Source organism: Streptomyces sp. HUAS MG56, from assembly GCF_058673395.1.
Genome location: NZ_CM178722.1, coordinates 8,375,731 through 8,489,935, shown reverse-complemented (window position 1 = coordinate 8,489,935; position 114,205 = coordinate 8,375,731). Strand labels below are relative to the sequence as shown.

General features: G+C 70.4%; 98 protein-coding genes, 1 tRNA gene and 7 pseudogenes (1 of these 106 cut by a window edge). 63 read left to right on the top strand and 43 right to left on the bottom strand.

Annotated elements, in window-relative coordinates; translation table 11 throughout:
- Window positions 1-100 precede the first annotated feature (100 nt).
- Window positions 101-1,759, top strand: coding sequence for an MFS transporter (locus AC4OXY_RS39340; protein WP_491992101.1), 1,659 nt, complete (start codon window positions 101-103; stop codon window positions 1,757-1,759).
- 401 nt (window positions 1,760-2,160) lie between these two features.
- Here the strand turns inward: AC4OXY_RS39340 and AC4OXY_RS39335 are convergent, their stop codons facing one another.
- The 8 genes from AC4OXY_RS39335 to AC4OXY_RS39300 form a co-directional block, all read right to left on the bottom strand.
- Complete coding sequence (locus AC4OXY_RS39335) at window positions 2,161-3,903, bottom strand: pyruvate dehydrogenase (RefSeq protein WP_491992100.1); 1,743 nt, start codon at window positions 3,901-3,903, stop codon at window positions 2,161-2,163.
- 116 nt (window positions 3,904-4,019) lie between these two features.
- The gene (locus tag AC4OXY_RS39330) at window positions 4,020-5,207 is read right to left on the bottom strand and encodes an XdhC family protein (protein WP_491992099.1); all 1,188 of its coding nucleotides are present in this window, start codon (window positions 5,205-5,207) and stop codon (window positions 4,020-4,022) included.
- Window positions 5,204-6,196 (bottom strand): amidohydrolase family protein, encoded by a 993-nt coding sequence (locus AC4OXY_RS39325; RefSeq protein ID WP_491992098.1) that lies wholly within the window; start codon window positions 6,194-6,196, stop codon window positions 5,204-5,206. Before AC4OXY_RS39325 ends, AC4OXY_RS39330 begins: the two co-directional genes overlap by 4 nt.
- 54 nt (window positions 6,197-6,250) lie before the next feature.
- Window positions 6,251-6,742: a (2Fe-2S)-binding protein gene (locus tag AC4OXY_RS39320; RefSeq protein WP_491992097.1), complete on the bottom strand. Its 492-nt coding sequence runs from the start codon at window positions 6,740-6,742 to the stop codon at window positions 6,251-6,253.
- Window positions 6,739-7,671, bottom strand: a complete 933-nt coding sequence (locus AC4OXY_RS39315) for an FAD binding domain-containing protein (RefSeq protein ID WP_491992096.1) — start codon at window positions 7,669-7,671, stop codon at window positions 6,739-6,741. Before AC4OXY_RS39315 ends, AC4OXY_RS39320 begins: the two co-directional genes overlap by 4 nt.
- Window positions 7,668-9,845 (bottom strand): xanthine dehydrogenase family protein molybdopterin-binding subunit, encoded by a 2,178-nt coding sequence (locus tag AC4OXY_RS39310; protein WP_491992095.1) that lies wholly within the window; start codon window positions 9,843-9,845, stop codon window positions 7,668-7,670. The genes AC4OXY_RS39315 and AC4OXY_RS39310 overlap by 4 nt, the downstream gene beginning before the upstream one ends.
- A gap of 301 nt (window positions 9,846-10,146) precedes the next feature.
- Window positions 10,147-10,485 (bottom strand): GNAT family N-acetyltransferase, encoded by a 339-nt coding sequence (locus AC4OXY_RS39305; protein ID WP_491992094.1) that lies wholly within the window; start codon window positions 10,483-10,485, stop codon window positions 10,147-10,149.
- A gap of 19 nt (window positions 10,486-10,504) precedes the next feature.
- The gene (locus tag AC4OXY_RS39300) at window positions 10,505-11,494 is read right to left on the bottom strand and encodes a pirin family protein (protein WP_491992093.1); all 990 of its coding nucleotides are present in this window, start codon (window positions 11,492-11,494) and stop codon (window positions 10,505-10,507) included.
- A gap of 204 nt (window positions 11,495-11,698) precedes the next feature.
- Here AC4OXY_RS39300 and AC4OXY_RS39295 point away from each other — a divergent pair, with 204 nt between their 5' ends.
- From AC4OXY_RS39295 to AC4OXY_RS39270, 6 genes are all read left to right on the top strand, one after another.
- Entirely contained in the window at window positions 11,699-12,142 is a 444-nt protein-coding gene (locus AC4OXY_RS39295; RefSeq protein ID WP_491992092.1) for an SsgA family sporulation/cell division regulator, read from the top strand.
- Between the two features lie 154 nt (window positions 12,143-12,296).
- A complete protein-coding gene (locus tag AC4OXY_RS39290; protein ID WP_491992091.1) occupies window positions 12,297-12,872 on the top strand; it encodes a Dps family protein in 576 nt (191 codons plus the stop codon).
- Window positions 12,873-12,932: 60 nt separating this feature from the next.
- On the top strand, window positions 12,933-14,300 hold the full coding sequence (locus tag AC4OXY_RS39285; protein ID WP_491992090.1) for a cytochrome ubiquinol oxidase subunit I: 1,368 nt from the start codon (window positions 12,933-12,935) through the stop codon (window positions 14,298-14,300).
- The gene (locus AC4OXY_RS39280; RefSeq protein WP_491992089.1) at window positions 14,275-15,555 is read left to right on the top strand and encodes a cytochrome d ubiquinol oxidase subunit II; all 1,281 of its coding nucleotides are present in this window, start codon (window positions 14,275-14,277) and stop codon (window positions 15,553-15,555) included. The genes AC4OXY_RS39285 and AC4OXY_RS39280 overlap by 26 nt, the downstream gene beginning before the upstream one ends.
- Window positions 15,552-17,288 (top strand): ABC transporter ATP-binding protein/permease, encoded by a 1,737-nt coding sequence (locus tag AC4OXY_RS39275; RefSeq protein WP_491992088.1) that lies wholly within the window; start codon window positions 15,552-15,554, stop codon window positions 17,286-17,288. Before AC4OXY_RS39280 ends, AC4OXY_RS39275 begins: the two co-directional genes overlap by 4 nt.
- Window positions 17,285-19,018 carry an ATP-binding cassette domain-containing protein gene (locus AC4OXY_RS39270; RefSeq protein WP_491992087.1) on the top strand — a complete coding sequence of 578 codons (1,734 nt, stop codon included), beginning with the start codon at window positions 17,285-17,287 and terminating at the stop codon, window positions 19,016-19,018. Before AC4OXY_RS39275 ends, AC4OXY_RS39270 begins: the two co-directional genes overlap by 4 nt.
- Here the strand turns inward: AC4OXY_RS39270 and AC4OXY_RS39265 are convergent.
- Both AC4OXY_RS39265 and AC4OXY_RS39260 read right to left on the bottom strand, forming a co-directional pair.
- On the bottom strand, window positions 18,975-19,589 hold the full coding sequence (locus AC4OXY_RS39265; protein WP_491992086.1) for an FMN reductase: 615 nt from the start codon (window positions 19,587-19,589) through the stop codon (window positions 18,975-18,977). The two genes, AC4OXY_RS39270 and AC4OXY_RS39265, sit on opposite strands and share 44 nt — an antisense overlap.
- Entirely contained in the window at window positions 19,586-20,683 is a 1,098-nt protein-coding gene (locus tag AC4OXY_RS39260) for an LLM class flavin-dependent oxidoreductase (protein ID WP_491992085.1), read from the bottom strand. The genes AC4OXY_RS39265 and AC4OXY_RS39260 overlap by 4 nt, the downstream gene beginning before the upstream one ends.
- Window positions 20,684-20,887: 204 nt before the next feature.
- Here AC4OXY_RS39260 and AC4OXY_RS39255 point away from each other — a divergent pair, with 204 nt between their 5' ends.
- The 4 genes from AC4OXY_RS39255 to AC4OXY_RS39240 all read left to right on the top strand — a co-directional run bounded on the left by AC4OXY_RS39255 (window position 20,888) and on the right by AC4OXY_RS39240 (window position 26,002).
- A complete protein-coding gene (locus tag AC4OXY_RS39255) occupies window positions 20,888-21,739 on the top strand; it encodes an NmrA/HSCARG family protein (RefSeq protein WP_491992084.1) in 852 nt (283 codons plus the stop codon).
- A gap of 159 nt (window positions 21,740-21,898) precedes the next feature.
- Window positions 21,899-22,939, top strand: coding sequence for a helix-turn-helix domain-containing protein (locus AC4OXY_RS39250; RefSeq protein WP_491992083.1), 1,041 nt, complete (start codon window positions 21,899-21,901; stop codon window positions 22,937-22,939).
- A 37-nt stretch (window positions 22,940-22,976) separates the two neighbouring features.
- Window positions 22,977-25,757 carry an ATP-binding protein gene (locus AC4OXY_RS39245; protein WP_491992082.1) on the top strand — a complete coding sequence of 927 codons (2,781 nt, stop codon included), beginning with the start codon at window positions 22,977-22,979 and terminating at the stop codon, window positions 25,755-25,757.
- A gap of 83 nt (window positions 25,758-25,840) precedes the next feature.
- Window positions 25,841-26,002 carry a lipase family protein gene (locus tag AC4OXY_RS39240; protein WP_491992081.1) on the top strand — a complete coding sequence of 54 codons (162 nt, stop codon included), beginning with the start codon at window positions 25,841-25,843 and terminating at the stop codon, window positions 26,000-26,002.
- Between the two features lie 8 nt (window positions 26,003-26,010).
- On the opposite strand, the gene AC4OXY_RS39235 is transcribed toward AC4OXY_RS39240, so the two are convergent.
- Window positions 26,011-27,207: an IS110 family RNA-guided transposase gene (locus AC4OXY_RS39235; RefSeq protein WP_491994612.1), complete on the bottom strand. Its 1,197-nt coding sequence runs from the start codon at window positions 27,205-27,207 to the stop codon at window positions 26,011-26,013.
- On the opposite strand from AC4OXY_RS39235, the gene AC4OXY_RS39230 reads away from it, so the two are divergent.
- Genes AC4OXY_RS39230 through AC4OXY_RS39215 form a run of 4 tightly spaced genes read left to right on the top strand, consistent with a single transcriptional unit; the run spans window position 27,163 to window position 31,069 of the window.
- A complete protein-coding gene (locus AC4OXY_RS39230) occupies window positions 27,163-28,068 on the top strand; it encodes an alpha/beta hydrolase (protein WP_491992080.1) in 906 nt (301 codons plus the stop codon). The two genes, AC4OXY_RS39235 and AC4OXY_RS39230, sit on opposite strands and share 45 nt — an antisense overlap.
- Before the next feature lie 48 nt (window positions 28,069-28,116).
- On the top strand, window positions 28,117-29,367 hold the full coding sequence (locus AC4OXY_RS39225; RefSeq protein WP_491992079.1) for a sugar ABC transporter substrate-binding protein: 1,251 nt from the start codon (window positions 28,117-28,119) through the stop codon (window positions 29,365-29,367).
- Window positions 29,339-30,238 (top strand): carbohydrate ABC transporter permease, encoded by a 900-nt coding sequence (locus AC4OXY_RS39220; protein WP_491992078.1) that lies wholly within the window; start codon window positions 29,339-29,341, stop codon window positions 30,236-30,238. Before AC4OXY_RS39225 ends, AC4OXY_RS39220 begins: the two co-directional genes overlap by 29 nt.
- Before the next feature lie 15 nt (window positions 30,239-30,253).
- Window positions 30,254-31,069, top strand: a complete 816-nt coding sequence (locus AC4OXY_RS39215; protein WP_491992077.1) for a carbohydrate ABC transporter permease — start codon at window positions 30,254-30,256, stop codon at window positions 31,067-31,069.
- Window positions 31,070-31,090: 21 nt separating this feature from the next.
- On the opposite strand, the gene AC4OXY_RS39210 is transcribed toward AC4OXY_RS39215, so the two are convergent.
- From AC4OXY_RS39210 to AC4OXY_RS39185, 6 genes and pseudogenes are all read right to left on the bottom strand, one after another.
- Window positions 31,091-31,972 (bottom strand): alpha/beta fold hydrolase, encoded by an 882-nt coding sequence (locus AC4OXY_RS39210; RefSeq protein WP_491992076.1) that lies wholly within the window; start codon window positions 31,970-31,972, stop codon window positions 31,091-31,093.
- A 44-nt stretch (window positions 31,973-32,016) separates the two neighbouring features.
- Window positions 32,017-32,739, bottom strand: a complete 723-nt coding sequence (locus AC4OXY_RS39205) for an alpha/beta fold hydrolase (protein WP_491992075.1) — start codon at window positions 32,737-32,739, stop codon at window positions 32,017-32,019.
- A 34-nt stretch (window positions 32,740-32,773) separates the two neighbouring features.
- Window positions 32,774-33,271: a MaoC family dehydratase gene (locus AC4OXY_RS39200; RefSeq protein ID WP_491992074.1), complete on the bottom strand. Its 498-nt coding sequence runs from the start codon at window positions 33,269-33,271 to the stop codon at window positions 32,774-32,776.
- 17 nt (window positions 33,272-33,288) lie between these two features.
- Window positions 33,289-34,260, bottom strand: coding sequence for a hypothetical protein (locus AC4OXY_RS39195; protein ID WP_491992073.1), 972 nt, complete (start codon window positions 34,258-34,260; stop codon window positions 33,289-33,291).
- A 129-nt stretch (window positions 34,261-34,389) separates the two neighbouring features.
- Window positions 34,390-35,234 (bottom strand): annotated as a pseudogene (locus AC4OXY_RS39190) (fumarylacetoacetate hydrolase family protein).
- A 41-nt stretch (window positions 35,235-35,275) separates the two neighbouring features.
- A pseudogene (locus tag AC4OXY_RS39185) lies at window positions 35,276-36,475 on the bottom strand ((Fe-S)-binding protein); the annotation flags it as partial.
- A gap of 272 nt (window positions 36,476-36,747) precedes the next feature.
- On the opposite strand from AC4OXY_RS39185, the gene AC4OXY_RS39180 reads away from it, so the two are divergent.
- The gene (locus AC4OXY_RS39180) at window positions 36,748-37,230 is read left to right on the top strand and encodes an alpha/beta fold hydrolase (RefSeq protein ID WP_491992072.1); all 483 of its coding nucleotides are present in this window, start codon (window positions 36,748-36,750) and stop codon (window positions 37,228-37,230) included.
- Window positions 37,231-37,363: 133 nt separating this feature from the next.
- Window positions 37,364-37,624: an alpha/beta fold hydrolase gene (locus AC4OXY_RS39175; RefSeq protein WP_491992071.1), complete on the top strand. Its 261-nt coding sequence runs from the start codon at window positions 37,364-37,366 to the stop codon at window positions 37,622-37,624.
- A 17-nt stretch (window positions 37,625-37,641) separates the two neighbouring features.
- Here the strand turns inward: AC4OXY_RS39175 and AC4OXY_RS39170 are convergent, their stop codons facing one another.
- From AC4OXY_RS39170 to AC4OXY_RS39140, 7 genes are all read right to left on the bottom strand, one after another.
- Entirely contained in the window at window positions 37,642-37,902 is a 261-nt protein-coding gene (locus AC4OXY_RS39170; protein WP_491992070.1) for a hypothetical protein, read from the bottom strand.
- A gap of 23 nt (window positions 37,903-37,925) precedes the next feature.
- Window positions 37,926-38,390: a DUF5709 domain-containing protein gene (locus tag AC4OXY_RS39165; protein WP_491992069.1), complete on the bottom strand. Its 465-nt coding sequence runs from the start codon at window positions 38,388-38,390 to the stop codon at window positions 37,926-37,928.
- Entirely contained in the window at window positions 38,387-39,313 is a 927-nt protein-coding gene (locus tag AC4OXY_RS39160; protein WP_491992068.1) for a glyoxalase, read from the bottom strand. Before AC4OXY_RS39160 ends, AC4OXY_RS39165 begins: the two co-directional genes overlap by 4 nt.
- 117 nt (window positions 39,314-39,430) lie before the next feature.
- Entirely contained in the window at window positions 39,431-40,402 is a 972-nt protein-coding gene (locus tag AC4OXY_RS39155) for a helix-turn-helix domain-containing protein (RefSeq protein ID WP_491992067.1), read from the bottom strand.
- Window positions 40,396-41,364: an AraC-like ligand-binding domain-containing protein gene (locus tag AC4OXY_RS39150; protein ID WP_491992066.1), complete on the bottom strand. Its 969-nt coding sequence runs from the start codon at window positions 41,362-41,364 to the stop codon at window positions 40,396-40,398. The genes AC4OXY_RS39155 and AC4OXY_RS39150 overlap by 7 nt, the downstream gene beginning before the upstream one ends.
- 145 nt (window positions 41,365-41,509) lie before the next feature.
- Entirely contained in the window at window positions 41,510-42,496 is a 987-nt protein-coding gene (locus tag AC4OXY_RS39145) for an alpha/beta hydrolase (RefSeq protein ID WP_491992065.1), read from the bottom strand.
- Window positions 42,497-42,565: 69 nt separating this feature from the next.
- Window positions 42,566-45,646, bottom strand: a complete 3,081-nt coding sequence (locus tag AC4OXY_RS39140; protein ID WP_491992064.1) for a helix-turn-helix transcriptional regulator — start codon at window positions 45,644-45,646, stop codon at window positions 42,566-42,568.
- A 199-nt stretch (window positions 45,647-45,845) separates the two neighbouring features.
- Between AC4OXY_RS39140 and AC4OXY_RS39135 the strand changes: the two genes are divergently transcribed.
- The gene (locus AC4OXY_RS39135; RefSeq protein ID WP_491992063.1) at window positions 45,846-48,599 is read left to right on the top strand and encodes an ATP-binding protein; all 2,754 of its coding nucleotides are present in this window, start codon (window positions 45,846-45,848) and stop codon (window positions 48,597-48,599) included.
- Window positions 48,600-48,710: 111 nt separating this feature from the next.
- Here AC4OXY_RS39135 and AC4OXY_RS39130 read toward each other — a convergent pair.
- The 6 genes and pseudogenes from AC4OXY_RS39130 to AC4OXY_RS39105 form a co-directional block, all read right to left on the bottom strand.
- Window positions 48,711-49,545, bottom strand: a pseudogene (locus AC4OXY_RS39130) (carbohydrate-binding protein); the annotation flags it as partial.
- 110 nt (window positions 49,546-49,655) lie between these two features.
- Window positions 49,656-51,257, bottom strand: coding sequence for a glycoside hydrolase family 13 protein (locus AC4OXY_RS39125; protein WP_491992062.1), 1,602 nt, complete (start codon window positions 51,255-51,257; stop codon window positions 49,656-49,658).
- A gap of 26 nt (window positions 51,258-51,283) precedes the next feature.
- Window positions 51,284-52,150, bottom strand: coding sequence for a carbohydrate ABC transporter permease (locus AC4OXY_RS39120; RefSeq protein ID WP_228620846.1), 867 nt, complete (start codon window positions 52,148-52,150; stop codon window positions 51,284-51,286).
- A complete protein-coding gene (locus AC4OXY_RS39115; protein WP_491992061.1) occupies window positions 52,147-53,088 on the bottom strand; it encodes a carbohydrate ABC transporter permease in 942 nt (313 codons plus the stop codon). The genes AC4OXY_RS39120 and AC4OXY_RS39115 overlap by 4 nt, the downstream gene beginning before the upstream one ends.
- Before the next feature lie 51 nt (window positions 53,089-53,139).
- Window positions 53,140-54,498, bottom strand: coding sequence for an extracellular solute-binding protein (locus AC4OXY_RS39110; protein ID WP_491992060.1), 1,359 nt, complete (start codon window positions 54,496-54,498; stop codon window positions 53,140-53,142).
- A gap of 198 nt (window positions 54,499-54,696) precedes the next feature.
- A complete protein-coding gene (locus tag AC4OXY_RS39105; protein WP_356030758.1) occupies window positions 54,697-55,716 on the bottom strand; it encodes a LacI family DNA-binding transcriptional regulator in 1,020 nt (339 codons plus the stop codon).
- A gap of 446 nt (window positions 55,717-56,162) precedes the next feature.
- Here AC4OXY_RS39105 and AC4OXY_RS39100 point away from each other — a divergent pair, with 446 nt between their 5' ends.
- Window positions 56,163-59,414 (top strand): discoidin domain-containing protein, encoded by a 3,252-nt coding sequence (locus tag AC4OXY_RS39100; protein ID WP_491992059.1) that lies wholly within the window; start codon window positions 56,163-56,165, stop codon window positions 59,412-59,414.
- Window positions 59,415-59,464: 50 nt separating this feature from the next.
- On the opposite strand, the gene AC4OXY_RS39095 is transcribed toward AC4OXY_RS39100, so the two are convergent.
- Complete coding sequence (locus AC4OXY_RS39095; protein WP_491992058.1) at window positions 59,465-60,193, bottom strand: terminase large subunit domain-containing protein; 729 nt, start codon at window positions 60,191-60,193, stop codon at window positions 59,465-59,467.
- 410 nt (window positions 60,194-60,603) lie between these two features.
- Between AC4OXY_RS39095 and AC4OXY_RS39090 the strand changes: the two genes are divergently transcribed.
- From AC4OXY_RS39090 to AC4OXY_RS39080, 3 genes are all read left to right on the top strand, one after another.
- Window positions 60,604-61,278 carry a hypothetical protein gene (locus AC4OXY_RS39090; RefSeq protein ID WP_491992057.1) on the top strand — a complete coding sequence of 225 codons (675 nt, stop codon included), beginning with the start codon at window positions 60,604-60,606 and terminating at the stop codon, window positions 61,276-61,278.
- 22 nt (window positions 61,279-61,300) lie between these two features.
- The gene (locus AC4OXY_RS39085; RefSeq protein WP_402064582.1) at window positions 61,301-62,017 is read left to right on the top strand and encodes a hypothetical protein; all 717 of its coding nucleotides are present in this window, start codon (window positions 61,301-61,303) and stop codon (window positions 62,015-62,017) included.
- A gap of 285 nt (window positions 62,018-62,302) precedes the next feature.
- Window positions 62,303-62,389: transfer RNA gene (locus AC4OXY_RS39080), tRNA-Ser, on the top strand.
- Between the two features lie 254 nt (window positions 62,390-62,643).
- Here AC4OXY_RS39080 and AC4OXY_RS39075 read toward each other — a convergent pair.
- Entirely contained in the window at window positions 62,644-62,979 is a 336-nt protein-coding gene (locus AC4OXY_RS39075) for a hypothetical protein (RefSeq protein ID WP_491992056.1), read from the bottom strand.
- A gap of 286 nt (window positions 62,980-63,265) precedes the next feature.
- Here AC4OXY_RS39075 and AC4OXY_RS39070 point away from each other — a divergent pair, with 286 nt between their 5' ends.
- From AC4OXY_RS39070 to AC4OXY_RS38980, 19 genes and pseudogenes are all read left to right on the top strand, one after another.
- Window positions 63,266-63,463, top strand: coding sequence for a KOW motif-containing protein (locus AC4OXY_RS39070; protein WP_491992055.1), 198 nt, complete (start codon window positions 63,266-63,268; stop codon window positions 63,461-63,463).
- A 159-nt stretch (window positions 63,464-63,622) separates the two neighbouring features.
- Entirely contained in the window at window positions 63,623-64,039 is a 417-nt protein-coding gene (locus AC4OXY_RS39065; RefSeq protein WP_356030747.1) for a hypothetical protein, read from the top strand.
- Between the two features lie 75 nt (window positions 64,040-64,114).
- A pseudogene (locus AC4OXY_RS39060) lies at window positions 64,115-64,378 on the top strand (helix-turn-helix domain-containing protein); the annotation flags it as partial.
- Window positions 64,347-65,105 (top strand): annotated as a pseudogene (locus tag AC4OXY_RS39055) (NAD(P)-dependent oxidoreductase); the annotation flags it as partial. The pseudogenes AC4OXY_RS39060 and AC4OXY_RS39055, both read left to right, overlap by 32 nt.
- 436 nt (window positions 65,106-65,541) lie before the next feature.
- A complete protein-coding gene (locus AC4OXY_RS39050) occupies window positions 65,542-66,567 on the top strand; it encodes a lytic transglycosylase domain-containing protein (protein WP_491992054.1) in 1,026 nt (341 codons plus the stop codon).
- 118 nt (window positions 66,568-66,685) lie between these two features.
- Entirely contained in the window at window positions 66,686-67,738 is a 1,053-nt protein-coding gene (locus AC4OXY_RS39045) for an RNA polymerase sigma factor (protein ID WP_491992053.1), read from the top strand.
- Window positions 67,739-67,846: 108 nt separating this feature from the next.
- Window positions 67,847-68,776: an ABC transporter ATP-binding protein gene (locus AC4OXY_RS39040; RefSeq protein WP_491992052.1), complete on the top strand. Its 930-nt coding sequence runs from the start codon at window positions 67,847-67,849 to the stop codon at window positions 68,774-68,776.
- A complete protein-coding gene (locus AC4OXY_RS39035) occupies window positions 68,773-69,543 on the top strand; it encodes an MlaE family ABC transporter permease (RefSeq protein WP_356030739.1) in 771 nt (256 codons plus the stop codon). The genes AC4OXY_RS39040 and AC4OXY_RS39035 overlap by 4 nt, the downstream gene beginning before the upstream one ends.
- A 3-nt stretch (window positions 69,544-69,546) precedes the next feature.
- Window positions 69,547-70,371, top strand: a complete 825-nt coding sequence (locus AC4OXY_RS39030; protein ID WP_356030737.1) for an MlaE family ABC transporter permease — start codon at window positions 69,547-69,549, stop codon at window positions 70,369-70,371.
- Window positions 70,372-70,382: 11 nt separating this feature from the next.
- A complete protein-coding gene (locus AC4OXY_RS39025; RefSeq protein ID WP_362819887.1) occupies window positions 70,383-71,639 on the top strand; it encodes an MCE family protein in 1,257 nt (418 codons plus the stop codon).
- Window positions 71,636-72,676, top strand: a complete 1,041-nt coding sequence (locus tag AC4OXY_RS39020; RefSeq protein WP_362819888.1) for an MCE family protein — start codon at window positions 71,636-71,638, stop codon at window positions 72,674-72,676. The genes AC4OXY_RS39025 and AC4OXY_RS39020 overlap by 4 nt, the downstream gene beginning before the upstream one ends.
- A gap of 149 nt (window positions 72,677-72,825) precedes the next feature.
- On the top strand, window positions 72,826-73,836 hold the full coding sequence (locus AC4OXY_RS39015; RefSeq protein WP_491992051.1) for an MCE family protein: 1,011 nt from the start codon (window positions 72,826-72,828) through the stop codon (window positions 73,834-73,836).
- Window positions 73,833-74,942 (top strand): MCE family protein, encoded by a 1,110-nt coding sequence (locus tag AC4OXY_RS39010; RefSeq protein WP_491992050.1) that lies wholly within the window; start codon window positions 73,833-73,835, stop codon window positions 74,940-74,942. The genes AC4OXY_RS39015 and AC4OXY_RS39010 overlap by 4 nt, the downstream gene beginning before the upstream one ends.
- Complete coding sequence (locus AC4OXY_RS39005) at window positions 74,939-76,231, top strand: MCE family protein (RefSeq protein WP_491992049.1); 1,293 nt, start codon at window positions 74,939-74,941, stop codon at window positions 76,229-76,231. The genes AC4OXY_RS39010 and AC4OXY_RS39005 overlap by 4 nt, the downstream gene beginning before the upstream one ends.
- Entirely contained in the window at window positions 76,228-77,502 is a 1,275-nt protein-coding gene (locus tag AC4OXY_RS39000) for an MCE family protein (RefSeq protein ID WP_491992048.1), read from the top strand. The genes AC4OXY_RS39005 and AC4OXY_RS39000 overlap by 4 nt, the downstream gene beginning before the upstream one ends.
- Window positions 77,475-77,987: an Rv1363c family protein gene (locus AC4OXY_RS38995; protein WP_491992047.1), complete on the top strand. Its 513-nt coding sequence runs from the start codon at window positions 77,475-77,477 to the stop codon at window positions 77,985-77,987. Before AC4OXY_RS39000 ends, AC4OXY_RS38995 begins: the two co-directional genes overlap by 28 nt.
- 43 nt (window positions 77,988-78,030) lie before the next feature.
- Complete coding sequence (locus AC4OXY_RS38990; protein WP_491992046.1) at window positions 78,031-78,813, top strand: Rv1363c family protein; 783 nt, start codon at window positions 78,031-78,033, stop codon at window positions 78,811-78,813.
- A 124-nt stretch (window positions 78,814-78,937) separates the two neighbouring features.
- Entirely contained in the window at window positions 78,938-79,465 is a 528-nt protein-coding gene (locus AC4OXY_RS38985) for a GNAT family N-acetyltransferase (RefSeq protein ID WP_491992045.1), read from the top strand.
- A gap of 75 nt (window positions 79,466-79,540) precedes the next feature.
- Window positions 79,541-79,999 (top strand): PPOX class F420-dependent oxidoreductase, encoded by a 459-nt coding sequence (locus tag AC4OXY_RS38980; protein ID WP_356030725.1) that lies wholly within the window; start codon window positions 79,541-79,543, stop codon window positions 79,997-79,999.
- A 441-nt stretch (window positions 80,000-80,440) separates the two neighbouring features.
- Here AC4OXY_RS38980 and AC4OXY_RS38975 read toward each other — a convergent pair whose 3' ends face one another.
- On the bottom strand, window positions 80,441-81,310 hold the full coding sequence (locus tag AC4OXY_RS38975; protein ID WP_356030723.1) for a class I SAM-dependent methyltransferase: 870 nt from the start codon (window positions 81,308-81,310) through the stop codon (window positions 80,441-80,443).
- 411 nt (window positions 81,311-81,721) lie between these two features.
- On the opposite strand from AC4OXY_RS38975, the gene AC4OXY_RS38970 reads away from it, so the two are divergent.
- The 10 genes from AC4OXY_RS38970 (at window position 81,722) to AC4OXY_RS38925 (ending at window position 91,892) form a co-directional block, all read left to right on the top strand.
- Complete coding sequence (locus AC4OXY_RS38970; RefSeq protein WP_491992044.1) at window positions 81,722-82,285, top strand: winged helix-turn-helix domain-containing protein; 564 nt, start codon at window positions 81,722-81,724, stop codon at window positions 82,283-82,285.
- Window positions 82,286-82,304: 19 nt separating this feature from the next.
- Complete coding sequence (locus tag AC4OXY_RS38965) at window positions 82,305-83,534, top strand: acyl-CoA dehydrogenase family protein (protein WP_491992043.1); 1,230 nt, start codon at window positions 82,305-82,307, stop codon at window positions 83,532-83,534.
- Window positions 83,535-84,031: 497 nt separating this feature from the next.
- Window positions 84,032-85,075, top strand: coding sequence for an ABC transporter substrate-binding protein (locus tag AC4OXY_RS38960; RefSeq protein WP_491992042.1), 1,044 nt, complete (start codon window positions 84,032-84,034; stop codon window positions 85,073-85,075).
- Between the two features lie 4 nt (window positions 85,076-85,079).
- Window positions 85,080-85,928, top strand: coding sequence for an ABC transporter ATP-binding protein (locus AC4OXY_RS38955; protein ID WP_491992041.1), 849 nt, complete (start codon window positions 85,080-85,082; stop codon window positions 85,926-85,928).
- Window positions 85,925-86,911, top strand: coding sequence for an ABC transporter permease (locus AC4OXY_RS38950; RefSeq protein WP_491992040.1), 987 nt, complete (start codon window positions 85,925-85,927; stop codon window positions 86,909-86,911). Before AC4OXY_RS38955 ends, AC4OXY_RS38950 begins: the two co-directional genes overlap by 4 nt.
- 127 nt (window positions 86,912-87,038) lie before the next feature.
- The gene (locus tag AC4OXY_RS38945; RefSeq protein ID WP_491992039.1) at window positions 87,039-88,403 is read left to right on the top strand and encodes an LLM class flavin-dependent oxidoreductase; all 1,365 of its coding nucleotides are present in this window, start codon (window positions 87,039-87,041) and stop codon (window positions 88,401-88,403) included.
- Window positions 88,400-90,022: an FAD-dependent oxidoreductase gene (locus AC4OXY_RS38940; RefSeq protein ID WP_491992038.1), complete on the top strand. Its 1,623-nt coding sequence runs from the start codon at window positions 88,400-88,402 to the stop codon at window positions 90,020-90,022. The genes AC4OXY_RS38945 and AC4OXY_RS38940 overlap by 4 nt, the downstream gene beginning before the upstream one ends.
- Window positions 90,019-90,387, top strand: a complete 369-nt coding sequence (locus AC4OXY_RS38935; RefSeq protein ID WP_362819905.1) for a 4Fe-4S dicluster domain-containing protein — start codon at window positions 90,019-90,021, stop codon at window positions 90,385-90,387. The genes AC4OXY_RS38940 and AC4OXY_RS38935 overlap by 4 nt, the downstream gene beginning before the upstream one ends.
- Window positions 90,388-90,442: 55 nt before the next feature.
- Entirely contained in the window at window positions 90,443-91,342 is a 900-nt protein-coding gene (locus AC4OXY_RS38930) for a TauD/TfdA dioxygenase family protein (RefSeq protein ID WP_376290284.1), read from the top strand.
- Window positions 91,343-91,433: 91 nt separating this feature from the next.
- Complete coding sequence (locus tag AC4OXY_RS38925; RefSeq protein ID WP_491992037.1) at window positions 91,434-91,892, top strand: RrF2 family transcriptional regulator; 459 nt, start codon at window positions 91,434-91,436, stop codon at window positions 91,890-91,892.
- Between the two features lie 70 nt (window positions 91,893-91,962).
- On the opposite strand, the gene AC4OXY_RS38920 is transcribed toward AC4OXY_RS38925, so the two are convergent.
- A complete protein-coding gene (locus tag AC4OXY_RS38920; RefSeq protein ID WP_491992036.1) occupies window positions 91,963-92,391 on the bottom strand; it encodes a nuclear transport factor 2 family protein in 429 nt (142 codons plus the stop codon).
- A 252-nt stretch (window positions 92,392-92,643) separates the two neighbouring features.
- Between AC4OXY_RS38920 and AC4OXY_RS38915 the strand changes: the two genes are divergently transcribed.
- From AC4OXY_RS38915 to AC4OXY_RS38900, 4 genes are all read left to right on the top strand, one after another.
- Window positions 92,644-92,835: a hypothetical protein gene (locus AC4OXY_RS38915; RefSeq protein ID WP_376290281.1), complete on the top strand. Its 192-nt coding sequence runs from the start codon at window positions 92,644-92,646 to the stop codon at window positions 92,833-92,835.
- Between the two features lie 368 nt (window positions 92,836-93,203).
- Window positions 93,204-93,632, top strand: coding sequence for an SRPBCC family protein (locus AC4OXY_RS38910; protein ID WP_491992035.1), 429 nt, complete (start codon window positions 93,204-93,206; stop codon window positions 93,630-93,632).
- 1 nt (window position 93,633) lies between these two features.
- The gene (locus tag AC4OXY_RS38905) at window positions 93,634-94,089 is read left to right on the top strand and encodes an ATP-binding cassette domain-containing protein (RefSeq protein ID WP_491994709.1); all 456 of its coding nucleotides are present in this window, start codon (window positions 93,634-93,636) and stop codon (window positions 94,087-94,089) included.
- A 151-nt stretch (window positions 94,090-94,240) separates the two neighbouring features.
- On the top strand, window positions 94,241-94,804 hold the full coding sequence (locus tag AC4OXY_RS38900; RefSeq protein WP_402069279.1) for a CGNR zinc finger domain-containing protein: 564 nt from the start codon (window positions 94,241-94,243) through the stop codon (window positions 94,802-94,804).
- 549 nt (window positions 94,805-95,353) lie between these two features.
- On the opposite strand, the gene AC4OXY_RS38895 is transcribed toward AC4OXY_RS38900, so the two are convergent.
- Entirely contained in the window at window positions 95,354-96,796 is a 1,443-nt protein-coding gene (locus tag AC4OXY_RS38895; protein WP_491992034.1) for an aldehyde dehydrogenase, read from the bottom strand.
- 499 nt (window positions 96,797-97,295) lie between these two features.
- On the opposite strand from AC4OXY_RS38895, the gene AC4OXY_RS38890 reads away from it, so the two are divergent.
- The 4 genes from AC4OXY_RS38890 (at window position 97,296) to AC4OXY_RS38875 (ending at window position 101,501) form a co-directional block, all read left to right on the top strand.
- Entirely contained in the window at window positions 97,296-97,784 is a 489-nt protein-coding gene (locus tag AC4OXY_RS38890) for a TetR/AcrR family transcriptional regulator (RefSeq protein ID WP_356030830.1), read from the top strand.
- Window positions 97,785-98,676: 892 nt separating this feature from the next.
- Window positions 98,677-99,753 (top strand): alpha/beta fold hydrolase, encoded by a 1,077-nt coding sequence (locus tag AC4OXY_RS38885; RefSeq protein WP_376290271.1) that lies wholly within the window; start codon window positions 98,677-98,679, stop codon window positions 99,751-99,753.
- Window positions 99,754-99,932: 179 nt separating this feature from the next.
- Entirely contained in the window at window positions 99,933-100,346 is a 414-nt protein-coding gene (locus AC4OXY_RS38880; protein ID WP_491992033.1) for a creatininase family protein, read from the top strand.
- Window positions 100,347-100,640: 294 nt separating this feature from the next.
- Complete coding sequence (locus AC4OXY_RS38875) at window positions 100,641-101,501, top strand: alpha/beta fold hydrolase (RefSeq protein ID WP_491992032.1); 861 nt, start codon at window positions 100,641-100,643, stop codon at window positions 101,499-101,501.
- 114 nt (window positions 101,502-101,615) lie between these two features.
- On the opposite strand, the gene AC4OXY_RS38870 is transcribed toward AC4OXY_RS38875, so the two are convergent.
- The 5 genes from AC4OXY_RS38870 to AC4OXY_RS38850 form a co-directional block, all read right to left on the bottom strand.
- Complete coding sequence (locus tag AC4OXY_RS38870; RefSeq protein WP_491991204.1) at window positions 101,616-102,887, bottom strand: IS256 family transposase; 1,272 nt, start codon at window positions 102,885-102,887, stop codon at window positions 101,616-101,618.
- Between the two features lie 412 nt (window positions 102,888-103,299).
- Window positions 103,300-104,310 carry an aldose 1-epimerase gene (locus AC4OXY_RS38865; RefSeq protein ID WP_491992031.1) on the bottom strand — a complete coding sequence of 337 codons (1,011 nt, stop codon included), beginning with the start codon at window positions 104,308-104,310 and terminating at the stop codon, window positions 103,300-103,302.
- 16 nt (window positions 104,311-104,326) lie between these two features.
- Window positions 104,327-105,109 carry an ATP-binding cassette domain-containing protein gene (locus tag AC4OXY_RS38860; protein WP_356030694.1) on the bottom strand — a complete coding sequence of 261 codons (783 nt, stop codon included), beginning with the start codon at window positions 105,107-105,109 and terminating at the stop codon, window positions 104,327-104,329.
- Entirely contained in the window at window positions 105,106-106,140 is a 1,035-nt protein-coding gene (locus AC4OXY_RS38855) for an ABC transporter permease (protein WP_356030693.1), read from the bottom strand. Before AC4OXY_RS38855 ends, AC4OXY_RS38860 begins: the two co-directional genes overlap by 4 nt.
- Before the next feature lie 129 nt (window positions 106,141-106,269).
- Window positions 106,270-107,397, bottom strand: a complete 1,128-nt coding sequence (locus tag AC4OXY_RS38850; RefSeq protein ID WP_362823949.1) for a substrate-binding domain-containing protein — start codon at window positions 107,395-107,397, stop codon at window positions 106,270-106,272.
- A 149-nt stretch (window positions 107,398-107,546) separates the two neighbouring features.
- Between AC4OXY_RS38850 and AC4OXY_RS38845 the strand changes: the two genes are divergently transcribed.
- The 4 genes and pseudogenes from AC4OXY_RS38845 to AC4OXY_RS38830 all read left to right on the top strand — a co-directional run bounded on the left by AC4OXY_RS38845 (window position 107,547) and on the right by AC4OXY_RS38830 (window position 112,152).
- Window positions 107,547-108,605 carry a LacI family DNA-binding transcriptional regulator gene (locus tag AC4OXY_RS38845; RefSeq protein ID WP_356030690.1) on the top strand — a complete coding sequence of 353 codons (1,059 nt, stop codon included), beginning with the start codon at window positions 107,547-107,549 and terminating at the stop codon, window positions 108,603-108,605.
- The gene (locus AC4OXY_RS38840; protein ID WP_491992030.1) at window positions 108,598-109,671 is read left to right on the top strand and encodes a carbohydrate kinase family protein; all 1,074 of its coding nucleotides are present in this window, start codon (window positions 108,598-108,600) and stop codon (window positions 109,669-109,671) included. Before AC4OXY_RS38845 ends, AC4OXY_RS38840 begins: the two co-directional genes overlap by 8 nt.
- 232 nt (window positions 109,672-109,903) lie before the next feature.
- A pseudogene (locus AC4OXY_RS38835) lies at window positions 109,904-110,277 on the top strand (allantoin permease); the annotation flags it as partial.
- 582 nt (window positions 110,278-110,859) lie between these two features.
- On the top strand, window positions 110,860-112,152 hold the full coding sequence (locus AC4OXY_RS38830) for a serine/threonine-protein kinase (protein ID WP_491992029.1): 1,293 nt from the start codon (window positions 110,860-110,862) through the stop codon (window positions 112,150-112,152).
- A gap of 377 nt (window positions 112,153-112,529) precedes the next feature.
- Here the strand turns inward: AC4OXY_RS38830 and AC4OXY_RS38825 are convergent, their stop codons facing one another.
- The 3 genes and pseudogenes from AC4OXY_RS38825 to AC4OXY_RS38815 form a co-directional block, all read right to left on the bottom strand.
- The gene (locus AC4OXY_RS38825) at window positions 112,530-112,979 is read right to left on the bottom strand and encodes a trypsin-like serine peptidase (RefSeq protein ID WP_491992028.1); all 450 of its coding nucleotides are present in this window, start codon (window positions 112,977-112,979) and stop codon (window positions 112,530-112,532) included.
- Complete coding sequence (locus tag AC4OXY_RS38820; protein WP_491992027.1) at window positions 112,976-113,704, bottom strand: hypothetical protein; 729 nt, start codon at window positions 113,702-113,704, stop codon at window positions 112,976-112,978. Before AC4OXY_RS38820 ends, AC4OXY_RS38825 begins: the two co-directional genes overlap by 4 nt.
- Before the next feature lie 391 nt (window positions 113,705-114,095).
- Window positions 114,096-114,205 (bottom strand): annotated as a pseudogene (locus AC4OXY_RS38815) (transposase) (its annotated part continues 376 nt past the right edge of the window); the annotation flags it as partial.

The following is a 114,205-nucleotide window of genomic DNA, read 5'->3' as shown; positions in this document are numbered from 1 at the left end:
TCCGGGGCCGCATCCCATGCGCTCCCGGCAAAGAACCTGCCGCCGACGGGCGCTACGGTCACCACCTTCCATGCCCGCCCCGCACCCGGTCTGGACAACCATGAGCAACGCACCGTCGTCATCAGCACCCGTAGAGACCGACTCCCCGTGGGCGCAGCTCGCGGCGCGTCTCTTCCGGGCGCTGTGGATCGCCCAGTTGGTCTCCAACATCGGCAGCTGGATGCAGACGGTGGGGGCCCAATGGCTCCTGGTCGGGCACGGCGCCGCACTGGTGACGCTCGTGCAGACCGCCTCCAGCCTTCCCGTCGTACTGCTGGCCCTGCCCTCCGGGGTGGTCGCCGACCGCTTCGACCGCCGTTCGGTGCTGCTGACCGCGCAGTTCGCGATGCTCGCGGTGTCCGGTGCGCTGGCCGTGCTGGCGTTCACGGACGCCCTGTCGGCGACGGTGCTGCTCGTCCTCACCTTCCTGCTGGGGTGCGGTACGGCGCTGATGGGCCCGGCCTGGCAGGCGATCCAGCCGGAGCTGGTGGAGCGCCGGCGGCTCGGTCAGGCGGCGGCCCTGGGCGCGGTGAACATGAATCTGGCCCGCGCCGTGGGTCCGGCGCTGGGCGGGGTATTGGTAGCGGCGGCCGGCGCGGGTTGGGTCTTCGCCTTCAACGCGGCCTCGTACCTGGGCATCGCGGCCGTCCTCCTGGTGTGGCGGCGCCCGCCGACGGCCGCCCCCGCCGCGGGGGGCGAAGGGCTGCTGGCCGCCCTGTACGCCGGGCGCCGCTACGTGTGGAACGCGCCCGGCGTGCGCCGGGTCCTGCTGCGTACGCTCCTGTTCATCCCCGGCGGCTCGGCGCTGTGGGCACTGCTGCCCCTGACCGCGAGCCGCTCCCTGAGCCTCGGCTCGGGCGGATACGGGCTGCTGCTGGGGGCAGTGGGCGTGGGAGCGGTGGCGGGGGCCTTTGCGCTGCCCCGCGCGCGCCGCGCGCTGGGGGCCAACGGCACGCTCGCGGCGGGCGCCGTGGTGTTCGCCGGGGTGCTCGCGGTCTTGGCGACGGTCCGTACGCCGTGGCTGGTCGCGGTCGCTCTGCTGCCCGGGGGTCTCGCCTGGATCGCCGTGCTGTCCACGCTGAACGCGGCCGTGCAGACCCGGCTGCCGGGCTGGGTCAGGGCCCGGGGCCTCGCTGTCTACCTCCTGGTCTTCCAGGGCGGCCAGGCGCTGGCGGCGCCCCTGTGGGGGGCGCTGTCCGACTGGCTGGGGCTCAGCGGATGTCTGCTGATCGCCGGCGCCGTGATGCTGCTCAGCGCCGCCAGCGTGCGCCGGTGGCCGCTGCACGACTCCGAGGGGATCAACCCCTCGCTGTCCGACCACTGGCCCGCCCCGCCTCTGGTGTTCGAGCCGGGAGAGGCCGACGGCCCGGTCCTGGTCTCCGTCGTCTACCGGATCCCCGCGGACAACCGCGCCGAGTTCACGGACCGCATGCACCACGTGGCCCGGTCCAGGCGCCGTACCGGGGCCCTCACCTGGGGCCTCTACCAGGACGGCAGCGACCCGGAACGCTTCGTCGAAACCTATCTGATCTCCTCCTGGGCCGAGCACCTCGCCCAGCACCATGTCCGGCTGACGGCCACCGACCGCCGCCACGAGGAGCGGGCTCGTGAGCTGCTCACGCCCGGAACCCTCCCCGAGGTGACCCACGCCTTCGACACCACCTCCGGACCCGCGGTACCGCAACGGCCCGACGCCGCGGCGCCGCGCCCCGGCGCCTGAGGCCACCGCTTGGCGGGCGCTGCCCGGGCACGGGGAAGTCCGGCGAACGTCGGCGGATCATGGGGCAGTTGAGCCCGGCCCGAGCTGACGGAGGCGCTCGGGACGGCAGCACGGGTGCCCCGTGCGATCCGTACGACGGCTCCGTCGTGCACGGCCGCGGGTTACCCGGGGGCCGGCGCGTCGATCCCCAGGTGGGCACGTACGTCCGGGGCGACGCCGGCCACGACCGGCCCCGGCCGCAGGGACAAGGTCCGCGTGTGCGGTCCAGGGCACGGGCCGACGACGAGCCGGGGTCACGGGAAACGGTCTTCCCGGCCGCGACCGCAGCACGACCGGGAGGCCCTGCCCTGAGGACCTCCGAGATCCGGTCCGGTTCTCGGTCCCCGCGCCCCCACGCGCACTCAGGGCCGGGGAATGTTGCGCAGGTTGGCCCGGGCGAGGTGGACCATGCGGCCGACACCTCCGCTCAGGACCGTACGGCTCGCGGACAGCGCGAAGCCGCTGAGCTGCTCGGTGGTGATCTTCGGGGGGACGGCCAGCGCGGTGGGGTCGGTGACGACGTCGACCAGCGCGGGCCCGTCATGGGCGAACGCCTCGCGCAGCGCGCCCCTTACGTCGGCGGGCTTCTCCACCCGGATGCCGAGCGCCCCGGCAGCCGTGGCGATGGCGGCATAGTCCGTGTGCGGGTAGGCCGTACCGTACGGGGGCAGGCCGTCGACCATCATCTCCAGGTCGACCATGCCGAGGGAGGAGTTGTCGAAGACGACCACCTTCACCGGCAGTCCGTACTGGACGAGGGTGAGGAAGTCGCCCATCAGCATGGAGAAGCCGCCGTCGCCGGAGAGGGAGACGACCTGTCGGCCGCGGTCCAAGAACTGCGCGCCGATGGCCTGGGGCAGCGCGTTGGCCATCGAGCCGTGCACGAAGGACCCGAGGATGCGGCGGCGGCCGTTGGGCGTGAGGTAGCGCGCCGCCCACACACAGCACATGCCGGTGTCCACGGTGAACACCGCGTCGTCGGAGGCCTCTTCGTCGAGCACCGAGGCCACGTACTCGGGGTGGATCGGGGTGTGCCGCTCGACGTTGCGGGTGTAGGCGTTCACGGCGCCTTCGAGGGCGTGCGTGTGCCGCTCCAGCATGCGGTCGAGGAAGCGGCGGGAGGCCTTCTCCCGCACCGCGGGCGTCAGGCACCGCAGCGTCTCGTGTACGTCGCCCCAGACGGCCAGGTCGAGTCCGGTGCGCCGCCCGAGCCGCTCGGGCTGCACGTCCACCTGCACGGTCCGCACATGGCGGGGCAGGAACTCGGTGTACGGGAAGTCGGTGCCGAGCAGGATCAGCAGGTCGCACTCATGCATGGCCTCGTACGCGGATCCGTAGCCGAGCAGTCCGGACATGCCGACGTCGTACGGGTTGTCGTACTGGATGTGCTCCTTGCCGCGCAGGGCGTGGCCGACCGGTGCCTTGACCTTCTCGGCGAAGGCCATGACCTCCGCATGGGCGCCCTCGACGCCCCGGCCGCAGAACACCATGACCCGCTCGGCGGCGTCCACGAGTTCGGTGAGCCGGTCGAGTTCCTGGACACCGGGGCGGATGGCGGGCAGGTCGAGGGGCGTGGCGAGTTCGGGTGCCGCGTCCGGGGAGTCCTCGGCGGCGGTGTCACCGGACAGGGCCACCACGGAGACACCGCGCCGTCCGATGGCGTGCTGGATCGCCGTCTGCACCACGCGCGGCATCTGGCGGGGCGAGGAGATCAGCTCGGAGTAGTGGCTGCACTCGGCGAACAGCCGGTCGGGGTGGGTCTCCTGGAAGTAGCCGGTGCCGATCTCACCGCTGGGTATGTGTGCGGCCAGCGCGAGGACCGGCGCCATCGAACGGTGGGCGTCGTACAGGCCGTTGATCAGGTGCAGGTTGCCGGGGCCGCAGGAGCCCGCGCAGGCGGCCAGCCGACCGGTGAGCTGGGCTTCCGCGCCGGCGGCGAACGCCGCGACCTCCTCGTGGCGGACCTGGATCCACTCGACGTCGTGGTGGCGTCGTACCGCGTCGACGACGGGGTTGAGGCTGTCCCCGACCACTCCGTACATACGGCGCACGCCCGCGCGCGCCATGAGGTCGACGTACTGTTCGGCGATGGTCTGCTTGGCCATGGCTCTCCTGGGATTCCGGCACGGCGGCGGACGCCGCCGTGTGAGGGCACTGCGGTTCCCGCGTCCCGCCACACGCCCCGGTCACGCTAGTGGGCCGGGGGAAGCGGACTTGACCGTCAGTGCACGAGATCCGTCCCGACAGCGCACCGGTCCCCGGGCGCGGTCACAAGACCCACGCCCTGTGCCGCGTGAACGGGTCCGTCCAGCACGGAGAGCGAACGGCCGCTGCGGCCGCTGCGCACCGCCATGAGTTCCGCCGCGAAGGACACGGCGGTCTCCTGCGGTGTCGTCGCACCGAGATCCAGTCCCAGCGGTGTGTGCAGCCCGGCCAGGGCGTCGGGGGACACGCCTGCCTCGGCGAGGTCGCGGATCCTGCGCGCCTGGGTGCGCCGGGAGCCGAGGGCGCCCACGTAGGCGAGCGGCCGGCCGAGCGCCTCGGCGAGCACGGGGACGTCGAACTTCGGGTCGTGCGTCATCACGCACACCACGGTGGTGCGATCGGTGTGCGCGGCTGCCAGATACCTGTGGGGCCAGTCGACCACCACCTCGTCGGCGTGCGGGAAGCGCTCGGGTGTGGTGAAGGTCGACCGGGCGTCGCACACCGTGACGTGGTAGCCGAGGAAGGCGCCGATCCCGCTCACGGCGGCGGCGTGGGCGTTCGCCCCGAAGACCAGCAGCCGGGGCGCCGGGGACCAGGGTTCGAACAGCACCCTTGTCGCGCCGTGTGCGCCGGAGTCATAGGTCCGTACGACGGTGTCCTCGCGCCCGAGCAGCAGGCGGGCGTCGCGCAGGACGGCCAGGTCCAGCAAGACGCCGCGGGTGGTGCCCAGGTGACCGTCCTTCCACACGGCGACGGCCGCGCCGGGCGGTCCGCCGGGGCCGGACAGCACGCGGGCCAGGACGACCGGACGCCGGGCCGCCGCGGCCAGGTGGGCGGCGGCGAGAGCCCGTGTCGTGTCCTCGTCCACGGCCTGGACGAAGACGTCGATCTCCCCTCCGCACGTCAGCCCGACCGCGAACGCGTCGTCGAAGTCGCCGAAGGAGACGAGCCGCGGCTCCCCCGAGTCCAGCACCTCACGGGCCACGTCGTAGACGGCGCCTTCGACGCAGCCGCCCGACACACTGCCGAGGGCCGTGCCGTCGCCGCGGACGCACAGTGCGGCTCCGGGGCGCAGCGGCGCGCTGCCCCGGACGGCGACGACGCTGGCGATGGCACAAGGAGCTCCCTCGGCCTGCCACTCCAGCAGGCGGGGCACCAGTTCGCGCACGAGGGTCTCCGATCCACCCCCGGTTGCGGGCGTCATCGCGAGGTGTCCACGGGCGTCAGCCCGAGGAACCTGCGGCCGTTGGCTTCGAGTGTCGTGCCGTCGATCCCGTGGCCGACCGGGAAGCCGGCCGGGTCGGGCTGCGCCATGTCGAAGGGGTAGTCGCTGCCGCAGACGATCCGCTCCGGCGACGCGTGGGCGCGCAGCAGCGTCAGGACGTCCGGGTCGTGGGTGATCGTGTCGAAGTAGAGCTGGGTGAAGGACTCCGCGGGCGGGCGCGTGCTGCCCCGGCGCACGTCGTCGCGGGAGCGCCAGCCGTGTCCCCACCGGCCCAGCAGCGAGGGTGCGCAGCCGCCGCCGTGCACGAAGCAGATCCTGAGGCCGGGGAGTTCTTCCAGGACGCCGCCGAGGAGGACCGCGGCGACGGCGGTCGTGCTCTCCACCGGGTTGCCGACGAGGTTGACGAGGTAGTGGTGGTCCCATTCGGCGCGCGGCAGCTGCATCGGGTGGACCAGGACGGACAGGCCCAGTTCGGCGGCGATGCCCAGGACCTCCCGTGGGGCGCCCCGGTCGAAGGACCGGCCGTCGACCACCGGGGGGACAGCGACGCCCGCGACCCCCTCCGCGGCTGCCAGCCGGGTCAACTCCCGTCGGGCGGCGTGCACATCGTCCAGCCGGACGAGTCCGAGTCCCACAAGCGCTCCGTCCGTGCCGGTCACGGCGGCGGCGAGTTGTTCGTTGTAGGAGGCGACGTACTCGTCCGCCTCGGCGGGAGCGTGGACGGGGAAGGCGAAGGGCGGCGCGGAGACGACGCGCGCGCCGAGTCCGGCCTCGAGCGTGTCGGCGACGACGGTGCCGATGTCGGTCATCGCCGCGGTCGCGAACCCCAACGGGGCCTGACCCAGGAAGAGTTGGCCGTCGCGGTCGTGCATGCCGCCGAACGGGTTTCGGGGCGGGAGGGCGAGCAGGTCGCGCGGCAGCCAGTGGGCGTGGACATCGATGATTCCGGCGCGCAGGGCACCGTTCATGGTGTTCTCCTCGATCGGCCCCGGCAAGCGGCGCTCAGCCGGGGCTCGCGTGTGTCAGGCCGTGGCTCGCCGCTGCTCGCGCTGTTCCCGGGCCGCGCGCTCGATGGCACGCCGGATGGGCCCGTAGCCGGTGCAGCGGCAGATGTTGGACCCGACGACGTGGTCCATGGCCTCCGGGTGGTCGGCGAGGTCGGGGTCGGCGTCCATCGCGCCGGCGGCCACCATGAGGAAGCCTGGCGTGCAGAAACCGCACTGGAGCGCGTGTTCGACCGAGAAGGCCCGCTGCAGCGGATGGGGTTCGCCCTCGGGGCCGGCGAGGCCCTCCACCGTGCGCAGGGAGCGGCCGTCGGCCTGGACGGCCAGCACCAGGCAGGAGCGGACCGGCTCACCGTCCATGAGGATCGAGCAGGCTCCGCAGATGCCGTGCTCGCAGCCCAGGTGCGTACCCGTGAGTCCGAGGTCGTCGCGCAGGATGTCGGCGAGTACACGGCGGGGTTCGACGTCGAGGGGGTGGTCGGTGCCGTTCACGTTGAGGGTGATCTTCATCGGTGGTCTTCCTGTCGGGCGGCGAGGCGGGCGCGCTGGTCCTTCGCCGCCTCATTGAGCGTTCTGGCCACCAGGACGGCGATGATCCGCCGCTTGTGGTCGACGTCGGCGAACGGTTCGGGCAGGGGAGCCGCGTCCTGCTCGGCGGCGATGCGGCCGGCGCGGGCGAAGGGATGGTCGTCGTGGACCCGCGGCCCCGCCGGCAGCGCGTCGAGTTCGCTGCCTCGCAGCGCGTCCTCCGCGGCGCGGGCCCGGACCGGGCGGTCGGCGGAGTTGACCAGCCCGATCCGTACGTCGCTGATCACGCCGTCGTCGACCGTGAGGGCCGTCCCGACGGCGGCCTGGGCGAAGCAGAAGTGCGTACGGCGGTGCTCGATGAAGCTCACGCCGGTGTTCTCGCCGAGCAGCGGCAGGCGTACGGCGGTGATCAGCTCCTGCGGCCGGCGGGCGGTGCGGAACGGCCCGAGGAAGTAGTCGCCGGCCGCGACGGACCGGGCACCGTCGGGCCCGGCCAGCTCCACGGTGGCGTCCAGGGCGCTGCCGATGGCGCACCATTCCGAGGCGGGATGAGCCCAGCCGTAGCTGCCGACCATGGTTCCGCGGGAACGGATGGGCGGGTGGGCGATGTTGACCACGGCCTGGGCGAGCAGGGTACCCAGCGGGCCGGGCACCGCGTCGGGCGACTCGAAGGCCGCGTGCCGGACCAGGGCGCCGACGCGCAGCTCGTCGCCCTCGACACGCATGCCGTCGAGCTCCGGGATCCGGTTGATGTCGACGACGAGTTGCGGCCTGATGCGTTCCAGGTGCATCTCCAGGATCAGGCTCTGTCCGCCGGCGATGACCTGGGCCCTGCGTGCGGTGTCGCCGAGTGCCTCGACGGCCTCGGCGAGCGTGCGGGGTACCGCGTAGTCGAAGGGTGCGGGTTTCACCGGACGCCTTTCTCCTGCGTCGAGGCGCGCAGCGCGCGCAGGATGCTGTCAGGGGTGAGCGGCATCTGCAGCAGGCCGGGATCGACGCCCGGCAGGGCGTCGGCCACGGCGTTGGCGATGGCGCCCGGGGTGCCGATGCAGCCCGACTCGCCCGCGCCCTTGGCGCCCAGCGGGGAGTTGGGGCTGGGGGTGTGGGTGTCCTTGACCTCGATGGGCGGGACTTCCGTGAACGTCGGGAGCAGATAGTCCAGGAACCCGCTCGCCACGTGCGGTACGCCGTCGTCGTCGAACTGCATGCCTTCGTAGAGGGCCTGGCCAATGCCCTGGAGGGCCGAACCGTACGCCTGCCCGTGCACCACCGTGGGGTTGAGGATCACTCCGCAGTCGTCGACGGTGACCAGTTGCAGGATGTTCACGAGGCCCAGGTCCGGATCCACCTCGGTCACCGCCACGTGCGCGCCGAAGGGGAACGCCTGCCCGGTCTCGAACCGGTCCTCGATGCGCAGCGGGCCGGTGTGCTTGACCAGTTCGCCCAGGCCCATGAGGGCCGAGCCGTTGTGGGCGGTGTGCACGGAGCCGTCCGTCCACTCGATCTGCTCAAGCGGCAGATCCCACAGCTCCGCCGCCCGGGTGCGGGCCTCCTGGATCAGGAGGTTCGCCAGGTGCTGGAACAGGGCTCCGTCGACCTGTGCCGAGCGGCTGGCGAACGAGCCCAGTCCTTCGGGCTGTTCGTCCGTGTCGCCCTCGATCAGGCGCACCTGTGTCTCCGGGACCCCGAGGAACCCGGCGACCAGCGCGGGGAAGACGGTCTCGTGCCCCTGGCCGCTGGGGGCCGCGCCGCAGCGGGCGGTGACCTGGCCGTCCTCGGTGACCTCGAGGCTGCCGAACTCGTGGAGACCCCCGGCTTCGCCGCCGGAGCGCTCCACATAGCAGGCGACTCCGATGCCCAGCGGAAACGCGTCGGGGTCCGTGCGGCGGCGGGCCTGCTCGGCACGCCACCCGTCGTAGCCGATCGTCTCGAGGGCCAGGTCCAGGGCGGCGGCGTAGTTCCCGCTGTCGTAGACGCGGCCGACCGGCGTCTCGTAGGGGAAGGCGTCCGGCGGGATGAAGTTGCGCCGCCGCAGCTCGATCGGGTCCATCCCGAGCCGTCGGGCGAGCAGGTCCATGCTCCGCTCGATCGCGATCGCCGCCTCGGGGCGTCCGGCCCCCCGGTACGGGTAGGTCACCATGGTGTTGGTGAGCACCGAGCGCAGGGTCGCGTGGACGCGCGGGGTGGTGTAGGCGCCGGCCGCCATCCACGCGGTCTGCATGGGCAGTCCGGCGCCGAGGTGCGGGTACGCGCCGATGTCGGCCTCGATCGACAGCTCGTAGGCGAGGAGCCGTCCGTCGGCGTCGGCGGCGAGCCGGACCCTCTGGTCCTGGCCGCGGCCCCGGGTGGCGACGAGCATCGACTCCACGCGGTCCTCGATCCAGCGGACCGGCCGCCCGAGCTTCACGGCCAGGTGGGCGACGACCACGAACTCCGGGAACGCGGCGCTCTTCGACCCGAAGGCGCCGCCCGTGTCCGGTACGACGACCCGGATCCGGTCGACCGACCAGCCGAGGAGCGCGGCGAGTTCACGGCGCAGCCGGTGCGGCATCTGGTGCCCCGACCACACCGTCAGCCGGCCCCCCTGCGGTACGGCGAGGATGGTGCGGCATTCCATGGGGCTGGGCATCAGCAGCTGCTGCCGGTACGTGGCCTCGACGACGGCCGCGGCGTCCTGCCAGAGCGCGGGGTCGACGGGCTTGCCCGCCTCGTCCCGCAGGACGACGTTGCTCATGCCGTCGAACAGCCGGACCGAGTCCTCCAGCGCCGCGGACGGTGTCACCACGGCGGGCAGCGGATCGATCGTGGCGATGACCTCGGCCACGCCGTCCTCGGCCCGGTACCGGTCCTCCCCGAGGACGACCGCCAGCGCCTCGCCCGGATAGCGCACCCGGTCCTTCACGAGGGCCGGCCACTCCCGGCCCGCGACGGCTTCCTCGGTGGAGAGCCTCGCCAGCAGGGTGTGGGGGACCGGAGGGAGGTCCGGCAGATCCGCGGCCGACCAGGCGCCCACGACACCCGGCACGTCACGGGCCGCCGTACAGTCCACTGTGCGCAGTACGCCGTGGGCCACCTTGCTTCTCACAAATGCCGCGTCCAGACATCCGGGAACGTGAATGTCGGCAACGTACCGGCCTTTCCCGGAAAGCAGCCGCTCATCCTCGCGCCTCGTCCATTGCGCCACAACAACACTCCGTTCGTGCCTTTGCGGGAACTGACGTCACTCCCCCGGAATGCCACACATGGGGAATTCAGCTGCTGGGACACTAACCGCGCCGGAAGCGGCGGAGCGAGCGGCGGGCGGGGCCTGTGCGCTGTGAGGCCGGAAGTGGTGCGCTGCGCGTACAGCCGGCCGCCGGACCCGGCGGCCGGCCGGAGGGGAACGGTCAGCCGAGTTCGGCCTCCAGCCAGCGCAGGACGTCGGGCGTCACCGGGTCGGTGATGTCGGCGAACTCTTCATGCCGTTTGAGGAACTTGGCCACGTACGGGCAGACGGGAACGATCCTCTTCCCGGACTTCCGCACGTCGGTGAGCGCCTCCCGGACCAGCTGGGAAGCGAGGCCCTGACCGGCGAAGGCGTCATCGATCTCGGTGTGGTAGAAGACGCGCTGCTCCTCGCGGTCACGGTAGGCGGTCAGTCCGGCGCGCTTGCCCTCGACCAGGATTTCGTAGCGGTTCCTGGCGTCTGCATGCTCGACGACCGGTGCGGTGGATGGCTGGCTCATGGGGTGCCTTTCGATCGGATCAGTGAACCGGCGGATTCCTGCGCGGCTTGATACTCGCATGGGGCAGGGCAGGCGCGGGAAGACGGTCTCCGGGATATCCTTCGACGACGCCGAAGCGATCGGAGGATTCTTGCCATTCCTCGCGGGCTTTGACAATGTCCTCGTGGTTGCGGCCGATGAAATTCCACCACATCACGATCTCCTCCCCAAACGGCGTCCCGCCGAGCAGAACCGTCCGTGCGGGGCCGTCCGAGTCGTTCGTCAGCGTCAGCGTGCCGGGGCCCGGGTGGACGTAGCCCAGTTCGGCGGGACGCAGCAGGACGTCGGCCAGGCGGACGTCGCCCCGGTCGACCAGGAGACCGTGCTCGAAGCCGGGGTCCACGTCGAGCGTGACGCTCGCGTGGGGCTGGAGCACGATCTCGGCGCCGAGCAGGGGCGTGAAGGCGGGTACCGGTGAGGTGACGCCGGCGAGAGAGCCGAGGAAAACCCTGATCTCCGCCCCGTCGACCCGCACCGGTTCGGGGACGTGGTGCTGGAAGTCCCGTGCGGTGTGCCGGTGCTCCGCGGGCAGCGCCACCCACAGCTGGACGCCGTGCAGGACGGTGGTCCGCGGGGTGGAGACCTCGGTGTGGGCGATGCCGTGCCCGCCGGTCATGAGGTTCAGCTCGCCGGGACGTACGAAGGCGTGGCTGCCCAGGCTGTCGCGGTGCTCGATCTCCCCGGTGAAGAGCCAGCTGGCCGTCTGGAGTCCGGTGTGGGGATGCGGGGCGACATCCATGCCGCCGGTCTCGGAGACGTCGTCGGGGCCGTAGTGGTCGGCGAAGCACCAGGCCCCGATCAGGGTCCGGGCACGCTGGGGCAGGGTGCGCCGCACGGTCATGGACCGGGGGCCGCCGAGGGGCACGTCGCGCGGGGTCAGTACGTCGACTCGGGGCACCCCGTCCGGACGCTCGTCGTCCCCCGCCACGCCGCAGCGCACCTCGACGGGCGTCGTCTCGACATTGCTCATGGTGGGCCGCCTCTCAACCGAATAATTGTTTTACATTCAACCATCACGGGCGCGCTCGGACCAGGAACACGGTTCTTCGACCGGCAACACCCCGTGCGCTCGTCGGCAATCCTCCCCGGCGGCCCCGTCGTACGGTCACCAGCACCGTGGACCGCCGGAACCCGACGGACGAGCGGATCGGAACAGACGCAGAAAGGGGGCGGCATGACACAGCGTCACGCCGGCGCCACGGACGAAGGCTCGATCGTATGCACGACGACGGCCCTTGTCACCGTGGCCGACGATCCGCCGGTACCGCTGCCGGCCGAACTCAGGTACGCCGCATCGGACCCTTACGCGGTGCGCCTGTCCCTGGGTGCCCCCTCCGCTGCCTCCGTCGACTGGGTCTTCGCCCGGTCGCTCCTCACCCGGGGGCTGCGCCGGCCCACCGGGGCCGGGGACGTGGCGGTGATCCCACGGCACCGCTGCCATCCGGACACGGTCCGAATCCTGCTCAGCACCCGGCACGGGTCGGCGGCACTCGAGCTCTCGTACTCCGCCGTCACAGCCTTTCTCCACCTCGCCGACGCGTTGGTGTCGCCCGGCAACGAGCACCACCACATCGATCTGGACCGCGTCGTCGAGCAGCTCGCGGCGGGCAGCGAGTGACCCGCCGGCCCGCCCCGGACCGGGCTCCGACCGCGCCCGCCGGGCCCGGTGCGCTAACGGGCACCTACGCGTGCGCTCCCGGGCAACGCGGCCACCAGTTCGGCACCTAGCGTCGACCGTACTCATCCGTCACCGACATCACAGGAGACACACCATGACCACCAGCACCAAGCCCACCGGGAGCCAGCCATGGCTGCACCAGAAGGGCGCGGTCATCCAGGAGTTCGGGACTGTCAAGCAGTTCCCCCTCGCCCTGTCCTACGAGGCGCGCATGTACTCCTGCCAGCGCCTGAACAAGGTGCTGGCGGACACCCAGATCCTCCACGGCCTCTACAAGAAGCACCACTGGATCATGCGGGGCGCGACGTTCTACCAGCTGCACCTGCTGCTGGACAAGCACGCCGGTGAGCAGCTGGAACTCGTCGACACCCTCGCCGAGCGCGTCCAGACCCTGGGCGGCGTCTCCGTGGGCGACTCCCGGCACGTCGCCGAGATCACGTCGGTCCCGCGCCCGCCGGACGGTGTGGAGGAGGTCCCGGCCATGCTCTCCCGGCTGCTGGAGGCCCACGAGATCATCCTGACCGAGGCCCATGACGCGGCCGCCCGCACCGCCGAGCTGGGCGACGACGGCACCAACGACCTGCTGGTCTCACAGATCATCCGCACCGGAGAACTCCAGGCCTGGTTCCTGGCCGAGCACCTGGTCGACACCCCGCTGGTGCGTTCCTGACCCAGGCGGGCCCACCGACGGACAGGACCCCGTCGCGACCGCCTCTCCCCCGGAGTACCCATGGCTTCGCCCACCGTCGTCGAACTGTCCCGATGGCAGTTCGCGATCACCGCGATCTTCCACATGACCTTCCCCGCGCTCACCGTGGGGCTCTCCGTGCTGCTCGCCGTCGTCTACACGGTCTACGTCCGCACGGGAAATCCTCTGTACCTGCAGATCTTCCGGTTCTGGAAGAAGATCTTCGCCGTCGGCTTCGGCCTGGGCGTGGTCGCGGGCACGGTGATGACCTTCGAGTTCGGCCTGAACTGGGGCACGTACGCCCACGCGGTCGGACCGGTCATCGGCGTCACCATCGGCATGGAGGTGATCACGGCCTTCTTCCTGGAGGCGGGCTTCATCGGCCTGATGCTCTACGGGGACGGGCGGATCCGCCCGCGCACCATGGCCCTGGCCAGCTGGATGGTCGCCTTCGGCACCCTGCTGTCCACCACCTGGATCCTGTCGGCCAACAGCTGGATGCAGGACCCGGTCGGCTACGAGAAGGTCGCCGGCCAGTTCCACGCGAAGGACTGGATCAGCATCCTGTTCAACCCCGCCTTCGCCCACCGCTTCCCGCACATGCTGCTGGCCGTGCTGATCAGCTCCGCCTGGTTCGTCGGCGGGATCTCCGCCTGGTACCTGGTGAAGAAACGGTCGTCCGCCCAGCCCATGGCCCGCCGCTGTCTGTCCATCGCCCTCGGCGTCCTCGGTGTGCTGATGCCGGTGCAGCTGTACGTCGGAGACGGCACCGCCGTCTTCATGGGACAGCACCAACTCCCCAAGCTGGAGGCGTTCGAGGGCAACTGGAAGAGCGACAACAACGGCTACAACCTGCTCGTCGTGCCCGACACGGGCAAGGGCGAGAACCGGGTGCACGTCGAGATACCCCACCTCGGCTCGGTCATCGCCCAGGACCTCAGCGGCCGGACGACGACGCCCGGACTGCTGCAGACCCCGCCCGACGAACGCCCCAACATGTGGACCACCTTCTACGGCTTCCGCGCGATGTACTTCACCGCGCTGCTCATGTTCGGCACCGCCTTCGCGGGGGTGGTCCTGCGCATGCGCCGGCGCCTGTTCGACTCACCCCGCTTCCTGCGCTGGATGGTGTGGATGACCCCGGCCGGGATCATCGCCATCACCGGCGGCTGGATCGTCGCCGAGACGGGCCGCCAACCGTGGGTCGTCTACGGCCAGTTGCGCACCGCGGACGCGGTCTCCCACCTGTCCACCGCCGAAGTGGCCGCGAGCCTCGCCGGCTTCGTCCTGCTCTACGTCACCCTGCTGGCCGTCTGGGCCCGCTACATCGTCCGTACGGTCAAGGCCGGCCCCGAGGCGCTGCCCTCCGACCCCGCCTCGCCCGATGTCCCGGAGGCCCTCGTTGCTTGAGTACTGCGCTTACGCCCTGGTCCTCTTCTCCCTCGGCATGTACATCGTCCTCGACGGCTACGACCTCGGCGTGGGCATGCTCAGCCTGGTGGCCAGGCCCGAGCGCCGCCGGGAGTACGGCGAGATCGTCGCGACCGCCTGGGACGCCAACGAGAGCTGGCTGATCCTGGTCGGTGTGGTCCTGTGGGCCGGTCTGCCCGGCGCCTACGCCGTGGTGCTGCCCGGCGTCTATCTGCCGCTGATCGTCATGCTGGTCTCGATCATCCTGCGCGGACTGGGCCTGGAGATGCACAGCGCCGCCGGCCGCTACCGGCGGGGCTGGGCACTGCTGTTCGGCGGGGCCTCGCTCGCCGCCACCGTGTGCCAGGGACTCGTCCTCGGGGCTGTGCTCACCGGCCCGCACCAGCGGAACGGCGCTTTCCACGGCGGGGCCTTCGACTGGTTCAGCCTCTACGGGGTGCTGTGCGCCGTCGGTCTGGTAGTGGTCTACCTGCTGGCCGGGGCCGCCTGGCTACAGGACAAGACCGAGGGGTGGTCGCGGCCGGAGGTACGGCGCTCCGGACGGTCCCTGCTGCTGGCCACCGTGGTCATGGCAGTCGTGCTCGGCCTGCTGCTTCCGGGCGCCGACCCGCAGCAGCTCCATCTCGGCCAGCCGGTACGAGCCGTGCTGTTCTGGCTCGCCGTGGCTGTCGCCACCGCGGCCGGCGCCGTGGCCTGGCACGGCTTCGGCCGCCGTCCCGACTGGCGGCCGTTCGCGGCCGTGGCCGCCATGACCGCCAGTGGTCTGCTGGGGCTCGCCGCGGTCTCCCTGCCGGTCGTCGTACCACCCGGCCTGACGGTTCATCAGGCGGCGAGCCCCCACTCCTCCCAGGTCTTCCTGGTCCTCGGCGTCGGCCTGTGCATGCCCTTCGTCCTCGCCTACAACATCTATGCGTGGCGGAGTTTCCGCGGCAAGTACAGCGACCCGGTGGAAAGCCCGGTACCGCCGCTGCCCGCCCGCGACCGGGCGCTTCCGGCCGCACCTGCGTCCACCGGAGCGCCACGGACGATCGTGCGACGCGTCCTGCTGACCGTGCTCGGCATCCTCGCCACCGGCCTCTCCCAGGACGTGTTCGGCGGCGTCTCCGACCTGATCGGGCCGATCGGCGTCACGGTGCTGGGCTGCACGGCGCTGGCCGCCTGGGTCGTCGGCGACCGCCGTGACGGCCGCGCGGGATACTTCGACGCGGACAGCGGGGCGGAGACGACCTCGTGAGCGGCACCGCCGTACTGCTGGACGAACTGGCCGCGGAGCGGACCGGCGACCCGGTGCCCGCCAGGCTGCGGGACTGGGCGGCGGTCGGCCGGCCCGAGCTGCGCCGCGCGGGGATCCTGCGCGGCGCGGCCCAGTCGGGCACGGTCCTGTGGGCGGGCGGCCTCTCCTGGGCCGCGCAGCGCGGCCTGTCGGCACTGCACGGCGTACTGCCCGCGACGGCCCTGCTGCTGCCCGCCCTGCTGACCGCGGCCGGAGTCGCCCTGCGCGCCGGACTGCTGGCCGCGGGCGACGCGGCAGCCGCCCGTGGCGCCCGCGTCGTACGCGAGGCGTTGCGCCGCAGGATCATCGAGACGGTGCTGCCCGCCCGCGGACCGGCCCGTACCGACCTGGACGAGGCGGCGCCCGGCCGGGCCGTCGACGGCGAGGTCGACCAGCTGACCGACTGGCTCACCGGTTACCTGCCCGCACGGACCACCATGCTGCTCGGCAGTGGTCTCGTGCTGGCCGCGATCGCGTGGCGCAGCTGGTTCGTCGCACTGCTCGTCCTGGCCGCCACCCCACTGCTGCCGGCCAACCTGAAGGTGGTCGGCCTCGGCACACGAGGCGCCGTCCGCGCCCAGCTGACCGGGATCCGCACCCATCAGGCCCGGCTGCTGGACCATCTGCGCGGGCTGCCCACCCTCGTCGGGCTCGGCGCGCACGACGAAGCGGCCCGTGTCCTGGAGCGGGACGACCGTGAGGTCGCCCGGCGGACCGAGAAAGTGCTGCGGATCGCCTTTCTGTCGACCGCGTGGGTCGAACTGCTCATCACCGGCACCCTCGCCGTGGTGGCAACCTACTGCGGCCTGGTCCTGCTCGACTACCTGCACCTGCCCCTCGTCCCGGACCGCATGGGCCTGTCCGCCGCGCTGTTCGTTCTCGTCCTGGTGCCCGCCTACTTCGCCCCGGCCCGGGACCTGGCAAACGGCTACCACGCCCGCGCCCAGGCCGCTGCCGCCGCCGAGCTGCTGGGCCCGGTCCTGGACACGCCCGGGGAGACGGACCTGCCGTCGGACGCGCCGCTTCGGCCCGCCCGTGGCACGTCGCCTCCCGGAGTGCGCCTGACAGCCGTGACGGTCCGTCACCCGGGCCGTGCGGCGCCCGCCCTCGACCGGGTCGATGTGCGGATCGCACCGGGCCGGTGCCTCGCCGTCACCGGGCCGAGCGGGGCGGGCAAGTCCACCCTGCTGGCCGTGGCGGCGGGGCTCATCGCGCCGCACGAGGGTCGCGCGCTCCATCTCCTGGACGGACGGGCCGTGCCCGCCGATCCCGGCCGGGTCGCCTGGGTGGGCCAGCCGGCGCATCTGCTGCCCGGCACGCTGCGCGAGAACCTCCTCCTGGCCCGGCCCACCGCGAGCGACGACGACCTGCTGGACGCCTCCGCCTCCCTCGGCTTCGAAGACCTCCTGACCGCGCTGCCGCAAGGGCTGGACACCCCGCTGGGCGAGCGCGGCACCGGCCTGTCCTCCGGCCAGTCCCAGCAACTGGCCCTTGTCCGGGCGCTGTTGCGGGACGCACCCCTGCTGTGTCTGGACGAACCCACCGCACATCTCGACCCGGAGGCGGAGCAGCGGGTCCTGTCGGCGCTGCGGACACTGGCCCGCGACCGTACGGTCCTGCTCGCCACCCACAGTCCCGCGCTGCTGCCGCTGGCGGACCAGGTCATCGCTCTGGACCACGGGAGAGCCCGATGAACCCGACCGGCGCCTGGCGCCTGCTGCGCACGGCGGCTCCGCGCCGCGCCCTGCTGACCGGCATGCTGCTGGCCACCGCCGCCGAACTCGGCGGAGCCGCGCTCCTCGGCGTATCCGGCTGGTTCCTGACGACCTGCGCCGTGGTCACCCTCCAGGCCAACACCACCTGGTCCTGGATGTATCCCTCGGGCGCCGTACGGACGCTGGCCCTCGCCCGCACCGGACTGCGCTACCTCGAGCGCCTGGACAGCCACCGCACGTTGCTGACGGCCACCGTGGCACTGCGCGCCCGACTGGCCCGTGGCGCCGCCCGCCTCACCCCCCGGGAGCTGCGCGGACAACGCGACGGCGCACTGCTCGCGCGGCTCACCACGGACGTGGAGACCGTCGCGGGTCTGCCCGCGAACGTCTGCGCACCCCTGGTGGCGGCGCTCGCCACCGCCTGCCTGATCGAGGTCCTGCTGCTGCGGGCGATGCCGGTCCTGGGGGCCGCCGAGCTGGTCGTGTGGGCGGCCGGGCTGGTCTGCGCCCGGCGAGCCCACCACCGGGCGCGGGCTCGTCTGGCCGCCGCCACCGAGGCCAGAGCCGCACTGCGTACGGTGCTGCTCGGCAGCCGGGCCGCCTTCGACGAACTGCGCTGCCTGGACGCCGTACCGCAGGCGCGGCGGGCGGCCACGACGGCGATGACGTCCGTCGAGTCCGCCGAGTGGGCCGCGGACCGGGCCGAACGACTGGGCCGTCTGACGCTGCGCCTGCTGGCCGCCGTGGGCCAGGCATCGGTGCTGCTGATCGCGCTGTGCGCAGCTCCGGCGCAGCCGGTCGCGGTCGTCGAGGGCGAGGTGCTGCTGACGGCCGCGGGGTGGGAGCTGCTGGAGCGGCTACCCCGGCTGCTGCACCTGCTGACCCAGGCCGGCGATGCGGCCGGTCGCCTCGCACCGCTGTCCGCCGGGGAGCCGTCGGCGGAGCGGCAGCGGCGGGCCGCGCGCGATGTGCGGACGGCCCCGCACGGTTCGGAGACGGCCACGCACGGCCTGGAAACGGCCGGACTGCCGGTTCCCGGCCGGCCAGTGTCCCTCACCATGCCCCTGTCCGGCCCCGGCCTGGTGCTGGTCACCGGCCCCAACGGCAGCGGGAAGTCGACGCTGCTCGGGCAACTCGCCGGACGGATACCGGCCCCTGCCGACACGGTCCTCCTCGGCGGCACACCCGTCGATGAACTGCCAGCCCAGGTCGTCGCTGAGACGATCACCCTGGTCGAGGCCGACGACTGGCTGGCCGACGACACGGTGGTGGCCAATCTCCGTCAGGCCGCTCCCTCGGCGGACACCGCCGCCCTGCGGGCCGTACAGGAAGTGGTCGGTCTCTGCGCGCTGCCGCTGGACGCCCGGGTGGGCCCCGGTGGGCGTCTGCTGTCCCAGGGGCAGCGGCGGCGCCTCGCCATCGCGCGTGCCGTGCTGCGGCGCCCGCCGGTGCTCCTGCTGGACGAACCCACCGCCGGTCTGGACCGGCCCACCGCCGAGGCGCTGCTGGCCGCTCTGTTCCGGACGCTGCCCGGGACCACGGTGGTGATCGCGATGCACGAGCAGGACCTCGGCCTGCTGGACCGGGCGCCGACCACGGTCGTCCGTCTCGGGCGGGCCACGGACCGGGCCGCCACGGACCCGGTCGGGTCCGTGGCGGCCAGCCTCAGTCGAAGCGCAGGTCGGACAGCTGCCGTTCGAGCGCGGTGACGTCGTCCTCGGGGGCCGCCTCGGACGGACGGGCGGCCATGACGGCGGCCAGCTCGGCGCCCGCCCGCCGGATGCGCGCGGGCAGCCCCTCCGTGAAAGCGTCACCGCCCGATCCCCAGTCCTCGGACGCCGCGTACACCGCGGTGGGAACGACGGAGGCCCGCAGATAGGAGAACAGCGGGCGCAGCGCGTGCTCCAGGACCAGCGAGTGACGGGCCGTGCCTCCGGTCGCAGCGATCAGGACCGGCTTGCCGGCGAGGGCGTCCGGATCGATCAGGTCGAAGAAGGACTTGAACAGCCCGCTGTAGGAGGCGGTGAAGACGGGAGTGACCGCGATCAGGCCGGCGGCTCCCGTCACTGCGTCGATCGCGGCGGCCAGCGGGGGCGGCGGGAAGCCCGTCACGAGGTGGTTGGCGACGGCGACGGCCAGCTCGCGCAGCTCGACGACCTCGGTCTCCACCTCACCGTCCCGGGCGGCGAGTTCGCCGTGGACGGCCTCGGCGAGACGGTCCGCGAGCAGACGGGTGGAGGACGGGGTGCTCAGCCCCGCGGACACGGCGACGAGCTTCATACGGCGCTCACCTCCTCCTGGACTTCCCGAGCCTTGAGCAGCGACGCGTGCGTCGGCGCGTCCGGAACCTCGGCCGGGCGCCCCTTCGCGAACTCTTCGCGCAGGACGGGCACCACCTCCTCGCCGAGGATGTCGAGCTGTTCCAGCACGGTCTTCAGGGGCAGCCCCGCGTGATCCATCAGAAACAGCTGCCGCTGGTAGTCGCCGACGGTCTCGCGGAAGGCGAGGGTCCGCTCGATGACCTGCTGCGGGGAGCCCACCGTCAGCGGGGTCTGCTCGGTGAAGTCCTCCAGGGACGGTCCGTGGCCGTAGACCGGGGCGTTGTCGAAGTAGGGGCGGAACTCCCGAACGGCGTCCTGCGAGTTCTTCCGCATGAAGACCTGCCCGCCGAGACCGACGATCGCCTCCTCGGGGCGGCCGTGTCCGTGGTAGGCGTAACGCCGCCGGTACAGCTGGACCATCCGCCGCGTGTGCTCGGCCGGCCAGAAGATGTTGTTGTGGAAGAAGCCGTCGCCGTAGTAGGCCGCCTGGTCGGCGATCTCAGGGGAGCGGATGGAGCCGTGCCAGACGAAGGGCGCTACGCCGTCCAGTGGGCGCGGGGTCGAGGTGAAGCCCTGAAGAGGTGTGCGGAACTTGCCCTCCCAGTCGACGACGTCCTCGTGCCACAGCCGGTGCAGCAGCCCGTAGTTCTCCCGGGCGAGCGGAATGCCCTGCCGGATGTCCTGCCCGAACCAGGGGTAGACGGGCCCGGTGTTGCCGCGCCCCAGCATCAGGTCCACCCGGCCGTCCGCGAGGTGCTGGAGCATCGCGAAGTCCTCGGCGATCTTCACCGGGTCGCTGGTGGTGATCAGTGTTGTGGCGGTGGAGAGGATCAGCTTCTCGGTGCGGGCGGCGATGTACCCGAGCATCGTGGTCGGTGACGACGGCACGAACGGCGGGTTGTGGTGTTCACCGGTGGCGAAGACGTCCAGGCCCACCTCCTCCGCCTTGAGCGCGATGGCGACCATCGCCTTGATGCGCTCGTGCTCCGACGGGGCGCGCCCTGTGGTCGGATCGGGTGTCACGTCCCCGACCGTGAAGATGCCGAACTGCATGGGTCTCTCTTCTTTCCGGCAGTCGTGTGAGGTGGCGAACGCTAGGCGGGGGGCGCATGGGCGTCATGACTGTGCGTGCACGGGATCGAGTCCTCGAGCGCCCTTCTCGGGCGAGTCTGCGTCAGGCGCTGTCGTTCGTGACGGATGGTTGCCCCGGGGCCGACTCCAGATCCGATGCCCCGCTGCAGGGAAGGGAGTTCATCCATGGCGCATGAGCCGATCCTGGTGCTCGCCGCGACGGGCGGGCAGGGCGGTGCCGTGACCGAGGCACTGCTCACCCGCGGGGCCCGGATCAGGGCGCTGGTCCGCGACCCCGGTCGCAGTGCCGCGCGGCAACTGGCCGACCGGGGTGTCGAGGTGGTGGCGGGTTCCCTGAGCGATCCCGGGTCGCTCGCCGCGGCCATGAAGGGGGTCGCCGGTGTCTTCGCCTTCACCACGCCCTTCGAGGCCGGTATCGAGGCGGAGGTGGAACAGGGGCGGGCGATCCTCACCGCCGCGGCGCGGGAGAGCGTCCCGCACCTCGTGTTCAGCTCGGTCGCCGGGGCCGACCAGAACAGCGGGGTACCGCATTTCGAGAGCAAGGCGCGCATCGAGGCGGAGCTGACCGCGGGTGATGTGCCGTACACGATCCTCGGGCCGACGTACTTCTTCGACAACGCGCTCGGCGGGGCGGAGCGCATCCTCGAGGGCGTGCTCGATCTGCCGCTGCCGCCCGACCGGCCGTTGCAGCAGCTCGCCCGGCCCGACCTCGGCGCGTTCGCGGCGGAAGTGCTGCTCGACCCTGCTCCGTATTCCGGGCGGCGTATCGAGCTGGCCTCCGACGCCCCCACTCCGGCTCTGATGGCGGCTGCGCTCGGTGCCGCGCTGGGACGGGACGTACGCCACGAGCGCGTACCGCTGACGGCGATCAGCAATCCGGACATGCACGCGATGTGGACGTTCCTGAACGGTCCCGGCTACCGCGTCGACATCCCCGCCCTCCATGCCGCCCACCCGGAGATCCGCTGGACCGGCTTCGCCGACTGGGCGAAGCACATCGGGGTCACCGGAGGCTGAACCGGGCGTCCATCGGCCGACCGGCTCGCCGGGCCGCGCGCACGAGCGCGCCCGGCGAGTCCCGCCGCCCCCCGGATCTCACGCGTTCACGCGATGCGGCGAACCCTCCCCCACTGGCACGGTGTGTCCGGAAAACGCACGTGCCGAAGGGCGGAGAACATGTCGCCGGATTCATCGCTACGGGAACCCGGTCCCCCGGGCACCCTCTACACCACGGACGCGGTGCCCGACCAGCGAAGAAGGACGTACTGGCGCGAGTCCCTGTCCCGGACGTTCGGCGCGGTGGACATGGGCGTTCCCGAGGAGATCGACCGCGGCACGATCCGTACGTCACTCCTGGGCCCGATGCAGGCCGTGACGGTGGACGGCGACCCGCTACGGGCGCTGCGCACACGACGGCTCATCGCGGGGAGCGACAACGACGACTACGTGGTCGTGAAGCTGCTGACCAGAGGTGTGGCCCGAGTCGAGCAGGACACGCGTGACGCCTTGGTACGCCCGGGGCAGCTCTTCCTCTACGACATGGCGCGACCGGTCCGGATGACGATCCCCGAGCGTTTTCAGACGAAGTCCCTCGTGCTGCCGCGCGAGGTGCTGGGTCTGAGCGAGTCGGAGCTGCGGCACATCACAGCGGCTCCCCTCGACTCCGAGACACCGCTCGGCGCGTTGCTGTCGCCGTTCCTGTCCCGGCTCGTGGACACGGCGCAAACGTATCCGCAGCGCACGGCCGAGTCGATCGCCCGCAACGTCGTGGATCTACTTCAGACCCTGGCCGGCGAACGGCTGGGCAGGGCGACCGGGGACACGCAGGACGCCGCGCGGCAGTCGCTGCTCCGGATCCGGGCGTACATCGACTGGCACCTCGCCGATCCCGACCTGACCCCGGACGCCATCGCCCGCGCCCACCACATCTCCGTGCGCTACCTGCACAAGCTCTTCCAGCTGGAGGACATCACGGTCAGCCGGTGGATCCAGCAGCGCCGGCTGGAGCAGTGCCGGCGTGAGCTGGCCCGCCGGGGAGCGGCGGGGCTGACCATCGCCGCGGTGGCGCGCCGCTGGGGTTTCACGAGCGCCTCCCACTTCAGCCGGGTCTTCCGGGCCGCGTACGGGGTCTCCCCCGCCGAGTGGCGCAGCGGCGCCGTACAAGGGCCTCGGATACTCGCCTCGCGCAACGCGCCCCAGCTGCCACATGTGCGCTGAGCTGCCACTTTTGCCATAGTGGGCCTCTGGAGCGCCGGTGTCGCCGGTGCGTGCGGAGGGGAAGGTCACGGTGGCGGGGTCGTGCGGATCGCTGTCCAGAAGCGGTCTGCGTGGCCGGGAGGCCGAGTGGGAGGAGTTGCGGGCGCTGATCGACTCGGTGGCCCGCACCGGGAGCGGCGCCCTGGCCCTCGTCCGGGGCGAGCCGGGAATCGGCAAGACCACGCTGCTCGCCGAAGCCGTCGCCGAAGCCAAGGCGGCGCGGTTCTCCGTCGGGGTCGGCAAGGCCGACGAACTGCATCACATCGTGCCGCTGTCGTCGCTCGCGACCTGCCTCCTGCACGGTGATCGGCCGCTGCTGGTCGGCGACGCGCTGGCCGGTCTCGCGCAGCATCACGATCAGCGGATCCGGCTGGTGGAGCGCCTGGCGGAGGCGATCGAGGAGAGAGCCGACAGCGTGCCGGTGCTGATCGCGCTGGACGACGTGCAGTGGGCCGACGCGCTGAGCCGGTTCGTGCTGAAGCAGCTGCCGCGGCGGCTGCGGACGTCGCCCGTCCTGTGGCTGCTGACCGGACGGCAGGGCGTCGGGGGGTCTGGCGAGGAGATCGTCGCGGCCGTGCGGGCGGAACTCCCGGCGCGCACCCTTTCCCTGGGCCCGCTGTCCGGCTCGGCCATCGGGCAGATCGCCGACGACGCCCTGGGCCGGGACGTGGACGAGCGCGTGCGGGAGCTGCTCGAAGGTGCCGGCGGGAATCCGTTCCTGGCGGTCGAGATGCTCGCCGGGCTGCCGGCCTCCGAGGCCTCGGGTGAGCCCGTACCGCCGAGGCTGGTGTCGGGAGTGCGCGGCAGGCTCATGTCCCTGCAACCCGTCACTTTGCGCTTCCTGCAGATGGGAGCGGTGCTGGGGCGCTCATTCGCCTTCAGCGACGCCGCCGTGCTCTGCGGCGGGCCGTCGGCCCCGCTGATCGGGGCACTCGACGAGGCGGTGCGCGCGGGACTCCTGGACGATGACGGCAACCGACTGGTCTTCCGGCACGATCTGCTGCGTCAGGCGGTCTACGTCGACATCCCGCCCTCGGCGCGCAAGGCGCTGCACCGGGAGGCCGCGGGCCATCTCGTCGCCGCGGGCCACCGGCCGATCGACGCGGTGTCGCACGTCCTACGGGGCGCCCTTCCCGGGGACGAGGAGGCAGTTCGGCTGCTGAGGCGCGCCGCCGACGACGTGCTGCCGGTGACGCCGGGGCTCGCGGCCGACCTGGTGACGCGTGCCCTGGAACTGGTGCCCACCGCACGGCCGTCGTGGTTCGCCGTGGGAGAGCAGGCCATCGTCTGCCTGACCCGAGCCGGCCGCAGTCGTGAGGCGCTGTCGACCGGCGACCGACTGCTGGAGTGCCGGCCGCCCGTGGAGATGCTCGGCCGGCTGGAGGCCGCCCTCGGCGGGACGCTATGGAACCTGGACCTCGCCGAGGAGCTGCGCCGACGGACCGAGACGGCCCTCGCCGTCGGCGGCGGGGCCCCCGAGGTCGAGGCCCGGCTGACCGCACTGCGGGCACTGGCCCTGTCCCGGAGCTACGATCTGCGTGCGGCACGTGAGGCGGGAGAGAACGCGCTGCGTGCCGCGATCACGATCGGGGACCGGGACGCCCATGTGCAAGCGCTCTTCGCGCTCGGCGAGATCGCGCTCAACGCGGGTGAGAACGCCGTCGCCCTGGAGCGTTTCACCGCGCTCAGCGCCGTCGACTCCGCCTTCTTTCCCGAGGAGATCGTCGCATACCAGCACATGGACGACTTCGCGTCCGGCGAGCGCCTGCTGCTGAAGGCGGCGCGGCGCTCCGGAGGGCTCCGCGAGGCCATGCTGCTGTGGGCCCAGGGCCAGCAGCATCTGGGACTGGGCAGGCTCGACGACGCCGACGCCGACTTCGTGACCATGGAGCGCCTGGAGGACGACGTGCGGGTGCCCGTCCAGCAGGTGAACGCGCGTGTGATCCAGTCCTGGATCGCCCTGCTGCGCGGTGAGGAGGGGGCGGCACGGCAGCACCTGGCCGCCGCTCGGGAGAGGCTGGCGGCCAAACCGAACCCGGGCAACACGGCGGCCGTGCGGTTCCTGGAGGCGCTCCACGCCGACGCCGAAGGGGACTTCGCCCTGGCCGTCGAGAGGGTTCGTCAGGTGCAGGAGGAAGGTCCCCTGCTCCGCTGGCGCCTGCTGCGCTGCTGGGTCGACGCCGCGATACGGATCGCCCTGCGCGGAGCGGACCACACTCTGGCGCGGGACCTGGCCGCACAGGCCGAGGCCCACGCCGCACGCAACCCGGCGGTGCCCACGGCGACCGGGGTCGCGGCGCACGCCGTGGGGCTCGTGCGGGGCGACCTGGCCCTGCTGGAACGCTCCGTCGCCCTGCTCGGGGCAGGTCCGCGTCCGCTGGTGCTGGCCTCGGCCTGCACCGACTTCGGTCAGGCGCTGCTGGCGGCGGGCGAGCGGCCCCGGGCGGTGGCCGCCCTGACCCGGGCCCATGCCGCCTACACCGCGGCGGGCGCGCAGGCCGCGGCGGCACGCGTGGAGCGCGCGCTGAAAGGGCAGGGGGGCGATGACCGCCGGCCGGTGAGCGGGCCCCGTCCCGTCCAGGGCTGGGAGGCCCTCACGGCCTCGGAGCAGAAGGTCGCGCGCCTCGTCGCCGAGGGCCACAGCAACCGGGCGGCCGCGGAACTGCTCGTGGTCTCTCCGCACACCGTCAACACGCACCTGACCGCCGCCTTCCGCAAGCTGTCGGTCAACTCGCGGGTGCAGCTGGCCAATCTGGTCCGGTCTCTGCCCGACGGCTGAGCGCACGGTTGGTACGTTCACGCGATGCCGGAGCGGGCCGGGCGCGGTTGGCTGGGAAGCCCACCCACGCGGAGGTCTCCGACGTGCACGGATCCACCCCTGTACCGCCCACCGTCGTCCTCGTGCACGGGGCGTTCGCCGACGCCTCGTGCTGGGCGGGAGTCGTCCGGCTCCTGCACGCCGACGGACTAACGGTGCGCGCCCCGGCGAACCCGCTGCGCGGCCTGGCGTACGACGCTTCCTAATGCTGTTGTCAAGCGGCTGCGGTCACCGGCGGTGTGACTTGGTAGCACCGCCGGTCACGGATCAGGGCCCAGATGACGTTGACGCGTCGGCGGGCGAGGGCGAGCACGGCCTGGACATGCTTCTTGCCCTCGGCGCGTTTGCGGTCGTAGAACTTCCGCGAGTTGGGGTCGTAGCGGACGCTGACCAGCGCGGAGGTGTAGAAGACGCGTTGGAGCCTTCGGTGGTAGGTGATCGGCCGGTGGAGGTTGCCGCTGACCTTGCCCGAGTCGCGAGGGGCGGGGGCGACGCCGGCGAAGGCTGCCAGAGCGTCCGGAGAGTCGAACTCGTCCAGGTCGCCGCCGACGGCTGCGAGGAACTCGGCACCGAGGGTCGCGCCGATGCCGGGGACGCTCAGGATGATGTCGGCGAGTTCGTGCTCGCGAAACCGGCCCTCGATGAGCTTGTCCATCTCGGCGATCTGCTCGTTGAGGGCCATCACCTCCTCGGCCAGGGTGTGGACCAGCTTCGCGATGATCTTCTCCCCCGGGATGGAGGTGTGCTGGCGCTCGGCGGCCTCAACGGCTGCTTCGGCCAGGGTTCTCGCGTTGCGGACTTTGCGGTTGGCCAGCCACTTCGTCAGCCGCATGACGCCGGCCCGGCGGATCGCGGGCGGCGTCTGGTAGCCCGTCAGAAGCCTGAGCGGGCCGGTGTTGGTCACGTCCAGGGCTCGTTCCAAAGCCGGGAACATGCTCAGCAGGGTGCCGCGCAGGCGGTTGACGACGCGGGTGCGGTCCTCGACCAGGTCGGACCGGCGTCCGGTCAGCAGCTTGAGTTCCACGGCGGCCTCGTCGCCAGGGCGGATGGGCCGCAGGTCCCGGCGCATCCTGGCCTGGTCGGCGATGACGTAGGCGTCACGGGCGTCGGTCTTGCCCTCGCCGCGGTAGCCGTCGGAGGCCCGGTTCACCAGTCGGCCGGGCATGTAGAGGACCTCCTGGCCGTGGCTGACCAGCAGGGCCAGCAACAGCGCGGGTTCCCCGCCGGTCATGTCGATGGCCCAGGTGACCTCACGGCCGCCAGCCAGGTCCAGGATGTCACCGATCAGCTTCAGCAGCTCGGGCTCGTCGTTGGCGACCCGCCGCGACAACAGCGTCTTGCCGTCCGCGTCCAGAGCAAGGCCGTGATGGTGGCCCTTGCCGCTGTCGATCCCCGCCCATATCCGGCTCATCATGCTCCTGACGTGCGTATTCGTTCTGCTCGTACCACAGACGACCTCGCCGGCATTGCTCTACACAGCGACTTGTTCGCACTTCCTAATCGGCGGCCGAGTCGTCGTGGGGTGCCGGGCGGCGAAGCGTCGTATGCCACGAGACGGCAGCCGCCTGATAGCCACACCCAGCACCCCTGGGCGACCCAACCCTACGAATGGCTCGATCAACCCGATCAAGAAGGTAGAGCCGCCTGTCTCAGGAGCGTGCTGCGCCGGATCGACGTCCCGGTCGTGCTGGTCGGCCACGGCTACGGCGGGGCGGTCATCACCGATGCGGCCACCGACGCCGACAACGTCGTCGCCCTGTGTTATGTCGCGGCGTTCGGCCTCGATGCCGGAGAGTGCCTCCTGGACGTCACGAGCCGGTTCTCCCCCACACCAGCCGCGGACGCGCTCGTCGGCGCCGCCGTACCCGCCCCGATTCCCGCGGGCTCGGACTCGGGGGCGGACCCGGACAGCGAGTTGTACATCCGCAGGGAACGCTTTCTTCACGTGTATGCAGCTGATCTGCCACCGCATGTCACCAGTGTGCTGTCCGTGACACAACGCCCGATCGCCCGGTGCGCGTTGACCGGCAGATCGGGTCCGCCCTCCTGGGCGGCCAAACAGTCCTGGTACGCCGTCGCCACCGCCGACCGCATGCTCGTCCCCGCCGCGCAGCGGTTCATGGCGCTGCGCATGGCGGCCAACGCCCGATTAATCGACGGTTCGCACGCCGTGCCGCTCTCCCAGCCCGACGCCGTCGCGGCGATGATCCGTGAGGCCGCGTGGGCGAGCATCGGGCCCGGCTCCGGCCACGGGCCTCGACACCCCTTCTGAGCAGGCATATGAGATAGCATCCCGGCTCGTCACTCGGAAGGCATCACCATGACCCAAGCGGCCGGACGGTCGGCGCGGCGCATATCCACGCTCCTCGCAGCCGTAGCCCTCGTCCTGTCCGCCTCCGGCTGCGCGGGCGGCTCCAGGCCCGAGCAGGCCGCGGGCAAGGTCACCTCCCTCACCGCTCTCGACTACTACACCGACGCCGCCGAGCACGCCCAGTGGAGCGAGCGGCTCGATGCCTGTGGCAAGGCCGCCGGCGTCACGGTCGAGCAGCACAGCGTCCCGGGGCCGTCGCTCGTCCCGAAGGTGCTGCAACAGGCATCGTCGCGGACCCTTCCCGACCTGCTGATGCTGGACAACCCCGACCTCCAGCAGATCGCGCAGACCGGTGCGCTGACCCCGCTGGACCGGTACGGCATCGGCTCCGACGGGTTCGCGCAGGGCATCCTGTCGGCGGGAACCTACCGGGGCAAGGTGTACGGACTGGCGCCCACGGTCAGCACCATCGCCCTCTTCTACAACAAGGACATGCTGTCCCAGGCCGGAGTCGCGGTGCCGCGGACCTGGGACGAGCTGAAGGCTGCCGCGGCCAGGCTGACCCGTCCGGGGCGCTACGGCGTGGCGGTGGACGCGAACGCCACCTTCGAGGGCACCTGGCAGTTCCTGCCCTTCCTGTGGTCCAACGGCGGCGACGAGAGGCGTCTGGACACCCCGCAGGCCGCGCAGGCGCTCCAGCTCTGGGTCGACCTGGTCAGGAGCGGATCCATGTCGAGGTCGGTGCTGAACTGGACGCAGGCCGACGTGCATGACCAGTTCGTCGCCGGGCGGACGGCCATGATGGTCAACGGGCCCTGGCGGATATCCGAGATGAACGAGATCAAGAACCTCCACTGGGGCGTGGCCCCCATCCCCGTCCGCCAACCGGGGCAGACCCTGGTCACGCCGCTCGGCGGCGAGGTGTGGACGGTCCCGCAGAACGCCTCGAAGGCCCGACAGGCGAAGGCGGCACAGATCGTGGTCTGTCTCAACGGCTCCGACCGCATGCTGGCCCTGGCGAAGCAGAACTTCACCGTGCCCTCCCGTCCGGACGTGGCGTCCCGCTATGCCGAGCAGGTCCCCTCGATGGCGGCCTTCGTCAAGAGCGTCGAGCGGGCTCGCGCCCGCACCGGCGAACTCGGCGTCAGGTGGCCCCAGGCGGCGACCGGCATCTACACGGCCGTCCAGGCCGCGCTGACGGGCGAGCAGACACCGCGGGAAGCACTCGGGTATGCGCAGCGGATCGCGACGGCTTCCTGACCGGATCGCCCGGTGGGGGTTCCTCGCCCCCGCCCTGGCCTACCTCCTGCTGTTCTTCGGCTACCCGATCGCCGACAACATCGCGATGAGCTTCCAGCGCTACACGGCCACGACGTTCTACACCGGTGCCGCCCCGTTCGTGGGGCTGCGGAACTACACGGAGGTCATGTCGTCGGACGAGTTCCCCAAGCTCGTGCTGACCACAGCCCTGTTCACCGTCGGTTCGCTCGCTGGGCAGTTCGTGCTCGGGCTGGCCCTCGCCCTGTTCTTCCACCGCCGGTTCCCGCTCGGCGGCGTGCTGCGCTCGCTCCTGCTGCTGCCCTGGCTGCTGCCGCTGGTCGTGTCCGGGACGACGTGGAGGTGGATGCTGGACACCGACACGGGAGTCGTGAACCGCGCGCTGCGCGACCTGCACCTGCTGTCGACGGGCATCCCCTGGCTCACCGGCACGTCACAGGCGCTCGTGTCGGTGACCCTCGTCAACGTGTGGGTGGGCATCCCCTTCAACGCCACGATCCTGTACGGCGGGCTGCGGGACATCCCGGTCCACCTGTACGAGGCGGCGCGGCTGGACGGGGCCGGCCGGCTGGCGTCGTTCCGCCACATCACCTGGCCGCTGCTGCGGCCCGTGGCCGGCGTCGTGCTGGTGCTGGGCGTGGTCTACACGGCCAAGGTGCTGGACATCATCCTCGTCGTGACGGGCGGGGGTCCGGCCGGCGCCACGCAGACCCTCGCCACCGGGGCGTACCAGCTGTCCTTCGAGCAGTTCGAGTTCGGGCGCGGCGCCGCCCTCGGCAACGTCCTCGTCGTACTCTCGCTCGCCCTCGCCCTCGTCCACCTGCGCGCCAACCGCCGCGCCCTGAACGCCTGAAGGGAGGCCGAGTCCGTGAAGCGCGCACCCGCACAAGGCCGGATGTCCACGCTCGCAGGGATCGTCCTGCTCGCGCTGATGCTGTTCCCGGTGTACTGGATGGTGAACGTCTCCCTGCAGCCGGCGGGCAACGCCCTGCGGGCCGGCTGGTTTCCCGTCCACCCGGACTTCAGCGGCTACGCCACCGCGCTGCGCGAGCAGGGGAACAGCCTCGTCACCAGCCTCGTCGTGGCTCTCGGCAGTGCGGTGCTGAGCCTCTCACTCGCCGCTCCGGCAGCCTACGCCCTGGCCCACTTCCGTCTCCGGGGAACCACCGCCGTGCTCTTCGCCGTCCTGGTCACCCAGACGGTTCCGGGCATCGTCGTGGCCAACGCCCTCTACGGCGCCTACAACGAACTGGGGCTCCTGAACTCCCGCTTCGGGCTGATCCTCGCCGACTCGACCGCCGGGGTGCCCTTCGCGGTCCTGGTTCTGCACGCGTTCATGCGGGCCATCCCCAGGGAGATCATCGAGGCCGCACGTGTCGACGGTGCCGGGAGGCTGCGCGTCCTGCGCTCCGTGGTGCTCCCGCTGAGCACCAACGCCCTGGTCACCGCCGGCGTCTTCACCTTCCTCTTCGCCTGGAGCGACTTTCTCTTCGCCCTCACCCTGAACACCACGGACACGGTACAGCCGGTGACGCTCGGCATCTACCAGTACCTGGGCGCCCACACGAACCGGTGGAACGCCGTCATGGCCACCGACGTGCTGGCCTGCATCCCGGCGGCGGTGCTGCTCGTCCTCGTTCAGCGCCGCATCGCCGCCGGGATCACCAGCGGAGCCGTCGGATAAGGGCACACCCGGGAGTGCCGGTCAGCGGACGGTCTCGGCCGCCTCGGTGATCACGCGGGTGACCACGTCGGGGCGCGTGACCAGGGACAGATGGCCCGCCGGCACCTCGGTGATGCGCGAGTGCGCGCGCTCGGCCATCGCCCGCTGTTCGGCCGGGGGGATGACGTGGTCCGCGGTGCCGACGACGGCCCAGGAGGGCAGGGTCTTCCACGCGGATGCGTCGGAGGGCTCCGAACCGGCGCTGACCGCGAAGGGTCGCTGACCCGCCGCGAGGAGCCGTGCCTGGGCGGTGGGCACGCCGTTGGCGAAGCAGTCCTGGAAACCCTTGTAGGCGCCGTTCGGGGCCCACTTGAGGTAGGCGTCGACGTCGCCGGACGGTCCTGCGGGGTACGGAACCAGGTTCAGGAACGTCGTCGGTTCGGCCGTGACACACGAGCCGGGCTGGGCCGCGTTGATCTGGAACACGGTCTCGCCCTCGTCGGGGATGTACGCGTCGTCGTACACGAGCGCCTTCACGTTGGCGCTCTTCGCGGCCGCGTCGGTGATGACCATGCCGCCGTAGGAGTGGCCGACCAGGACCACCGGGCCGGGGATCGTCGCCACGAACGAGGCCAGGGTCCGGGCGTCGTAGGAGACCCCGCGCAGCGGGTTCGGCGGGGCGTACACGGTGTAACCGGCGTGCTGTAGGCGGGCGATGACGCCGTTCCAGCTCGATGCGTCCGCCCAGGCGCCGTGCACCAGCACGATGGCGGGCTTCGCACCGCCGTCCGTCTCGGCCGCCGCCGCGGTCGCGGGTGCGGCGGTCACCTGGGAGGTGACGGCGAACACCGTGGCGGCGACCACGACGCAGGACCCGGCGAGGAGGCGCGCCCGTCTCGATCTCGGGCGAGGAAGGGATCTCATGGGTATCTCCGGTGAAGTGCGAGGAGTGACAGGGTGGTTGCGGGTCAGGCGCTGATGCTGCGGACGGCCTCGCGGATCAGATCCGCGACCTCCTTGGGGTGCGCGAGCATGACGAGGTGCGAGGAGTCGATCTCGACGGTGGTCATGCCGGCCCGCTGGTAGCCGAAGCGCTCGACGTCCGGGTTGATGGTGTGGTCCGAGGACGACACCAGACCCCAGGACGGCTTGGTCTTCCAGGCCGCGACCGGAGCCGCCTCGGCGAAGGCCGCCCCTGCCAGGGGACGCTGGGAGACGGCGAGCGTCCTGGCGAGGCCGGGGTCGACGTCGGCGGCGAAGATGGCGGGGAACTGGTCGATGTCGACCGTCACATCGGTGCCGGGCTCGTCCGAACCCTCGACTGGGAAGGGCGTGAAGACGAGCGCCGAGGCCAGGTCGGAGTCGGGGAACCGGCCCTGCAGTTCGCCCAGGCTCTCCCCCTCCTCAAGGGCGTACCCGGCAAGGTAGACCAGGGCCTGGACGTTGTCCTCGGCACCGGCGACGGTGATGACGGCGCCGCCGTAAGAGTGCCCCACGAGGACGACGGGACCGGGGATCCGGCGGACGATCGAGGCGATGTAGGCGGCGTCACCGAGGAGACTGCGGTTGGGGACCGCCGGGGCGAGCACCTGGATTCCGTCGGCCAGCAGTTCGGGGATGACGCGCGCGAAGCTGGAGGCGTCGGCGAAGGCTCCGTGCACCAGGACGACGGTGGGTGTGGACGTGGTCATGGATGTTCCTTACAGGAGTTGCGGATACGCCGATTCAGGCCGTGCGGCGGAGCAGGTACTTGTGCTGTCCCGACAGCACGAGTTCGCCGCGCTGGTTGTGGATGGTGGCGGCCGTGACGACGACGCCGTTGTCGCCCCTGGGTTCCAGTGCGGTGATGGTGAGAGCGGGGTACAGGGTGTCCCCGGAGTGCACCTCCGCCAGGAAGGTGCAGGACAGTTCGAGGAAGCTGATGAAGACCTCGCCGATGAAGTGCGGGAACAGAGTGGCTCCGGGCGCGGTGAAGGCCAGCACCTGAAGTCCGTGCACCACGGGCGCGGGGTGGCCGCGCTTGCGGGCCCACTCGACGTCGTAGTGCACTGGGTGGTTGTCCGCGGAGACCGTCTGGAACGCCGCGGCATGGGCGTCGGTCAGGGTCCGGCTGGGTGCCCGGAAGACCTCGCCGACGCGCAGGTCCTCGAAGGTCCGGGCTGGTACGACGAGGAAGTCGTCGGGGTCGAACTCGGTGGTGCCCGCAGTCGTCTGGTCAGTCATCGGTCAGCTCTCTTCCGCTACTTGCCGTGCTCGATGTGGATCGCGAGGACGTTGGGGTCGGTGTTCGTGAAGTACGCGCCGCTGGCGATGTACGCCGTGCCGCCGCGTACGGCGAGCGACGTCGGGTTCTCCAGCCCGTCGGCGGCGGTCAGCACGATGCTGTGGCTGCCGTCGGGCCTGACCAGGGCGACCTCGTTGTCCTTGTTGATCGCCGCGAGCAGGGAGTCGCCGGCGCCGGTGAAGTCGATGTCGTCGATGTCGACCAGTCCGGTGGCCCGGGTCTCGATGGGCCCGGCGCCGCCGTGGCACGTGAGGGGGATGCGCAGCACGGTGCCCTTGTCCAGGTTGGACACCCAGGCCGCACCGTTGTGGATCTTGATGCCGTTGGCCCCCAGGAATCCGGTGGGCTGCAGCTCGGGGGCGGCAGCCCACCGGGTGGGCGTGCCGCCCGCGACCGGCACCCGCCAGACGGTGCCGAGGACCGAGTCGGCGACGTACAGCTGGTTGCTGTGCCGGTCGAGGGCCAGGCCGTTGGGCAGGCCCTCGGCCGGAAGCGCGGCGATGCGCTGTGCGGCGTCCCCTGGGCGCAGGCGCCACACACCGGTCAGGTCGCTGGTACCCGTGGCGTACAGGAAGTACAGCGTCCCGTCGTGGGCACGGACGATGCCTCCGAGGAACGGCGAGGCCAGGGCCGGGGTGACGGACCCGGCCGGGGGCGCCGGCAGGGTCGCCAGGACGTGCACCCGGCCGTCGGGGGTGATGCGGGCGACCTGCCGGGAGTAAGCGAAGGTGACGCCCGCACCGCCGCCGGGCTCCAGGGCTATGTTCTCCGGCCGCTGCCCGTCGGTGATGTTCAGATGCGCGACGAAGTGTGCGTCCGACACCGGGCCGGAGGAGGCCCCCGCCGTGCCGGTGACGGTGAGGGTGAGGGCCGCCGCCACGGCCGTGGCCAGCAGGCCGGTCCGCGCCGCTCGTTCGTTTCTGGGCATGGTGATGTTCCTTTCGGACATGAGGACCCGACGTGTGTCAGGACTTGGGGTGTGTCAGGAGAGCTGACATGTGTGTCAGGACCTGACGCGTGTGTCAGGGCTTGGTGTGCCCGGCCCCGATATGTGTGCTCAGCCGGTGAACCGCTGGCGCAGTTCGCCGATGCCCTCGACGGAGCTGACCAGTTCGTCGCCGGGGGCGAGCCAGCGCTGCGGGGAGCGCCCGAGTCCGACGCCGGCCGGGGTGCCGGTGAAGATGAGGTCGCCGGGAAGCAGCGCGAGCACCCCGGACAGCTTGGCGATGAGGGAGGGAACGGAGAAGATGAGCTGCGCGGTGCGGCCGCGCTAAAACCTCCTCGCCGTTGACGGCGCAGGTCAGCTCCAGGTCGTCGGGGTCGTCGAACTCGTCCGGGGTCACCAGCCAGGGACCCGTCGGAGCGAAGCCCGGATAGGACTTGGCGAGCCCGAACCGCGGTGCCGGTCCTGCCATTTGGAGGACGCGTTCGGAGATGTCCTGGCCCACCGTCAGACCGGCGACATGACTCCAGGCGTCGGCTTCGGACACCTGGTACGCCCTGCTGCCGAGGACCACGACGAGTTCCACTTCCCAGTCGGTGTGGCCGCCCTGCGGCAGCGTCACCTCCGACACGGGTCCGGTGATGCTCGTCGGGAACTTGGTGAAGACCGGCGGCATGCCCTCGGGTGCCGTGAAGCCCGCCTCCGTGATGTGCTCCCGGTAGTTCAGACCGATGGCGAACACCTGGCGGGGCCTGGGTGCCGATGCGCCGAGGCCGGCGGGTTCGACGGGGACCCCACCGCCGGGTTCGGCCCCGTCGACCCAGTCGCGGAACTCCGTCCAACGGGAGTAGATCTCCTGCGGGTCGGAGGAGAACAGGCCGGCGCTGGCTTCCTGGACATCTACCGCCCCGTCGGCGGTGAGCAGAAACCAGCCGGCCGGCGAGATTGGCGATACGCAAGGCGCACTCCTGGTGCCGTAGAGAGTGGAAGGGGGGAGGGATCAGCGGCCCTGCGGCGGGCGGGTGGCGCGTTCCAGTGCCAGCAGCGCCGACTCGTAGGGGCGGCCGGTGACGTGCTGCATGCCGATCTCACAGGTGCGGTTGGCCGACAGATGCGCGTCGAACTCCAGGTGCCGCATAGAACAGGTGGGGTGCAGAACCGCGCTGCCGATCGGGTCGGTGACCTCCAGGTGCGGCAGCAGCTCGGTCGCGGCCCAGACGACCGAGTCCACGACGGTGAGTGCCCGGTGCCTTCGGCGGTTCTCCGGCGTCAGGTACGGTTCGGTCTCACGCCCGATGCCGAGTGCGCAGGACGACGCGTCCACGACGAGCGGCAGCCGTCCGCCGTCGGTCCACTCCCAGGCGCGCTCGACGACGCGGTTCGCCATGAGGGTGTTGCCTCCGTCGTACCCCTTGGAGTGCCAGATGGTCGCGCAGCAGGATCCGGCCAGGTCCGGCGGGATCCAGACCGGCCATCCGGCACGTCGGGAGACTTCGACGATCGCCTCCGGCAGCGATGGCCCGTCGCCCTCGCGCGGTCCCTCGAAGATCCGGTTGACGCAGGCCACGTAGTAGACGGCGACGGCGGCTCCCCGGTCCGTGGCAGGCAGCCGCGGGCTCGCGGCGGACGGCATGCCGGGCAGCCACTGCGGCATCAGGTCCGGCGAGACCACCTTGCGCAGCGCCGCGGTGACGCGCCCAAGGACCCGGTCGTCGACGTGGTCGGCGACGCCGAGCGCGGTCCGCACCGACGCTTCCACCATGGAGAACCGCCGTGCCACGCGAGCCGCGTTGCGCTCCTCCCGAGCCGAGTGCCGCTGGTGGCGGAACCTCTTCATCATGGCGCCGGTGTCGATGCCGACCGGACAGGCGATGGAGCAGGTCCAGTCACCGGCGCAGGCGTCGGCCGCGTCGTAGCCGTAGGACTCCAGCAGGCTGTCCATGACGGGCGATCCGGCGGGCTGACGCATCATCTCGCTCCGCAGCACGATCCGCTGACGTGGTGTGGTGGTGAGGTCCCTGCTCGGGCAGACCGGCTCGCAGAAGCCGCACTCGATGCAGGAGTCGGCGACGGCCTCGATCGTCGGGATGGTCTTGAGCCCCTGTGGGTGCGCCTCGGGGTCACGGCTCAGCACGACGCCGGACGCGAGTACCCCGGCCGGGTCGAACAGCTTCTTCACCCGCCACAGCAACACGGTCGCCGGCCGGGCCACGGGTGGCGTGCGGTCGCAGCTTTCCCGGTTCCGGATCGAGCAGTGCCATGGATATCTCCGTCATGATTCAGGAATGACACCGGCCTGCGGCAGCGGCGGGTTGCCACCGGAGTTTATGCGGACGTGAAGTGTTCGGCGCGGACCCGTGCACTACGAGAACGCATCCGGTACATTCTGAGAAAAGCGGCACCGGCGAGGGTCGATAGGTTTTCCGCGGATCAATGGACGGCAGGGAAATTCGACCTCCCGAGTGAGAGGCCATGACAGTAGAACTCGTCGGCATCACCCACCACACCGCCGAGCTCAACGGCATCAGGCAGCACTGGGTGAGCGCCGGGCAGGGACCGCCGGTCTACCTGCTGCACGGCTTCCCCGAAACCTGGCACGGCTGGCGCAAGCAGATTCCGGTGCTCGCCGAGCGGTTCACCGTGATCGCGCCGGATCTGCGCGGCTACAGCGACACGGACAAGCCCGCCGGCGGATACGACAAGCGGACGATGGCCCGGGACGTCGTCGCGTTGATGGACCACCTCGGCCATCGGCGTATCGCGCTGATCGGCCACGACCGCGGCGCGCGCGTGGGCACCGGTTCGCCAAGGACCACCGTGACCGGATCGACCGGTTCGCGGCCCTGGACAACATCCCCACCCGGATCATCGCCGAGACCTACGACGTGCGGCTCGCCCGGCAGGGGTACTGGTTCTTCACCTTCCTCAGCGTGCCCGACCTTCCCGAGGCGCTGATCGCCGACCGCGAGGAGGTCTGGCTCACCCACTTCTACCGGAGCTGGTCGTACGACCCCGGCATGCTGCCGCCGGAGGAGATCGCGGTCTACGTGCGCGCCTATCAGCAGCCGGGGGCGGACGGGGGTCCTGCATGGACTACCGGGCGGCGGCCGAGGACGTCGCGCAGGACACCGAGGACGCCGACCGGCTCATCGACTGCCCGGTGCTGACCATGTGGGGCGAGGAGTTCAGCGCCGTCGGGCAGGCCTACGACGTCCTGGACGTCTGGAAGGGGCTGGCGCACAACGTGCGGGGCGTACCCATCCCCAGGTGCGGGCACCTGTGCCAGGAGGAACGCCCTGACGTCGTCAACGCGGAACTGCTGGACTTTCTCGCCGACTGGAGCGGTTGAGTCGGCGGGTCAATAGGTCAACGCGGCTCAACACCGAGATCCGTGTCGACGTCATAACCGAGTTCGGCCTGGCCGGCCGTGGGATGCGCGACATCGGCCGCCAGGTTGAACGCCGCCCCGTCGATCGCGTCCTCGAACGCGGACTCCTCACGCTCGGCCTGAACGCGCCGATGGTGCTCGGTCACCTTTTCCACGAAGTTCCGAATATGCGGGTGACGGTCGACGGAATTCGACTCTGCGGCGTTCGGATCTGCGGAATTCGACTCCTCGGCGTTCATACAGCGCTCCTCCTTTTGAGGTATCAGTAGGTCTCGGAATCGGGAATCACATGCATCGCGGCCTCCTCCGCCGACGCGCCGGCGCCGTCCGGGCCGATGTCGGACGCGAACAGGTCGGACTCGGTGGTCTCGTGGCTGCCCTCGTCCGGTGCGACCAGGCGTCCGGCGCGCTCGTCGCCGACCTCCAGGTCGACGGGCTCCCCGGCCATGCCCCAGGTGTCGCCTATACCGTCGCCCTCCGGGACACCGATGTCAGGGACCTCTTCGGCGAGGCGCTCGTCCAGGCTCTCTCCGCGCCACCGCTCGGACGCCGTGACTCCCGTGTGCTGCACACCCCAGGGCCGTTCCGGGGGCGAGTAGCCCTCGTCCAGGGGGTCGTAGCCGGCCCGAGGGTCGAGGGTGTCCGAGGCGTCCAGCAGGCCGGCGTCGTCCTGCACCTCGGACCCGTCCGGCTGGTAGACGTCATCCCCCCTCGCCTCGTCGATCACCTGTGATCACTGTCCTGGTGCAGTTCGGCCACATAGCCGCCGGGGAACTGCACCATGGCGTCGGAGCAGCCCCGGGCGGTGTACGGGCCCCACAGCACCTGCGCGCCCGCCGCCTCGGCCTTGCGCAACGTCACGGCGAGATCCTGCACCGCGTAGCCGGTGGTCTCCCGCCCGAACGGGTAGGGAAGGTGGCCGTCGGTGACGCTCACGACCGTGTTGCCGAACCCGGAGCGGATGACGATACGGCGATACGTCTCCTGGGGCAGACCGATGTCGCCGCCGTTCGCCGACCGGCGGTCCGAGACGATACGGCCCCCGGTGAACCGCAGGTAGGAGCCGAGGAACCCGTCCACCGAGTCGGGCGTCAGGTAGACCCGGTTGTCCGGCACGAACTGAAGGGGCTTGTACGACGGCGCCTTGGTGTGCCAGTACAGCTGGGCGTTGACGCCGCCCGGGAACTGGACGACCGCGTCCCGCCCGATCGGGTCGTCGAAGGGCGCCACGACCAGCTGTGCGCCGCTCTGCCGGGCCAGTCGGACACCCTTGTCGAAGTCGCTCATCAGCCAGCCCGTCCGTTCGGTGCCGAACGGGTACGGGACGGGCGTCTTGAAGTCGAAGACGGACAGGGTGCCGACGGGCGACATCACCAGTTCCGACTCGGTCCTGCTGGGCGTCGGCGTGACGGTCGTGAGGACCTTCGCCGTGTGGGTCCCGCCGAAGGTCGCACCCCAGCTGGCGACGAACGCGTCCACCTTGCCGGGGGTGACGTAGACGTGCGTGGTGTCGTACTGGGGACCCACCGCCGTGGTCGAGGCCGACGCGGCGGCCGCCCCGTCCTGAGCCGAGGACGGCGCCCCGGATCCGACCACGCTCAGTGCCACCATGACAGCGGGCAGTACGCACGCCATCGCCCTGCGCTTCATTGTTTCTGTTCCTTTCCGCCGGAGCCGTACGCATCGAAAACTAGGCACCGAGCGCGGGAGCGGTCATGCCGACAGCGCCCCGGGTCTTGCCTTTCCGGGAACAGTGCCGGCCGGACGTCAGGTCCCCGTGTGCACACCGCGCCACTGCACCGGCGACATCCCGTACATCTCGCGGAACGTCCGACTGAAGTGGGAGGGGTTGGTGAAACCCCAGCGGGCGGCCACCGCCGCGATCGACCGGTGCGCCGCGCCGGTCTGGGCCAGCTCTTCCCGCGCCGCCTCGAGCCGTCGGGTGCGCACCCAGGCGTTGACCGTGGTGCCCTGGAGCTGGAAGATCCGGTGCAGGTAGCGCAGGGAGATGCTGTGTTGATCGGCGATGTCCTGGGGGGTGAGTCCGGGATCCTGGAGCCGGTCCTGGACGGATGCGGTGATCCGCTCCCACAGCGCCGGCGCGGGCCGGCCGCTTACCTGCTCCAGGGCCAGGGTGGCCAGGATCTCCGCCGCGATGCGGGCGAGGTCGTCGCGTCGGGTCGCGTCCGCCCGGACGACCTCGTCGACGAGCCCGTGCAGCAGCGGCATCAGCAGCGCCGCCGCTCCGCCCCCGGTGTCGTCCACCGCGGTCGCCGTCAGCGCGGACAGCTGCCCTTCCTCCAGCCGGAGCAGGGCGCGGGGCAGCATGAGGACCCTGGCTCGCTGCGGCTGGGGCAGCACGATCCGGTAGGGGCGCCGCGCGTCGTGGAACGCCACTCGGCCGGGGCGGAGTTCGGCGGTGCGGCCGTCCTGGAAGAGCAGCGCGGTGCCGTGGAGTTGGAGACGCACCAGGATGTGGGTGCTCGGGTCGGCGGCCACCGAGCGGGCGCTGCGCAGGATCGTGCCCGGGCCGAACTCCTCGGTGGCGATCTGGAGTGCGCCGAGGCGCTCGGCGGTCAGCTCGGCCGTCCAGGGGCGGCCGCTCTCCACGGCGACCTCGAGACCCACGAAGACCTGGGACAGCGCGCGTTCCCACGCGGCGACACGATCCCTGGGAGCAAGGCTCCGAGCGGAGAAGGACACCCCCTGGCCCGGGGTGGTCAGCGATGCGGTCAGCACAGGACATCTCCCCTCACGCGGCTCGCGCGCTCCCGGTCGAGCCAGTCGGTGGGAGACAGGCCGAACGAACTGCGGAAGGCCCTGCTGAACCGGGCGGGGCTGCTGAAACCCCAGCGTCGCGCGACCTGGCCCAGGCTGGCGGATCCCGGTGCCCGTACGGCGAGTTCTCTGCGGCACTCATCCAGGCGCAGTTCGCGTATCCACTGGCACACGGTGGTGTCCTCCGCCTCGAACAGCCGGTGCAGATAGCGGACGGAGATGCCGTGGGCATCGGCGACGGCCCGCGGAGTCAGGCTGGAATCCGCCAGGTGCCAGCGGATGAAGGCCTTGATCCGCAAGAGCAGGACCCCGTCGGCACCGGGCAGCGAACCGGGATCCCCGCCCAGTTGGTCCACGGCCGTGGCCGCCATCAGTCCGATGACGCCCTCGGCCAGTCTCTCGGCCACCGGCGTCGCGTATGCCTCGGAGGTGTCCGCCAGCCGTTCCAGCATCGGGGTGAGCAGGGCGGTCACACCGCCGTTCGGACGCACGGCCCGCGCGGTGAGCCGGCGCAGATCTGCCTCCGACCGTCCGAGCAGGTCCCGCGGGACCGCGAAGATCTTCAACCGGAAACGTTCCGGGAAGGTCGTGCGGAAGGGCCGGACAGTCTCGAAGAATCCGATGTCGCCGGCCCGCAACTCGGTGGTACGGCCGTCCTGTTCGACCTGGGCCCGGCCGGTGCTCTGCAGCGCCACGAAGACGTCCCGCCCGTCACCGCGGGCGATGAAGCGCGGTGAGCGGTGCACCCGGCCCGGATCGCACTCCACCGTGATGATCCGCAGGCCGCCGAGGTGATCGGTGCGCATGGCCGCGTCATAGGTACGGCCGTCGGTGGCGATCTCCATCCCGACCAGGGTCGCGAGCACGGCGTCGTGCCAGAAGTCCAGGCTCTCGCGCGGCGGAACCGAGCGGGTGCTCAGCACCTGGGCTCGCGGACTCGGGAAGGGGCCCGGACACCGGCGTCTGTTTTCGAGGGAGCCGATCACGGTTGGCATGCCGTGAGCATGGTGCGGCGGTGCCGGCCGGTGCATCAGTCGGTCGACTGGTCACCGGCCCGTTCCGCGCGCTTCAGCGCAAACGGGCACTCAGAAAGGCGCAACCGGTCACGAGGGCTGCCCGAGTGGGCGCGCTGTCGTGCAGGGCGTGCAGGGCCACGAAGTCGTGGACCGTGCCGAGGAACCGTACGGCGGACGCCTCGACCCCGGCCTTGCACAGATTCCGCGCGTACTGCTCGCCCTCGTCCCGGGCCACATCGGCCTCGGCTGTGACGACCAGCGCCGGCGGCAGCCCTGCCAGGTCCTCGGCGCAGGCCCGCAGCGGGGACGCGGTGGGCTCGTCGTGCAGGGCCGGGTCCGTGACGTAGCGCGCCCAGTACGCGCGCAGGGCACGGCGGGTGAGAAGGTATCCGGTGGCGAACTGCCGTTGCGAGGGGCTGTCGCAGCGGGAGTCGGTGAGTGGGTAGTAGAGCAGCTGTGCGCTGAGCCGTGGCCCGCCCCGGGACTTCGCCAGCATGGTCACGGCGGCGGCCAGCGTGGCACCGGCGCAGTCGCCCGCCACGGCCACCCGGCCCCCGTCCAGGCCGAGTTCGTCGGCCCGGGAGACGGCCCAGTCCAGCAGCCCGTAGCACTCCTCCAGCGCCACGGGGAAGCGGACCTCGGGGGTGCGGCTGTACTCGGGGACGACGGCGCACACCTCCGCGCCCCTGACGAGTTCGCTGATGAGACGGGCATGGGTCTGCGCGTCGCCCAGTGTCCACCGGCCGCCGTGCAGGTACAGGAGGGTGGGGAGCGGGCCGGTCGATGCGGCCGGGCGGACGGTCCAGAATCCGAGCAGCCCGGACGGGCCGACCGGTGCCACGCGGTAGACCGCGTCCACGCCGAAGTCCTCGAACCGGTCGACCTGGGCCTCCCGGAGCGCCTGCCGCGCCGTGTCGGGGCCGAGGTCGTCGAGGGACGGGGGCACGGCGGACGCGGTGACGAGCCGCCGCACCGCGGGGTCGAGGACGACGGCCGCGCGCGAGTCGCCGCCCGGCCGGCCCCCGGGGGCTCTGCGCATCACGCACTCTCCTCTGGCTGGGCGGCACCGCTCGTCGGTGGGTTCATATGGAACCGGCCGGACCCTGCCTCACCTGTCCTGGAGGAGGTCGCGCAGTTGCTGGCGGCGGCTGACACCGAGCTTCGGGTAGACGTTGTACAGGTGGGAGCCCACGGTACGGGGCGAGAGGAAGAGCTGTTCACCGATCTCACGATTCGAAAGGCCGCGCGCGGCCAGCAGGACGATCTGCCGCTGCTGTGCCGTCAGTTGCTCCAGCAGACCTGAGGTGTGGGGGGTGGGCGCGGCTCCGCTGGCGCGCAGTTCGCGGCCGGCGGCCGCGGCGAGGGCGCCCGCGCCGAGGCGTTCGGCGGTTTCCCGCGCGGTGGTCAGCTGCTGACGCGCCTCGCGTGTGCGGCGGCAACGCCGCAGCCAGATGCCGTAGTTGAGGCGGACGTGGGCACGTTCCCACGGCCACCGGTCCGCCTCGTGGTTGACCAGGGCGAGGTGGAAGTGCTGCTCGGCGTCCTCGTCCGGGTCGACCAGGGCGGTGGCATGGTGCAGGAGCAGCGTCATCCTGGTGCTCGGGCGATCCCCCTGCTCCGCCCGGACACGCGCCAGGACCGCAACAGCCTCGGCCGTGCGGCCGGTGCGCTGGGCCGCGACCGCGAGTTCGGCGATGCTCCGGGGCGACAGGACGGGGTGCAACGGCTCGCCGTCGCCGGTGAACATGTCGCGCAGGTGCCGCCAGGCGCCGTCCCAGTCCCCGAGCGTGATGGAGGCGAGTCCTCGGGCGCGCAGCATGCGTGCGTGGGTGGCCCGGTTCTCGTCCAGGCAGACGGCGCGCCAGACCGAGGGGGTGAGCCAGGGCTCCGGCGGGACGGTTCCGCGCAGCGCCTGCAAGGCCAGGGCCTGTGTCTGGAGATCCGCCTGGAGGCGTGACAGCCGCAGCACCACGGACTCGGCCGTGGCCTCGCGGACCAGGTCCTCGGCCTCGGTGAACCATCCGATACCCACGAGGGTGTCCACGAGGGCGAGGACGGTCCAGCCGCGGATGCCGAAGGCACGGGCGGTGCGGAGCTGGGCGTCGCTCTCGCGGAACTGTCCCAGGTGCACGTCCGCCTCGTCCGCGAGGTAGGCGGCCGAGAGGAATGCCGTACGGCAGGCCGGCGTCTCCAGGCCGTCCAGCGGCGCCCCGTACGCACGGCCGAGGCTCGCCGGCGATCTTGTCGCGGCCTGCGGCCGGACCACGGCGGTGACCAGCGCGTCCAGAGCCTGCTGGGTGTCCGGCCGGCCCAGGCGGCTCAGCGGCCCGGTCACCGGGGGCCGGGGCCGGTCGACACCGCCGGCCTCCCGGGCACGGTCCGCGTCCCGGCCACCACCGGCCACCGAGGCACTGCCGGCGTCCCGGCCACCACTGGCCGCCCGAGCACCGGCTGCGTCCCAGCCACCACCGATCTGCCGGCCGCCGTCAGCCCCCCGGCCACCGTCGGCCACCGACGCACTGCCAGGCACCCGGACACTGCCGACCTCCTGGCCACCACCCGCCACGCAAGCACCGTCGACCCCCCGGCCACCACCAGCCACCCGGGCACGGTCGAGCAGCGTAGACAGGCCGGTCCGGTGTTCCGGCAGGCCGGACTGGACGGCGATGCCCGCCGCCACCGCCGTCAGGCCGAGCGCGACGGACGGGCCGACCGACGGAAAGTGCTCCGAGGCGTCGACCAGAAGGTCGAAGGCCTCCCGCTGCGGTGACTCCAGTGACAGCATCGAGGCCAGGGCACCAGCCGCCGCGCAGGCGAGTTCCGGATCCCCCGAGTCCTGCACGAACCGGCCGTAGAGCTCCCTCACCCAGCCGGGGTCTCCCACCGCATGCGCGGCCACCAGGGCTTCGGTCAGCCGTCGTGCGCGGTCCCGCGGCTGCGGACTGAGCCGGGCGGCCTGCTCCAGGGCGCTCGCAGTGCCTACGACGTCCCCGTGCCGCCAGGCGGAGTCCTCGAGCGCGGCGGCCACGGGCTCGTTGGTCCGCAAGGTGGCCCGGGCCAGGTGACGGGCTCTGCTCTCCGGCTGTGTGACGGCCTCGGCGAGGTCCAGATGGGCCCGCTGCCGGTCGCCCGCCAGGTGCCGCGAGAACGCGGCCGACCGCGCCAGCGGATGTCGGAACACGAGGCGGTCCTCAATCAGCGAGACCAGACCGGCAGCCTCCGCCGGGGCCCACACCGCGAGGTCGTCGGTGTCCAGGGCGGCCATGAGGGCGGCGACGCTCTCCCCCGGCCCGGCGGCCGCGGCATACAGCAGGGCCCGTCCTGTCTCGGGGGGCAGCGCGTCGAGTCGCGCCGCGAAGGCGTGTGCCGTCGTCGGGCGCCGCGCGGGGGCACTGCCGGCGCTTCCCGCTCGGAAGGCGGTGGACGCACGGCGGCTCAGCTCCACCAGGGCCAAGGGGTTGCCTTCGGCTTCCTCCAGGATCTCCAGCCTGCGCCGGCCGGTGGGCGCGGCCGGCTGCCGGTCCAGCAGCGCGGCGGCCGAGAGCAGGCTCATCGGACCCAGATGGAGCGTCTCCACACCGGGGGGCAGGCCCGGCGGCGGCGTCTCGCCGCGTGCAGTGAACAGCAGCCTGACCGGGCGGCCGGACAGGAGCCGGATGCCCGCGCAGAGCGCGTCGACGAAGGCACGGTCGCAGGCGTGGATGTCGTCCACGCACACCAGTACCGGCCGGAGCGTGGCGAGCCGGTCCAGCAAGGCCAGCAACGCGGCCTGCATCTGTCCGTCGTCCGGCGCTTCGTCCGGCCCGCCGCCGTGGGAGGCGGGGTTCATGGCGGCGCACAGCACCTGTCCGTGTACGGGGGGCAGGTGCGGCAACTCGTCCAGGACCGGCACCAGCAGCTGCTGCAGACAGGCGCGGGCATGCCGTCGGTCCGCGGCCCAGCCCTGCGCCGACAGGACGAGCATGCCGTCGCCGGTGGCCAGTTCCCCGGCGTGGTGGAGCAAGGTCGTACGACCGATCCCCTCCTCCCCGAGGAGCAGCAGCGCCTGGGGGCCGCCGGGCTGTCCCGTCACGCACCGCAGGATCCGCTCGATCTCACCGTCCCGACCCAGGGGACGTGACGCCGCCGTACGGCAGGTGCGGCGAACGGCTTCCTCGCCGGCCGCCGCTCGGGATGGGTGGACCGTCATGCACATACTCCGGACCTGCTCGGCTGCCCACGGCTGTGGGCATCTTCCCTGGCCGGGTACATCATCGGGGAATCGAGGTCGCGACGCTTCTGTCACATGACCGGTCGTCCGCCGATTCCGGTGACGGTCCGAACATATGCGGACGGCCGTGGCTGACAGGATGACCGAAGTCATGATCACCGGCTGGAGGAGTACGACGATGGTGCACGTGGGTCCCGGCTACCCCGCCGATCCGGGCATCCTCGGCAGGTCCGCCGAGCTGGCCCGCATCGACGGGCTGCTCGGGGCGGTGGACGGCACCGGTCCGCAGGTGCTGGTGCTGACCGGGGAGCCGGGAGCGGGCAAGAGTACCCTCGTCGACCGGGCGGCCGAGCAGGGCAGGGCCGACGGGCTGCGGATCCTGCGGGTGCGGGGCAGCGAGGGCGAGGCCGGACTGGGGCTCTCGGGTGTCCATCAGCTCCTGCACCCGCTACTGCCCGGCGACACACTGCCCGCCCGGCAACGGGAGGCTCTCGACCGCGCCTTCGGGCTGACGACGGCGCCGGACGAGGCAGCTCTCGACCAGCTGTCGCTGTGCGTCGGTGTGCTCGCCCTCATCGACGACGCCGCCGCGCGCCAGCCGCTGCTCCTGCTGGTGGACGACGCCCAGTGGCTGGATCTCGGCTCGGTGGACGTGCTGGGCTTCCTCGCCCGGCGCCTGGAGGGCAAGCCGGTGGTGCTGCTGCTCGCCGCCCGCGAGGACGCCGTGCCGGCCCGCTTCGACCGGGACTTCCCGCAGGTGAACGTGGGCCCGCTGACCAGGGCGGCGGCGGGTCTGCTGCTGGACGCCCAGCCGGACCCGCCCCGTGGCAGGGCCCGTACCCAGATCCTTCAGCAGGCCGCCGGCAACCCGCTGGCCCTGATCGAGCTGTCCCGGGGCCGGACCGGCTCGGGCCAGGACGGCGGCGCAGCCCTGCCGCTCACCGCACGTCTGGAGAAGCTGTTCGCCGCCGACCTGCCCGGGCTGCCCGAGTCGACGCGCGAGGCACTCCTCCTGGTCGCCGCGGCGGGCACCGGACACCTGGCCGACCTCCTGCGCGCCGCCCCCGCGCTGGACGTCGTCGAGGCGCTGGCTCCCGCCGAGCGCGTCGGCCTGGTGCGGATCGAGAACGGCCAGGTCCTGCTGCGCCACCCGCTGGTCCGCTCGGCCGTCTACCAGTCGGCCTCCTTCGCCGAGCGCCGTCAGGCCCACCTCGCCCTGGCCTCCGCTCTCGCCGGGGAACCGGACCGCCGCGCCTGGCACCTGGCCGCCGCCGCGACGGGTCAGGACGCGGACGTCGCCGACGCCCTGGCGGAGAGTGCCGAGCGGGCGCGTGCCCGGGGCGGGTACGCGGCGGCCGCGGCGGCACTGGAACGCGCCGCTCAGCTGACCCCGGGGCCACAACTGCGTGCCCGGCGCCTGCTGATGGCCGCGCAGGCCGCCATGTTCGCCGGTCATCCGCAGTGGGTCGGCGAGCTCAGCGGCCGGGTCGGCGACCTGACCGGGGACGCGCGGCTACGGGCGGAGGCCTCTCTTCTGGGCGGGTGGGCCCTGGGTGTGACGCTCCGTCATGAGGAGGCGCTGGCGCTGCTGTTCGCCGTGGCCGAAGCCGCCGCCACCTCGGCACCGGACCTGGCGCTGGGCACCCTGGCCACCGCCGCGACGTCCGTCTACAACTCCGGGGCGGCGTTCCACCGGGCCGAACTGCGGCGGATCGGCGCCCTGATCGACGAACCCGGCGATTCCGCCGCCCTCGTCTGGTCCCAGGCAGCCGTCGACCCGTACCGGGGGCGGGCGGGCCTGCTCGGGCTGTGGAAGTACGCGCTGGCCACCATGTCACCAGGGTCCCTGGGAGACCTCACGTCGCTCGGGGGCACGGCCTGGATCCTGGACGAGACCGAGCAGGCCGTCCGCCTTCTCCGGCAGACCATGGACGTCATACGCCGGGCCGGCAGCGCCGGCACGAACGCGACCGTCACGCAGGCGCTCGCCCTCGCCCTGTTCGAAAGCGGTTCGTGGACGGCGGCCCAGGACGCCGCGGACGAGGCGTTCTGGATGGCGACCGAAGCGGGAGCCGACAACGTGACCCTGGGCTCCTGTCTCCTCCAGGCCACCCTGCGCGCGCTGCGGGGCGACCACAGGACCGCGCGGACGCAGGCCATGGAAGCCGTGCGCGGCGTCGACCTGCGCAGGTCTCTGAGCCTCCAGGTCCGGCACCGACACGCCCTGGCCATGGCCGCGTTCGTCGCCGGGGACCACGCCGACGCCTACGAGCAGCTGCGTGCGTCCTTCACCCGCGACTTCCGCCCCGCTCCCGTCCATTACCACGCCTCCGCCTACTACCTGGGCGACCTGGCCGCCGCGGCGGTCCGCGCCGGACGGACGGACGACGCGCGCACGGTGGTCGACGCCGTCGAGCACAGCCTGGAATCCGACCGGTCCCCGCGACTGGCCGCGGTCCTCCACCGGGCCGCCGCCCTGCTGAGCGAGCCTGAGAAGGCCGAGGACCACTTCCGGGCCGCCCTCGCCGACGCCGCCACCGACTGCTGGCCCTTCGAGAAGGCACTCACCCGACTCGACTTCGGCGAGTGGCTGCGCAGGCGCCGCCGCAGCGCCGAGGCACGCCCGTACCTCAATGCGGCACTGGAGTGCTTCCAGCGGCTCGACGCCCGGCCCTGGACCGATCGCGCCGCCGCGGAACTGCGGGCGGCGGGAGCCCCGACGGCAGCGGGGGGTGCGGCGGGCGAACTCACCGCGCAGGAACGACAGATCGCCGAACTGGCCGCCCAGGGCCTGACCAACCGCGACATCGCGGGCCGCCTGTACCTCTCCCCCCGCACCGTCGGCTACCACCTGCACAAGATCTTCCCCAAGCTGGGCGTCAGCGCCAGGGCCCAGCTCCGCGACGCCCTGGCCCAGGACCCACCGCATTGAGGGGACGCGGGGCGAACGCGGGCCCAGGGACCTCACCCGGCCAAGACCTGTCGGAAACGAAGTTTCCCCATGTCCGACGTCACGACCGACAACAAAGTGGAAGGACCCGCAGTTGTTGACGCTGACCGCACCGACGTTGCGGGCCTGCACGTCCTCGAAACTCGCCGACCCCGCGGCGCGGGCGCTCACCACGGACGTGCCCGTACCGTCGACTCTGATGTCCTTGAAGTGCACGTTGGTGAACGAGTACTTGTCCTTGACCGGCCAGTCGGCGACGAACATCACCGTGTTGTAAGTGTTGTCGAGGAAGGAGTCGCCCACCACCTCGACGTCCGCGCTGATGTCCTTCTCCAGGGCGTAGAGCCAGATCGCCCCGAGCCCGATGTTCCAGTTGAGCTCGTAGGCACCCTCGATCGTGATGTCGTCGACGATGATGTGACGGTTGACCTGCTACGTCCCCGGAGGGATGCAGACCTTCAGGTGCGCCCGTCCGGCGAAGGCGATGGCCTTGTCGACCGCGTCGGCGGAGTCGGGAGCCCATCAGGTCGATCACGGTGCTCGCGGCCTCGCTGCGCTGCGGCACGCGCAGCCGGATGTGTGCACCGGCCGGATAGGTACGGCCGAGCAACAGCCGCTGCTCGTCGTAGAAGTGGTTCGGCCGGAACGGCTTGGGAATCACCGGGGCCGGGGTGGTGTCGCCTGGGACGCAGCCGCACTCGGTGATCCACCAGTCGGGGTGCAGCAGGTCGGCGGTGGGGTCGTTGCTGAACGGATACTGGTTGTACAGCCAGGCGTACTGCGAAGTCAGTGTCATGGTGCTGCGGTGGCGTCCGTTCACGGTGACGTCGGGCGGGGCGGTGATCCCGCCGCCGGTCGGGGCGTCCGGGAGGCTGTAGCGCACAGTGATGGCGTTGGCGGCACGCGGCAGCGTGAACTCGACGTACTGGCGCTGTGGTGGAAGGCGATGGATCCTCGCGGGAGCTGTGGGAAGGGGCGGGCCGTGCCGCCCACTTCCATGAGCGGCACGGCCCGGGTGCGGTCGGTGCCGCGTCCGGGTCAGGGCAGGCGCAGCCAGACCGCGGAATCGGTGGGCAGTTGCCCGGCCTTCAGCGGTGCACTGCTCAGCAGGACCTGCCGGTGCGGTGGCAGCGGTGCCGGCTCCGAGCCCAGGTTGACGACGCAGCCGAAGCCGGGGTCGCGGGTGAAGGAGAGGACCTGGGGGCCGCTGGGAAGCCAGGTCACCTGCCCGTCGCCGAGGGCGGTCTCGCTCCGGCGCAGGCACAGCGCTGTGCGGTACAGGCTCAGCGTGCTGTCCCGGTCCGCCACCTGCTGCTCCGCCGTCATCGCCGACCAGTGCCGAGGCTGGGGCAGCCAGGGCTGAGTGCCCTCGGGGCCGAAGCCGAACGGCGGGGCGTCGCCGCTCCACGGCAGCGGCACGCGGCAGCCGTCCCGGCCGGGGTCGGCTCCCGCGGTGCGGTGGAACATCGGGTCCTCGATGACCGAGTGCGGCAGGTCCTCGACCTCGGGCAGGCCGAGTTCCTCGCCCTGGTAGAGGTAGACGGAGCCGGGCAGGGCCAGGCTCAGCAGCGCTGCCGCCCGGGCGCGCCGCGTGCCCAGTGCGAGGTCGGTGGGGGTGCCGTGGGCCTTGGCCGCGAAGTCGAAGCCGGTGTCGGCGCGGCCGTAGCGGGTGACGGTCCGGGTCACGTCGTGGTTGGCCAGCACCCAGGTGGCGGGCGCGCCGACGGGCGTGTGTACGGCCAGTGTGGTCGTGATCGTCTCGCGCAGCCGCGCGGCGTCCCAAGGGCAGGTGAGAAAGCCGAAGTTGAAGGCGGTGTGGAGTTCGTCCGGGCGCAGGTAGCGGGCGAAGCGCTCGGGGTCGGGCAGCCAGACCTCGCCGATCAGGGCGCGCGGCGGGGTGTAGGACTCGGCGACCTTGCGCCAGTCCCGGTACACGTCGTGGATCTCGTCGCGGTCCAGGTAGGGATGTGGGTCCGCGCCGTCCACCAGGTCGGGAAGCGCCGGGTCCTTGATGACCTCGGCGGCGGAGTCGATGCGGACGCCGGCCGCGCCCCGGTCGAACCAGAAGCGCAGCACCTCCTCGTGCTCCCGGCGCACCTCGGGGTGCTGCCAGTTCAGGTCGGGCTGGGCGGAGGCGAAGCGGTGCAGGTACCACTGGCCGTCCGGCACGCGGGTCCAGGCGCTGCCACCGAACTGCGACGTCCAGTTGTTGGGGGGAAGTTCGCCCCGCTCGCCTCTGCCCTCACGGAACCAGAACCGATCGCGCTCCGGCGAGCCGGGGCCTGCGGCGAGCGCGTCCTGGAACCAGCGGTGCCGGTCGGAGACGTGGTTGGGAACGATGTCGACGATGGTGCGGATACCCGACGCGAGTGCCTCGGAGATCAGCTTCTCGGCCTCCCCCAGGCTGCCGAAGGCCGGGTGGATGGCCCGGTAGTCGGCCACGTCGTAGCCGCCGTCGGCCATCGGTGAGGCGTACCAGGGGGTGAACCAGAGCGCGTCGACACCGAGTTCGGCGAGATACGGCAGCCGGGACCGGACGCCCGCCAGGTCGCCCACCCCGTCGCCGTCCGCGTCGGCGAAGCTGCGCACGTAGATCTGGTAGATCGCGGCGCCACGCCACCACTCGTGGGGTTGGTGCACGGTAGAAGTCTCCTCGGGAGATGGTGTCAGCCCTTGAGGCTGCCGGCGGTGAGCCCGGACATGATGTTGCGTTGGAAGATCAGGAAGAAGACCACCGTCGGCACGGCGGAGATGGCCGAGGCGGCGATCAGCACGTTCTCCGGCACGCCCAGGGAGAGCGAGTAGATGCCGGCGTTGAGCGTCTGCCTGGTCGGGTCGGGCTCGGCCAGCAGCGGCCAGAGGAAGTCCTTCCACACGTTGACCAGGGCGAAGATGGACACCACGCCGATGATCGGCCGGGACATGGGCAGCACGATGGAGAGCAGTGTGCGCAGCGGTCCGGCGCCGTCGATGGCGGCGGAATCGAGCAGTTCCTGGGGCACGGAGTCGAAGAAGCGCTTCAGCAGGTAGATGTTGAAGGCGTTGGCCACCGATGGGAGCCAGATCGCCCAGGGGGAGTTGAGCAGGTTCTGGTGGATCAGCGGCAGGTCCAGCACGGTCAGGTACTGCGGGACGACCAGCACCATGGCCGGGATCATGAGGGTGGCCAGCATCAGGCCGAGGATCGCGTTGCCCAGCGCCGGCCGTAGTTTGGACAGCGAGTAGGCCGCGGCGACGTCCAGGACGAGCTGGAAGGCGAGTGCCCCGAAGGCGTACCAGAGCGTGTTGAGCAGCAGGTGGGCGATGTTGAGGCGAGTCCACGCGTCGCTGTAGTTGGAGGCCTCGATGTGGTGCGGGTAGAAGGTGGGCGGGGTCTGGATGGACTCGGTGGTGCCCTTGAGCCCGCCCGTCACCAGCAGGTAGAGGGGGCCGAGGAAAGCCAGCGTGAAGGCGGCGACGACCAGGATCAGCGTCGCGCGGTAGAGCGTGCGGTTCAGCTGGGCCGGATTGACCAGGGTGCGGGTGTCGCTCATGACTCCAGCCTCCGGTTGAGTCGCACGTAGATCACCGAGAATCCGGCGAGCACCAGCAGCAGGAGCAGCCCGAGGGCGCAGGCGGCGCCGTAGTTGGAGAAGTTGAAGGCGTACTGGTAGATCAGGTAGACGACGGTGGTGGTCGAACCCTCCACCCCCTGGCCGCCGTTGGTGAGGATGAAGGGCTCGACGAAGACCTGCATGGTGGCGACGATCTGAAGCATCAGCATCAGCGAGAGGACAAGCCGGGTCTGTGGGATTGTCACGTGCCAGACGCGCCGCAGCAGTCCGGCTCCGTCCAGTTCGGCGGCCTCGTAGAGCTCACCGGGTATGTTCTGCAGCGCCGCGAGGTAGATCAGCGTGGCGCTGCCCATGTTCATCCAGGTGGAGGCGATGACGACGGCGAGCATCGCCATGTCCGGGGACTGCAGCCAGCCGGAGGCGGGCAGGTGCAGCAGCTGCAGTGACCGGTTGATCGGCCCGTACTCGGGGTTGTACAGGTACTTGAACAGCAGCAGTGAGGACACCGGCGGAAGCATCACCGGCAGGTACACCAGGATTCTCAGGTAGCCGCGCGCGTGCCGCAGTTCGTTCATCACCACGGCCGTGACGAACGGCAGCGCGAAGCCGAACAGCAGGGCCAGGCCGGTGAACTCGGCGGTGTTCCGCCAGGCCGGCCAGAAGCTGGGATCGTGCACGATCTGGTCGAGGTTGTGCAGGCCGACCCAGGTAGTCCTGCCCGCCTTCGCCTTCTGGAAGCTCATGATCACTTCCCGGACCATGGGATACCACTGGAAGCAGGCGAAGCAGAGCACCGCGCCGATCAGGAAGCCGTGTGCGGTGAGGTTGCGCTGTACGGATCTACGCAGTGCCCCGGCCCGGCCGGCCGCCCTGGCGGGCGGCGCGTCGGTTCCGGAGGATGCGGTCACGACCGCCATCGTCGATCTCCTTGGGAGGCTGCTCGTCCCGGGGCCTGGCGGCCCTTGCGGCTACTGGGCGTTGGCGAGGACCTGATTGACCTGCTGCTCAGCGGTGTCCAGCAGCTTCTTCAGGTCTGCGTTGCGGCTCGTCAGTGCGGACGCCATCGTGGTGTCCAGGATCTTGTAGATGGCCTGGGCGTTGGCGGGCTCGGTGACACCCGGGACGTTGGCCTTGACGAAGGGGTCGAAGGCCTTCACCGACATGGTGGCGTTTTCGGCCTTGAGCTGGGTGTCCTTGGTAGCGGTCGCGCCCTGGAACAGCTGCGGCTCGGGCAGGCCGACCGCCTGGCCGGAGGCCTTGGAGCGGGGGTAGTTGTACTGCTGGCCCTGGCCCTCCGTCAGCCAGAGGTAGCTGAGCAGCTGGATCCCGGCCTTGATCTGCTCGGGGGTGTCCTTGACGTTGAACATGTAGTCGTCGCCGCCGGTGAGGGTTCCGGCGCCAGGTCCGTTCTGGCCGGGGACCGGGCCCATACCGAAGTCCTCGTAGTGGGCGCCGAGGCTCTGCACCATGTAGGTGATGTCGTCCGGGGCGGCGATGTACATTCCCAACTTGCCTGCGGCCATCTGCTTCTGGAGGTCACCCCACTTGTAGAGCTGGGTGCTGCCCATGACGTTGTCGTCGAAGCGGAGCTTGTGCAGGTTCTGCAGCACGGCCAGGCCCTGGGGGTTGTTGAAGGCCGCCTTGGTGCCGTCGTCGCTCACCATCCGGCCGCCCTGGGCGTAGATCTCGGCGGTGAAGTGCCAGCCTCCGTTGTTTCCCGCGCTGTAGTCGCCGTAGCCCGCGATGCCCTTGCCCAGGGCGGCGATCTTCTTGGCGTCGGCCTCGACCTCGGCCCAGCTCTGCGGCGGTTGGTCAGGGTTCAGCCCGGCCTTCTTGAAGAGCTTCCGGTTGATGATCACACCCATGGTGTAGTTGGTGCGCGGAATGCCGTAGATCTTCCCGTCGGCCTTCTGGGTGTCCCACACCGAGGACATGATGTCGTCCTTGACCGGCAGGTTCTCCGAGGTGACGTACTTCGTGATGTCGGCCGCCTGGCCGGCGTCCAGGACCTGCTGCTTGTCCGTGAAGTAGGTGTAGAAGACGTTGGGCTCGGTGCCACCCTTGAGTGCGGCTGTGAACAGTTCAGGGGTCTCGCACGGGAACGTGTCGATGCTCTTCACCGTGACGTTCGGGTGCAGCTTCTCAAAGGCCGCGATGTCGTCGGCCCACTGCTTGCGCTGAGTCGGGCGGCTGGTCGGCGGGGCACAGTCGATGGAGATGGTGACCTTGCCGTTGCTCGACTTGGTACCGCCGCTGGAGGAGCTGGAACAGGCGGCAGCGGTCAGGGTGAGAGCGCCGGCGATCAGCAGCGCTGCAGATCTGCGCATGGGTAGAAGACCCCTTCATGGGCGGAGTGCGTGGGATGTGGCGCGCCTCACTTAAGCACCGACCCGTCGGCCCTGCAATATCTCGACGGTATTTTGCAAGAATTCAACGCGAAACCGTGGTGCGAACAGCCACGAACAACGCAAGGGCCGCACCCCGTGGGGGTACGGCCCTTGCCGGCACTGCGAGTTGGCGCTCCGTCAGCTGCTGGGCTCTCTCCGTGCCAGACCGGTGGATCCGCGCACCACAAGCTCCGGCTCGAAGAGCAGCTCGTCGTGGGTGACCTTGGCGCCGGCCAGCTCCCCCACGAGCAGCTCCACGGCGGCGCGGCCCATCGCCTCGATGGGCTGACGGATGGTGGTCAGCGGCGGATCGGTGCAGGTCATGAAGGAGGAATCGTCGTAGCCGATGATCGAGACATCCCGGGGGACATCAAGCCGGCGCCTGCGGGCAGCGCGCACCGCCCCCAGGGCCAGCGGGTCCGAGGCGCAGATGATGCCGGTGACACCGCGCTGCAGCAGGCGCGCGGCCGCGGCCTGCCCACCCTCCAGGGAGAACAGCGCGTGTACGACATCCGCCTCCTCGAGCTCCAGTCCGGCACTCTCCAGTACCGTGCGAGCCGCCGCCAGCTTGCGCCGCGACGGCATGTGATCGGGCGGTCCGAGCACCAGGCCGATCCGCCGGTGGCCCAGCGACAGCAAGTGCCCGGCGCCCTGTTCCACCGCGACCGCGTCGTCGCAACTGACCTGCGGGAAGTCCAGGTCGGGTATGGCGGCGTTCATCAGCACCGTCGGCAGACCGCGGCGGGACAGCCGCGCGTAGTGCTCGTGCGGGGACTCGGCCTGGGCGTACAGGCCACCGAAGAAGATCACGCCCGAGACCTGCTGCTGGAGCAGGAGCTGCACATAGTCGGCTTCGGAGACACCGCCCGCCGTCTGCGTGCACAGCACCGGGGTGAAGCCCTGCTGCGCCAGTGCACTGCTGACCACCTCGGCGAAGGCGGGAAAGATGGGGTTCTGCAGCTCCGGCAGGACCAGCCCGACCAGCCTCGAGCGCTCGCCCCGCAACTGGGTCGGGCGCTCGTAGCCGAGCACGTCCAGGGCGGTCAGCACGGCCTCGCGGGTCTGCTCGGAGACACCGGGCTTGCCGTTGAGCACCCGGCTGACCGTCGCCTCGCTGACCCCGACTTTCCTGGCCACCTCGGCAAGTCGTCGCGTCATGGCTCAAGCCTAGAGCATGATCCGCAATTGACTTGCGGCCCTGCGTAAAAATTCGTCAGTCTTTGCAGCAAGAACGTCGGGGTAGCGACGGCAACAAGGCTCCACCCGGGGAGATTCGACGAAGGGCTAGATGCGCCCCAACCAGGGTTGCACGCCTTCTTTCTACGCCGACGCGCCTGCCTCCGGAGATCGGGAATTTGCAAGAAAAAGTTTGTTTGAAACAAACTCTGATCGGAATATTGCTCGTGTCTGTCCGAGCCAATACGGTGCTGCACGCGCCGCCGTCTGTGCTCCGATCCTCCCTCTCCACCTGTTCGCGCCTGCTCCACCTTGCCCGGCCACGAAGGGCCGGCGAAGCGCTGCGTCGTGCCCAAGGGCACCTGACCTCGGGCACCCCACCCGACGGCGGCACGCCTCACGACGGCTTCGACCCCAAGGAGCAACCCTTGTTCCAGTCGCTACGCACACTCAGACGCGCGGTCGCCCTGGGCGGCACCGGCGCACTGCTGGTCGCCACGAGCGTCCTCCTGGCGGCGCCCTCGGCATGGGCCGCCGCCACCGCCGCCACCGGCGGCAGCGGTGCCGCCCTGCCCTATGTCGAGGTCCAGGCGGAGAACGCCGCCACCAACGGCAGCGTCATCGGTCCCAGCTACACCCAGGGCCAGCTGGCCGACGAAGCCTCCTACCGCAAGGCCGTGACGCTGCAGGCGGCGGGCAAGTACGTCACCTTCACCACCCCGGTGGCCACGAACTCCATCAACTTCCGGTACAGCATCCCGGACAGCTCGAACGGGTCGGTCTACAACGCGCCGCTGTCCCTGTACATCAACGGCGCCAAGCAGAGCAACTTCACCCTGACCAACGCATACAGCTGGTTCTACGGCAGCTACCCCTTCACCAACAGCCCGGGCAGCAACCCGCACCACTTCTTCGACGAGGCCCATCGCCTCTTCACGCAGACCTATCCGGCCGGCACCACCTTCACGCTACAGGTGGACCCCGAGGACACCGCGTCGTCCTACACCATCGACTTCGCCGACTTCGAGCAGGTCGGTGCCCCGCTGACGCAGCCGGCCGGCTCGGTGTCGGTGACCAGCAAGGGCGCGGACGCGACCGGAGTCAACGACTCGACCAGCGCCTTCAACTCGGCGATCAGCGCCGCAGGCGCTGGTGGCACCGTGTGGATGCCGCCCGGCACGTACAAGATCCCGGGCCACATCGCGGTGAACAACGTGACGATCGCGGGCGCCGGCATGTGGTACTCGACGGTCACCGGGTCGGCGCCGGGCTTCTACGGCAACTCCGCGCCGTCGCCGAGCACCGGCGTGCACCTGGAGAACTTCGCGATCTCCGGTGACGTCCAGGACCGCAACGACGGCGCGCAGGTGAACGGCATCGGCGGCGCGATGAGCAACTCCACCGTGTCCGACGTGTGGATCGAGCACGAGAAGGTCGGCGCCTGGATGGACGGGCCGATGGACGGCCTGACCTTCAGCGGCATGCGGATCCGCGACACCACCGCCGACGGCATCAACTTCCACGGCGGCGTGACCAACTCCAAGGTCACGGGCAGCGACATCCGCAACACGGGCGACGACGGCATCGCGACCTGGGCGGACGCCGGCATCGGCGCGGACGCCAACGACACCATCTCCAACAACACGGTGCAGCTGCAGATGCTCGCCAACGGCATCGCGATCTACGGCGGGCACGACAACACCGTGAGCGGCAACCTGGTGCAGGACTCCGGCATCACCCAGGGCGGCGGCATCCACGTCGGGCAGCGGTTCAGCTCCACCCCGGTCGGCACCACGACCATCTCCGACAACACGCTGATCCGCAACGGAAGCCTCGACCCCAACTGGCAGTTCGGGGTCGGCTCTCTGTGGTTCGACGGCAGTCAGGGGGCCATCAACGGCCCGGTCAACGTGACCAATGCGCTGATCCAGCAGAGCCCCTATGAGGCGATCCAGTGGGTCGAGGGCACCGTCAGCGGTGTCCACCTCAACAACGTGACCATCGCCGGGACCGGCACCTTCGCCCTCCAGGAGCAGACCGGCGGCTCGGCGAGCTTCACCAACGTCACCGCGACCGGCGTCAACGGGCCCGCACCCGTCTACAGCTGCGAGGGTGGCAACTTCACGGTGACCGACGGCGGCGGCAACTCGGGCATCGGCGGCACCGCGTACTGCGGCGGGTGGCCCACCCCGGTCTACCCGCCCTATCCGGCCAGCACGGTCACCGCCTCCCCGAGCGCGCTGAGCTTCGGCTCACAGGCCGGCGGTACGACCAGCGCGGCGCAGACCGTGACGGTCGCCAACCCGACCGGTTCGTCCGCCACCGTCTCCTCCATCTCCACCAGCGGCGACTTCGCCCAGACCAACGCCTGCGGCTTCTCCATCCCGGCGAACGGCTCGTGCACCGTCAGCGTCACCTTCACGCCGACGGCGACCGGCAACCGCGCCGGAACGCTGACCGTCAACGCGGGCGGCACCACCAACACCGTCAGCCTCTCCGGCACCGGCACCGCCGCCGGACCCGCGCTGAACGCCAGTCCGACGAGCCTGTCGTTCTCCGACACGGTCGTCGGCTCCACCGCCTCCGCGAAGACGGTGACAGTGACCAACACCGGCACCACCACGGCGACCGTATCCAGCATCGCGGCGACGGGCGACTTCAGCCAGACCAACAACTGCTCCACCATCGCCGTCGGTGCGTCCTGCACGGTGAGCGTCACCTTCAAGCCCACCGCACCCGGATCCCGCACCGGCACCCTCACCGTGTCCAGCAACGCGAACAACAGCCCGCTCACGGTGGCCCTCTCCGGCAGCGGCATCGACAGCAGCACCAACGTGGCGGCCGGCCGGCCGGCATCGGCGAGTTCGAGCAACACCCCGTACGTCGCCTCGAACCTCACCGACTCCGACCCGTCCAGCTACTGGGAGGGCACCAACGGCTCGTTCCCGCAGTGGGCCCAGGTCGACCTGGGCCAGAGCTACAGCATCGGCAAGGTCGTCCTCAAGCTGCCGCCGTCGACGGCATGGGGGGCTCGCACACAGACCCTGTCACTGCTGGGTTCCACGGACGGCTCCACGTTCTCGACCATCGTGGGATCGGCCGGATACACCTTCGATCCCAACACCGACACCAACACGGTGACCATCACCTTCGACGCCACCACGGAGCGCTACGTGCGGGCGAACATCACCGCGAACACCGGTTGGAACGCGGCACAGTTGTCGGACTTCGAGGTGTTCACCAGCGGCAACGGCTCCGGCACCGTCAGCACCGATCTCGCGGCCGGCAAGGCCACCAGCGAGTCCAGCCACACCCAGACGTACGCGTCGTCCAACGTGACGGACGGCAACCAGTCCACCTACTGGGAGAGCGCCAACAACGCCTTCCCGCAGTGGGCGCAGGTGGACCTCGGCTCCCAGCAGAGCGCGTCCCGCGTGGTCCTCCAACTGCCCGCCGGCTGGGGCGCCCGCGACCTGACGCTGTCCCTGCTGGGCAGCACCGACGGCACCACCTTCTCCACCGTCAAGGCGTCGGCCACCTACACCTTCGACCCCGCCACCAGCAACACGGTCACCATCACTTTCCCCGCGAGCACCCAGCGGTTCTTCCGGGTGAACATCACGGCGAACACCGGTTGGCCGGCGGGACAGATCTCGGAGTTCCAGGTCTGGAACACCTGAACTGACCCGAACCCAAGATGCCGCCGGGCTCTGTGTGCTCGGCGGCACCGTCATGCCGTCGGTTTCGGCAGGCACAGACACCAGCAGGGACGTACCGGTGAGGTGCCGGTCCCGTTCTCGTGGCTCTTGGCCGCCGGGTCGACCGCGACGACCACCCTCTGAAGGTCCGGAAGGTGCTCGGGCCGGGGCCTGAAGCCCTCGACCTCCAGCATCCAGCCCTTCCACAGCGCACCCTCCACATCCTCCAACAGCTCACCCGACAGTTCCTGCCGACCGAGGCAGGTGCCGGCGTACTCCTCCTCCAGCTCCGCCCGCGGCGCCTCCCCGCCCTCCCGGTGCGCCTTCTCCTGCGACCGGCCGCGCTCGACGAGCCGCTTCACGTGAGGGAGCGGCTTCGGCGTCGTCGAGATGACGACCTGCGGGGTGTCCGCCTCGCGCAGGCAGAACCAGAGCATGTCGTACACCTCCTGCGCGGTATGCCGGGACCAAGCGGCGTACTCGTCACACCAGGCCTTGTCGAACGCCAGCCACGCAGGTTGTCCGGCGTCTCCGCGCCGAACCCCCGGATCAGCGTGCCGTTCTTCAACCGCGGCGTCGTCTCGCCCAGCGACGAGGGGCAGCGAACGGCACAGCCCGCCGGCGCTGACCGGACAAGCGCAAGCGGAAGGTAGCCGACGATCTCCGGTTACCGAAACCGGGGATCCTCCGGACCATTTGATACCCACAAACCCCACGCCACGCCCCTGGCCCCGCCGTCTCCACCGCAGCCGAGCGCGCATCGCCCCCACCGCCGGACCACGCCCGACAAACACCCCCGCATGAAGGCACCGCACGTCATGCCCCGAGCACCGCCTGCCCGCACACCCCCGAACCGCCCACCAGCACCAACCGATCTCACGACACCGCACACAAGGAAACCGCCCGTGCCCTCCACCGTCCGCCCCGAAGTCATCCTCCTCATCACCAAGTTAGACTTCAGCCACCCCGACATCCGAACGCGCCCGTACCACCGCGACGGACGCCCGGGTCGGTAATGCCGATCGCGCGAAGCGGCGCAGATACGAGGTCCCTTCAGTCAGCCTCACGAGACGGCCTATCCAGCTGCTGGAGGGGATGCCGGGATATGCCATGATCCCTGTGACCGAAGAGGGTTGACCACCCTCATGACACAAAAGCAGGGGGATTCTCCGTGCGCTCATCCAACATGCGCCGTGGCGTGCTCGCTGGCGCCGCCGCCCTCACTACTGCCGCCATGCTGTTCTCCGCAGCGCCCATCGCTCTGGCTGACGACGCTCCTGACGGCAATGCCGTCGTGTCCGCTTCCCAGACCGGGGGCGCTGATGCCACGGGTGACGGGCTCGCGCTCGTGAGCAATGAGCAGTACGTGCAGACCTTCGGGGCTTCGAAGGCTCTGGCCCAGGGGCTCTCTCAGGAGACCGTCGACCAGGCCGAGGAGGGCATTGCGGCGGACGGAGCAGCTGTGTCCAGCGCAGCCTCTGACCACTGGAGCGTGGTGAAGTTCGTTGGCACTGATGCCGACGGGCGTCACATACCCACTCGACAGGGCAACCGGAACTTCGGATGGGTCCACTTCTCCGGCCCGCACAACATCACGAGCCAGAAGGTCGTCAAGGTGGCCGTCAGCGAGCACCCCGAGAAGAAGAACGGGGCTCGCTTGGAATACGGCGCTGTACTGACCGATGGACTCGGAATGATCCTCGCCAGGGTCAAGGTCATCGCGCAGTACAGCTGGGAGACGGCGGATCACAAGTACCAGCTGGCCGATCGTGGCCAGAAGATCGGTGTCATCACCGCCTATTGCCAGGGCACCAACAAGTGCCCCGATGCCTTGAACCGTGTGTGATCTCTGACCAGGGAATTCAGTGATGCAGTGGAATGCAGTGGGTCTGTCCGGGCTTCATTCTCAACTTGCTCGTGAGCTGCTGAACTGGGTGGCAGCTCCGTTGGCCGCCGGCAAAAGCCTGCTGGTCCGTGGAGTCGTGGAGCCTGGAGACCGTCCCGGTGCAGGACGCGTGATCCTGTGGGACGGACAGAACCTGACCACGTCAGTGGGGTATGACGTACCGCTCGTGGATGCAGAGGGAGGGAACATCCCTCCTGCCGATCTTGCAGCGGCACTCCGCAGAGAACTCAGCGGCCAATCGATTCCTGAGTGCACCGAGGAGACACCGCGAGACGCGTTCGGCATTCCTGTGATCGATGCGACGGAACTCGTGCACGACTTCATGGAACGGCCGCGGTTCCACATCACTGATGCTCTGTGGGCCGCAGGTGCGGCGTTCGCGGCTCCCCTGGAAGCAGAAGAGCCGGCGGAACTGCGACTGCGGGGATTCCTGCTACTGGACGACCGTAGCTGTCGTCTGTACCTGGACACCCCGGACTCGGAGGGCGCCCCTCCGATCGGGGTCGACCTGCCGTTGCGGGACGAATCAGGGCTGGTGACCGTGGGCGTCACCGGGGCGTCCGCTGCCTTGCCGACGCTGTTGGACACAGGTGAACTGGAGCGCATGCGCAAGAACGACGACCAAGATCCGTACTGCTCGGCCGTCTACGACCTGGTGGGCTGGCTCATGGGCAGTTGATGTCCTTGGGAGGGTGACGGCAGCGCTGACGGCAAGGACGGCACACCGTGACCGGTGACCACAACGTCAGCGGCCAAGGCGGAGGAACGCCACGCCCTCACCCAAGAGGCTGCCCGATCCTACGGGTCATAAGGTCATAGTCCGTGGGTTGAGCAGGGCCGGGGCCGACGATGCAGCGGTGCTGGCGGCTGGAGAAGAGCCAGTGGACTCCGTGTGGAACACGCCCCCGCAAGGCGGCGAATCCCGGTGTACGCCTCCCCACTCCGTCCCAGGTGGAGGGCGCGGGGAGGCGTGCCCGAGCGGCCGAAGGGAACGGTCTTGAAAACCGTCGTGGCAGCGATGTCACCGTGGGTTCAAATCCCACCGCCTCCGCGCGATGAATAGTGAGAACGACCCCTGACCAGGCAAGACGGTCAGGGGCCGTTCCGCTGAGCGCTGCCCGCTCGCGACCGTGGTTCCCCGTGGTTCCCCGCACGTTCGGGCACGGATGGGGCACGGGCGCCATCTGTGCCGCAGCTCTACCGAGATCGGTCATTGAAGGTCATACAGGTCGCCGGGACGCCCGTGAAGGCCACGGCTGGGCGCTGCCGGTTGCCGGGGTTGCTGTACTTCGCTGCTGTACCGCATCACAGCTCCACTCGGGACTCCGTCTCGCGGCTCCCCTGCCCCAACACGGCATACGCCGACCTGAACGGCAGGCCGCGGAGGGTCGGCTCCATAACCTTGAAGAGCGCTTCTGCATCCGCCCCGTAGGCATACAGTACTGCCTCACCTCCACCGAACTCGTTCCCGTCGACCTCACCGACTCCCGCCTCCGCGACCGCGGCCGCCATAGCCCGCTCGGCATCGAAGATCGCTTCGCGCTCGGCACGAGAGCCGTACTGGTCATCACTCAGGCGATAGTGGGCAATAACGGCTTGTTCGGGTGTCTCCGGTTCGGGGAGATCGAAGAGCGTGTCCATGGGCGCACGATCTCATCGGCCTCTGACAACCTGCCTGCGGCAGGCCCTGCGCAGTGCTGGAACATGCACGCTTTCCAACTGTGTTGGTGGGGCGGTGGGGTGTGTGCAGGGGGGTTCACCTGGGTTCATGGGCGGCTCCCTCCCGACGCCCGGACGGCTTCGCTCCTCGCCTGAACGACCGTGAACGGGGATGAATGAGACGGAAACTGATTCGGTCCTTGGCGCCGGCACCGTAGGGCCTTGGGGAGCCACCCTCCAAGTCCGGGCCGAACCACACCACTAGGGAGTGAGCACGCCGATCACCCCGGAGCTACAGCCAGGGGATACCGTCCTGGTGACTGACGGACGGTTCGCGCAGTCAACGGGCCCGGTTCGCGCCATTGACCAGGAGCGAAACCGAGTACAGCTGGTTGTGCAGATCTTCGGAGACGACACGCGCATCGACATCCCTCTCGACACGGTGGAGAAGGTGCCCAACGCCTGAGGGTCGCCTCTCAGCTTGGGAAGCTAAAGGCTGTCCCGCTATCGGCGTGTCCACACTCCTCATGTGGTATAGCCGCACTCGCTGGGCGGCCGACTGGCCAGATCGGGCACCAGGAATCCGGCTGGGCCCGCCCGCGGACGATGCGTACCCTGTCGGACCATGTGCTACCACGCGTTCAATGGCGCCTTCCGGCACTACGTGTGTATCGCGTGCCGGCTCTCCTTCAAAGGCAGCACCTGGCCGATCCGGAAGCGCACCTGTCCTGGCTGTCGTGAACAGCTCGTCTTCGCCGGCTACGACTTCGCCGCGCCCCGGCGACGCGACACGAAGGCATGGTCCGTCGTTGCGACCGTACTCGCGGAGGGGCTGACCTACGATCACCGCCCTGGCTGCGGCTGCTCGCGGCTCCCCTCCTTCCGACCCCGGACTCGAGCTCAGGTGCGTGTCCGGCGCCGTGCAGCCGAGCGGCTGGGCCTGCCTCTGTCGGTGACCCTCGCTCGCCGCGACGCCTTCACCTCGGAGAGCCGCGACGAGCAACCGCCCTCTCCGTCGGCCGCGAAGCGCGATACGACCTGAGCGTCGCGTCGACGCGGCATGCCGCGCTGGCGATGTGAGCGGTCAGGGCGTGGTTCGCCTTGAGAAGATCCCGCTGTGGCTGGAGTCATCACGGCAGCGGAACTGTCCTGGATACCCCCGTTCACTGGACTGCGCTCGCGCGATTTTCGAAAGCTGGTCACACTTTTGCGCCGAGAAGGCGCCGATCGGACTCGCCGAGGGCGTCCCTGGTCACTGCCGCTGGAAGATCGGGTGCTCCTGGTCGTCGCCTACTGGCGGACCAACCTGACGTTGCGGCAGCTCGCCCCACTGTTCGGCATCTCCGAGGCATCCGCTGACCGGATCATCGATCACATCGGCAAGGGTCGCGGACACCGCCGCTGAGGCGGTCACAGCGAACACGCTGATCGTCCTTTGCCTGTTGGACGACGCCTCGGTCGATGAGGTGCTGGCTGGCACCGACCTGGTCGGCAGGGACCTGGTCAACCTGACCACCAGCACCCCCGCCCAGGCCCGCGCCCGCGCCGAGTGGGCCCGCGAGCGCGGCGCCCGCTACCTGGACGGCGGGATCATGGCCGTCCCTCCGATGATCGGCGTCCCGGAAGCCGGCGGCTACGTCTTCTACAGCGGCTCGCGGGAGCTGTTCGAGCGGCACCAGGAGACTCTTAGCGTTCCGGTCGGCACTACCTACGTCGGCGAGGACGCGGGTTTCGCGGCCCTGCACGACGTGGCCCTGCTCAGCGCCATGTACGGGATGTTCGCCGGCGCCGCGCACGCCTTCGCCCTGATCCGTAAGGAGGACATCGACCCCGCGGCGCTCGCTCCGCTGCTCGCCGACTGGCTTGTCGCGATGGCCCCGGCCGTTCACCAGACCGCCGACCATTTGCGGAGCGGCGACTACACCAAGGGCGTCGTCTCCAACCTCGCCATGCAGGTGGCTGGCACGCCGACCTTCCTGAGCACCGCCGAGCAGCAGGGTGTCAGCCCGCAACTGCTCAGCCCGTACTTCGAGCTGATGCGCCGCCGCCTGGCCAAGGGCAGCGGCGAGGAAGACCTGACGGGAGTGATCGACCTGCTGGTGAACTGACCAGCCACGTGCCGTCACAGAAGCGATCGTGCTGGTCACAGTCCTCAACGAGACGCTGTGACCAGCACTTTCACAACACGCCCTAGAACACCGCGGGCTTGCCGGAGATCCTTGACGACGGTCAGGGCCAACCTGCACCTCCCCCCTCACTTCAACGCCCCTGAATGGGCGTACAGAAAGATGAAACAGCGTCAGGAATGCCGAAGAACCCTCATCCGGCTCAGCCCCACACGATCGAGTGAGGAACATCCTGGCCAGCACCTGGAACAACGCCTTGGCGATGGATGCTCTGCTGACGAACATCGGGGTTGTTGCACACGCGTGTGTACCCCGGTCCCGAAAGGGCTCCCGCGCCATCCGCCCGGTTCCGCGCGACGGACCCGCCCTCCGGCCGCGTAGAGCGGACGACGGATTCACCCACGGAGGGGACTGCACTGTGACAGCGCGTGCACTCAAGGGGGCACTGAGGGGTGCCAGGGGTACGGCGATCGCGGCGGCGGCGATGGCCGTGCTGACCGCATCGCAGGCACCGGGGGCGGTCTCGGCCGAGGCCGCGGAGCCCGCGCGGAAGGCGGTGCCCGCCGGGCACGGCGCCAGCGTGTCCGGCGACGCCCCGTACCGCACCGGCCTTCCCCCGCTGCGGACACGGAAAGACGGCTCGGCACCGGAAGTGACGGTCGGCGGCGCCCTGCCCGCGACCGTGTTCGCCGCGTACCGGCGTGCCGAGGAGGAACTGGCGCGCAGCGCGCCCGGGTGCCGGCTGCGCTGGCAGCTGCTGGCCGCGATCGGCCAGGTGGAGTCCGGGCAGGCATGGGGTGGCCGGGTGACCCCGGACGGTACGACCGTGACGCCCATCCTCGGCCCGCGGCTGACCGGCGGCGCCTTCGCCGTCGTGCCGGACACCGACGGCGGCGCGTACGACGGGGACCCGGTGTATGACCGCGCGGTCGGCCCGATGCAGTTCATCCCGTCCACCTGGGCCCGCTGGGGCGCGGACGGCAACGGCGACGGACGGTCGGACCCGAACAACGTCTACGACGCGGCGCTCGCCGCCGGCCGCTACCTGTGCGCGGGCGGCCGCGACCTGTCGAACCCCGCCGACCTGGACCGGGCGATCCTGGGCTACAACCACTCGGACGCCTATCTGCGCACCGTCAAGGCCTGGTACGCGTACTACCTGACCGGACACCGCGTGGTGCCGGACGCGTCCACCGGATCCCGGTCGGACCGGCCGAAGCCGTCCCGCCCGCAGAGGCCGAAGCCCTCGCCGCCGAAGTCGTCGCATGACCGGAAGCCGGTCCCTGGCCCTTCGCCCACGTCGTCGGCGCCGCCCGCCTCCCCCTCCCCCAGCCCGTCCCCAACGGCGGGCGTGCCGAAGGCGTCCGGGACGCCGCTCGTCCCCGTCCCCGAGCCGACTCTGACGCTGCCCGGCGGCGGCGTGCTGCCCGACGCGGGGCCGTGACCATCGGCAACGGCTGGAACACGATGAGCGCCTCCCCCTCCACAACTGCGACTACTCGGCGGTAATGTCGCCGTCCGCCGGAAGCACAGGACCGGCGGGTGAGTGCGAAGGGGCCCTCATGGCGACGGACATGCCTGCGGACACAGCGGCCGCCGACGAGCGTTGGCAGCGCATGTGGAGCCATCGCGAGCAGCTGCTCAAGGTGGCCCGGCGACGCTCCATGAGTCAGGAGGACGCCGAGGACGCCGTGCACGAGGCGATGCTGCGGGCCGCGGAACGCCCGGACCTCGACGACGAGCGGCTCGGCGCCTGGCTGACGACGGTGACGATGCGGCTGTGCGTCGACCGGTACCGGCAGGTCAACCGAGAGGCCGAGGTGGGCAGCCGCCCCACGCTCGTCGCGCCGGGCCCGGTACCCGTCGAGGAGGCGGTGTGCGACCGGGCCGAGGCGAAGTGGCTCGCCGTGCGCAGCGGTGAGCTGCCCGCCCGGCAGGCGGAGGCGCTCCGGCTGAAGTCCGAGGACCTGGACGTGAGTCAGGTCGCGGTGCGGATGGGGCTCAGCTACCGGACCGTCGAGTCGCTGCTGGCCCGGGCCCGGCGGACGCTGCGCGCCTCGCTGGCCGGGACGCTGGGGCTGGTGATGTTCCTGGTCGGGCGCGGGCGGCTGCGCGGGGGTGGCAAGGCCCAGGTGGTCGCGGCGACCTCGACGGCGGCGACCCTGGCGGTGGCGGGGCTCGTGCTGCCGTACGCGCTCAGTACGGGCGGAAACGGGAACGGTGCGGCGCCGCGGCCGGCCGTGTCCAGCGGCGCGCAGGTGCGGCGCAGCGACGACGCCACGGGCCGGGGGAACACCCCCGAGACGCGCACCTCCTCGCCCCCGGCGCCCGGGACCCGGCGTCGGACGCCCTCGCCGACCGGGGGGAAGTCCCAGCCGCTGCCGGTGCCCGTGCCGTCCCTGCCGGGCGTGTCCTCGTCCGCGCTCCCGGGGCTGTCGGCGCCACAGGTCCCGCGGCTGCCCGGCGTACCCGAGGTGCCGGGCCTGCCGACGAGGTCGGCCGCCTCGTCGGTCCCGTCGCTGCCCCCGGCCCCGGCGGTACCGGCCGCTCCGTCCTCCGCCCCTGTCCCTGCCCCGAGGACGCCGTCGAATACGCCGTCGCCGAAGCTGCCGTAGCACGCCGTAAACACGTCCGAAAAAATTTCCCGGTCGTCGCGACGGACGTCCCTCGCCTCCCCGTAGAGCAGATGTCGGAGCTGCTCCACGGGCGAAGGGTGGGACCGGATGGGTGTCGAGATCTGTGTGGAAGGGCTGACCAAGTCCTTCGGCCACCAGGTCATCTGGCAGGACGTCTCGCTGACGCTGCCCGCCGGGGAGGTGTCGGTGATGCTCGGCCCCTCGGGGACGGGCAAGTCGGTGTTCCTCAAGACGCTCGTGGGGCTGCTGAAGCCGGAGCGCGGCTCCATCACGATCCAGGGCCGGGACATCACCAGGCTCCGTGAGCACGACCTGTACGAGGTGCGGAAGCTTTTCGGCGTGCTGTTCCAGGACGGCGCGCTGTTCGGCTCGATGAACCTGTACGACAACATCGCCTTCCCATTGCGCGAGCACACCCGCAGGTCCGAGAGCGAGATCCGGCGCGTCGTGCTGGAGAAGATGGACATGGTCGGGCTGATCGGCGCCGAGGAGAAGCTGCCCGGCGAGATCTCCGGCGGCATGCGCAAGCGGGCCGGGCTCGCCCGCGCCCTGGTCCTCGACCCGGAGATCATCCTGTTCGACGAGCCGGACTCGGGCCTGGACCCGGTCCGCGTGGCCTACCTCAACCAGCTCATCGTCGACCTCAACGCACAGATCGACGCGACCTTCCTGATCGTCACCCACGACATCGCCTCGGCCCGCCAGGTCCCGGACAACATCGGGCTGCTGTTCCGGCGCGAGCTGGTGCTGTTCGGGCCCCGCGAGGAGCTGCTGACCAGTGACGAGCCCGTCGTGCGGCAGTTCCTGAACGGCCGGATGCAGGGGCCGATCGGCATGGCGGAGGAGAAGGACGCGGCCCAGGTCGAGCAGGAGCTGGCCCGGATCGACGAGGGCCCACGCGTCCGGGACCTGACTCCCCGCCTACTGCCCAGCCCCGGCATCACCCGCCCGCCCCGCTGGGAGGCGATCGCGAGACGGGAGGCAGAGCTGCGCGGGACGGGGGTGAGCAGCGCATGAGACTCTCCCCGACAGGTGCGCTCCGGCACTCGGGCAACCTCTTCGCGATGGCCCTGGACGTCGTCCGGACCCTGCCCCGACGGCCCTTCCAGGCACGGGAGTTCATCCAGCAGGCGTGGTTCGTCGCAAGCGTCACGATCCTGCCGACGGCACTGGTCTCGATCCCCTTCGGGGCGGTCATCGCTCTGCAGATCGGCAGCCTGACCCGGCAGCTCGGCGCACAGTCCTTCTCCGGTGCCGCGTCCGTGCTCGCGGTGCTGCGCGAGGCCTCGCCGATCGTCACCGCGCTGCTCATCGCGGGCGCGGGCGGCACGGCGATCTGTGCGGACCTCGGGGCGCGCAAGATCCGGGACGAGATCGACGCGATGCAGGTGCTCGGCATCGACCCGATCCACCGGCTCGTCGTACCGCGCGTGCTGGCGTCGATGGTCGTGGCCGTGCTCCTCAACGGCCTCGTTTCGGTCGTCGGTGTCGCGGGCGGCTACTTCTTCAACGTCGTCCTCCAGCACGGCACGCCCGGCGCCTACCTGGCGTCCTTCACCACCCTCGCGCAGCTGTCCGACCTGTGGGCGGCAGAGGTCAAGGCGCTCGTGTTCGGGGCCATCGCGGCGATCGTCGCCTCGTACAAGGGGCTGACCGCACAGGGCGGTCCGAAGGGCGTGGGCGATGCCGTCAACCAGTCCGTGGTGATCACCTTCATGTTGCTGTTCGTGACCAACTTCGTGATGACCGCGGTGTACTTCCAGGTCGTCCCGCAGAGGGGTTAGCCGATGAGACCTCAAAAAGTCCTCGATCGCCCCTTGCGCTCACTCGAAGAGCTGGGCGCCCAACTGTCCTTCTACGGACGCTCCCTGGCATGGACGGGCCGCACCCTGCGCCGCTACAAGAAGGAGGTACTGCGGCTGCTCGCCGAGGTGAGCTTCGGGCGCGGCGCACTCGCCGTCGTCGGCGGCACGGTCGGCGTGATCGCGTTCCTGTCCTTCTTCACCGGCACCGAGGTCGGCCTCCAGGGCTACGCGGCCCTCAACCAGCTCGGCACCTCCAACTTCGTGGCGTTCCTGTCGGCGTACTTCAACACCCGGGAGATCGCCCCGCTGGTGGCCGGGCTCGCCCTGTCCGCGACGGTCGGCGCCGGGTTCACCGCGCAGCTCGGTGCGATGCGGATCAGTGAGGAGACCGACGCGCTGGAGGTGATGGGCGTCCCGTCGCTGCCGTTCCTGGTGACGACGAGGATGATCGCCGGCTTCGCCGCGGTGATCCCGCTGTACGTGATCGGGCTGCTCTCCTCGTACCTGGCCGCCCGCACCATCACCACCGGCTACTACGGGCAGTCGACGGGCACGTACGACCACTACTTCCACCAGTACCTGCCGCCCGTCGACGTCTTCTGGTCCTTCGGCAAGGTGATCGTCTTCGCCGTGCTGATCATCCTGGTGCACTGCTACTACGGCTACCACGCGAGCGGCGGCCCGGCGGGCGTCGGCGTCGCGGTGGGCCGTGCGGTGCGGACCTCGATCGTCGCCGTCAACGTCCTGGACTTCTTCCTGAGCCTCGCGATCTGGGGCGCCACCACGACCGTACGGATAGCGGGGTGAGAGCGGTGCGCATGCACAGAATGAGACTCAGGCTGTACGGCATCGCCTTCCTCGCCGTGCTCGCGCTGCTGCTGTCTCTCGCGGTGGCCGTCTACCAGCAGGCGTTCACGTCCGTCGTGCCCATCACCCTTCAGGCCGGCACCCTCGGCAACCAGCTCGATCCGCGCGCGGACGTCAAGCTGCGCGGGCTGCTGGTCGGCGAGGTGCGCGAGGTGCACGCGGACGGCACGAAGGCCACGCTCGACATCGCGCTCGATCCCCGGTACGTCCCGTACATCCCCTCGGACGTGCATGCCCGCCTGCTGCCCAAGACGCTGTTCGGCGAGAAGTACGTCGACCTGGTCCCGCCCCCGCACTCTGCGCGGTCGTCGGCTCGGCCCATCCGCGCCGGAGACGTCATCACCCAGGACCGCACGAAGGCCGGCATCGAGGTGCAGCAGCTGCTGAACGACCTGCTGCCGCTGCTGCGCACGGTCCAGCCGGGTGAACTCGACGCCACGCTCTCGGCGTTCGCCACCGCGCTGGAGGGCCGCGGCGACCGGATCGGTGACAACCTCACCCGCGTCGAGGGGTATCTGCGCCGTCTCAACCCGCACATGCCCTCCCTCAAGGAGGACATCTCGCGATTCGCGGACGTCGCCGAGGTGTACGGCGACGCCGCGCCCGACCTGATGCGGATCCTGCGCAACACGGTCACCACCAGCCGCACGATCGTCGACAAGAAGGACCAGCTGGCCGCCGCGCTCCGCTCCACCGCTTCCGTGGCGGACACGGCGAACGGCTTCCTGTCCGAGAACGGCGACCGGCTGATCACCCTGGGCCGGGTCTCCCGCCCCACGCTGGAGCTCTTCGCCCGCTACTCCCCCGAGTACCCATGCCTGTTCCAGGGCCTGGTCCGGCAGGAGAAGGCCTCGGAGGACGCGTTCCGGGGCGGCGAGATGCGGATCACTCTCGAAGTCGTCCGGCCGCAGGGGGCGTACCGGCCCGGTGAGGAGCCGGTGTACGGCGAGCGGTCCGGCCCGAACTGCCGTGGCCTGCCGCATCCTCAGGTGCCCGGCCCGAAACCCCGTCTCGACGACGGTACGTCGGCCGGAGGTTCCTCCGGCGCACTCCCCGGAGGTGTCAACGTGTCCGCCACCCGGGCCGAGCAGCGGGCCGTCGGCTCGCTCGTGGCCCCCGTCCTGGGCGTCCCCGCCGACCAGGTGCCGCCGGTCGCGACCCTGCTGTTCGGTCCGCTCGCGCGCGGAACGGCGGTGAGTGTCGTATGAACAGGTCAGGAGCCCGGCAGACCGCCGCCCCGCTGGTCAAGTTCAGCCTGTTCGCGCTGGTCACGATCGCGGCGACGGCGCTGCTCGCCGCCACCATCGTCAACATCTCCTTCACCCCGACGGACACCTACCACGCCGTGTTCACCGACGTCACCGGGCTGGAGACCGGCGACGACATCCGCGTGGCCGGAGTGCGGGTGGGAGAGGTCGAGGGCATCCGGATCAAGGACCGGACCCTGGCGGAGGTCACGTTCACCGTCGGCGCGGACCGGCCGCTGCTCGCAGGGACCCACGCGGTCGTGCGCTACCGCAACCTGGTGGGGCAGCGGTACATCGCGCTCACCGAGGGCCCCGGCGACATCACCGCCCGGCTGCGGCCGGGCGGCACCATCCCGCTGTCCCGGACCCAGCCGGCGCTGGACCTCAACGCCCTGCTGAACGGCTTCAAGCCGCTGTTCGCCGCGCTCAGCCCGAGCGACGTCAACCAGCTCGCCACCGAGATCGTCCAGACCCTCCAGGGCGAGGGCGGCACGGTCAACAGCCTCCTCGCGCACACCGCCTCGCTCACCACCACCCTCGCCGACCGCGACCAGCTGATCGGCTCGGTGATCGACAACCTCAACACCGTCCTGGACACGCTCGACAAGCGCGGCTCCCGCTTCTCCGAGCTGCTCACACAGCTGCGCCGGGTGGTCTCGGGGCTGGCCGCCGACCGCAGACCCATCGGGGAGTCGCTGGTGAGCATCGGCGACCTCACCGACGTCACGTCGGGGCTGCTGAAGGACGCTCGTCCGCCGCTGAAGGACGACATCGCCGGGCTCGGCGAGCTCACCGGAACACTGAACAAGAACGAGCACACCGTGGAGGGCGTCCTGCAACGGCTGCCGAACAAGCTCAACGCGCTGACCGGGACGGCGTCCTACGGATCCTGGTTCAACTTCTACCTCTGCGACTTCGACGGCCGGATCGTGCTGCCGAAGACCAAGCAGGTGATCACCCCGGACCTGCACGTGGCGCGGGCGAGGTGTGGCGGATGAGACTGCGTGTCCCAAGGCGGAGGCGCCGTCCTGAGCCGCTGGTGAAGGTACGGGTCCTGCCACCGAAGCTGCCGAGACTCCCCCGGCTGCTGCCGAAGCGGGGGCCCCGCCCCCAGCCCTTGGTCAAGGTACGCGTCCTGCCGCCCAAGATGCCCAGGATCCGACTCAAGCGCCCACGCCTGAAGCCTTTCCGCGAGCGCAACCCCGTCATCGTGGGCGCCGTCGGCCTCACCGTCCTCGCGCTGCTCGCGTTCGCCGCGTTCAACGCCGACAGCCTGCCGCTGATCGGCGGCGGCGACACGTACAGCGCGGCCTTCTCCGAGGCCGGCGGGCTCAAGCCGGGCGACGAGGTACGGATCGCCGGGGTCAAGGTCGGCAAGGTCGAGGGCGTCGGCCTGGACGGCGACCACGTGAAGGTCACCTTCAAGGTGAAGGGCCACCCCGGGTTCGGCACCGACACGGGCGCGGCGATCCGCGTCAAGACGATCCTCGGCGCGAAGTACCTGGCCCTGTACCCGAAAGGGCCCGGCCAGTTGAAGCCGGGCAGCGGGATCCCGCTCGGCCGGACCGTGTCGGCGTACGACGTCGTCCAGGCCTTCAGCGACCTGACGACCACCGCCGAGGCCGTCGACACGGACCGGCTCTCGAAGGCGCTGGACACCATCTCCCTCACCTTCCAGGACTCCCCCGGGGAGGTACGGGCGTCGATCAAGGGACTGTCACGGATCTCCCGGACCGTCGCCTCCCGCGACCAGGCGCTGCGCGGGCTCCTCGACCATGCGAACGGGGTCACCAAGGTGCTGGCCGGTCACACGAAGGACTTCTCCGCGCTGGTGAAGGACGGTGACGCGCTGTTCAAGGAGATCGACAACCGGCGCGCGGCGATCCACACGCTGCTCAAGAGTTCCGCGCTGCTGGGCGTCGAGCTGTCCGGCCTGGTCGACGACAACAGCAAGCAGATCGGGCCCGCACTGAAGAACCTCGACACCTTCCTGAAGATGCTCGAACGCAACCAGGCGAGCCTCGACCGCAGCGTCCAGCTCCTCGCCCCCTACGTGCGGCTCTTCACCAACACCCTCGGAAACGGCCGCTGGTTCGACTCCTACGTCCAGAACCTGGTCGCCGCCCCGGTCACGCCCCGGACGGGAGGCACCCGATGACCCGCAGACTCCTGGCCCTGTTCACCGCGCTCGCCATCGTCGCAGGCCTCGCCGTCGTCCTCTGGCCGGGCCCCGGCCCCGTCCGCGTCACGGCGTACTTCCCGCGCACCGTCGGCATCTACCCCGGCTCCGACGTCCGCGTCCTCGGCGTCCGCATCGGCGAGGTCGGGAAGATCACGCCGGAGGGCAACCGGGTCCGGGTGGAGCTGGAGTACGACCGAGGGCGCAAGGTCCCCGCCGGCGCACAGGCCGCCATCGTCAACTCCTCGGTGGTCAGCGACCGTTACGTGCAGCTGCTGCCGGTGTACCGCAAGGGCGCGGTCATGCGCGACGGAGACGTCATCCCCGAGTCCCGTACGGCCGTCCCCGTCGAGCTGGACCGGATCTTCGACAGCCTGCACACCACCGCCGAGGCGCTCGGCCCGAACGGCGCCAACAAGCAGGGCTCACTGTCCCGGCTGCTCGGGGTGAGCGCGGACAACCTCCGGGGGCAGGGCCAGAACCTCCACCAGACGGTGGACGACCTGTCCCAGGCGGTCACCACGCTGTCCGACGGGCGCGGCGACCTGTTCGGGACCGTACGGAACCTCCAGGTGTTCACGGCCGCGCTGGCGGCGGACGACAGCAGTGTGCGGTCGTTCGACACCGACCTCGCCGACGTGGCCGGACAGCTGGCCGGCGAGCGCACGGATCTCGCCGCCGCGCTGAAGTACCTGGCCGCCGCACTCGGTGACGTGGCCGACTTCGTGAAGGGCAACAAGAAGGCACTGACCACGGACGTGCAGGGCCTGGCCAAGGTCACCCAGATCCTCGTCACCCAACGAGCCGCACTTCAGGAGCTGTTGACCGTCGCCCCCACGGGCCTGTCGAACCTGCAGAACGCCTACAACCCCGCCGCCGGCACCCTCGACACCCGCAACAACGCGCAAACCCCGCAGGATCCGGCATCGCTGCTCTGCTCGATCCTGAAGACGACCGGTGACGACCACGACAACTGCGCCGGGCTGAGGAAGCTCTTCGACTCCCTGCCCGAGGTGCCGTCGGCCCCGGCGTCGACGGGCACGGTCGACAAGACCCTCGGCGGAATCCTGGGGGCACCGGCATGAGCGTGAAGCGCCTGGGGCGGGTGGCCGCCTGGACGGCGACCGGCTCGCTGCTGCTGACCGGCTGCGAGTTCAACGGCTGGTACGACATCCCGCTCCCCGGCGGCGCCGCCTCGGACGGCCACGCCTACCACGTCACCGTCGAGTTCCGGGACGTCCTGGACCTGGTGCCGCAGTCGGCGGTCAAGGTCGACGACGTCACCGTGGGCACGGTCGAGAAGGTGGAACTGGACGGCTGGCACGCGCGGGTACGGCTGCGCATCGCCGACTCGGTGAAGCTGCCCGGCAACGCGGTCGCCGACCTGAGGCAGACGAGCATGCTCGGCGAGAAGTACGTCGCCCTGTCCGCGCCGGCCGGCACCGCCCCCGTCGGACGGCTCCACGACGGCGACATCGTCCCGCTGTCCCGCAGCGGCCGCAACCCGGAGGTCGAGGAGGTGCTGTCGGCCCTGTCCGCGCTGCTCAACGGCGGCGGGGTGGCCCAGCTGAAGACGATCACCGTCGAGTTGAACAAGGCCCTCAGCGGGCGCGAGGACCGGGTCAGGTCCCTGCTGAAGCAGCTCGACACGTTCCTCGGCGGCCTCGACGGCCAGCGGGCGGAGATCGTGCGCGCCCTCAAGGGCGTCGACCGGCTGGCGAAGCGGCTGAAGAACGAGAAGCAGACGATCGCCCTGGCCGTCGACACCATGCCGCCCGCGCTGAAGGCCCTCGCCGACCAGCGCAAGGACCTGACGAGGATGCTCACCGCCCTGTCCACACTCGGCAAGACCGGCACCAGGGTGGTAAACGCCTCCCACGACGACACCGTCGCCAACCTGAAGAAGCTCCAGCCCATCCTGCAAGAGCTGAACCAGGCGGGCGACAACCTGCCCAACTCCCTTGAAATACTCACCACTTACCCGTTCCCGCGCAACGTGACAGACGCCGTCAAGGGCGACTACGTCAACCTGAAGATCACCGCCGACCTCGACCTGGCGGGCCTGTACGGCAACGTCACCGGCAAGCCGGGCAACGGGGGCACGGCCGGGAAGTCCCCGGCCCCGGCGACCCCGCCCCTTCCCGGCCTGCCCACTCCCGCCCCTCTCCCGTCCGTCCCGTCCCTGCCGGGCACCCCGACCGTGCCCCCCGTGCCCTCCGCACCCGCCGTGCCCTCGACGCCCTCCGACGGCAGCACCCTGCTGTGCCCGCCCGTGTGCACCGCGGCCTACGGCAACGGGGACGGCGCGCGTCGTCTCCCGCCCGGGATCGATCTCGGCCTCGCCGAGCTGATGCTGAAGGGGATCATGCCGTGATCACACGTACGGTCAGGGCCCAGCTGCTCGCCTTCGCGACCGTCACCGCCCTCGGGGTGTCGTACGTCGGCGCCCGGTACACGGGCCTCGTGGACGACGTCCTGCACCGCGGGTACACCGTGCGCGCCGACTTCGCCGAGTCCGGAGGCGTCTTCCCCGGCGCCGAGGTCACCTACCGGGGCGTGCCGGTGGGCCGCGTGGGCGATCTGCGGCTGACCGGGTCCGGGGTCTCGGTGGCGCTGAAGATCGAGGACGGCGCCCCGAGGATCCCGGCTGACACGCTCGCGGTCGTCGCCGACCGTTCGGCGGTGGGCGAGCAGTACGTCGACCTCCAGCCGCGGCGGTCGGGCGGGCCGTACCTCATGGACGGCAGCCCGATCCCGCGCAGCCGCACCCGGACCCCGCTGCCGGTCACCGACCTGGTCCTCAGCCTCGACCGGCTGGTGAACTCGGTCGGCAAGGACGATCTGCGGGTCACCGTGGACGAGTTGGGCAAGGCCTTCACCGGCACCGGACCGAACCTGAGCCGGCTGGTGGACTCCGGCAACGCGCTGGTGGAATCGGCATCCGCGTCGCTCCCCCAGACGGTCTCGCTGATCGAGGACTCGCGGAAGGTGCTCAAGACACAGGCCGACCAGGGCTCGGCCATCAAGTCGTTCTCCCGCGACCTGGCCACGCTCACCGAGCAGCTGAAGTCGAGCGACGGCGACCTGCGCAAGCTGATCGGCAACACCGCGCCCGCCGCCCAGCAGTTGGACTCCCTGCTGAAGTCCACCCGGCCGCACATACCGGTCCTGCTGGCCAACCTCATCAGCGGCGGCCAGATCACCCTGGCCCGGCTGCCCGGCGTCCAACAGGCCCTGGTCACGCTCCCGCTCACGGTCGCGGGCAGCTACACGGTCATCCCCGGCGACGGCACCACCCACTTCGGGCTGACCGTGAACGCCGACGACCCGCCCGCGTGCACCCAAGGCTACGGCACCCAGCGGCGCGACCCCGCCGACACCAGCACACGCCCGGCGAACACCGGCGCGCGCTGCACGGCACCGCGCGGCAGCACGACCTCGGTGCGCGGTGCCCAGAACGCCCCCGGCCCGGCCGGCGGCCGGTACAGCGCCGACCAGGCCGCGTTCGTGGCCCCGTACGACCCGGAGACCGGCACCGTGACCGGCCCGGACGGAACGCCCGTCGAGATCGGCTCGACGGGCGGCGAACAGACCGTGTTCGGAAAGGAGTCGTGGCAATGGCTGCTCGTGGGACCGATGGCATGACGGGGGGCCGGGCGAGGCTGCTGTCGGCGGGGCTCGTCGCCGCGACCGTGCTGACGACCGTGCTGTGTGTCTGGCTGGGACTGAAGCTGGCCGACCAGCGCGCGGCGCAGCAGCGCCGTCAGGACATCCTGGCGGCGGCCCGCCAGTCGGCGCTGAACTTCACCTCGCTCGACTACCGGCACTACGACCGGGACAGCCGCACCGTGCTGGAGGGCGCCACCGGCGACTTCAAGAAGCAGTTCGCCGCCCAGACCGCGCAGCTGACGAAGCTCGTCGCCCAGAACAGGTCGGTGTCCGAGGGACAGGTCCTGGAAGCGGGCATCGTGCGGTCCGACACGCGCTCGGCCCGGGTCCTGGTCGTGGCCGACAGCAAGGTGACCAACACCGCGGCGCCCGAGGGCCAGGCGCGCACCTACCGGCTCCAGCTCGACCTCGTGCGCGTGGCCGGCCGCTGGCTGACCTCCGATGTCACGTTCGTGGGCTGACCCGACTGACCCGACTGTGAGGCCGTCAATGAGGAGAGACACCGTGGCGAACCCGACCTCCCGCACCCGCGGCACCGGCTCCCCGGGCCGCCGCACCATGACCGCGGCCGCCCGCGCGGCGGCCAAGCGCGCCGCCCGACAGGAAGCGCAAGCCGTCCCCGGGCGCACCCTGCTCGTCGAGCCCCCGGCGGGCGGCTGGGAGGACCCGCCGGAGCCCGCGCACGATCGCGCGCACGAACACGAACACGAACACGAACACGAGCACGAGCACGAGCACGAGCACTTCGAGGATGAGCCGGAGGAGAGCGCGCCCTCGCGCAGGGGCGGACGGAGCGTGCTCACCGCGGTGCCGGTCCTCGTCCTCGTGGCGGCCCTGGCCCTGGCAGCTGTCCTCGGGTGGCAGTACCGACAGGGGCGGCAGGCCGAGCAGGCCCGGGGCGAAGCCCTCGCGGCCGCGCGGGAGGCGGCGCCGGTCGTGCTGTCGTACGACTACCGGCACCTCGACCGGGACTTCACCCGGGCCCGCGCCCTGCTGACCGGGCACTTCCGCGACCAGTACGGCAGGACGACGAAGACGGTGGTCGCGCCGACCGCGACGACGTACCACGGCGTGGTGAAGGCCACCGTGGCCACACCCGCCGACGGCGGCACCCCCGCTGCGTCCGTCGTGTCGGCCACACCGGACAAGGCCGTCGTCCTGCTCTTCGTCAACCAGGTCACCCAGAGCACCCAGGTCCCGGAGCCCCGGCTGGACCTGAACCGGGTGCGACTGACGCTCACGCGCACCTCCGACGGCTGGAAGGTGAGTGGCGTCGATGCCCTCTGATTTGTTCGGCGGGAACACCGGCTCTGCGATGGACTCGATCCACCGGCGGGCGTAGGGATCGGCGGCACGAGGACCGTTGCATAGGCTGGCCGTCTCATCCGACAACCGTGACGGGGACCAGCGCGTGCACAGCAGCACCAGGATCCGCTTGATCGAGCCGACCGACGCCGCCCCGATCGCCGCGCATCGGGTGCGGGACGTCGAGGCTTTTCGGCGGTGGGAACCGGCTCAACCGGCCGAGTTCTTCACCCTGGAGGGCCAGGCGGAGCGGATCGACAAGCTGCTGGCCGGATACCGGGCCGGCACGGTCTGGCCGGGCGTGGTACTCGCCGACGACCAGGTGATCGGGCAGGTCACCGTCGGAGGGATCCTGCCGCAGCCGCACCTGCGACGCGGCTCCGTCGGATACTGGATCGCCAGTGTCGCCCAGAATCAAGGGCACGCCGGGCGCGCCGTCGGGCTCGTACTCCGGGTGATGACGGATGAACTCGGATTGCACCGCGCCGAGGCGTCCACCAACCTGGAGAATCTGCCGTCGCAGCGGGTGCTGCGCCGCAACGGGTTCAGCGCGTACGGCGTCGCGCACTCCTCGATCCTTCTCGACGGGCACTGGCGGGACGGGCTGCTGTGGGAGCGGATCCTCGGCGACTAGGTCTGTTGCGGACGTTGGTGGCCGGACTTCTGGGTGGCGTGGAATCCCCCTGTGCACGCGGGAGTTGAGCACGTCATGACTCAAGGTCCAGCACCCCGGCCCCTGTCCGACGATGCACTCTCCGAACTGCTGAGCACTCAGCAGTTCGGCACCCTCGCCACCAATAAGCGCAGTGGCCATCCTCATCTGACCACCATGCTCTACAGCTGGGACGCCGAAGAGCGCACCGTGCGGTTCTCCACCACTGCCGACCGCGTCAAGGTCAGGCAACTCCGGCGTGACCCGCGCGCGGCCGTGCATGTTTCGGGCGGCGACGTGTGGTCGTTCGCCGTGGCCGAGGGCGAGGCCGAGGTCTCCGAGATCACGACCACGCCGGGGGACGCGATCGGACGAGAGCTGCTCGCGATGATTCCGGAGGCCGCGAAGCCGCAGGATGAAGACGCGTTCCTGGAGCAGTTGGTCGCCGAGCGCCGCGTGGTCATCCGGCTGAAGGTATCTCGGCTGTACGGGACAGCGCTCGACATCAACGGCTGAGTCGTCGGTGCCGTAAGTCCTTCGGGGGCTGTTCACGCTGCCGGTGCGACAGAGGATCTTCGTGGCGATCGGCGGTGTGCCGGTCGAGCCTGACCGGAAGATCGTCCAGGTCGGAGGTAGTGAACCTGCACTGGAACGGCTGTGGCGTGGCGTCGTAGCGGTCTTCGGAGGCTCGGAGCCGCTCAGTGGCCTCGGTGAGATCGGTGAAGTCGTTGGGCGAGAGGGCCTTGCGCTGGACGGCAGCCCGACCGCCGTGGTCACGTCGCCGGCGGCCTACGCCCGATCGGTACGCCAACGGCTTCCGAAGCCGGTACCGGAAGCCAGCCCTCTCAGAGCCTGTGACGCCGCGCCTCATCATTCGTCAACGCGATCCAGGCCGCGGCCGGCTGACCCGGCAGTCCACCGATCCGGCCGGCGCGCCGTGGCGCCGGCCGGATGGGTTCACCGGTGGCCGGTCGGCCGGCGGACGGCCGAGATCAGGCCGCCGGGCTGTTCTTCCCGCTGTGGCGGGGTGGGTATCGGACGGCCGTAGGCGGCGCCGCGCTCGCGCAGGGTGTATCCCTCGGCGTCCCAGCCGTGCCCGGCCAGCCAGCCGACCGGGTCCTCGGGCATCTCCCAGACCCACATGGAGGCCGCCGATCCCGGTCCGGCGTCCGCGGCGAAGCGCTCGATCACCCCGCGCGAGCCCAGGGTCAGACCCATCCGGCTGCCCGGTGCGGAGACGGCGCCGATCCGGGCCAGCAGCAGTTCCACGGCATCCTCGGGCAGGTAGATCAGCAGCCCTTCGGCGATCCACACGGTCGGCTTCGCGGGGTCGTGCCCGGCCGCGGCCAACGCCCCGGGCCAGTCCTCGCGCAGATCCACCGGGACGGTGATCCGGGTGCAGCGGGCGACGGCCCGCTCCTGGCGCAGCACCGAGGCCTTGAAGCCCAGCGGTTCGGCGGTGTCGACCTCGAACAACCGGGTGCCCTCGGGCCAGTCCATCCGGAAGGCCCGGCTGTCCATGCCCGCACCGAGCAGCACGACCTGCCGGACACCGGCCGCAGAGGCCTGTTCCAGCAGATCGTCGAGGAACTTCGTCCTGATGACGATGGAGTACGCCACGCCCAGCCAGCGCTGCCGGGAGGCCTCGTCACCGCGCGGCGGCAGGGCCGAGTCCGGCCCGAGCCCTCCGGCGGTGGCGAAGGCCAGCGCCAGCGGGTCGCGGAACAACGCGTGCTCCCGCTGGGTCTCCATGGCCCGCACCCGGGCCACCCCGACCGCTGTGGCCCACACTCCGGAAGGCTGCACCTGTCCCCGCTTCTCAGTCATCGCAGCAGCCTAGAGGTTGTCCTACCGGTGGGACGGTTGTTGCGTTGGCTGGGCATGGGTGGGGTGATCTCAGCGCTGGCCAGGGCGACCGCGCCCGACGGCCGACGGTGGCCGGTGAGCCCGCCCACGGTGTTGCGTTCCCTACATTTCCTATCGATTTACTAGGAAAGCGTTGACGGCCCGCCCAACGGGTGCGCAGGATGATGCACATGGCCCACACGCAGCAGCGACTCGTCCGTCGTCGGCATGTCGACTTTGGTCACGTCGTCAGCGCCGCCTGCTGTCGCGTGTGAGGCACGCGGTCACACGTCGCGCGTGCCGTTCCGCTCCTTCTCCCTCATCCCAGGTCATCGGGCGCGCACCCACCCGCAGCGCCTGACGGCCCGACGTATCCCTTGAAGGACGACCGCCATGACCACGGCACTTCCGGCCCAGGCCACTCCATCGGACTCGCCCCTTCCCGACCTGCGCCATCTCCGCCTCGTGGGCGACACCGCTCAGGAAGGCGACGGGGGAAACGGTTCCGCACCCCTCGTCGGCTACCTCGTGCTCGTCCCCGAAGGAACCGACCCCGCCCAGCTCTTCGCCAAGGACGTGGCACGACCGGAGATCCGGCCGGTCGCCCTCACGGACTCACCTCCCGCGCAGCAGACGGGAGGTGGTGTCATCCACATCGATCCCGCGCGACGTGCAGCAGAGTTGGACGGGCGCGAACTCGACCTCACCTACCTGGAGTTCGGGCTACTGGCCCATCTCGTGCAGCAACCCCACCAGGTGCATTCGCGCGAGCAGCTGATGGCCGGCATCTGGGGCTACGACCACATCGGCGACGGCCGCACCGTGGACGTCCACATCGCGCGCCTACGCCGCAAGCTCGGCACGGCGCACCGGCACCGGATCGTCACTGTACGACGCGTGGGCTACAAGTACGTGCCCGACCAGCAATCGAGCCCCAACACCGCACTCTGCCGCTGACTTTGAGGAGTTCACCACTATGGGCGTTGCCACTGCGCCGTCCGGCCCCGCCTCGGATTCCGACCGGAGCGGGCCCGACCGTGCGCACTGGCTGCGCGTGGCCCGAGAGGCGGCGGACGACCTGGCTACGGACGCGGTGGCCAGGGAGCAGGCAGGCAAGGCCCCGTTCGACGAGGCGTCCCGGCTGCGTGAGTCGGGACTGCTGACTCTTCTCGTACCGGCCGGGCTCGGGGGAGGCGGCGCGGACTGGCCCACGGCCTACGCGGTCGTCCGGGAGATCGCCGCCGCCGACGGTGCGATCGGTCAACTCCTGGGCTCTCACTACTTCCTGTCGTGGAGCGCCCGGCTCTTCGCCGAGCCCTCTCTCGCCACTCAGGTCGAGCGGCAGTCCGCGGCGGAGCAGTGGTTCTGGGGTGGTGGTCTCGCCCGCCAGGAACCGCCTCTGACGCTGGCCAGGACAGCCGTCGGCTTCGTGCTCGACGGTCGGCAGAGCTACACAACCGGGGTCTTGGTCGCCGACCGCCTCGCCGTGCGGGCCGTACGAGCCGACACCGGCGAACCACTCGCCGTCGTCGTCGATCCCGCCCATCACGGGGTGGGGATCGACGGCGACGCCGACACTTTCGGCCAGCGGCTCGCGGCCGGCGGGAGCGTGGAGTTCGACGGTGTACCGGTCGCGGGCGACGACGTACTCGGCTCCCTGTCCGCGGACGAGGATGTCCTGTCGCCCCTGGCCGCTCTGGCATCGCCGGTCGGGCGTCTCCTCTCCGTCCAGCTCCGTCTCGGCATGGCCGAGGGAGTGCTCTCCGAGGCCCGTGAATACAGCAGGGCGAGCCACTCACCCTGGCACCCGGACTGGCCGGTCGGCTCCCCCCAGGACCCGCAGATGCTGTCCGCCTACGGAGAACTCACCGTCCTCACCCGCGCCGCGTCCGCGCTCACCGATCAAGCGCAGGAGGGCGTGCACGGCGGCCTTGTACGCGGCGAAGACCTCACCTACGACGAGTACGCGGAGATCTCCGTCCTCGTGGCCATGGCCGAAGCCGCCGCCTCCAGGGCTGCACAGGAGTCGACCGCCCGCGCCCTCGACATCATCGGTGTCCGCTCCGCTTCCTCGCGGCTCGGCTTCGACCGCTTCTGGCGCAATGCCCGGACCCACACCTTGTACGAGCCCGTCGCCCACCGGCTCCGCGATGTCGGGGACTATTTCCTCAACGGAGCGCACCCGCCGTTCGTCATGCCCGTCTGACCTTGCGAGTCCGCCGGGCCTTTCCCCGGCGGACTCGGCATGATCGTCATTTCACCGCGCAACTCGGCGTCCAGACAATTGTGAACGCCGCACTTCGCCCACATGTCGGGCGGTTCAGAATACGAGACGCCCGCGCAGGCGACATTGACTTGGCCGGATCCCGCTGCAACTCTCTTGGCTGTGAGCAAGTCCGAGAACCTCGCCGCGCGCCTGCACGTCGATCTGCGACGTCAGGCCAGCGCCATCTGTGCCGTCGGCCGCTCAACGCGCTGACGGGCGCCGCTCTCCCGCTCCGTTTTCACAGTCGGCCACCACGACCGTTTTCGGCGTAGGCGACTGATTCCTCGCAGGCATTCCTCGCAGGCATTCCTCGCGGATCTCTTTGCCCTTTCGCTGTCCGCCTTGCTTGCGCCCAATTGCCGAGCACCCCTCTCGGTCATGGCTTCCTCATGCCATCGATTCCGCCTCAGTCCCCATTCGCGTGAACAGGACTTTCCATGGCCACTACGGCATCGACCCGACGCCAGTTCCTCTCCCTGCTCGGTCTTTCTGCGGTGGCCGTGAGCTGCGGCACGACCGCCGGAGCCGCCTCCGGCAAGGGCCAGACCAAGACGCTCCGGTATCAGGGCTGGGCGGGTCAGGTGACCTTGCCGGAGCTGGCCGAGGATCTCGGCTATCTGGAGGACGTGAAGCTGAAGTGGGTCGGCAACACCATCAGCGGTCCGCAGGACATCCAGTCCGCGGCCACGGGGCAGGTCGACTTCGGCGGCGCGTTCAACGGCGCGGTTGTCAAACTGGCCGCGAACCACGCCCCCATCAAGGCCGTCATCAGCTACTACGGATCCGACAAGTACGCCTACAACGGCTTCTACGTCCTCAAGGACAGCCCGATCCGCTCGGCCCGGGACGTGCTCGGCAAGAAGGTCGGGATGAACACCCTGGGGGCCCACGCCGAGGCCATGCTCGACATCTATCTGCAGCGAGGCGGCCTGTCCCGGGCGGAGATCGGCAAAGTCGAACCCCTCGTGGTTCCACCGGTCAACACCGAACAGACGCTGCGGCAGAGGCAGATCGACGTGGCCGTGCTCGGCGGCATTCTGCGCGACAAGGCACTGGCAGCCGGGGGCATCCGCCCGCTGTTCACCGACTATCAACTGCTCGGCGCATTCAGCGCAGGCACCTACGTGATGACGGACCGCTTCCTGAAGCAGAACCCCGGCACCGCCCGGACCTTCGTCACCGCCGTGGGGCGGGCCATCGAGTGGTCCCGTTCCGCTCCGCACGAAGAGGTCATCGCCCGGATGACGGACATCGTGAGGAAGCGCGGCCGCAACGAGGAGACCGCACCCCTGAAGTACTGGCGCTCCTACGGCGTCGCCGAGAAGGCTGGCCTGATCACCGGCAAGGAACTCCAGCTGTGGATCGACTGGCTGACCGACCGCGGTGACATCAAGAAGGGCCAGGTCACGTTGTCGAACCTCTACACCAATGAGTTCAACGGCAACCAGAAGTCCTCCTCTGCCACCAAGAGCGGGAGCTGATCCCATGCCGGAATCCACCACGCGATCCACGACGACCAAGATCGTTTTTGCGGGCGTACGGAAGGACTTCACCGTCAGGGACCGCAGGGGGGATCGGCTGACCACCCGTTTCACCGCCCTCGACGGCATCGATCTGGAGATAGCGGCCGGCGAGTTCGTCGTCCTGGTCGGTCCCAGCGGCTGCGGAAAGTCCACGCTTCTGGAACTGCTCGGCGGCCTCGCACAACCCACCGGCGGACGGATCCTGCTGGACGGTCAGCCCGTCAGCGGCCCGGGCCTGGACAGGGGCATCGTGTTCCAGCAGTACGCGCTGCTGCCGTGGCGCACGGCACAGGGCAATGTCGAGTTCGGCCTGGAGGCCACCGGCGTCCCACGGCGCCAACGGGCCACACGCGCCCGCGAGTTCCTGGATCTGGTCGGCTTGACCGGGTTCGAGGACCGCCATCCGCATGAGCTGTCCGGCGGGATGCGGCAGCGGGTGGCGATCGCCCGCAGCCTCGCCTACGACCCCGATGTACTCCTGATGGACGAGCCGTTCGCCGCGCTGGACGCTCAGACCCGGGAGTCACTGCAGGACGAACTGCTGCGCATCTGGCAGCGCACCGGCAAGACCGTCGTCTTCATCACGCACGGCATCGACGAGGCCGTCTACCTGGGACAGCGCGTCGCCGTCATGACATCGAGGCCCGGCCGCATCAAGCAGATCGTGCCGGTCGCCTTCGGCTCCCGTACGGCGACGGACGACCTCCGCTCCAGTCCCGAGTTCGCCCGCTACCGGCACGAGATCTGGTCACTGCTGCACGACGAGGTGGCAAGGGCCCAGCAGTTGGAGAAGGAGGAGGCTTCCGTATGAGCCCCACAACCGGCACGGCAACCGAGAAGGCCACGGCGCCGGGCTCGGCGAGCACCGCCGAGCCCGTCCCGACCGTTTCCCCCGCCGCATCCACAGTGTCCGCTGCATCCACACTGTCTGCTACATCCGCTGTGTCCGCGCCCCGTGACGCATCGCCGTCGAGCGTGCGTCAGGTCCGCTCCAGGGCGACCCGGTTCCGCCGGGCGGTCCGCCGACTGCCTCACCTGCTGGTCAAGGGGGCGACCAGGTCCGTCGCGATCGTGGCTCTGCTGCTGCTGTGGGAGACCGCACCGCGACTGGGTATGGTCGACCGGACCTTCCTGCCTCCGTTCAGCGAGGTCGCCCACGCCTGGTGGGGACTGGCCGCCGACGGTCAGCTCGCCGACAACACCCGCGCCAGCCTCGTGCGCTCGTTCAGCGGATTCGGTCTCGCCGTGGCCGTCGCCGTGCCGCTCGGCCTGCTGATCGGCTGGTACCGGCCGGTCGCCGACCTTCTCGGTCCGCTGCTGGAGGTGTTCCGCAACACCGCCGCCCTGGCCCTGCTGCCGGTGTTCGTCCTGCTGCTGGGCATCGGCGAGACCTCGAAGATCTCCATCGTGGTGTACGCGTGCACCTGGCCGGTCCTGCTCAACACCATCAGCGCGGTCCGCAACGTCGACCCGACCTTGCTGAAGCTGGCGAAGTCGATGGATCTGTCCGCGCCCAGGCTGTTCCAGAAGGTCATCCTGCCGGCCTCGGTGCCGGTGATGTTCACCGGCGTTCGGCTGGCCGGAGCTGCGTCGATCCTGGTGCTGGTCGCCGCCGAGATGATCGGTGCCAGGGCGGGCCTCGGCTATCTGATCAACGCCTCCCAGTTCAACTTCGCGATCCCGCAGATGTACGCGGGCATCATCACGATCTCCGCCATCGGGGTGATCTTCAACCAGTTCCTGGTGGCCGTGGAGCGACGGCTCAGCTCCTGGCGTGTACCGGCCGACGCCTGACCCGGCCGACGTCTGACCCGGCCGCCCGCTCGTCTCACTGCCACCCGGTCCCGCCGCGCCGTCCCGCTCGTCTCCCGCCCCGGTCTCCTTCCCGCTGCGTCTCACGGCCCACGATCCGAGGAACCCCATGACCGCGACCACCCGCCGACACCTGCATCTCAACGCCTTCCTGATGAACACCGGCCACCACGACGCCGCCTGGCGCCACCCGCGTACCCAGCCCGAACGGGTCACCGATCTCCGCTATTTCCAGCAGCTCGCGCAGACCGCCGAGCGCGGCCTGCTCGACTCCGTCTTCCTCGCCGACGGCCTCGCCCTGTGGGGGAAGGTCCGGCACAACGCGCTCGGCGGCTTCGAACCGCTCACCCTGCTGTCCGCCCTGGCGGCGGTCACCGAGCACGTCGGCCTGATCGCCACCGTCTCCACCACCTTCAACGAGCCCTTCCACACCGCCCGCAAGTTCGCCTCCCTGGACCACATCAGCGAGGGCCGGGCCGGATGGAACATCGTCACCTCCGGCACCGTGAACGAGGCCCGCAACTTCGGGCAGGACGAGCACCTGGAACACCGGCTGCGCTACGAGCGGGCGCGGGAGTTCGTCGAGGTCGCCACCAAGCTGTGGGACAGCTGGGAGGACGACGCGATCCTGCTCGACCGGGAGCGGGGTGTCTACGCCGACACCGACAAGGTGCGGGAGATCAACCACCGCGGGGAGTATTTCGGGGTGCAGGGCCCGCTGAACGTGCCGCGCACCCCGCAGGGCTACCCGCTGCTGGTGCAGGCCGGTTCGTCGGAGGACGGCAAGGAGTTCGCCGCCCAGTACGCCGAGGCCGTCTTCACCGCCCAGCAGACCCTCGCCGACGGCCAAGCCTTCTACAAGGACCTCAAGTCGCGGCTCGCCCGCCACGGCCGTACCGAGGACCAGTTGCTGGTGCTTCCCGGCATCGCCCCCGTCATCGGCTCGACGGCGGCGGAAGCCCGCGCGCTGGAACAGGAGCTGACGGACCTCCAGGTGCCCGAGTACGGGCTCGCCCAGCTGTCCGGGATGCTCGGCACCGACCTGACGGGGCTGCCGCTGGACGGACCGCTGCCCGAGCTGCCCGAGGAGCGGGACATCAACGGCAACAAGAGCCGCTTCACGCTCGTCGCCGAACTCGCCCGCCGCGACGGCCTCACCCTGCGCGAGCTCATCGCCCGGCTCGGCGCCGGCCGCGGTCACCGGGTGTTCGCCGGCACCCCCGAGCAGATAGCCGACCAGCTGCAGGAGTGGTTCACCCAGGGTGCCGCCGACGGCTTCAACATCATGCCGCCCCATCTGCCGGGCGGCCTCGCGGACTTCGTCGACCACGTCGTGCCGATCCTGCAGCGGCGCGGCCTCTTCCGCACCGAGTACACCGGCCGCACCCTGCGCGAGCACTACGGCCTGGCCCGCCCCGCCAACCGGCTGACCGCGACCACCGTGACGCCCGCAGCACAAGGACGGCCCGCATGACCGGACTCGACCTCACCACGGACGTTCTGGTGGTCGGCGGCGGCCCCGCAGCCACCTGGGCCGCGCTCAAAGCGGCCCAGGACGGAGCGGACGTCGTCCTCGCCGACAAGGGCTACTGCGGCACCAGCGGTGCCACCGCCTCCGCCGGAACCGGCGTCTGGTACGTCCCCCCGGAGCCCGCCGCGCGGGAGGCGGCCATGGCGAGCCGGGAGGCACTGGGCGGATTCCTGGCCGACCGGCGCTGGATGACCCGGGTGCTGGTCCAGACGTACGCGGGCATGAACGAGCTGGCAGCGGCCGGACGCTACCCCTTCCCCACCGGGCCGGACGGAAAGCAGCTCAGGAACGGACTGCAGGGACCGGAGTACATGCGCAGGATGCGCATCCGTGTCCAGCGGGCCGGGGCCCGCATCCTCGACCACAGCCCGGTCACCGAACTGTTCACCGACCCCTCTGGAGCGGTCGCCGGAGCCAGGGGCCATCGACGCCAGGCCGGTCAGCCCTACCGGGTGCGCGCCGGGGCGGTCGTCCTGGCCACCGGCGGCTGCGCCTTCCTCAGTGGCGCGCTCGGCTGCAACGTCAACACCGGGGACGGCGCCCTGTTCGCCGCCGAGGCGGGCGCGGAGCTGTCCGGGATGGAGTTCTCCAACGCGTACGGCATCGCACCCGAGGGCACCTCCGTCACCAAGACGGCGTTCTACTCCTTCGCGACCTTCTACCACGAAGACGGCACGGTCCTGGAGGGAGCTGCCAGCCAGGGCGGCCGGTCCGTGATCGCGCGTGCGCTGCTCAGCGAGAAGGTGTACTGCCGCCTCGACCGGGCGGACGCGGCGGCCCGCACGGCGATGCGGCTGGCCCAGCCCAACTTCTTCCTCACCTTCGACCGGCTCGGCATCGACCCCTTCACCCAGCACTTCGCCGTCACGCTCCTCGCCGAGGGCACCGTGCGCGGCACTGGCGGCATCCGCATCACCGGCGGCGACTGCTCCACCACCGTCCCCGGGCTGTATGCGGCCGGGGACGCGGCGACCCGTGAGCTGATCTGCGGCGGTTTCACCGGCGGCGGGAGCCACAACGCCGCCTGGGCCATCTCCTCCGGCACCTGGGCCGGCCGGGGTGCGGCCCGCCACGCCCGCTCACTCGGCGTCCTCGCCGGTACGAGGCGCCTGGCGGCCGCGGGCGGAGCCGGGCTCCGGCCCACCGGCACCCCGGGCCCCGCCAACGGCTTCCGGGACGTCATCACCGCGGTCCAGGGCGAAGTGCTGCCGTACGAGAAGAACTACCTGCGCCACGGCGACCGGCTCACCACCTCGCTGGAGGTGCTCGACAGCGTGTGGGAGGAGACGCGCGCCTCCCTGCACGCCGACGGCGGAGACACCGTACGGGCCCGGCAGGCGGCGGCGATGGCGGCGCATGCCCGCTGGATGTACGCCTCTGCGCTGGCGCGCACGGAGACCCGAGGCATGGCCAAGCGGCTCGACTTCCCGGCCCAGGACCCCACGCAGCACCACCGCATCGTCACCGGTGGTCTCGACCGGGTGTGGACCCGCGCCGAGCCCCTGACGACCGCGTCCACCGCATCGACGGCACCGGCTGCACCACTGGAGGTGGCCTCATGATCGAGCTGGTCTCGGCGGAACGCTGCATCACCTGCGACAAGTGCATCAAGGTCTGCCCGACCAACGTCTTCGACCGCGGCGAGGACGGCATCCCCGTGCTCGCCCGCCGCGACGACTGCCAGACCTGCTTCCAGTGCGAGGCGAACTGCCCGGCCGACGCGCTCTACGTCGCACCCCTGACCCGCCCGCTGCCCGACGACTCCACCGCCCGCGACGAGGAGCACCTGGACCGTACCGGCCTGCTCGGCAGTTACCGCCGGCACATCGGCTGGGGACGAGGCCGCACCCCCGGCGCGCTACGGGCCGTCGGCCCTCCCCTCGGACCACCGGGGTCCAACGGGCCGTCCCTGCCCATCACCTCCTGATGACCTCCCGACCGATCACCTCCCCGCTGATCGCCTCCTGAAAGGAACACCGCACATGAGTACCAGCATCGGCTTCGACATCCGCAGGATCGGCGGCCGTATCGGCGCCGAGATCCTCGGCGTGGATCTCTCGACCGACCTCGACCCCGCCGTCGTCACCGAGATCAACTCCGCGCTCCTGGAACACAAGGCGCTCGTCTTCCGCGACCAGAACCTCGACGACGCCGGCCAGCTCCGCTTCGCCTCCCTCTTCGGTGAACTCACCACCGCCCACCCCACCGTCCCCTCCGTCGACGGCCAGCCCCACATCCTGCCCGTCGACGGCGACGAGGGCATCCGCGCCAACCACTGGCACACCGACGTCACCTTCGTCCGTACACCCCCGAAGGCGTCCACGCTGCGCAGCATCGTGATCCCGCCCTACGGCGGAAACACCCTCATCGCCAACGCGGCCGCCGCCTACCGGGACCTGCCCGAGCCGCTACGCGAGCTGGCCGACAAGCTCTGGGCCGTACACACCAACGACTACGACTACGCCGCCCCGAAGAACGAGAAGGCGGCCGAGCACCGCAGGCGGTTCGTCTCCCGGAAGTACCGCACCGCCCACCCCGTCGTCCGCGTCCACCCCGAGACCGGGGAGCGCGGGCTGTTCATCGGCGGCTTCGCCCAGAGCATCGTCGGTCTCGGCCCGTCCGACTCCCGCGACCTGCTGCGCATCTTCCAGTCGTACGTCACCCGCCCGGAGAACATCGTGCGGGTGACCTGGACACCGGGCGACCTCGTCCTGTTCGACAACCGGATCACCCAGCACTACGCCCCCGACGACTACGGCGACCTGCCCCGCCTGCTGCACCGCGTGACCGTCGCGGGCGACGTCCCCGCCGGGATCGACGGCACCCTCAGCCACGTCATCGAGGGCGACGACGCCTCCCACTACACCCCCGCCGCGGCCTGAGCCGCCGGGGCCGCCGGGCAGGGACACCCGCCCCTGCCCGGCGGCCCGCCCGCAACGGACACCGACCGAAGCCGTACGGGATAATGCACACATGCGGATCTCAGCCAGGGCGGACTACGCGGTACGTGCCGCGCTGCAGCTCGCCGCGTCACGGGATGACGGGCCACTGAAAGCCGAGGCCATCGCCGCCGCCCAGGACATTCCGCACAAATTCCTCGAAAGCATCCTGAACGACATGCGCCGAGGCGGACTCGTACTCAGCCAGCGCGGCGGCAATGGCGGCTACCGGCTCGCCAGGCCCGCCGAGTCCATCAGCATCGCCGACGTCATCCGCACCGTGGACGGACCGCTGGTCTCGGTGCGCGGCGTCCGCCCCCCGGAACTGTCCTACACCGGCCCCGCCGAGTCGCTGCTCCCCCTGTGGATCGCGTTGCGGTCCAACGTGCGCGAAATCCTTGAGGGCGTATCACTCGCCGATGTCGCATCGGCCCAACTACCCGCCGGCGTGTCCGCGTTGACCAACACCCCGGGCGCCTGGGTAAACCCCTGACACACTGAGCCGCATCACCACCCGGGATGCCGCAGCCGTGATCGGACGGCCGTAGGGCCAGCGAGGGCGGTCAGCGCAGGTGGCGGCTGGCGTCGCCGACCAGGTGGATGTGGACGGCGCGTTCCGCGAAGCGCCACCGGCCGCCCTCACGTACGAAGCGGTCGCGGTAGCGGCCTGCCGCGACGGCCTGGAGCGGCAGATCGTCCAGGGCCTGCAGGACGGTGACGTACGAGCACGCCGTCGCCGTGCCCGCCTGCTCGTCGACCTCGACACGGACGTTGGTGGTGACATGGTGGGTGCGCGGTGTTCCGTCGGCGTACAGGATCGTACGGTCCCGGAACATCTGCTCCACGGCCGCGCGCCCTTCGAAGCGGGCGCCTGCGCCGCCGATGAAGACACCCTCCGCGAAGAGCCGACCGAGCCCGGGCAGGTCGCCCGTGTCGACCAGTTCCGCGTACTCGGCGATCAGGTTCTCGATGCTTCGGACGTCGTCGGCCATGGCCACGTCGAGCCTCCAGGGCGAGTGGGAGTCCCCCCTCTACGGGTGCCGTCACGGTAACGCGGGGCTTCCCCGTGCCGCGCAGGATGCCGGGAGGCGGCTTCCGGCACCGGCGCTCACGGGAACGACATGAGCAGTGCCCGCACCCTCATTCGTCACCATCTTGACAGGTGACGCATGGAGGCGCACGCTGCTATCACGTCCAGCCGTCGAGCAGGACCCCATCCACGACCGAGGAAGTGGGGAATGGCCATGAGCAAGGAATCCACGCCGGACGCGGCAGCCGCAGCCCGGCACGCACGCTACGGCCGGCTCCCCGAGCGCATCCGCTTCGAGGACATGACGGAAGAGATCGAGACCGGACCGAGCAACGCGAAAGACGCCTACGACCCCGAAGGCTCGTGGACGTACTACTCATGCCTGGCGCTCGACCTCGGGCTGTAGTCACCCGTCACACCGGCCGGTCGAACCGGCACGTTCGCTCCGCCCGTCAAGCCATTGCCCGAACGGGCGTCCACTCCGGCGGACCCTCTCACCGAGGTGCCGGACAGGCCCGGCGAACCCGTCCCGTCACGGCGTCAGCAGCCCCCGGGCCCAACCGAGCCGATCGCACCGCCCTGACGGCGAACTCTTCCGCGAGCTCGATGCCCACGCTGTCGAGCCGAGTTCAGCAGAACGTGCGGCCCAGCCGATCGGCCGCACCGGCACTCGCTCGCCGACGACACCCAGCAAAGTAACCACCTTGACTGGCAACGGCCACATAACACTCTCGCCACCGGTCAGAACAGTTACTCTTTCAGTGAGGAAGGCCCATGGCAGTCGTACGGTTCCATCTCGTCTCCACGCTCGGCCCGAAGGACGTGCTGGAGGTGCTGACCGACTTCCGCCCCTCACGCGCCGGGACCTGGCCCACGATCGACGCCGAGCACTTCCAGGTGCACGAACTCGGCGACACCTGGGCCGAGGTCACCGAGGGCACCGCCGCCGCCTGGGAACGCGCGCGCTACGAGTGGAAGCCGGGCGGCGACACGGTCACGATCACCACGCTCGACTCCAAGCTCTTCGGAGCCGGCGGCGGTTGGGTCTTCCGGATGACCCCCGAGGGTGAGAGGACCCGGGTCGACGTGGAGTTGACGCGGCAGCCAAGCACGCTCAAGGGCAAGGTGCTCGCCGCACTGCTGCCGGTCGCCGCCCCCTCGTCCCTGCGCAAGTCCTTCGCGGGCCCCCTGCAGGCCGCATGACCTGCTCCAGGTCCTGGTTCCGCCGCCCCGGTGCGGGAGAGCCCACACCCTGAAGGGCCGGCCTGCCGAACCAGGACCGAGGCGTCACCGCGAGCGCGTCGAGCAGTCGCTGGGTGCCGAGCGGGCCGAGAAGGTGCCGTTGACCTCGCTCGGACTGTTGCGCGAGGCCGACCTGGGCAGACCGGTCGGCGAGCTGTCCGTGGGGCAGCGCCGACGGCTCGCGCTGGCCCTGCTGGTGGCCTGCCCGCCCCAACTGCTGCTGCTCGACGAGCCCACCAACCACCTGCCCCCCACCCTGTGCGACGAGCTGGAGGCCGCGTTCGGTCCGGGTTCCAGTGCGATCGTCCTCGCGAGCCACGACCGCTGGCTGCGGAGGCGGTGGCACGGCCGCGAACTCCGGCTGGAGCAAGGGCGCGTGCAGCGGGAGGAGGAGACGACGGCCCGTTCCCCGTCCTGATCTGCGCCCGCCGGGCACCGTCTCCGGCCCTGACCTGCGCTCCGTGCGCGAGGTGCCATACGATCGCAGGCACACACCTCCCCCGAGCGGTCACCGATCCGAACGGTGACAACCCTTGCCTTCCCCTGGAGTCACCTGTCAAGATGGTGATGTGAATCTTAACCATGTCTTCGTATGCGGGCACCCGGCCCTGGACTTCGTGGCCACACTTCGCGCCCGGCGCTCGACCCGGTTCGAGATGTTCGTGGCGCCGGAGCGGCTCAACGCCTGGTACCTGGAGTCCGGACTCGTGGACACGATCACACCCGGAGACGAGGACGACGTCCGGGAGGCGATCGCCGTGCGCGAGGCCCTCTACCGGCTGGTCACCAACCGCAGGACGGGTGAAGAGTTCGACCGCGAGGCACTCGCCGTGGTCAACGGCGCCGCGCGCAAGACCCCCGCGACGCCGCAGCTCACCCTGGCCGGGCGGCACACCGAGGCGACCCCCGGGCAGGCCCTGGCCACCGTTGCCCGGCAGGCCGTCGAACTGCTCAGCGGCCCGGACGTCCCGCTCCTGAAGGAGTGCGGCAACCCGGAGTGCACGCGGGTCTACATCGACCGTTCCCGGGGCACGCGGCGGCAGTGGTGCGGCATGGAATCCTGCGGCAACAAGATCAAGGCAGCCGCCTACCGCGCCCGCAAGAAGACCTCACCCGCCGCCACCGCGCGCTGACCCCTGCCCTTCAACAGCTGCGACGCCGGCCTCCGGGTGACGGACTTCGACGCGGTGACCGAATCCCTTCCGAACGAACTCGCCGAGGGCGGTGCGGACGGCCGTCGAGGCCTTCGGCCGCCTGGAGGCGGCCGTCAACAACGCCGGCTACGCCGACATGGCCGTCATCGAGGACGCCCAGTGGCGCCACGTCAGCGAATCCCATGAACCGGACACTGGGCCGGCCACGGTGGTGACGGCGAGGGGCCCGCGTGCGGGCACACTCCCGGGCACTACGCGGCCCAGGTCGTCGAAGGCGGCCGGGAGCCGCATTTCCTCGGCGACACCGTGCGCCACCTGCCCCGACTGCCCGACGAGCGGTTCGCCGGAAGCGGCACTGCCCTCGGCCCGAATCGGCCGCGGCCCCGTGGTGACGGGGCACGTACGGCGGAAGGCCGGGGAAGGCGACGGCGTCGCGGCCGTCGGTGGGCAGCCGGAGACGCCGCGCCGGCGGCAGGTGGTCGGGGGCACCTGCCGCCGTCGGCGGATCTGTCCGTGGTCGGTGTCGGGTCAGAGGGTGATGGTCTTGTACTCGGTGTAGGTGCCGAGGCCGACCGCGCCGTACTCGCGGCCGATGCCGCTGGCCTTGAAGCCGCCGAACGGGCCGTCGAAGGCGAGGGGGGCGCCGTTGACGGTGATGGTGCCGGTGCGGATACGGCGGGCGACCGCCAGGGAGTGCTCCTCGTCGGAGGACCAGACACCGCCGGAGAGGCCGTACTCGGAGTCGTTGGCGATGCGGACGGCGTCGTCCTCCTCGTCGTAGGCCATGACCACCAGGACCGGGCCGAAGATCTCCTCCTGCGCGATGCGCATGGAGCTGTCCACGTCGGCGAAGACGGTGGGCGTGACGTAGTTGCCCTTCTCCAGGCCCTCGGGGATCTGCGGGCCGCCGGTGACCAGTCGGGCGCCCTCCTCGATGCCGAGCTGGATGTAGTTGCGTACCCGCTCCTGCTGGTCGGGGCGGATCATCGGGCCGATGAAGGTGTCCGGGGCGCCCGGGTCACCGACCTTCAGCGACTCGACCAGCTCCTTCAGCGCCGCCACGACCTCCTCGTACCGGCTGCGCGGAGCCAGGATCCTGGTCTGGGCGATGCACGACTCGCCGTTGTTGAGCAGGGAGCCGAACTTCACGCCGGCGACCGCCTTTTCGATGTCGGCGTCGGGGAGGATGATGGCGGCGGACTTGCCGCCCAGCTCCAGGCTGACCCGCTTGAGCTGCTCGCCGGCGATCGAGGCGATGCGGCGGCCGGCCCCCGTGGAGCCGGTGAAGGCGATCTTGTCGACCTCCTTGTGCGACACCAGGTACTCACTGGTCTCCCGGTCCGCGGGCAGGACGCTGATCACGCCCTCGGGCAGGTCCACCCGCTCCAGCAGTTCGGCCAGGAAGCCCATGCTCAGCGAGTTCTCCGGGGACACCTTCAGGACCACCGAGTTGCCGGCGACCAGCGCGGGGATGATCTTCGAAGTGGCCGAGGAGAACGGCGAGTTCCACGGGATCACCGCGGCCACCACGCCGACCGCCTCACGGCGCACCACGCTGCGCACCGGGGACGCCGGGTCGGAGGGCACCAGGGTCTCCTCCCAGCCGAACTCCTCCGCCGCCTTCAGGTAGGCGTTCGCCTGCCGGGTGAGGCCGGGCTGTCCGGCCCGGGTGAACCATCCCGCCGAACCGGTCTCCAGCGAGATCAGGTGCGCGATCTTCTCCGCGTTCTCCTCGCGCAGCGCGTTGAACCGCCGCAGGACCGCGATCCGCTCCGCGGGCGGCGTCGAACGCCACACACCCGCCTCGAACGAGGCCCGCGCCGCGGCCACGGCGCGCTCGATGTCCGCCGGGTGCGCCTGGGCCGCGCGGCCGACCACCGACTGGTCGTGCGGCGAGACGATGTCGAGCAACTCCGGGTCGCTCGGTTCCACCCAGGACCCCCCGATGAAAAGCCGGTCGTAAATGATCATGCGTTTTCTCTCCTTGGGGCCTCAACTGTCACACTAACGTAGCACTTCATCTAACTACATACACATTGCCGAGATGAAAATCTCACGATCCTTCGCATTTGCGCTGCGCTTAGAGTGTGCGGGTGGGGCCTGCAGACGCACCCCAGCAGGGCGCGGGACGGCACCCAACGAAGGCGCCGGCCGGGTGGGGTGCGGCAATTCGGCGCCCAAGCGGCTGGGACGGTGTCCTCGGCGTCGGCGGAGTGGGCGGCACCGGTCTCAAGGAGCGCCCCTCCGCACGGGGTGCCAGGGGTGGCGCGCAAACCGCCTGCTCGACGTACTTGACTCAATCAGATGGCAATGACCACAACATCTGTCTCGCTACCGTAGCAGTTAAGCCCAAGAGTTGCACATGAGAGCGGCGATAGGCGTCTCAGGTTTCACATCTCACGGCTAGACTGTTGCGGTGAGAGCCGACGCAGCACGCAATCTGGAAACCGTTCTGACCACCGGGGCGCGGATGCTCGCCGCCGACCCGGGCACGAGCATCGCGAGCATCGCCGCCGAAGCGGGCGTGGACCGGCGTACCGTCTACCGGCGCTTCGCCTCTCGTGAGGAACTCCTCGCCGCCATCTACGCGTCCCGTCTCACGGCCATCGAGCAAGCCATCGAGGACGCTCGGCTGCGCGAGGCCCCCGTCGCCGTCGCCCTGCACCGCTACGTCGAGAACATCATCGCCGTCAACCGCACCTGGCCCGTCGATCTGGCCCGCATGGTCGCCGACGACACCGTCCGCGCACGCCGCGACGCCTTCGTCCGCGAAGTCGACACCTTCCTCCAACGCGCCACCGTCGAAGGCCTGCTCCGCCCCAACCTGCCGGAAGGGTGGGCGAGCGCACTGCTGCCGCAGCTCATGCACCTCGTGTCGCGGCAGATGCCCCATCTGAGCCCCGCCCAGGCGGCGGACGTCGTCGTCGACACCCTGCTGCACGGCATCGGAACGTCCTGACACTTCAAGGCCCTGCAACAGCGGAACACCCCGAGCACACCGGGTGCGGGATTCACTGCGCCCCGCCGGATTCCGGCTCGAAAGCAGCCAGTCGCCGGCCGGTCGGGCGTGATCCCACCCGCCTACGGAAGGGCGCCGCCGTTCAAGGGTGTTGTTCAGCAGCTACGCGGGGAAGGCTGCACCCTTCGAAAGGCTCGCCGCATCCGCCCGGTCCGAACGAGCCCGGGCCCAGCCGAAGGTGTCGGGGCCGGCCGCGCGCGCCACGGACGCTCAGCCGGCCGAACCGACCTGGCATGAACGGCGGATCGCGGACCCCGTCGCCGGCGGCCTGACGGAAACGAAGACCGGCGAGCGCATCTTCCTGTCGCCGCGAACGGTCAACTCCCACCCCTACCGCGTGTTCCCCGAGCTCGGCATCACCTTCCGCGCCGCACCGGCCGGCCTGGAGGACGGTCATGGCTTCTGGAGCCGGGCCTCGAACGGCAACGCTCAGTCGAATGACTCAAGCCCCGAAGCCGCGGGTCGGGGAAGGAGATCCGGCCCTCCGGGCGGCGGGTGTGCCACACGGCCCGCCGCCTGCGGTGCCGCCTCCGGGAGCCGGTCGTACGCGAGGTGTGCGCCGGGCAGCGGTGTCACCACCCGCGTCATACCGCCAAGTGACGGATGTGTCCGATTTCGTCGCGGGCGAGAGTGTGTATCGCCGGCCCGGCCACCGGAGGAACAGCCTCTGAACCACTGCCCAGCGCGGAAGGGCACTTTTGCGTCACCTGTTTGACAGGTGACGCACCGTGTGCGAGGGTCATCGCGCCACGAACCGCGGTGATCTCGCGCTCGGGACGGGAGCGGGAGTTCACGGACCGGTCACCGGAGAACGCACGACGGAGGGTTTCAGATGATCAACAGGCGTACTTTCAGCAAGACCGTGGGCCTGGGCGCCGGCGCGGCCGCGGTCTCACTGTCCGGCATACAGAGCAACGCGTCCGCCGCCACCGGTCCGGCCGCCGCCCGGCAGCCGGGCGGCACGCCCGCGCCCACTGTGCCCAGCATCGCCCCCGGCACCCACACCGGCTTCCGCACACTCAGGCAGATCAAGGCCGGTGTCCTTGACATCAGCTACGCCGAGGCCGGACCCGCGCACGGCCCGGTGGTCATCCTCCTGCACGGTTGGCCGTACGACATCCACAGCTACGTCGATGTCGCCCCGCTCCTCGCCGACCTGGGATACCGCGTCATCGTCCCCTACCTGCGCGGCCACGGCAGCACCCGCTTCCTGTCCCGGCGCACCCCGCGCAACGCCGAGCAGTCCGCGATCGCCCTGGACATCATCGCGCTGATGGACGCCCTCAAGATCGACAAGGCCGTGCTCGCCGGCTTCGACTGGGGCTCGCGAACCGCCGACATCATCGCCGCGCTGTGGCCCGAACGCGTCACGTCCCTGGTCTCCACCACCGGCTACGTCATCACCAATCTCAAGGCGCAACTGACGCCCGCCGCCCCGGCCGTCGAGCACAACTGGTGGTACCAGTGGTACTTCGCCACCGATCGCGGCAAACAGGCCATGGAGAACGTCGACGAGCGCATCGCCCTGTGCCGTTACGTGTGGACCCTCGTCTCCCCCAACTGGAACTTCGACGACGCCACCTTCCAGCGCACCGCCCAGGCCTTCCACAACCCCGACTACGCCGCGATCGTCCTCTACAACTACCGCTGGCGCATCGGTCTCATCGAGGGCGAACCCCGTTACGACCGCTACGAGAAGCAACTCGCGGCCCAGCCCTCCATCCACGTTCCGACCATCACCCTCGACCCCGCCCTCGACCCCTTCACCCCGCCCGGCGACGGCACCACCTACCGCAGCCACTTCACCGGGCCCTACGAGCACCGCACCATCGCGAACATCGGGCACAACCTGCCGCAGGAAGCACCCACCACCTTCGCCCAGGCCGTCGTCGACGCCGACCACCTCTGAGCCCCCGCGCCCGCCACCGACGCGGCAACCGACAGACCGCGTCGGTCACTCCCTGCCGCTGCCCGTGGGAGCCACCGAGCAGCACGGCTCTCATCCGCCCACCGGCGTGGGCGGCTTCCTGGCCGCGGAGGTGTGCCGGCGGGCGCGGTGCCGGCCTCCGAGCACACGTCAAGCCGTCGGTGCCGACGGGCCTGTCGGAGCACCACACGACCTTCGGCGACACCCTCACACTCACCCTGCCCACGTTGCACGCGCCGCTGCGGGACAACCGCCGCTCCGTGATCCGGGTGGGTTTCTCCCGCATCCTGATCGTCAACGGGCGCGGCGGGAACATGACCGCCCTCAACGCCCTGACGAGCGAGCTGACAGCGGAGCCGGTGACGCGGGAGACGTCCATGACGATGGCCGCATTCCCCGAGCCGATCCGCGCCGAGCACCTGGCCGAGAGCCGCGGGCCGCGGATCATCCTGTCCACGGAGTCCACCGAGCCGGTGTACGTGGCCACCGGTCCGGGCCGTAGCCCGGAAGCCTCGACATCGATGTTGGTCTCCCGCGCGATGCGCTGCTGGTCCTCGTCGTGGGTCGTGCGGTAGTCGGTGACTGCGGGACCGAAAGGGATCTCGACGGACTCCGCATGCCTGCCATGGCCCCGGTGGGTGGCGCGGGGCGTGTCGTCGCCGCTCATGGCGCCTCATCTCTTTGTCCTGCGTGTCCGCACGGTCACCGGCTGCACGCGCCGGCCGACGGATCCACGATGTGCGTCACCGCCTTGACGGGTGACGAATCGTCATGACAAGGTCATCACCAGTCGAGGTGGTGACGCGCCTGGGTCGGGACGCCCCCGCTCCACCGCCGAAATACCTGAAACCTCCTGAAAGGGGTTTGTCGTGGTGAGCATCAGGAGCGGACGCAAGCGAGTGGTGACGGGTGTGGTCTCGACGCTCACAGCGGGTCTCGCGCTCGGCTCATTCGCCCTCAGCGGTGCGGCCAACGGCGCGACCGAGACCGCCGAGGCCGCCGGAGCCGGCAGACACGCCAAGCCGACCATCGTTCTGGAACACGGCGCTTTCGCCGACGGCTCCGGCTGGAACGGCGTCATCGCCCAGCTGCGTGCCGACGGCTACCCCGTCGTCGCCGCCGCCAACCCCCTGCGCGGCCCCGCCTCCGACTCCGCGGCCCTGCGTACCGTCCTCGACCACATCAAGGGCCCTGAGATCGTCGTCGGCCACTCCTACGGCGGCGACGTCATCAGCGAGGCCGCCATCAACGACCCCCAGGTCAAGGCCCTCGTCTACGTCGCCGCCTTCCTCCCGGCCCCCGGAGAGAGCGCCCTGGAGCTCACCAACAAGTACCCGGGCTCCACTCTCCCCGCCGCGCTCGACCCGGTCACCTACAAGCAGGCCGACGGCACCACCGCCACCGACCTGTACATCCAGCAGGGCAAGTTCCACGACCAGTTCGCCGCCGACGTCCCCGCCGCCCAGGCCGCCCTCATGGCGGCCGAACAGCGCCCGATCGCCCAGGCCGCTCTTGAGGAGAAGGCCACCAGCGCCGCCTGGAAGACCAAGCCCAGCTGGGACGTGGTCACAACCCAGGACCTCAACATCCCTCCCGCCGTGCAGCGCTTCATGGCCAAGCGGGCTCACGCCCACACCACCGAGGTGGCCGCCTCGCACTCCGTCGCCGTCTCCCACCCCCGCCTGGTGGCCGACGTCATCGAGCGAGCCGCCCGCGCCACCGTCCACTGACGGCACCCCGGGCACGGCGGGACCGCACGCCCCCCCCCGTGCCCGGACACCACCCCCGGTCGTCGCCGACATACCTTCCGGACGCGTACGGAACTTTGTGTAAGTCCTCGGATTTCACTTGGTGTTGAGCCGGTCCTCGAAGAAGAGTGAGAACTGGTTCAGTGCCTTCTTCCAGTGTGCCGCGACGTGGTTGACATCGCGTGCTCTGGGGGTGATCTGCTCGCGGACGGCGAGGTAGAGCACCTTCAGCGCGGCTTGTTCCGAGGGGAAGTGGCCGCGGTTGCGGGTGGCCTTCCGCAGCCGTGCGTTGATCGATTCGATCAGGTTCGTCGAGTAGACGACCTTCCTTATCTCCGGCGGGAAGGCGAGGTAGGGGGTGAATTCGCTCCACGCGGCCTGCCAGGTCCTCACGATCGCGGGATACCTCTGGCCCAGCTCGCCCGCGGCGAAGTCGGCGAGGGCCTGCTCGGCCGCCTGCTCGGTCGGGGCGGCATAGATGGCCTTCAGCTCCGAGACGAGCTTGGTGTGGTGCTGCTTGGAGGCGAACCTCAGCGAGGCACGGATCAAGTGGATCACACATGTCTGGACGGTGGCTTTGGGCCAGGTCGCGGTGACCGCGTCGGGCAGGCCCTTCAGCCCGTCGCAGGCCACGATGCACACGTCCTCGACGCCGCGGTTGCGGAGCTCGGACAACACGGTCATCCAGGTCGTGGCGCCTTCGCCCTCGTCGCCGGCCCACAGGCCGAGCACGTCCTTGCAGCCGTCCATGTCCACCCCGACGGCCAGGTAGACCGGCCGGGAGGCCACGGACCCGGAGCGGATCTTCACCCACAGCGCGTCGATGTAGATGATCGGCCAGACGGCGTCCAGCGGTCTGTTCTGCCATGCGTCGAGCTCGTCGGTGACGGCGTCGGTGACCTTGCTGACCAGGTCCGGTGAGACCTGGACGCCGTACAGGCCGGCCAGGTGCGAGCGGATGTCGCGCACCGACATGCCGCGGGCATACAGCGACAGGACCTGCTCGTTGAAGCCCGCAAGTCGCCTGGCGTGCTTGGGTACCAGCTGAGGCGCGAAGGACCCGTCACGATCCCTCGGAACGGCCAGCGTGACCGCGCCGGCATCGGTCAGCACCGTCTTCAGCGATGTGCCGTTGCGGCTGTTGCCCGAGCCGCGGCCCGCGGGATCGTGCTTCTCGTATCCGAGGTGATCGGTCATCTCCGCGTCCAGGGCCCGCTCCAGCACGGCCCGGGTCACCTCTGTCAGCAGCCCGCCGTCACCCAGCAGGGCTGCGCCCGAGGCGTCGGCGCGGTCCAGCAGCCGCTCGACGACCTCATCCACGAGCTTGTCCTCGGCCGGTTCGACGGCCGGGATCTCGTTGTCGTTCATGTCCGTCCGTCCCGGCTGGCCAAAGGCCCCAGGTCAGAGCCCTGACCAGCCTGTCACATCACGGACTTACACGATCTTTCAGACACGCCCTACCTTCCAGGTGTGTGTCGTGGTCGGTCTCGTGCTGCACGATGTGTGCCGACCGGCCTCCGGGATGCCGACCCAAGCGCGGCCGACGCGTACCGCACCGGAGTCGACATGCCCGCGGTCGGTGCCGGCGCCGACGGTGACGGAGCGGCCTTCTGCACCACCCTCTTCCGCGATCCGGCCGGCATCCAGCGCGCCTTCAAGGACAAGGCGCTCTTCGAGAAGGCGCCCTCGCCGGACCCGGCCATGGCGCCGAACCTCTTCGGTTTCCGTCCGGGGCACGTTGCCGGGCCGACACTCTGCGCAGGTGTCGGCACGTCCGTTGTCAGGTTCCTGGGGCGTACGCGACACCGAAGCCGAACTCGCGGCGCTGACCGGGTTCCAGGGCAAGTGCAGCGACGTGTTCGGGGCGGTTGAAGGCGTTGGTCATCGTCTCGACGGGTTCAAGGGCGATGGAGGCGCGCCGGTCTCGGGCCAGCGTGTCTCCGGTGAAGACATGCATGAAGCCGCCGTACTGCCACACCAGCAGTTCCTCGCCGGTCGCCGGATCGGTGAGTACTGTCTCGATCCGGCCGTCGGGGCCAGGGGCCAGGTCCGCGTAGCAGGCGTCGATGACCGCGTCGCCGAGTCGCTTCGATGCCCGGAAGTCCATGTCGGGGCAGTCGTCCAGTGGCAGCAGGGCGGCATCGCCGGGCAGTGGGATGAGGGATGCGTCGGTGCGGATCAGGGTGTGCGCGGGGACATGCAGGACCAGGTCATCGATGGGGTGCGACAGAGCGAAGTAGGGGTGCCAGCCCGTCGCGTAGGGGGCGGTGGTGTCCCCCACGTTCGTCGCCCGGATCTCGATACTCAGCTCGCGGTCGGTAATGGTGAATTCGGCTTCGAGGTCGAGGGCGAACGGGTAGCCGGGGTATCGGCCCGGTCTGATGCTCGTGGTGTGGAGCAGGAGGCGGGCGGAGCTGGCCGTCGTGGTGGAGTGGACGAGTTCGAAGGGTGTCTCGCGGGCGAAGCCGTGGTAGATCGTGCGGTCGCCATGGTGGCCGGGCAGCAGGTCGTGGCCGTGGCCGTCGTAGCGGTAGCGGCCGTCGGCGACGCGGTTGGGGAAGGGGGCCAGCAGGCCGGCTCGTACGCCGTCCTGGGAGAGGAGTTCCTTTTCGTCGCGGTAGCCGTCCGTCAGCTCCTTCAGCGGCCCGGTCTCTTCGCGCCTGACCTGCCAGCTCAGCAGGGTTGCTCCGCGCAGTGCGAGGACGGCGCGGACGGTGTCGTCCGGCGCGGAGATGGCAAGGGTGGGTTCGCCGCCGAGGCGGTCCTCGGCGATCCGGTACTCGGCGGTCATTCCCCTGGTGTTCCTCTCAGCTCGTTTCGGGGGCGAGCTTCTTCGCGCCCGTCATGATGGCCACCGCGTCCTCCATGGAGTGCGACTGCGGGGTGATGACGCCCGCGCAGCCGCCGAGTCGCTGGATGTGGATGCGGTCGGCGACCTCGAAGACGTTGGGCATGTTGTGGCTGATGAGGATGATGCCGAGGCCCTGGTCGCGCAGGTCGCGGACGAGTTTGAGGACCTGGCCGGTCTCGCGGACGCCGAGGGCGGCGGTGGGCTCGTCGAGGATCACCACGCGGCCGCCGAAGGCCGCCGTGCGGGCGACTGCCACGCACTGCCGCTGGCCGCCCGAGAGGGTCTCCACGGCCTGGTTGATGTTCTGCAGCGTGCCGATGCCGAGCCGCTTGATGTGGTCGGCGGCCTGACGCTTCATCTCGCTGGTGTCGAGCATGCGGAACACCGAACCGAGCACGCCCTTGCGGCGGATCTCCCGGGCGAGGAACAGGTTGCTGGCGATGTCCAGCGCGGGGGCGACGGCGAGGGTCTGGTAGACCGTCTCGATGCCGGCTTCTCGGGCGTCCTGGGGCCGTTTGAAGTGGACCTCCTTGCCGCCCACGAAGAGGCTGCCCTGGTCGGGGACGAGGGCTCCGGACAGGCACTTGATCAGCGTGGACTTGCCGGCGCCGTTGTCGCCGATGACGGCGAGGACCTCGCCGGGGTGGAGGGTGAGGTCGACGTCGTTCAGGCCGACGACCTTGCCGAAGAGCTTGACCAGGCCCTTGGCTTCGAGGACGGGGGCGGTGGCGGTGGTCACGACTTCACACTCCGGATCCACTGGTCGACGGAGACAGCCGCGATCACCAGGATGCCGACTGTGAGGACTTGGTAGTTGGGGTCGATGCCGGCCAGCGCCAGGCCGTTGACGAAGACCTGGACGATGAGGGCACCGATCAGCGAGCCGAGCACCACACCTCGTCCGCCGAACAGGCTGGTGCCGCCGATGACGACCGCGGTGATGGACTGCAGGTTGGCGTTGAGACCGCTGTTGGGGTCGCCGCCGCCGACGCGGCCGACCAGGATCCAGGCGCCCACGGCGATGGCGAAACCGCCGACCATGTAGGCGCTGAGCAGCACCTTGTTGACGGAGATGCCGGCCAGGCGGGCCGCTTCGACGTCGTCGCCCACGGCGTACAGGTGCCGGCCCCAGGCGGTGTAGCGCAGGGCGTAGCCGATCACCGCGTACAGGGCGATCATGATCAGGACGCCGTTGGTCAGGTTCAGCTGCCCGAGGGAGACCGTGTTGGCGGTCCACATGAGGATGTTGCCCGGCTGCAGGGCGATGGTCTGGCCCTTGGCGTAGATGAGGGTGATCGCCGTGAAGATGCTGAGGGTGCCGAGGGTGACGATGAACGGCGGCAGCTTGATCTTGGTGACCAGCAGTCCGTTGAGGGCCTGCGCGGCGATGGCGACGGCCGCCCCGGCGAGCAGGGCCACCGCGCCCGGCCAGTGGTTGTCCGCGACGAGCTTCGACATCAGCAGCGAGGCGAGCACCATGACCGCGCCGATGGACAGGTCGATGCCGGCGGTGAGGATGATGACCGTCTGCCCGACGGCCAGTGAGCCGATGACGGCTACCTGCTGGACGACGAGCGAGAGGTTCTGCAACGCGTAGAAGCGGTCGTTGACCAGGGAGAAGACAACAGCGGCGAGCACCAGGACGATCGCCGGGCTGAGTGCGGGCTGTCGGTGCAGCACCGAGTGGATGCGCTGGGTGAGGGTGGCGGGCCGGTTGAGGAGCTCCTCCGCCGGTGCCGGTGTGGCTTGAGGATCCACGTGGGTGGTCACAGGGGGTCCTTCCGGTTCTTTCCCTCGTGCGGGCCTTCATAGGGGCTCACGGGCTCGTGGGCGTGTGTGGTGCAGTGCGGGTGCGCCGCCGGCGTGTACCCGCCGGCGGCGTACCGGGATCGGACCGGGTCAGCTGCCCCAGCATTCGGAGGCGGCCTGCGAGGGGGACTGGACGGTCAGGCCGCCGAGGGGCTTTGCGGCGGCGAGAGCGGTGCCGGTGTCGTAGAAGGACTTGCCGTCGGTCACGCTGGGCTTGCTGCCGCCACGGGCCAGCTTGGCGATCGAGTCGACGCCGAGGGACGCCATCTTGCCCGGGTACTGCACCGCGTCGGCGGCGAACTCGCCGCTGGTCAGGTTCTTCAAGCCGGCGCAGCTGCCGTCGATCGCGTAGATCGCGACGTTCTTCTCCTTGCCGGCCGCCTTCAGCGCGTTGTACGCGCCCTCGCCCGCGGGTTCGTTGATCGCGTAGACGACGTTGATGTTCGGGTTGGCCGACAGGCAGTTCTCCATCGCGGTGCGGCCGCCGTCGATGGCGCCCTGGGTGGGCTGGTGGCAGGCGATCGTGTAGCTGCCGCCCTTGCCGCCGGTGTACTTGCCGGACTTGGCCTCCTTGCCGTTCTCGGTCTTGCTGCCGGGGTCGATGCCCATGCCTTCCAGGAATCCGTGGTCGCGGTTGATGTCGACGGAGACGACCTGGTTGTTGAACAGGTCGAGCATGGCGATGACCGCCGGCTTGCCGTTCAGAGCGGCCGCGGCGTACTGGCCGTCGAGCTTGCCCGCTTGCTCGTTGTCGGTCGCGTAGGTGATGTTCGCGACGCTGGCCGGGTTCGGCGCGGTGTCCAGGGCGATCACGAACAGGCCGGCCTGCTTGGCCCGGTTCAGGGCGGCGTTCACGGCGTCGCCGTTCGTGGTGATGAGGATGCCCTTGTCACCGCGGGATATGGCGTTGTCGATGGCGGTGATCTGGGTCTGGGTGTCGCCGTCGGTGTTGCCCGCAGCCACCGTGAGACTCACGTTGTCCTTGGCGGCCTGGGTCTTGGCGTCCTTCTCCATGCTCACGAAGTAGGGGTTGGTGAGCGTCTTCAGGATCAGCGAGACACCCACCTTGCCGCCGCCGCCCGAGGCGGACGAGGAGGAGCTTCCGTTCGAGGAACCGCAGGCCGCGAGCGTGGCGCCGAGGCAGACGCTGACGCCGATCGCGGCCACTCCGGTACGCCGACTGCGGCGGCTCGGCACCTGGCTGGTGGAGATGTTCATGGCTTGATCCCTTTCGGAGCCGTCCCTTGGCCGACGCTGAGACAACGTTGACTGGGCGAGATACTGGGCCTGTATGGACGAGCCCGTCAAGACGCTGATAGACATGCGCGGGCAACGAGTAGGTAACGCACAACCGGTTGGAGACAACGATGACTCAGGGCGAGGCCGCGCCCCGGTCCACCCGCAGCCGCCCCACCATGCGTGAGGTCGCGGCGCTGGCCGGAGTGGCCATCAAGACCGTCTCGCGCGTGTTCAACGGCGTCCCCACCGTCGATCCGGCGATCGTCGCCAGGGTCCGAGAAGCCGCCGACAAACTGGGCTACCGCCCCAACCTCACGGCCAGCAGCCTGCGCCGCGGCGACGGCCGCACCGCCACCATCGGCATGCTCGTCGAGGACGCGGCCAACCCCTTCTCCGCTGTCCTGACCCGCACCGTGGAGAACGTGGCCCGGGAACGCGGAGTGCTGGTGCTGGTCGGCAGCCTCGACGAAGACCCGGCGCGGGAACGGGAGTTGGCCCAGGCGCTCGTCGACCGCCGGGTCGACGGGCTGGTGATCGTCCCCGCGGGACGTGACCAGAGCTATCTCATCAACGAGCAGCACACCGGCACCCGCATGGTCTTCGTCGACCGCGAGGCCGGCCTGCTCGACGCGGACGCCGTCGTCTCCGAGAACCGGCAGGGCGCCATCGCCGCCGTCAACCACTTGTTGAAGGCCGGCCACCGCCGCATCGCCTACCTCGGCGACCGCGCCTCCATCCCCACCGCCGCCCAGCGCTTCGAGGGCTACCGGCACGCCCTGGAAGTCGCGCACATCGCATACGACGACGAGATCGTGCGCCACGTCGGGTCCAGCGAGGAGGCGGCCATCGCCGCGACCGAGCAGGTCCTGTCGCTGCCCGATCCGCCGACGGCGCTGTTCACCAGCCAGAACTTCGTGACCATAGGCGCTGTCCGCGCGCTGCGCGCCATGGGCCTGCAGGACACCGTCGCCCAGGTGGGCTTCGACGACTTCCCCCTGGCCGACATCCTCAGCCCGGGCATCTCCGTCATCGCCCAGGACGTCGAGCAGGTGGGCAGGTCAGCCGCCGGGATGCTCTTCCGCAGGCTGGACGGCGACGAGTCGCCCACCCGCACCATCACCGTGCCGACCCGGCTGATCGAGCGGGGCTCCGGCGAGATCCCAGCCGAAGGACCGCGCCATGACTGATCCGACACATGTGACGAGGCTGTCCCCGAGCGTGACCGTGATCGGCGAAGCCCTCATCGATCTGGTCCAGCTCGACGTGCCTGGGGACTACCGCGCGCGACCCGGCGGCAGCCCGTTCAACGTCGCCATCGGCCTGGCCCGGCTCGGACACCGCACCGCGCTCATGGCCCGCATGGCCGACAACGCCTTCGGCCGCATGCTGCGAACCCAGGCCGAGGCCGAGGGCATCGACCTGTCCTATGCCCCGGTCGCCACCGAACCCACCACGCTTGCCGTAGTCTCCACGGACCCCGAAGGCCGGGCGAGTTACGACTTCTACCTGGACGGCACCGCGGACTGGCAGTGGACCGACGCCGAGACCGCCCGCACCCCGCAGGACACCGCCGTAGTGCACTTCGGTTCGGTCGCCTCCTGGACGCCGCCGTCCGCGGAGCACATCCACTGCGCCGTTCAGCGCCTGCGCACCGGCGGTACGGCGCTGATCAGCTACGACCCCAACGTCCGCGGCGCCCTCCTGGGCGATCCGGAACGCGGGAGGCAGGCCGTGGAACGCAGCGTCGGCATCGCCCACCTGGTCAAGGCCAGCCGTGAGGACGTCGAGTGGCTCTACCCCGGGATCCCCATCGAGCAGATCGCCGCGCAATGGCTGGAACTCGGCGCGCTCCTCGTCATCATCACCGACGGCCCCGACGGTGCCCACGTATTCCGGGCCGGAGCGGGAAGCATGAGCCGGCCCGGCCGGAAGGTAGCGGTGGTGGACACCGTCGGCGCGGGCGACGCCTTCACCGCCGGACTGATCGGCGCGCTGCTCCGCCACGGACTGCGCACCCCACAGGCACTGGCCACGGCCGACCCGGACGTGCTGGCGATCGCCGTGGACGACGCGGTCCTCGTCTCCGCGCTGACCTGCGAGCGCCTGGGCGCCGATCCGCCCACCGCCCTGCCCCGCCCCCACCTGCCTGCCCAGGCGCCCCTGGAGGTGACGGACCTGACGTGCCCTGATGGCACCGGCCTGGTGGGGACGGGCAGTCCAACTCCACAGCCGGTACAGTCCGTGAAAAGCTGACGGTCACGCGGCGAAGGATCCCCGGCGGGGCATTGCATCGGGTGTGGAACGTGTGCGACGGAGCGGCACCTCGTCGAGGTGGCCCTGAGGTCACGTGCCCGAGGAGTGGGCGCACCATGCCGGACGGCGGCAGAAGACGGGGATGCCGCAGGAGGTCGGGCACCGGGGGGAAGTGGCGCCTGGCCCTGGACACTTCGACCCGGCCACCGCCCCTCTCATCGCCAGGCCCTGACACGCCGTCCGACCCGTCGAACGAAAGTTCCGGATGTCGATGGTCGGCAGCTGCGCAAAGCGGCCAACCACGCACTTCCACGCCTTCGGCGACACCCTCCAGTCGTCCTCCCCCATCGCCGCCGTCATCGCCGTCGCCCCTCATCCCCTGATGGCGATCGTCACCGAGGGCAAGTACTACCTGGGCCGCACCGACGACGGCATCGCCGAATCGCTACTCGCCGCGGAGGGCAACCCGAGCGCGCCGACGTACGACTGCCACGTCTGCCGCCAGCCGTACGAGCGCCCGGACCCGGCCGCCTGCGCCACCCACGACGCGGCGTGTGCTCGCCCTGTGCGAGCACGGACAAGATCGGCAACCACGTCCTACCGGCCGCGGACCTAGGGCACAGCCGGAGCACGACGACCAGTTTGCGTAAAAGCGTCTCGTCGCCACGACGGCGACTCGGGCGCCACTGCCACGCGGAATGCCCGAGCCGCCGTGCAGGCGCAGGAGCGGGCCAGCACGGGGGGAACCAGCCCGCTCCTGCGTACGGCGCCTGCGTACCTCCCGAGGAGAGCAGGCGCCCTGACCCCACATGACCGGGTCACCTTCTCCAGCGCGCCGCGCGCCAAGAGTGTCACCAGCAGCAGGCGGTGATCGCGAAGTCAAAACTCTTGCAAAGGAGGTCACTTGAGACCATCACGTTTCAGACGCGCGATCGATACGCATCTCCTGGCGACACGGTGGAGCTCGTGGGAACCGGCAGCGACACACAACTCCGCGACGCGCCCTGACAAATGGCACGCCATCACAACCAGACAGGCACCTGTCAAGGGAGTCTCACCCCCGAATGCGGCCCTCGCTGGGCAGGTACGCTAAGGCCGCTGCGGCACCCTTCCACCTTCGTCCGTGCTTCCGCGGTGAGTCATGGCCTGCCGCGATCAAGACGTCTTCGGGCATGAGGAAGAGACACGGTGCTGATAGCGGACCGATACCGGCTGGGGGACGCCCTCGGGCGCGGAGCGATGGGGGAGGTCTGGCGCGCCTTCGACGAGACGCTGAGCAGACCGGTAGCCGTGAAATTGTTGCTCCCCCAGGATGCCGACCCGACTGCGGCCTCGCGCTTCCGCCTGGAGGCCCAGACCGCCGGCCGTCTCAGCCACCCGCACGTCGTCGGTGTCCGTGACTTCGGCGAGTACGAGAACCGGCTGTTCCTGGTGATGGACCTGGTCGAGGGCGGCAGCCTCGCCGGGCTGCTCGCTGCTCACAGAACACTCTCCGCCGAACGGGTGGCCCGTATCGCCGCCGAGGCCGCGGACGGACTCGCCGCCGCCCACCAGCGGGGCATCGTCCACCGGGACATCAAGCCCGCCAACCTCCTGCTGGACGCAGACGGCACCCTGAAGATCGGCGACTTCGGCATCGCCCGCTTCCTCGACGACCCCGGTAACGCCCTCACCGCCACCGGCCAGATCGTCGGCACCAGCCTCTACCTCGCGCCCGAACGCGCCCTGGGCCGCACCGCCGGTCCGGCCTCCGACGTGTACTCGCTGGGTTGCGTGCTGTACCAACTCCTCACCGGAAGGCCGCCGTTCCAGGCAGACTCCGCGCTCGCAGTGCTCCATCAGCACCTAGACGCCGTCCCTCCAACGCCCCGGCAACTCGGCGTCAGCCTGCCTCCCGCCTTCCAGAACTACCTGCTCGGCATGTTGGCCAAGGAGCCCCAGGAGCGGCCCACGGCAGAGGATGTGGCGGCCTGGTTCGCACGCGGGGCCTGGCTCGGTGCCCCGGAAGCCCTGCCGCAGGAACACCAGGACCACGCTCGCCGGGACGCGCGTCCCGGCACCGGGTCGAGGGTCACTGGGCCCGCGATGTCTCCGCCCACCGCACCCGCCAAAGGCACCATCGTCCCAGCGGCGGACGCTGAATGGAAGACGAGTGTGCACCGAGCGGCGCCACGTCGCCCTCGCCTGCCGTTCCTCCGCCGCTCCGGACTCGTGGCCGCGCTGGGCGCCGCCGCCCTGTTCGCCGTGGCACTCCTCATCGGCATGGCCTGGTTCTCACACGACACCGGCTCGGCGCAGGATCCGCAGGCCGATCCGTCCGCCAGCACCAGTCCGACCATGCCCGTGCCCTCCTCTCCCGCAACACCGGGACTCTCCGCCTCTCCCTCACAGCCTGCCCCCCAGGAGACACTGAAGCCGGCCGACCACGCCGAACCGAAGCCCAAGACGCCTGACAAGCACGGCGGCAAGGCAAAACACTGACGAGAGCCGGAGTGGTTCACCCATGCTCCCGACACCCAGAACCTCCCCGCCCAGGCCACAGATCATGTTCCATCCCAGCTCATGGAACACCCTGAATCCGACCCTGGCCGACCACAACGGATCGCTGCGCGACGCCGTCGTCGCCCGCATCCGGGCCAACCATCACAACGGCAGCGGCTGGAACTACAAAGGGGGCCGAGGGCGACCGCACCCAGTTCGCCTCGGTCAGCCACATCGACATCTCCGGCGCGGCGACGGCTGCCCTCTGCGTCGATGGTGTCGAGCAGCGACATACCCCGCGAACTGAACCGGCAGGCACAGCCTCTGGCCTGAGCAGGGGAGCCACCTCGCCCCTTCGACCACCCCCACCGCCGGGGTCAGTTCCCGTCCGCGTCCTGAGCGCGTTGGTAGAGCTTGGCGATGCCGTCGTCGAAGTACGCGGCGTAGGAGACGTCGTCCTCGTCGCCGCCGCCTTCATGGCCGCCCAGAACGCCGATGACGGTGCCGGTGTGGCTCTTGGGGTCGTAGTCGGCGAGCCAGGGGCTGCCGCTCGTGCCGCCCTCGAAGTCGGTGCACTGGATGCGCAGTTGGGTGTCGCTGAATTTCGTGGTGCGGTTCCGGCAGGAGATCGGGGTGTCACGGCTGGTGGGGTAGCCGGTGATCTCGACTTCGTTGGTGAAGCCGCGATCTGTGCCGAGGCTGTTGCCGCCCAGGACGTCCTGGATGTTCTTGCCGCCCTTCGGGTCGACCGTGAGGAAGGCGACGTCGAGGTCCTCGTCCTGGGATTTGGCCCAGCGGTCGTCGCTCCTGCTCGCCCTCGGCCTCACAGATGGCGCGGCGCGATGGAATCGCTGGGATCATCCGTTCGCCCGCCGCGCCGCCACAGCAACACGCTGAGCACGACCAACCAGACGAAGCCGAGGAAGCGACCGACCGGGATGAAGACCGAGCCGCCTTCGGCGACGAGCGAGCTCATCGACAATACGCTGGCCATCCCGATCACCATGCCGCTCCACGTGACCCAGGCGGGCAAGGCGTGGCTGCCGCGTCCCGTTGCGGCGACCAGGAAGACCGCTACGCCGAGGCTTGCGATGGCCGGCCCGGCACCGGTGATGAAGGACAGGTCCGAGACGGCCCGATACGTGGACAACTCCGCCTTGGCGCTGATCTGGGCCAGAACCCAGCTGGTGCTCGCGGAGAGCACGAGGAGGGCCCCGGCGACGGTGGCCAGCGAGCGGACTACGCCCGCCCGGGCGTCGCTGCCGTGCCTGCGGACGAACGCGGCCAGACAGGGGACGAACGCCAACAGAGCGAGGGCGGACAGCCCCTGGAGCAGACCGAGAATGCGGAAGAGATCCTCCAGCCTGGCTGGATCCTTCAGCCGATACGCCTGTACTTCGGCGTCGCTGGAGTACGGCGTCACCGTGCCGGACGGGCCCAGCGCCCCGGCGATGACGAGACTGGCCACGAAGAACAGGACGTACAGCACGCCGGACAGAGCGCCAAGGTCCCGGCGTTGGGCGCTCGTGCGGGTGAGCGTGGCGGTGGTCACGGAGGCGACCCTCCTGAGGTAAGCGGCGGCGGAGCGGAAGTCCCGGCCCTGGCGTCTTCACCATCACAGAGTGGCTCCTGTCGGGCGTCCCGCCGAGGAAGGCCGTGGGCGTACTCCCGGTGGCGTATAGATCCATCGGCTGAACTGCTCGGAGCGTCGACCGTACTCGCCTCGGATCAGCGGGAGTTACCTCCGTCGGCAGATGCCCTGGACGGTCGGAAGGGAGAGTCTGGCCGCGTGCCTGTGCCCCCGATCTGATTGAGGTGGGTATGCCCCCCTCCGTTGAATCGTCGGCGGTGACGGCGCCCGCCGGCGATGGAGTGCACAGGCGTTCAGGCCACTGGTTGCCTCAGAAGGCCCGTAAGAGCGTGGTCGTTGTGCATGTGGTCGTCTACTGAGGTTGTTGCCGTGATGTCGTCAAGGTGAGGCCGGTTTCAGCGAGACACCCGTCGATGAGGTTGCTGCGGTACTGGATCTGGCGGAGACCGTGCCGAAGTGCGC

Coding starts and splice junctions, on each gene's coding strand:
- AC4OXY_RS39195 (WP_491992073.1), bottom strand. CDS start 34,260: ATGCCCAGAAACGAACGAGCGGCGCGGACCGGCCTGCTGGCCACGGCC.
- AC4OXY_RS39045 (WP_491992053.1), top strand. CDS start 66,686: ATGGCGACGGACATGCCTGCGGACACAGCGGCCGCCGACGAGCGTTGG.
- AC4OXY_RS39280 (WP_491992089.1), top strand. CDS start 14,275: ATGTCCCGGAGGCCCTCGTTGCTTGAGTACTGCGCTTACGCCCTGGTC.
- AC4OXY_RS38915 (WP_376290281.1), top strand. CDS start 92,644: ATGAGCAAGGAATCCACGCCGGACGCGGCAGCCGCAGCCCGGCACGCA.
- AC4OXY_RS38935 (WP_362819905.1), top strand. CDS start 90,019: ATGATCGAGCTGGTCTCGGCGGAACGCTGCATCACCTGCGACAAGTGC.
- AC4OXY_RS39020 (WP_362819888.1), top strand. CDS start 71,636: ATGAACAGGTCAGGAGCCCGGCAGACCGCCGCCCCGCTGGTCAAGTTC.
- AC4OXY_RS38895 (WP_491992034.1), bottom strand. CDS start 96,796: ATGATCATTTACGACCGGCTTTTCATCGGGGGGTCCTGGGTGGAACCG.
- AC4OXY_RS38960 (WP_491992042.1), top strand. CDS start 84,032: ATGGCCACTACGGCATCGACCCGACGCCAGTTCCTCTCCCTGCTCGGT.
- AC4OXY_RS39065 (WP_356030747.1), top strand. CDS start 63,623: ATGTGCTACCACGCGTTCAATGGCGCCTTCCGGCACTACGTGTGTATC.
- AC4OXY_RS39325 (WP_491992098.1), bottom strand. CDS start 6,196: ATGAACGGTGCCCTGCGCGCCGGAATCATCGATGTCCACGCCCACTGG.
- AC4OXY_RS39300 (WP_491992093.1), bottom strand. CDS start 11,494: ATGAGCAATGTCGAGACGACGCCCGTCGAGGTGCGCTGCGGCGTGGCG.
- AC4OXY_RS38930 (WP_376290284.1), top strand. CDS start 90,443: ATGAGTACCAGCATCGGCTTCGACATCCGCAGGATCGGCGGCCGTATC.
- AC4OXY_RS38840 (WP_491992030.1), top strand. CDS start 108,598: ATGACTGATCCGACACATGTGACGAGGCTGTCCCCGAGCGTGACCGTG.
- AC4OXY_RS38995 (WP_491992047.1), top strand. CDS start 77,475: ATGGCTGCTCGTGGGACCGATGGCATGACGGGGGGCCGGGCGAGGCTG.
- AC4OXY_RS38845 (WP_356030690.1), top strand. CDS start 107,547: ATGACTCAGGGCGAGGCCGCGCCCCGGTCCACCCGCAGCCGCCCCACC.
- AC4OXY_RS38925 (WP_491992037.1), top strand. CDS start 91,434: ATGCGGATCTCAGCCAGGGCGGACTACGCGGTACGTGCCGCGCTGCAG.
- AC4OXY_RS39255 (WP_491992084.1), top strand. CDS start 20,888: ATGGCGCATGAGCCGATCCTGGTGCTCGCCGCGACGGGCGGGCAGGGC.
- AC4OXY_RS38910 (WP_491992035.1), top strand. CDS start 93,204: ATGGCAGTCGTACGGTTCCATCTCGTCTCCACGCTCGGCCCGAAGGAC.
- AC4OXY_RS39115 (WP_491992061.1), bottom strand. CDS start 53,088: ATGGCGGTCGTGACCGCATCCTCCGGAACCGACGCGCCGCCCGCCAGG.
- AC4OXY_RS39170 (WP_491992070.1), bottom strand. CDS start 37,902: ATGAACGCCGAGGAGTCGAATTCCGCAGATCCGAACGCCGCAGAGTCG.
- AC4OXY_RS39145 (WP_491992065.1), bottom strand. CDS start 42,496: ATGCGCAGAGCCCCCGGGGGCCGGCCGGGCGGCGACTCGCGCGCGGCC.
- AC4OXY_RS39320 (WP_491992097.1), bottom strand. CDS start 6,742: ATGAAGATCACCCTCAACGTGAACGGCACCGACCACCCCCTCGACGTC.
- AC4OXY_RS38975 (WP_356030723.1), bottom strand. CDS start 81,310: ATGACTGAGAAGCGGGGACAGGTGCAGCCTTCCGGAGTGTGGGCCACA.
- AC4OXY_RS38850 (WP_362823949.1), bottom strand. CDS start 107,397: ATGAACATCTCCACCAGCCAGGTGCCGAGCCGCCGCAGTCGGCGTACC.
- AC4OXY_RS38965 (WP_491992043.1), top strand. CDS start 82,305: ATGGGCGTTGCCACTGCGCCGTCCGGCCCCGCCTCGGATTCCGACCGG.
- AC4OXY_RS39305 (WP_491992094.1), bottom strand. CDS start 10,485: ATGAGCCAGCCATCCACCGCACCGGTCGTCGAGCATGCAGACGCCAGG.
- AC4OXY_RS39160 (WP_491992068.1), bottom strand. CDS start 39,313: ATGAAGCGCAGGGCGATGGCGTGCGTACTGCCCGCTGTCATGGTGGCA.
- AC4OXY_RS39225 (WP_491992079.1), top strand. CDS start 28,117: ATGACCCAAGCGGCCGGACGGTCGGCGCGGCGCATATCCACGCTCCTC.
- AC4OXY_RS38980 (WP_356030725.1), top strand. CDS start 79,541: ATGACTCAAGGTCCAGCACCCCGGCCCCTGTCCGACGATGCACTCTCC.
- AC4OXY_RS38955 (WP_491992041.1), top strand. CDS start 85,080: ATGCCGGAATCCACCACGCGATCCACGACGACCAAGATCGTTTTTGCG.
- AC4OXY_RS39110 (WP_491992060.1), bottom strand. CDS start 54,498: ATGCGCAGATCTGCAGCGCTGCTGATCGCCGGCGCTCTCACCCTGACC.
- AC4OXY_RS39285 (WP_491992090.1), top strand. CDS start 12,933: ATGGCTTCGCCCACCGTCGTCGAACTGTCCCGATGGCAGTTCGCGATC.
- AC4OXY_RS39290 (WP_491992091.1), top strand. CDS start 12,297: ATGACCACCAGCACCAAGCCCACCGGGAGCCAGCCATGGCTGCACCAG.
- AC4OXY_RS39135 (WP_491992063.1), top strand. CDS start 45,846: ATGGTGCACGTGGGTCCCGGCTACCCCGCCGATCCGGGCATCCTCGGC.
- AC4OXY_RS38940 (WP_491992038.1), top strand. CDS start 88,400: ATGACCGGACTCGACCTCACCACGGACGTTCTGGTGGTCGGCGGCGGC.
- AC4OXY_RS39265 (WP_491992086.1), bottom strand. CDS start 19,589: ATGAAGCTCGTCGCCGTGTCCGCGGGGCTGAGCACCCCGTCCTCCACC.
- AC4OXY_RS39200 (WP_491992074.1), bottom strand. CDS start 33,271: ATGACTGACCAGACGACTGCGGGCACCACCGAGTTCGACCCCGACGAC.
- AC4OXY_RS39040 (WP_491992052.1), top strand. CDS start 67,847: ATGGGTGTCGAGATCTGTGTGGAAGGGCTGACCAAGTCCTTCGGCCAC.
- AC4OXY_RS38945 (WP_491992039.1), top strand. CDS start 87,039: ATGACCGCGACCACCCGCCGACACCTGCATCTCAACGCCTTCCTGATG.
- AC4OXY_RS38970 (WP_491992044.1), top strand. CDS start 81,722: ATGACCACGGCACTTCCGGCCCAGGCCACTCCATCGGACTCGCCCCTT.
- AC4OXY_RS39085 (WP_402064582.1), top strand. CDS start 61,301: ATGCAGTGGAATGCAGTGGGTCTGTCCGGGCTTCATTCTCAACTTGCT.
- AC4OXY_RS39035 (WP_356030739.1), top strand. CDS start 68,773: ATGAGACTCTCCCCGACAGGTGCGCTCCGGCACTCGGGCAACCTCTTC.
- AC4OXY_RS39180 (WP_491992072.1), top strand. CDS start 36,748: ATGACAGTAGAACTCGTCGGCATCACCCACCACACCGCCGAGCTCAAC.
- AC4OXY_RS39235 (WP_491994612.1), bottom strand. CDS start 27,207: ATGAGCCGGATATGGGCGGGGATCGACAGCGGCAAGGGCCACCATCAC.
- AC4OXY_RS39205 (WP_491992075.1), bottom strand. CDS start 32,739: ATGACCACGTCCACACCCACCGTCGTCCTGGTGCACGGAGCCTTCGCC.
- AC4OXY_RS39010 (WP_491992050.1), top strand. CDS start 73,833: ATGACCCGCAGACTCCTGGCCCTGTTCACCGCGCTCGCCATCGTCGCA.
- AC4OXY_RS39075 (WP_491992056.1), bottom strand. CDS start 62,979: ATGGACACGCTCTTCGATCTCCCCGAACCGGAGACACCCGAACAAGCC.
- AC4OXY_RS39175 (WP_491992071.1), top strand. CDS start 37,364: ATGGACTACCGGGCGGCGGCCGAGGACGTCGCGCAGGACACCGAGGAC.
- AC4OXY_RS38865 (WP_491992031.1), bottom strand. CDS start 104,310: ATGACCGCCGAGTACCGGATCGCCGAGGACCGCCTCGGCGGCGAACCC.
- AC4OXY_RS39030 (WP_356030737.1), top strand. CDS start 69,547: ATGAGACCTCAAAAAGTCCTCGATCGCCCCTTGCGCTCACTCGAAGAG.
- AC4OXY_RS39335 (WP_491992100.1), bottom strand. CDS start 3,903: ATGGCCAAGCAGACCATCGCCGAACAGTACGTCGACCTCATGGCGCGC.
- AC4OXY_RS38920 (WP_491992036.1), bottom strand. CDS start 92,391: ATGGCCGACGACGTCCGAAGCATCGAGAACCTGATCGCCGAGTACGCG.
- AC4OXY_RS39005 (WP_491992049.1), top strand. CDS start 74,939: ATGAGCGTGAAGCGCCTGGGGCGGGTGGCCGCCTGGACGGCGACCGGC.
- AC4OXY_RS39295 (WP_491992092.1), top strand. CDS start 11,699: ATGACACAGCGTCACGCCGGCGCCACGGACGAAGGCTCGATCGTATGC.
- AC4OXY_RS38890 (WP_356030830.1), top strand. CDS start 97,296: ATGCTCGCCGCCGACCCGGGCACGAGCATCGCGAGCATCGCCGCCGAA.
- AC4OXY_RS38870 (WP_491991204.1), bottom strand. CDS start 102,887: ATGAACGACAACGAGATCCCGGCCGTCGAACCGGCCGAGGACAAGCTC.
- AC4OXY_RS39330 (WP_491992099.1), bottom strand. CDS start 5,207: ATGACGCCCGCAACCGGGGGTGGATCGGAGACCCTCGTGCGCGAACTG.
- AC4OXY_RS39250 (WP_491992083.1), top strand. CDS start 21,899: ATGTCGCCGGATTCATCGCTACGGGAACCCGGTCCCCCGGGCACCCTC.
- AC4OXY_RS39340 (WP_491992101.1), top strand. CDS start 101: ATGAGCAACGCACCGTCGTCATCAGCACCCGTAGAGACCGACTCCCCG.
- AC4OXY_RS39260 (WP_491992085.1), bottom strand. CDS start 20,683: ATGCAGTTCGGCATCTTCACGGTCGGGGACGTGACACCCGATCCGACC.
- AC4OXY_RS39230 (WP_491992080.1), top strand. CDS start 27,163: ATGGTGGCCCTTGCCGCTGTCGATCCCCGCCCATATCCGGCTCATCAT.
- AC4OXY_RS39025 (WP_362819887.1), top strand. CDS start 70,383: ATGCACAGAATGAGACTCAGGCTGTACGGCATCGCCTTCCTCGCCGTG.
- AC4OXY_RS39095 (WP_491992058.1), bottom strand. CDS start 60,193: ATGCGCGCTCGGCTGCGGTGGAGACGGCGGGGCCAGGGGCGTGGCGTG.
- AC4OXY_RS39120 (WP_228620846.1), bottom strand. CDS start 52,150: ATGAGCGACACCCGCACCCTGGTCAATCCGGCCCAGCTGAACCGCACG.
- AC4OXY_RS39015 (WP_491992051.1), top strand. CDS start 72,826: ATGCCCAGGATCCGACTCAAGCGCCCACGCCTGAAGCCTTTCCGCGAG.
- AC4OXY_RS39220 (WP_491992078.1), top strand. CDS start 29,339: ATGCGCAGCGGATCGCGACGGCTTCCTGACCGGATCGCCCGGTGGGGG.
- AC4OXY_RS39270 (WP_491992087.1), top strand. CDS start 17,285: ATGAACCCGACCGGCGCCTGGCGCCTGCTGCGCACGGCGGCTCCGCGC.
- AC4OXY_RS39210 (WP_491992076.1), bottom strand. CDS start 31,972: ATGAGATCCCTTCCTCGCCCGAGATCGAGACGGGCGCGCCTCCTCGCC.
- AC4OXY_RS38950 (WP_491992040.1), top strand. CDS start 85,925: ATGAGCCCCACAACCGGCACGGCAACCGAGAAGGCCACGGCGCCGGGC.
- AC4OXY_RS38885 (WP_376290271.1), top strand. CDS start 98,677: ATGATCAACAGGCGTACTTTCAGCAAGACCGTGGGCCTGGGCGCCGGC.
- AC4OXY_RS39105 (WP_356030758.1), bottom strand. CDS start 55,716: ATGACGCGACGACTTGCCGAGGTGGCCAGGAAAGTCGGGGTCAGCGAG.
- AC4OXY_RS39140 (WP_491992064.1), bottom strand. CDS start 45,646: ATGACGGTCCACCCATCCCGAGCGGCGGCCGGCGAGGAAGCCGTTCGC.